Below are 109,714 nucleotides of genomic sequence, written 5' to 3'. Positions count from 1 at the left end.
GCGGCAAGACGACGACCTTGCGCGCCATCGCCGGGCTGGAAACCATCGATGAGGGCGATATCCTCATCGACGGCAAGCCGGTCCAGCATTTGAAGGCGGCCGACCGCGATATCGCCATGGTGTTCCAGTCGTTTTCGCTCTACCCGCATATGAGCGTCTACGAGAACATCGCCTTTCCGCTCCGCGCCACGCGCAAGAGCAAAAGCGAGATCGATCAGGAAGTACGTTCGGTCGCCAAAACGCTGCAAATCCTGGACCTGTTGGCCAAGAAACCGTCGGCGCTCTCAGGCGGCGACATGCAGCGCGTCGCCATCGGCCGGGCGCTGGTGCGGCGGCCGAAGGCGATGCTGATGGATGAGCCGATCGGTGCGCTCGACGCCAAGCTGCGCGAGGAGATGCGGGCCGAGATCAAGCGGCTGCACATCAAGCAGGGCTCGACCACCATCTATGTCACGCACGATCAGATCGAGGCGATGAGCCTGGCGGACCGCATCGTCATCATGCATGAGGGGGTGCTGCAGCAGGTGGGAACGCCCGACGAGGTCTATTCGCGTCCGGCCAACCTGTTCGTGGCCCAGTTCGTCGGCAGTCCGGTGATGAACGTCGCCGACGCGGCGGTCGCCGAGACGGCGTCTTCCGTTTCGGTCTCGGTCGGTGGAGCGGCTTCCGGCTTCGAGTTTCCCCGCGCATTGCTGTCGAAGCTCAATGGCCATGCCGGTGGCAGCCTGGCGCTCGGCATTCGGCCCGAAGGGGTGCTCATTCGCCGTGACGCGGCCGATGGCTTCATGGCCGTCGAGACGCAGATCGTCGAACCGCTCGGCTCCTTTGACATCGTCGACCTCAAGGTCGGCTCCAAGATGCTGCGTGCCCGCACCAAGAGCGGCTACATTTCAGGCCCCGGCGAAAAGGTCTTTGCCAGGATCGATCCGACGCAGGCGCATTTCTTCGACAAGGCAAGCGGCAAGTCGCTTGAGGTGAGGCTCTGATGGCCCATATCCAGCTCAAGAACATTTCCAAGAGTTTCGGCAACCACACGGCCTTGACCGGACTCGACCTCGACATCGCCGATGGCGAATTCTTTGTCCTGCTAGGCGAAACGGGCGCTGGCAAGACGACGACGCTGCGGCTGATCGCCGGCCTGGAGAAGCCGAGCGAGGGGCAGGTCTTCATCGACGGGGTCGACGTTGCCGACTGGGGCGCGGCCGAGCGCGACGTGGCGCTGGTGCTACAGCAATACTCGCTTTATCCGCGTTACACGGTGCGCGAGAATCTCGAATTTCCGCTGAAGCCGAAGATCCGCAGGCTTCCGGACGCCGAGATCAAGGACCGCGTCGACCGCGCCGCCCGCACGCTGCGGATCGAGCACCTGCTCGACCGCAAGACCGACCGGCTGTCCGGCGGCGAGATGCAGCGCGTCTCCATCGGCCGCGCCATCGTGCGCAAGCCGCGCGTGTTCCTGATGGACGAGCCGCTGTCGGCGCTAGACGCCAAATTGCGCGAGGCGCTGCGCACCGAGTTGAAGAACCTGCAGATACAGCTCGGCGCCACCTTCCTGTTCGTGACCCACGACCAGATCGAGGCGATGTCCATGGGCGACAAAGTCGGCGTGCTCAACCACGGCCGCATCATCCAGACCGGCACGCCGCACGAGATCTACAACAACCCGCGCGACACCTATGTGGCGAGCTTCGTCGGCTCGCCGCCGATGAACCTGATCGACGGCAGGCTGGTGAACGGCCGCGCGGTGATGGCGCCGTTGAATTTCGAACTGCCCTTTGCGGGGGCGGCCAAAATCTTTGCGGGGGCTGGGGCGAGTGGGGCGACCGACGGTCGCCCGCTCGTCTTCGGCATCCGTCCGGAGGATGTCTATCTGGAAAGCGGCGCACCGGTCGAGGCGCGTGTCCACGACGTCGAGAACCATGGCGTGGAAAAGATCCTGACGCTGCGGGTCGGCGATACGACACTGCGCGCCACGGTGCCGGCCAGGACCGATGTCGCTATCGAACAACCGGTGCGCTTTGCCTGGAACCCGGACAAGGTGGTGCTGTTCGACAAGGGCAGTGGGGTCAGTCTGCGGCACGCGTCATAAGCGCGGCTATTTTGGCAGGTAGGTCTCGTATGGCGTGTCGTTGATCAACAGGATCACGCATTCCGTCTGCGAGAGGCAGGCGTCGTCATGCATCTCATTGGCCTTTTGCGTCCAGTAGGAACCAGGTGGCAGTTCGACCTTGGTCGCCTCGCCGCCTTCCATCTGCCAGTGCGCCCATAGACCCTGGATGACTACGGCGCGATAGTCGGCGGTGTGCGCGTGAACAGGAGCGCGCCAGTTGCCCGGGACTTTCAGCAAGGTGCCGGCAGGCCCCTTGGCCCTTTCGCCCCACAGCGGTCCCAGGCGCTGCGGCTGGTCCGGCGCCTCGGCGACGTAAGGGATCTTGCCTGCCGGCAGATAGCTGTCCTCGAGGGCAAAGGCGCGTCCGGGAATGACCGACAGGACACCAAGCGCCAGCAGTGCGAAATGATTGGCCATGGGATTTCCTCCGCGGGCCAGATTATCCGCCGGAAGCCGGCCGGCAATGACGCTGCGTCCAAAAGACCTGGCAATTCCTCCAGCCGGGAAGGATTGGAGCGGCTGCCTGACGTCAGGACGGGTCGTCGCCGGCACCAATGTGGCGCAGATGGCTCGGCGCCACGCCCATCACCCGCTTGAAGGCGCGGCTGAAGGATGCTTCCGAATCATAACCCAGTTTCGCCGCCGCCACCGATACCCTCATGCCATCGCGGGCCAACCATTGCCTGGCCTGGTGCATGCGCACGCGCAGCACATATTTGGCCGGCGTCTCTCCGACCACTGTGGCGAAGCGCTGGGCAAAGGCGGAGCGCGAGGCTCCCATCATCCGCGCCAGCGCCTCGACGCTCCAATCGCGATCCGGCTGGAGGTGGATGGCTGCCAGCACTTTGCCGACGTCGGGATTGCGGACGGCGGCGATCCAGCCGGTGGCATCGCCACAGCCGTTCTCCACCCAGGAGCGGATGATCGTGGCGGCGAGCACATCGGCAAGGCGGGCAAGGATTCCGCCGGAGCCGACCCGGTCCATCGTCACCTCGCCGGCCATCGCATCGAGCAGATGCTGGATACCCGGCGCGTTCGCCATCAACTTATGCGCCTGCATCAGGTTTGGCATCATGTCGAGCAGCGGGTGCGAGCCGTCGAGATTGAAATGCATGCTGCCGCAAAACAGCAAGGTCTTGGGCCCACCGCACTCGTTGGAGACGTCGTATATGTTCTCGCACACCGGTTCGATCGTGTAGCGGCCGATCGGCACCGGGGGCACGCCGGGCGCGCTGGCCAGGACATGCGCGTCGCCGCGCGGGATCAGAAGCGCGTCGCCTACGGAGAGTTCGATCCACTCCCTGGCCGGCGAGAACAGCCAGCAACCCTGCTGGCCGATGAAATGAAACCGCGCTGCCTTCTGTGCAGGGAAGGAAACGGCCCAGGGCTCGCCCAACACGCAGCGCCCATAGTCGACGCCGTCGAGCCGTAGTCCGCGCAGCATGTCGGTCAGCGGATCACCAGAAGTCGGCAGCGCCATTTTGGACGAATTGTAATTCATTCTGGTGTTTCTAGCATGGAAACTCCAACTCGTCACTCCCATGTTGCGCTGCAGCCAAATGCTGCGCTGCAAAAACCGATGACCGGCCGCATAGCCAAGCCATGGCGGCAAGGCGTGTAACGGTAGCCCGAGCCGGTTCTTTTCCATGTGGCGCTGCAAACATCGGAGACTGACCATGGCCGAACCCGCGACAGGCGCCATTGACGCCGCACTTCTGAACCCCGCAGAATCCGATGAACGAACCGAGCCCGCATGGGGCGCCGTGGTCTCGCTCGCCCTTGGCGTTTTCGGTCTGGTCACCGCCGAATTCCTGCCCGCCAGCCTTTTGACGCCGATGGCGCGCGATCTCAGCGTAAGCGAAGGCGTGGCAGGGCAGGCGGTGACGGCAACCGCCATCGTCGGCGCCATCGCCGCCCCCACCATGGCCATTATCACAAGGCGCATGGACCGCAGGCTGGTGATGTGGATGCTGACGATGTTCCTCATCCTGTCCAATCTTCTCGCCACCTTTGCCTCGTCGCTGCCCATGCTTCTGCTTGCCCGTGTCGTGCTCGGCGTGGCCCTTGGCGGCTTCTGGGCGATGTCGGCGGCCATGGCGTTGCGGCTGGTGCCGATGCGGCTGATGCCGCGCGCCATGTCGATCATCCTGACCGGCGTGTCGCTTGCCACCGTTACCGCAGCTCCGGTTGGCGCCTATGTCGGCGACGTCTGGGGCTGGCGCACGGCCTTCATGATTGGGACGATCGTCGGGGCGCTGGCGCTGCTGGTGCAATTGGCCACCATTCCAAAGCTGCCGCCGGTGGGGGTCGCGAGCTTCCGCACCTTGCTCGAGGTGCTGGAGCGGCCGTCGATCAGGGTTGCCCTGCTGGTCGTGCTGCTGGTCGCGTCCGGGCACTTTGCCGGCTTCACCTATGTCCGTCCCTTCCTCGAGAAGGTGCCGGTGCTCCACATCGAGACGATCTCGCTGGTGCTGCTGGCCTACGGCATAGGCGGTTTCTTCGGCAACATCGCCGGCGGCATCCTGGCCGAGCGCAACCTCAAGGCCGCGGTGGCGCTGGCGCCCCTGCTGATTGCATTGGCGGCCGCCTCGATGCTGATCCTTGGCACTTCGCCCATGATCGCCGCCGTCGCCGTCGCGGCCTGGGGCTTTGCCTTCGGCGCGGTGCCGGTCGGGTTGCAGAGCTGGCTGGTGCGGGCAGCGCCGGACCAGGCTGAAAGCGCCGGCGGCCTGATGGTCGCGACCTTCCAGGTGGCGATTGCGATGGGCGCCGTCTTTGGCGGTCTGCTGGTCGACCATGCCGGCGTCGCCAGCGCCTTTGCCTATTGCGGCGCGGCGACGTTGCTGGCTGCCATCGTGGTATTCCTGCGCGGTCCGAAGCAGGCCGAATAGTCTCTCCCAACGGTCGTCCCTGGCAACGGCCCGAGAACCCTTACGGTTTTCGGGCCGCCGTTATTTTGAGGCCGCGGTGAACGAATAGCGGGCGATGGGGGATACTGGGAAGCTTAGACTGCCCGCCCGTCGAAGTCGAAGATCGACAAGGCGGACGGGTCGAGACCGGCAACGCAATTGATGTTGACGTAAGCGCTGCGTTCGCCGCCTTCGCTGGTGTCCTCGGCAAAAGGATGGATGCCGCAGGTTCGGCAGAAGCGGTGCGCTATTTTTGCCTCGCCGAATGTGTAGCGGCCGAGGTCATCGCCCCAGGCGACGAGGGTAAGCCTGTCACGTGGCACGGCCCATAGCAGCGCACCCTTGCGGGCGCAGATCGAGCAATTGCAGCGCACGACGCCCTCAAGCTCGCCCTCGATCTCGAACGCCACCTTGCCGCAATGGCAGCTGCCTTTGTACAGCATCAGCATCTTCCTATCGCTGGCAGGTGCAAAGGCACGCTGGCCGGGTTATCCCTTCGGCAGGCTTAGCGGCTGCTTGCCCTAAGGACGTTTCTATCCTGGCGGAGACCGACATCGACATGCAATCAATCCGCGACCGTCTCGAAAACATCCTGTCACGTCTTGCCAATCGTGCGGCCGACGAGAAGGTCTTCACGAAGCTCTATGCCGAAGCGGCGCGCGCTGCCGCTGATGCCAGCGACGCCCGCAAAAGAGTGGGCGTGACGCTCGGCCCGCTCGACGGCACCATTGTCTCGATCAAGGATTTGTTCGATGTCGCCGGCGAGCCGACCACGGCCGGCTCGCTGATGCGCAAGACCGCCGCGCCCGCTATGCGCGATGCAACCATCGTCGGCAGGCTGCGCCAGGCCGGCGCCGTCATTATCGGCAAGACCAACATGACCGAATTCGCCTTCACCGCGATCGGCGACAACATGCATTACGGCACGCCAGGCAATGCAAGGGATGCCAGGTGCATCCCCGGCGGTTCGTCATCCGGCGCCGGCGTATCTGTGGGCGAGGGCACCAGCGAAATTTCGATCGGCTCCGACACCGGTGGTTCGATCCGCATTCCGGCGGCGCTCAATGGTGTCGTCGGTTTCAAGCCGACAGCGCGGCGCGTGCCGCTATCCGGCGCCTTTCCGCTTTCGGGAACGTTGGACTCGGTCGGACCGCTCGCCCGAACCGTCCCGCAATGCGCCGCCGCCGACGCGGTGATGGCCGGCGAGGAGCCGAACGAGTTGGTGGCCATTCCACTCGCCGGGGTTCGCATCGGCATTCCGCGCGGCGTTCTCTTCGGCGACGCGGAAGGCGAAATTGCCGCGGCTTTCGAGCATTGTCTTGGCAAGATCGAACAGGCTGGCGCACGCATCGCGGATCTGCCGATCGACGACATGATCGCGGATCTGCGCGCGGCCACCAAGCGCGGGTCGATCGCGGCGATGGAGGGCGCGGAAGTGCATGCCGACTGGCTGGCGACAGGCGCATCGGTGCCGGTGGATCCGCATGTCAGCGGGCCTCTGTCGCGCGCCGCACTGCTGCCGACGCCGGTTTATATCAGGGCGCTCCGCCGCCGTGCCGCGCTTGCTGCCGCCATGGATGAGCGGCTAGCATCGGTTGACGTGCTGGCCCTACCAACCGTGCCGGTGACGGCGCCGACCATCGCGGCATTGGCCGAGGATGCCGAACTGCGTGAGCGTATCGAAGGACTGCTTTTGCGCAACACGCAGGTCGCCAACCAATTCGACCTCTGCGCGATCTCGTTGCCGATGCCGGGTGCATCGCTGCCAATGGGATTGATGCTCGTGGCGCGCAATGGCCATGACAGTCGTCTGCTGAGGATCGCCACGTCGGTGGAGAGGCTGCTGGGGTGATTGATCGGCGGTGGGCCGTAGATGGCGGATCAGCGCGATGAACAGTGCTTGCGTTCGCCGTCCTTGGCGGTGCGCACGATGCGGGTCGCGACCAGCCAGGGCAAGCTGTAATCCTTGCCGGTAATGGTCTGCGTGCGCTGCTCGATCGAGCCCCTGACCACGATCTTTCCGCTATAAAGCACGTCGGACTGATCGGTTATCGCTTTGTCGGCCTGCGGCAATCCGCTGGTGTCGATCGGCACACCCTTGATGATCGTGCCGGTGACGAGATCGAGCGCGCTGCTCGATGGACAGGGCGCCTTGATGCAGCGCATCCCGTTGTCGCAATAGACATAGCTGCTCTCGGCCGCAGCGAGTGCCGGCAAGGTGCAGATGGAGGAAGTTGCGACAATCAGAGATGCAAGGCCAAGACCGGACATGGCCTCAGCGTCGCGGAGAATTGGGGCGAAACCGCGATGCTATATCTGCGCCGGAAACCGTCGCCGGTAATGATCGACCACTTCCGGATTGCGCAGATTGACCGGCAGCTTGCCGGCCAGCACCAGCAAGGCTTCGCTGGCCGCGCCGACGCCCATGCGCATCATCGATTCCTCGGTAATCCCCGCCATATGCGGGGTGATGACGACATTGTCGAAGCCGAAATAGGGATGATTTGGCGGCAGCGGCTGCGTCGAGAAAACGTCGAGCGCGGCGCCGCCGATGCGGCGCTCCCGCAAGGCCTCGATCAACGCGTCATCATCGACGACCGGCCCGCGCGACACGTTGATCAGCAGTGCGTTGGGCTTCATTCGGGCGATGCGTTCGCGGCTAATCAGGCCGCGTGTCTCCGGCGTCAGCGGGCAGCAGAGCACGATGATGTCGCTCTGCTCGACCAGCGCGTCGATCGACAGGAAGCCGACTTTTTCCGGCGCCGGCCGCATGCTGCGCGTCGTTGCCACCACTTTCAGGTCGAAGCCGTGCACGGCGATGTGGCCGACGGCCTGCCCGACGGCCCCGAGGCCAACAATGCCAATGGTCTTGCCGGCGAATTCGATATTGGAATTCGCATGCTCGCGGCCGGCCAGCCAGCCCTTGGCGCGCAGGTCGCGGTCGACCCTGCGGAACTGCCGCAGCAGTGCAAGCGCGGTGAACATGACATGTTCGGCGACCGAGCGGGCATTGACAGCCGGCACGTTGGCCACGAGCACGCCGGCTGCCGCGGCCGCTTCAATCGGGATCATATCGAGCCCGGCGCCATGGCGGATCGCGGCCCTCAGCTTCCAGGCTCCCTCGAACAATGCCGGCGGCAGTGGCGCCCGCACGATGACGATGTCGGCGTCCTTGGCCTCCCTGGTCAAGGTGGCGGCGTCGAGCGCGGAGGCAATGACGAGCTGACCGGCGCCGGCGAGCCTGGCCGTGGCGCGCGGGTGCAGCGGATGGGTCGACAGGATCTTGGGCATGGCCTGGGTCACGGTCAGGCCTTTTCGAGTGTCGCGCCCGCGGGCACAGCCGCCATGCCGCCCTCGATCAGGCCCTTCCAATAGCTTTCCGCGCCTTGGAGGTGGGCGCTCATCAACGCCTGGGCGAGATTACCATCGCGGCGCAGCAGCGCCTCGTAGATCTGCACGTGCTCGGCATGCGAACGCACGCTGCGTTCGGGATCGTTGAAGTAGATCGGCAGGCGCTGCTCGCCCATCAGATAGTAGACGCTGCAGATGTTGTGGAAGACGCTGTTCTTGGTGGCGCGCACGATCTCCAGATGAAATTCGCGGTCCTCCTTGGCCAGGCCTTCGCCCGCGGCGATGCGGTCTTCCGACGCCTTGAGGATTTCGCGCAGGCGCTCGAAATTCTCCTCGGTGGCGCGCGAGCAGGCAAGCTCGGCGGCCTTGATCTCATGGATCTTGCGCAACTCGACCGTTTCATAAATCTGCAAGGGATCGAGCGGCAGGCCGGCGCGCGCAAACAGTGCCAGCGCCTCGACGCTTGCCTGCTTGGTGTCGATGTAGATGCCCGATTTGGCGCGGCGCTCGACGATGCGCATGGCTTCGAGGATGGCGAGCGCTTCGCGGATCTGGCCACGGCTGACGCCGAAATGCTCCGCCAGCTCGCGTTCCGACGGCGTGCGGCCGCTCTCCTTGTCCGAATGGGAGAACAGATAGGCGGCGAGTTCCGCGAGAAGGTTCTTTTCTTTCATCGTCAATTGCGTTGCGCGTGCGCCTCCAGGAATCGCTCCGAAATGGTGAATCCCAATCCGGGCTTTTCCGGGATCGCTATCATGCCGTCCCTTGCTTCGACAGTCTCTTCGATCAGATCGTGGATCATCGGGTTGGCGCCGAGCGAATATTCGACCGTGAAACTCGAAGGTGAGGCGGCGCAGACATGCAGCCCGGCGAAGAAGCATGGCGCACCGGCCCAAAGATGCGGCGCGAAGCGCAAATTGAAGGCGCTGGCGATCGTGCCGATCTTCATCGCCTCGCTGATGCCGCCGCAGAAGGCCGGGTCCGGCTGGAAGATGTCGGCGGCCTTGAGCACGGCGAGGTCGCGGAAGGCATAGCGCGTCGCTTCGCTCTCGCCGGTGGCGATCGGAACCGCGCCGGCGGCGCGCACTTCGGCCATGCCCGGCTTGTCGTCGGCGATCACAGGCTCCTCGAACCAGGCGAGATCGAGATCGCCGACGAGATGGATGAAGCGCTTGGCCTCCGCGACCGTATAAGTGCCGTGGGCATCGACCATCAGCTCGACGTCGGGGCCGAGCGCCTGGCGCGCGGCGCGCACGCGGGCGGCGGAAATGTGTGCCGCGCCATCCATGGCGCCCACCCGCATCTTCAGCGCCTTGAAGCCGCCCCTGGCGACGTAGGATCTCAATTGCTCGCCGATGGCATCGGCGGAGGCCCAGCCGCCAGAGGCATAGGCCTGCATGCGATCGGCCTTGCGGCCGCCCAGCAATCGCCAGACCGGCTGGCCAAGCGACTTGCCAAGGATGTCCCAGAGCGCGATGTCGACGGCGCTGATAGCGGCGATGCTCATGCCGCGCCGCGCCAGTTGCGGCATGGCGTGGCCGGCATGGGCGGCGCTCTCATGGCGTACGCCGTTGTAGAGCATCTCCCAGATGACGCCGATATCGGCCGGATCGCGGCCGATCAATTGCGGGCCGATCTCGTGGTTCAGCATGTGGATGAGAGCGCCGTAGCTGCCGGCGCTGCCAGCTGCGTTCTTGCCTTCGCCCCAGCCGACCAGCCCGTCATCGGTTTCGATGCGCAGGATGGCGGCGTCGAAGGTCGTGACCTGGCCGAAGTCGCTACGATGCTGCTTCGCGGCTTCGATCGGCACGCGGACCCACCAGGCCTGGACTGTCTTGATGCGCATTTTGTTCCCCTGCCCGCCGCCGGTAGGGCGGAAGGGCAAATTCCAGGCGTCGACTACTTGATCAGCGGCAACAGCGTTTCGGCGGTGATGCGCATCTGGTCGGTGTAGAATTTCTCGGTGAGCACGCTGGAGCCGTGATCCTGGATGAACTTCAGCTGCTCGGGCGAGATATCGACCGGGTGGCGCTCGACCATTTCGGGATAGGGTGCTGCCGGCGTGCGGTCGACCGGGGCGACGAACTCATTGGTCAGCGCGCCGTCATAACCGACTTCCTTCAAGGTCGCGACGATCCTTGGCCAGTCGATCTGGCCGAGCCCGGCGGCGAAGCGATTGTTGTCGGCGACATGGAAGTCGAACAGGCGCTTTCCGACCTGCCGGATGGCGTCATGGACGTTAAATTCCTCCATGTGGATATGATAGGCGTCAAGGCAGACGCCGCATTCGGGGCTGACCGCATCGGCCAGCGCCAGCGCCTGGGCGCCGCGATTGAACAGATAGGTTTCGAAGCGGTTGAGCGGTTCGACAGCGATCTTGACGCCGACCTTCTTGGCGTGGGTGAAACATTCGCGGGTCGCATCGACGACCCACTTCCACTCCTCCTCCTCGGTGCCGTCCGGCACCACCTTGCCGACGGTTGCCGGAACCAGCGTGATGATCTCGCCGTCGAGTTCGCTGACCATCGTCAGCACGTCCTTGACGTATTGCACGGAGCGCTCACGCTGGCCCTGGTTCCTGGCGGCAAGGTTACGTTCACCCAGCATCAAGGTGACCGCGCCCCAGCAGCGGATGCCATGCTCCTTCAGCAGCGCCCGTGTCTCCTTGGTCTTGTACTGCGTGGGCTCGCCGGAAATCTCGATCGACTCATAGCCGAATTTCTTGATGCGCTTGAGCGTCGTCTCAAGCGGTTCCGCGCGCATCCAGTTGTGCGTCGAAAGATGCATGGTCTGTCCTTCCCAGATTCGTCCGTATGGTTTGCCTGCGACATGCATCGCCGAAAGACGACGCAAGGGTTCCTCCCCAAGGCATCCCCAGACTTTTCCTGCAAACTGGTTCGACCAATTGGGCCTGAAAAGAGGTCTACAGCAAATTCCTCGAGACGGCAACAACTGTGGTGGCGCAACTTTTGGGGTGGATTAGTTTGTTGATTACATTGCGATATGTGCCGTTATTTTGCGCGTCTGGAGCGCCTTTTCGGCGCATTCCGAGACTTGACCAAATTGCCTTATTTGGTCATACCAGAATGGCATTGTCGGCAGAGCGCCCGACGCGAAAAGACCAAAGTGACTGGCCCTGCTTTCATCAGGCGCTATGCTTGGTCGTGACAAAACGAGGAGGATGCCGATGCCGACGACAATGAAGGGCCCTGGACTGTTTCTGGCGCAGTTCGCGGGCGATGCCGCACCGTTCAATTCGCTGGCGTCGATCACCAAATGGGCCGCCGGTCTCGGCTACAAGGGCGTGCAGATCCCGACCTGGGACGCGCGCCTGTTCGACCTCGAGAAGGCGGCGTCCTCCAAGGCCTATTGCGACGAGGTGAAGGGCACCTGCACTGACGCCGGCGTCGAGATCACCGAACTGTCGACGCATCTGCAGGGGCAATTGGTGGCGGTGCATCCGGCCTATGACGCGCAGATGGATGGATTCGCGCCAGCTTCGGTGCACAACAACCCGCAGGCGCGGCAGAAATGGGCCGTCGAACAGATGAAGTTCGGCGCCAAGGCGTCTCGCAATCTCGGGCTGAATGCATCGGTGTCGTTCACCGGCTCGCTGGCTTTCCCTTACCTTTATCCCTTTCCGCAGCGGCCCGCCGGACTGATCGAGGAAGCCTTCGGCGAACTCGGCAAGCGCTGGAAGCCGATCCTCGACGTCTATGAGGACAATGGTGTCGATGTCGGCTACGAAATTCATCCTTCAGAGGACGTGTTCGACGGGGCGACCTTCGAGATGTTCCTCGACGCGGTCGGTGGCCACAAGCGCTGCAACATCAATTACGACCCTTCGCATTTCCTGCTGCAGCAGCTCGACTATCTCGAATTCATCGACATCTATCACGAGCGGATCAAGGCCTTCCACGTCAAGGACGCCGAGTTCAATCCGACCGGACGGCAGGGCGTGTACTCCGGTTACCAGAGCTGGACGAACCGCGCAGGCCGTTTCCGTTCGCTCGGCGACGGGCAGGTGGATTTCGGCGGCATCTTCTCCAAGCTGACGCAGTACGATTACGATTCCTGGGCGGTGCTGGAATGGGAATGCTGCCTGAAGCATCCGGAGGACGGCGCGGCCGAAGGGGCACCCTTCATCCAGCATCACATCATCCGGGTGACGGAGAAGGCATTCGACGATTTCGCCGCCGGCACCACGGACAAGAAGCTGCTGCGCGCCATGATGGGAATTTGACACGGCTTTCGCTTCCCCTCGGCGGAGGGGAATCTCACACGAGGGAGAAAAACATGGTTGCTGCATCGAAGTCGGAAACAGGAGGCGGCCCGATCCGCTATGGCATGGTTGGCGGCGGGCAAGGCGCTTTCATCGGCGCCGTGCACCGCATCGCGGCACGCATTGACAATGATTTCGTGCTGGTCGCCGGCGCCCTGTCGTCCGACCCGGCGCGTGCGAAAGCCTCGGCCGCCGAACTCGGGCTCGATCCCTCACGCAGCTATGCGTCCTACGCCGAAATGGCCAGGGCCGAGGCGAAGCGCCCGGATGGCATCGAGGCGGTGGCCATCGTCACCCCCAACAACGTGCATGTGCCGGCAGCCAAGGCTTTCCTGGAGGCAGGCATCCACGTGATCTGCGACAAGCCGCTGGCCACGACACTGGCCGAAGCCAAGAAGCTCGCAGCGATAGTCGAGAAGACCGGCAAGGTGTTCGTGCTCACCCACAATTACACCGCCTACCCGATGGTGCGGCAGGCCCGCGAAATGGTGGCAAAGGGCGTGCTCGGCGACATCCGCATCGTGCAGTCGGAATATCCGCAGGACTGGCTGACCGAGGACCTCGCCGCCACCGGCCAGAAGCAGGCGTCGTGGCGGGGCGACCCCAAGCAGGCGGGTGCCGGCGGCGCGCTGGGCGATATCGGCACCCATGCCTACAACCTCGCCCGCTTCGTCTCCGGGCTCGAGCTCGATACCCTGTCGGCCGATCTCGATGCCTTCGTGCCGGGCAGGCTGCTCGACGACAATGTCAATGTCATGCTGCGTTTCAAACCGACGGGAAAAACGCATCCGGCAAAAGGCATGATTTGGGCAAGCCAGGTGGCGCCTGGTCATGAGAACGGCCTGAAGCTGCGCATCTACGGTTCGAAGGGCGGGCTGGAATGGGTGCAGGCCGACCCCAACTATCTCTGGTACACGCCGTTCGGCCAGCCGAAACAATTGATCACTCGCAACGGCGCCGGCGCGCTGCCGGTGGCCGGCCGTGTCAGCCGCGTTCCGTCAGGCCATCCCGAGGGTTATCTCGAAGGCTTCGCCAATATTTACCAGGAGGCGGCACGCGCCATCCGCGCGGCACGCAAGAAGGGCGGCAAGCCGGCAAAGGATGTCGTCTTCCCGACCATTCAGGACGGCGTCGAAGGCATGGCTTTCATCGAGGCCTGTGTGAAGTCGTCGAAGAAGAATGGGGCGTGGACGAAGCTGTAAGAGGCGCCTGGCCGGCGGAAAATGGGGAGGGCGTCGATGAAAATCGGCATGTGCATGTTCTTGTGGACGACGGCGGTGTCGAAGAAGCACGAGCCATTGCTTCGCGACATCAAGGCAACCGGCTTTGACGGTGTCGAAATCCCGATCTTCGCCGGCACGCCGGACGACTACAGGAAACTGGGCGAGCTGCTGGACAGGATCGGGCTGGAGCGGACCGCGGTCTCGGCGATGGGCGATCCGGCGATGAACCTGATCGCGGCCGATGCGGCAACGCGCAAGGCCGGTGTCGATTACATGAAATGGGCCATCGATTGCGCCGATGCGCTTGGCGCCAGCACGCTGAGCGGACCGCTGCATTCGACCCTTGGCGCCTTTTCCGGGTCCGGGCCGACCGCCGCCGAGAAAAAGCGGTCGGTCGCCTCGCAACGCGCCATCGGCGACCATGCCGGCAAGCGCAACGTCACCATCGGGCTCGAGGCGCTGAACCGCTTCGAATGCTATCTCCTCAATACGATGGCCGACCTGTCTGAGCACGTCGACGCCATCGACCGGCCGCACATCAAGGCGATGTACGACACTTTCCACGCCAATATCGAGGAGGCCGACCCGATCGGCGCCTATACGAAGCACCGCAGGAATGTCGTGCATATCCACATATCGGAGAACGATCGCGGCGTGCCGGGGCGCGGCAACATTCCGTGGAAAGAAACCTTCGCGGCGATCCGCAAGAGCGGCTACGACGACTGGCTGACCATCGAGGCGTTCGGCCGCTCGCTGAAGGAATTGGCGGCTGCGACCAAGGTGTGGCGCGATTTTTCCGAGACGCCGGAAGCGGTGTACCGGGAGGGGTACAAGCATATCAGGAACGGGTGGAAGAAGGCGGCTTAGGAAGCCCTGCGCCTGGTGCATTTTCCATTTGCGTTCGCGGCGGTTGCAAGGTGGTTCCCCCACTCCGTCTCGGCTTCGCCGAGCCACCTCTCCCCCCTCCGGAGGGAGAGGAAAGGGAGCCTGGTGGCTCGGGAGAGGAAGAAAGCCTCACCCAGGAGGACAGGCGCCGGCCCGGACAGCTTGGTGCCTTTCCTCTACCCCGTCGCTCGGGGGAGAGGTGTCGAGCGAAGCTCGACGGAGTGGGGGTCGACCCTTTGGCGCCGGGCGAGACGAAGCCTGCGCTTCTGCTTCACAAGGCTACCCCTGCTTGGCCTGGATCCTGTTGTAGTCGTGAATCGTCCGGCTCAGCCTACGGCGCAGGAAGTTGGATATGTTGTCGAAGGTGAAGACGACGAGCAGGATCAGCAGCACCATGTAGAAGACGTTGGCCCAGTTGGAGTTGGTGCGCATCGCTTCCCACAGTTTCAGGCCGATGCCGCCGGCGCCGACGGCGCCGATGATGGTGGCTCCGCGGGTGTTGGATTCCCACTGGTAGAGCGTCTGGCTGATGAAGACCGGGATCACCTCGGGCATAACGCCGTAGCGCTGCACCAAGATGCCGTTGGCGCCGGTCGAAAGCACCCCTTCACGTGGCTTGTCGTCGATGTTCTCCAGACCTTCCGAATAGACTTTTCCCAATGTGCCGATCTCGGTGAAGAAGATCGCGGCGCTGCCGGCCAACGGGCCGGGGCCGAAGGCGCGGGTGAAGAACAGCGCCCAGATCAGCATATCGACCGAGCGCATGAAGTCGAAGAAGCGCTTGAGCACCTGGCTGAGCAAGCCGCTCGGCGTGATGTTGCGCGCCGCGAAGAAGGCCAGCGGGAAGGCGACGATGCCACCGAGCAGCGTGCCCAGGAAAGCCATGACAATGGTCTGCAAGAGCTTCGTCCAGACATCGCCATGTTGCCACTGGGCGTTGTTCCAGATGTTGTCGCCGGCCAGTGCGAGGTTCGAGATGCCAGGTTTCAGCTCGGGCCCCGATACGATCAGCGAGACCACCTCCCCCGCCGATTTGCCGAAGAAGGGCGAGCGTGTGTCAAAGACGAAGTTCGCCCAGCCGAGGAAGCGCTTGCGCACCTTGACGCGGTCGACGGTGACGCGCACCTCGCCGACAAAGCCCATCTTGGCCACCACCTCGTCGTCATGCGCGGTGATCCAGTCCGGCACCGGACCCGTGATCACCGGCTTGCCGCTGGTCAGTGCCACCGGCACCGTCTGGCCATGAGCGACAATCGTCGCGTAGGTCTTGTCGAAGGTGACGGATTTGGCCTGGCCGTCGATCCGCACGGTGAAGGACCCGTCGGCATTCTTGATTACCCAATCCGGATTGGGATTGTCGCCCAGTGCCGAGAAACGCGGATATTTGGGCGTGATCTCCGGGTGGTCGAGACGGAATTCCGGTTGCAGATCGTAGCTGATCCATTGTGTCAGGAAGAGCGGGAGGCGCTCCCAGTGCGATTCCCGCAATACCTGCGGCAGGCTGAAGAACCACAAGGCATAGACCAGATAGAGGAGGGTGCCGGTAAACAGGAGCAGCGGACCGAAGCGCTTGTATGCCGGGCGCCGGAACACCTGCGGGTGGCGCGCCTCGATCGACAGCATTTCCTCGGCGGTCATGGTCGCCATGATCTACGAACCCATCATAAAGGCTTGTTCGCCGACCAGCTTGCGACGAAGCCAGGCGGAAAACTGGTCGATGATGAAGATGGTCGTGAACAGCAGCAGCACCAGCGCCAGCGTCTTGGCGCCGAAGCCGCGCGAGATGGACAGCTTCAGTTCCTCGCCGATGCCGCCGCCGCCGACGGCGCCGATGATGGTGGAGGCCCGCACGTTGATCTCGACCCGGAGCAGCGTATAGGACACGAAATTGGGCAACACCTGCGGCAGGTCGGCGAAGCGCACCCGCTCGAACCAGTTGGCGCCGACCGCCGTCAGGCCTTCCTCGGCACGCATGTCGATGTTCTCGTTGATCTCGTAGAACAGCTTGCCGAGTGCGCCGATCGAATGCAGGCCGATGGCGATGATGGCGGCGATCGGACCGGTCGAGACGATTGCCGCGAAGAGGCCGGCGATGACGATTTCCGGAAAGGCGCGCAGCAATTCCATGAAGCGCTTGACCACCAGCCTCAGTGCCGGATGAGGCGTCAGGTTGCGCGCCGCGATGAAGGAAAAAGGCACTGCGAAGATGAAGCCGATGAAGGTTGAAACCAGCGCCACGTTCACCGTGGTCAGCATCAGTTCGAAATATTCGGGGACGTAGAAACCGCCCCACACATAGACGCGGCCAAGCGGGAAGTTGAATTCCTGGGTGCCGGTATCATGCGGCGAGGCGATGTCGAACAGCGCCCGCCAGACGTCGTTCCAGTCCTTGGGGACCAGCCAGCTCAGGAAATCCAGAATGTGCGGCAGCCGGTCGAAGAAGTGCCCGGCATTGGCTTCGTCGGCGAACCACATGCTGGAGAGCATCGCGGCAAGCAGCAGTCCGACGCCGAGCACGGTATAGAGCCGGCGCAGCGACGTCTGGCGTCGCCAGGCATCGGCCGTCTGGTGGGTGGCGCCGGAGGGGGCTGTCACGGAAAGGGTCATGATCGGAGATGCAAAAAGGGCGGTACCTGAGATACCGCCCCTTTGCAATTTCGCCGTTAGCCGCCGATGGCTGCCTTACGGGCTTCGACGATGACGCTGTAGAAGTCCGGCTTCACCGGAACATAGCCGGTGAAATCGCCGCCTTCGACGCCTTCGAAGCAAGCCTTGTCCTTCTTGGGCAGGTCGGTAAAGAAGGCGGTCAGCTTGGCGGTCATGTCGTCGCCGATCGCGGTGCGCACGACGAGCGGACCGTTCGGGATCAGGCCCGAACGCCAGACTTCGACGAAATCGTTGGGGTCGACGGCGCCCTTGGCGACTTCCTTGTGGAAGGTGCCGGAGGTGTAGCCGTTCTTGAAGTCGCCTATACCCGAGGAATCGTCGACCGCGACATCGACCTTGCCGTCACGCACGGCCAGAACGTTGTTTTCGTGGCCGCCATTGAACTGGGTCGAAGCGAAGAAGGTTTCGTTCGAGGCGCCGGTGGTCTTCGGAATCTGGGTCAGCGGGATCAGGTAGCCGGAGGTCGAATCCGGGTCGGCATAGCCGAGCTTCTTGCCCTTGGCCGACTTGATGTCGGTGATCCCCGAGGTCTTCAGCGCCAGGCCGACGGAATAATAGCCGGTGGCGCCGTCGGTCTGCTGGGTGGTGAGGATCGGGGTGACCGCCTTCGGGTCCTTGATGTAGACGCTGGCATAGCCGGAAGCGCCGAGTTCGGCGAAGTCGAGCGTGCCGCCGAGCAGGCCCTGGATGACGCCGTCATAGTCGGCGGCCGGGAACAGCGAAACCTTCTCGAAGCCGAACTCGGCCTTCAGGTGGTCGGCCAGGCACTGGTAGTTACGCAGCCGGTCGGTTTCGTTTTCGCCGCCGAGGATGCCGACGCGAAATTCCTTCATATCGGCGGCGTGGGCCATGCTGGTGGCCATGGCGAGCACCGAAACGGCACCGAAAACCATCTTCCTGAACATTTGCTATCTCTCCTGTAGGTTCCGGCCCCGCGCCGGCAGCGTTCTTGATCTTGACAAGTGCCCTTGACGCGGGCGGACGATCCAGGCTGCTCGCTATGCCCGTAGTGGGCTCAGTATCCCGGGAATGCGGGTTCGAGCGGTCCGGCGGATGCGGCGATCTTCTGCTTGAAGGCAACGCTGGTGGAGGTGATGACCTCCGATATCTCACCACCGTTGCTGTCGGCGCCATAGACTAGACGCACCGCTTCGCGGTTGAGCTCTTCGGGCGGCCCGTCGAAGACGACCTTGCCGGCGGCCATGCCGATGATGCGGTTGCAATAGGTGCGGGCGGTATCGAGCGTGTGCAGGTTGGTGACGACGGTGATGCCTTCGCGCAAATTGATGTCCTGCAGCGAATCCATCACCACCTTGGCGTTGAGCGGGTCGAGCGAGGCGATCGGCTCGTCGGCGAGGATCACCTTGGGCTGCTGCATCAGGGCACGGGCAATCGCGACGCGCTGCTGCTGACCGCCCGACAGGGTGCCGGCGGGTTGAAGTGCCGTACGGGCGATGTCGAGCCGCTCGAGCGCGGCGACCGCCTCGGCGCATTCGGCGCGCGAGAACATGCCGAGAAGGTTGGACAGGGTCGAACGGTGATTCAATTTGCCAAGCAGCACGTTGGTGAGCACATCGAGGCGCGGCACCAGGTTGAACTGCTGGAAGATCATGGCGCAGTCGCGCTGCCAACGCCGCAGCGGCGACCCGCGTAGGCGGGAGACCTCGGCGCCGTCAAAAAAAATCGACCCCTGGCTGGGGTCGACAAGACGGTTGATCATGCGAAGAAGCGTCGACTTGCCTGCACCCGAACGACCGATGACGCCGACCATCTGCCCCTGCGGGATCGAGATGTTGACGTCGCTGACGGCGGTGTTCTTGCCAAATCGTCGGCTGACACCGCGAATTTCGAGCGTGGCAGAGCTTGCTGACATGGGCTGGTTCCAGTCCGGTCCATATTGATCGTCAGGCACTCGCCTAACGCAGCCACATGAACCTGCCATGTCGCCAGCATGTCAGTTTTGTTACGCTCCACAGATACGACGGCCGGCGTCCTGCCGGCGATCAGCCGAGCACCAGCAATTCCTCGAAATGCTCCATGTCGCGGAATGCGCAGAAGGCGGGGGCCTTGATCTCGATCAATGGGGCCTCCCGGCCGAAAAGCGCCAGGCTCTCATCAAATAGCGCCTGCCATGCGGCGGCCCTGTCGTCAGCAAGACGCTGGATCTGATAAGCGAAGGTGATGTGAAAGACGTATTTGTCGTGATCGGGGTGCCGGTAGCCGAACGGCACGGCCAGCGCATCGCGCCATGCACGCATGATGCGCACATCCTCGTCGGTCGCGCCGGCAACGGTGAGCCCGGTCGGCACGATCTCGAGCACCTTGATGTTGAACGGACCGGCGCCCTGGAAACCCCTCAGGCGCTCCAGATAGAGGCGGGTCATGGCGTCGATGCCGGTGTCGAGCGGCACGTCCCGTGGCCAGTAAGGCAACCGGCGGCGATATTCGATGATGCCCTGGAAGAGTGTCATGTGCAGGCTGGAGACAGGCGTGAAGGCAAGGCGGTCGGCGTCCGGCATCGCCATCATCCGATCGCGCACAGCGAGCACCACGGCTTCGGATGGCGAGCCGCTGACCAGATGGCTGACGACGGTGTTGCCGGGCTCGAGGAGAAAGTTGCCTGACGCGTCGTAGCGCGTGCCGAGATGCGCCGGCGGCGTCGGATTGGAGCCGGCAAAGAATACGGCGAGCGAGGGTCTGACGGTGTCGAGCATGGCGATCTCCTTGGAACACCCGCGTCCTGCCCCGGTGATGTGTCAAGGATATGAAACAGTGTCGCTCATGACGTCGATGTGAGGGCTATGTCTCCTTGCCTGCAACAATTGCGAACGGAAAACCGGTTCCCACTTTTTCTGGAACTGCTCTATCCCTCGTATTTCTCCAGGAACGCCTCGGCCGAGAGCTCGCGGAAGTCGTCGAGCGAGGCACGCAGCCTGGCATGGTCCCAGTCCCACCAGGCAAGCGCCTGGTAGCGCTCGGCGGTGCGACGGTCGAAGCGCTCGCGGATCGGTTTGGCCGGCACGCCGGCGACGATGGTGTAGGGCGCGACGTCCTTCGAGACGACCGCGCCAGCGCCGACCGCAGCACCATCGCCAACGGTGACGCCGGGCAGGACGGTCGAGCCGTGGCCGAGCCAGGTGTCGTGGCCGATGGTGACGCGTTTGGCGCGACGCTCAGCGAAGAAGTCGCTCTCGTGCTCGGCGTCGTCCCAATAGTCGGAGGCACGGTAGGTGAAATGGTGCAGCGTCGGCCGCCATGTCGGGTGGTTGGTGGCGTTGAGGCGCACGCTGGCCGCGATGTTGGCAAACTTGCCGATCGTCGCGCACCAGACTGCGCAGTCCTGCATCATGTAGGAATAGTCGCCGAGTTCGCTTTCCGAGACCCGGCTGCGGTCGGCGATCTCGGTCCAGCGGCCGAGCGTCGAGTTGTGCACCTCCGCTGTTGGATGGATCAGCGGCGTTTCCGACAATTTCCTGGTCATGCGGCGAGTTTTCCCGGAGCGAAGGCGGTGACGTCGATGACGCGGTCGGCCACCGCCTCGCGCACTTCGTGGTCATGGAAGATGCCAAGCAAGGCGACGCCTGCCGCCTTCTTGGCGGCGATGAGTTCGATCACCACGTCGCGGTTCGTTGCGTCGAGCGATGCGGTCGGCTCGTCGAGCAGCAGGATCGGATGTTCGGTGATGAAACCGCGCGCGATGTTGACGCGCTGCTGCTCGCCGCCCGAGAAGGTTGCCGGCGGCAGCATCCATAGTTTTTCCGGCAGGTTGAGCTGGGCCAGCAAGGAGCGTGCCCTGGCCCGGGCTGCCTCGCGCTCCTCGCCGCGTTCAACCAGTGGTTCGGCGACGACATCGAGGGCCGAGACGCGCGGCACGGTGCGCAGGAATTGGCTGACATAGCCGATCGTTTGCCGGCGCACGGCAAGCACGGTGCGTGGGCTGGCATGGGCGAGATCGATCAACCCATCCTCGTGCGTGACGATGATCTGGCCTTCGTCGACGGCGTAGTTGCCGTAGAGCATCTTCAGGATCGAGCTTTTGCCGGCACCGGACGGACCGCCGAGCACGGTGCATTCTCCGGCCTTGATCGAGAACGAGACCCCCGCGACGACGGGCAATTTGATGCCGTCGCGCAGATGCATGGTGAAGCTTTTGGCGACGTCGGAGACAACGAGAGGGGTCGGCATCAGAAGGTTCTCCAATCGTCAATCGTCGGCGGGCGTACAGGCGCCATCATCACACCTGCAAAATCGAGGAAACGAGCAATTGCGTGTACGGCGCGCGCGGGTCGTCGAGAACGCGGTCGGTAAGGCCGCTTTCGACGACGCGGCCGTCCTTCATCACCATCATGCGCTGTGACAGAAGCCGCGCCACGGCAAGGTCGTGGGTGACGACGATCGCGGCAAGGCCAAGGTCGGTGACCAGGCCGCGCAACAGGTCGAGCAGGCGCGCCTGCACGGAAACGTCGAGGCCGCCGGTCGGCTCGTCCATGAACACCAGCCGTGGTCCGGTGACGAGATTGCGGGCGATTTGCAGGCGTTGGCGCATGCCGCCGGAAAAGGCGCGCGGTTCGTCGTCGATACGGTCTTCCTCGATCTCGACGCGCGACAGCCAGTCGACGGCCGTGGCGCGGATCTTGCCGTAGTGACGGTCGCCGACCGCCATCAGACGCTCGCCGACATTGGCGCCGGCCGAGACCGTCATGCGCAGGCCATCGGCCGGGTTCTGGTGGACAAAGCCCCAGTCGGTGCGCATCAGGAAGCGGCGCTCGGCCTCGCTCATGCGGTAGAGCTCGCGAAACTGGCCGTCGCGCATGCGGTAGCTGGCGGTGCCGGAGGAGGGCAGCAGCCGCGTCGACAGGCAGTTGAGCAGCGTCGTCTTGCCGGAACCGGATTCACCGACGACAGCCAGGACTTCGCCCGGCCACAGGTCGAAGGTGACGTTGTCGCAGCCGACTCGCGAGCCGTAGAACTTGGAGAGCGCCGAGACGCGCAGCAGCGGTTCGTCGATCATTGCGCCGGCTCCATGTTTCCTGGGGCAAGATGGGTTTCGGGAGCAAGGTGGCCGCGATGGCCCTCTTCACGCCGCTTCTCGCAGTAATCGGTGTCCGAGCAGACGAACATATGGCCGCCATGGTCGTCGAGGATGACCTCGTCGAGATAGACATTCTCGGCCGCGCACAGCGCGCAGGGTTGGTCGAAAGTCTGCACCTCGAACGGATGATCCTCGAAGTCGAGGCTCACCACATCGGTGAAGGGCGGCACGGCGTAGATGCGCTTTTCGCGGCCGGCGCCGAACAGCTGCAGGGCCGGCGAGCGGTGCATCTTGGGATTGTCGAATTTCGGCGTCGGCGAAGGGTCCATCACATAGCGGCCCTCGACCTTGACCGGATAGGCATAGGTGGTGGCGATGCGACCGTGCTTGGCGATGTCCTCATAGAGCTTCACATGCATGAGGCCGTATTCCTCCAGCGCATGCATTTTCCGCGTTTCGGTCTCGCGCGGCTCGAGGAAGCGCAGCGGTTCGGGGATCGGCACCTGATAGACCAGCACCTGGCCCGCGGTGAGCGGATGCTCGGGAATGCGGTGGCGGGTCTGGATGATCGTGGCGGTGGCGGTATCGGTGGTCACCGCGACATTGGCTACTTTCTTGAAGAAGGCGCGGATCGATACGGCATTGGTGGTGTCGTCGGCACCCTGGTCGATGACCTTCAGCACGTCGTCGGGGCCGATGATCGATGCCGTGACCTGGACGCCGCCGGTGCCCCAGCCATAGGGCATCGGCATTTCGCGCGAGGCGAACGGCACCTGGTAGCCGGGGATGGCGATGCCCTTGAGGATCGCCCGGCGGATCATCCGCTTTGTCTGCTCGTCGAGATAGGCGAAGTTGTAGGTGGCGATGTCGGTGGATTGCGCGGTCATTCCGCTGCCTCCTTCTTTTCTTCCGCCTTTGCTGGATTTTCGCGGGCCTCATATTCGGCGCGCATACGGCGCACGAGGTCGAGCTCGGCCTGGAAGTCGACATAGTGCGGTAGCTTCAAATGCTCGACGAAGCCGGTGGCCTGGACATTGTCGGAGTGCGAGATGACGAACTCCTCGTCCTGCGCGGCGGCAACGATGTCCTCACCGAGTTCGGAGGCACGCAGCGCCCGGTCGCAGAGCGCCATGGCCATTGCCTTGCGCTCGCTCTGGCCGAAGACGAGACCGTAGCCGCGGGTGAATTGCGGCGGCGCCTTGGCCGAGCCCTTGAACTGGTTGACCATCTGGCATTCGGTGACGCGCACCGTGCCGAGCGGCACCGCGAAGGGCAGTTCGGGAACGTCGAGTTCCAGCTCGACCTCGCCGATGCGGATCTCGCCGACGAAAGGATGGTTGCGGGCATAGCCGCGCTGCGTTGAATAGCCGAGCGCCAGCAGAAAACCCTCGTCGCCGCGCGATAGCGCCTGCAGGCGGATGTCACGTGCCATCGGGAATTCCAGCGGCTCGCGGGTGATGTCGCCGGGAACATGGTCCTGCGGCATGTCGCCGTCGGGTTCGATCAGGCCTTCGCGGGCGAGGATCGCCGAGACACGCGGCATGGGCTCGGTCTGGCCGGCGCGCTGCACCGGTTCGGCGACGCCTGCGCCGGCGGCAAGCTCCGGGTCGAGCAGGCGGTGCGTATAGTCGAAGGTCGGACCAAGCAGCTGGCCGCCAGGCAGATCCTTGTAGGTCGCCGAGACGCGCCGTTCGACCAGCATCGCACTGGTGTCGATCGGGCTGGTATAACCGAAGCGCGGCAGCGTGGTGCGGTAGGCGCGCACCAGAAAGATCGCCTCGATCATGTCGCCCCGCGCCTGGACGATGGCGAGTGCGGCCAGCTCACGGTCATAGAGCGAACCTTCGCTCATCACCCTGTCGACGCCGAGCGCCAGCTGTTCGACGATCTGGTCGAGGCGCAGCGCCGGCACCGAGCGGTCGCCACGCCGGCGGTCGGCAAGCAGGCTGTGAGCGTTGGCAATAGCGGCTTCGCCACCTTTTACCGCGACATACATCTTCAAGCCTCCATCGTCTTGATGCGCGTCGTGCGCGGCAGGCAGGCTATGCCGTCCGATGTGGCGAGGATGATGTCGACGCCACGCGGAAAGCGCTTGTTGTTTTGCTTCCACTGCTCGACGAAGTGACGCGGCATCTGTGCCGGCGCGATCGTGGCGCTGGTTTCGATGCCGGGGCCTTCGAGCAACAGCGGGGACCCTGAAGTGAGGTCGCCGACCTGCAGGATCAGCGTCGTCGATCGGTCGGGATAATCCTGCGTGCCCTGAGAAAAACCGTCGAGCGCCATCATCTCGGCCGGTGTGGCAATAAACGCGAAGTGCGCGTCGGCCGATGTATTGGCCAGCGGCGCACCGGTGTGGAAGCCAAGCCAGGAGCCGATCGCCGCGGAGGCATGCAGTGCCGGGTCGAGCCAGAGTGGCGTGTCGTTGTCGCACAACGCCAGGGCTATAGCGCCCGATGTTGCCGAAAGCGGCGCCGGCGGGCGGGCCAAGGTCGGCAAGGGCTGGACGCTGCCCGGCCGCGCCATGGCATCCATGACGGCCCGAAACACGGTCTGGGCGTTGAAGACCGGATCGGCGAAACCGCCCTCGATCGATTGTGCCGCGATATCCATCAATCTTCTCCGCGAACCATGGTGAAGAAATCCACTTTCGTCGCCGCCGTCTCGGCGCGGCGTTTTTCGTGGGCAGCGGTCAGAGCCGAGCGCAAGTGCGCAATGAGCCTGGTCTCGACCTCGGCGCGGCGGGCAGGGTCCTGCCAGAGCGCGTCGGCGATGGCTGCCAGCTTCGCCTTCTGCTTGTCGCGGCCAAGCGCGTAGCAATGGCCGACCTGCCCGGATGGCAGCCGGACGGTGGCACGCGTGACGGTCGCCTCGCCGACATTGAAGGGCGCGCCGCCGCCGCCGATGCGGCCACGCAGCGTGACCAGGCCGGTCTCGGGGCCGCGCAGCAGCTCGGCTTGCGAAGGCAGGCCGGCCTCGTTCCAGAGCCGCACGATGTCGTCGCCGCTCGATTGCGCCAAGGTGGCCATGGCGGCCTTGCGCTCGGCCTGGTCGCGGGCTTCCTGTCCTCGCATCGCCAACTTTCCTCTTCATTAAATTTGTCTATTGATATAGACAACTATACAAATTATACATATTACCTAGCGCGAGTCCATGACGGGTGCGTGACAGGCCGGGAGGCAAAACATGACCGGGCAAGCGGCCGATACCATCGAGCGGCGCAGCGGCGTCTCACTTTGGCGCCAGATCGCCGACAGGATCCTGCAAGCGATTGCCATTGGCGATTTCGCCGAAAATGCCGCGCTGCCGCCCGAGGTCGCGCTGGCGGAGCGTTATGGCGTCAACCGTCACACCGTGCGCAGCGCCATATCGGCCCTCGTACAGGAGGGCGTATTGCGGGCCGAACAGGGGCGCGGCACGTTCGTCTTGTCGCGCAAGCGGCTGTCCTATCCGATCGGCGCGCGCACGCGCTTCTCTGCGGGGCTGCAGGGGCAGACCTCGGAACGGCACATCGTGCTGCTTGCTTTCTCGGTCGAGCCTGCCAGCCAGCGCGTTGCCGAGGGGCTTGGCCTTGCCCGGGGTGCCGAGGTAATCCGGCTGGAAACGCGCGGCGAGGCCGACGGACGGCCGGTGTCGCGCGCTGCCGCATGGTTCGAGGCGAAGCGCTTTGCCGGCATCGACAAGGCGATGGCGCAAACCGGTTCGATCACCGCGTCGCTCGCTCGTTTCGGTATCGACGACTATCTCAGGCAATCGACCGTGCTGTCCGCGCGCCATGCGGACGCCGCCGATCTCGCCGATCTCGATCTGCAGCCAGGCGCCATCGTGCTGGTGACAGTGGCGGTCAACGTCACGCCCGACGGCCAGCCAATCCAGTTTTCCGAATCGCGTTTTTCGGCCGAGCGAGTGGAGCTGAAGCTCTCGGCACTATAACGCCCTGGCTATCCGATCTCGATCACGGCCTTGATCAGGCCCGACTTCTCGTGTGCCCAGCGTGCGAGGTCCCCTGGCGTATCGGCCAGCGTGGTGCGGTGGGTGACGAGCTTGGCCAGCGGCACGGCACCATTGCGGATCGAGGCGGCGACATGATCGAAGTCGGCGCGCAACGCATTGCGGCTGCCGACCAATGTCATCTCGCGCTTGTGGAACTCAGGGTCGGAAAAGACGATATCGTCCTTGACGACGCTGACCAGCACCAGGGTGCCGCCATGCGCGACGTGGGCGAAGGCCGATTGCACCGACCGGGTGTTGCCGGTGGCGTCGAAGACCACGTCGAAGCCTTCGCCGTCTGTCGCATCACGCACCAGATCGGACACAGGTGCTTGCGAGCCGTCGAGAATCGAAAAGCCGAGCTCACTCGCCGCGAAGACCAGTCTTTCGGTGCTCATGTCGAGAAGTGTCACGTCGAGCCCGGCAATGCGTGCGAAGATGGTGGTGCCAAGCCCGATCGGGCCGGCACCGATGACCAGCGTGCGTGCACCGGCCTCGGAACGCGCGCGGCGCACGGCATGCGCGCCGATGGCCAGGAATTCGACGGCGGCGGCGTCGGCGAGCGACAGCCCGTTTGTGGGATAGAGATTCTCAGCCGGCACCAGGATCTGTTCGCACATGGCGCCGTCGCGATGCACGCCGAGCACTTCGATCCTGACACAGCAATTGGGCTTGCCGTGCCGGCAGGCGATGCATTTGCCGCAGGAAAGGTAGGGGTTGATGATGACCGGTTCGCCGACCGCAAGCCCGACTCCTTCGCCGACTTCGACGACGGTGCCAGACACTTCGTGGCCCATGATGCGGGGGTAGGCGAGGAACGGGTGCTTGCCCTCGAAGATATGGTAGTCAGTGCCGCAGATGCCGACATGGCTGACCGCCACCAGTGCCCAGCCGGGAGGTGGCTGGGAGGGTGCGGGACGGTCTTCCAGAATGAGTTCGCCGGGCGAGCGGCAGACGACGGCTTTCATGTTTCAGTCCATTTTGGGTTTACGAAAACGCCGGCCCGTTTTGATACCGGGCCGGAGATCGTTTTTCGGCTCGTTGACTACTTGCCGCCGCGGCGGCGCAGGCCGTCGAAATAGACAATGACGATGATCAGCACGCCGGTGATGACACGCTGCCAGAAGGCGTTGACGTTGAGCAGGTTGGCGCCGTTGTTGATGGTGGCGAGAATGAAGGCGCCGAGCAGCGGCCCGTGCACCGAGCCGACCGCGCCGAACAGCGAGGTGCCGCCGATCACCGACGAGGCGATCGCCTGCAATTCCCATCCTTCGGCCTGCGTCGGATTGCCGATGCCGATGCGCGAAGCCAAGAGCACGCCGACGAACGCCGCGCAGAGACCCGACAGCGTGTAGGCCATGAAGATGGTGCGCTGGACGTTGACGCCGGACAGGCGCGAGGCCTCGGCGTTCGACCCGACCGAGAACAGGTACCGGCCCCAGCGGCTGTGATGCAGGAAGACATAGGCGGGTATGCCGACCAGCAGGACCATCCAGAACAGATTGGGGATGCCGAGGAAGGAGTTGCGCGAGAATTCCTGGAAAGCATCATTGTTGATCGAAATCGAATTGCCGTTGGTCATCAAAAGGCCAATGCCGCGCAGCGACGTCAGGGTCGCCAGCGTAATGATGAAGGGCGGCAGGCCCATCTTGACGATGCCAAAACCATGGAAGAGGCCGATGGCGACGCCGACCAGCAGGGTGAGCAGGATGGCGAGGAAGACCGGGACGCCGGCATTGATCAGCATCGCGGCGATGACGGTGGCGAAGCCGACCACGGCGCCGACGGACAGATCGATGCCGCCGGTGATGATGACGAAGGTCTGGCCGACAGCCAAAATGGCGATCATCGAACCCTGACGCAGCAGATTCGAGATGTTGTTGGCCGACGCGAAGCTCGATGTGGACAACGACAGGATGACCCACAGCAGCACCAGCAGCGCCAGCAGCGTCAGTCCGAACAGGGCGTTGTAATTGCGCTTCGGTTTTTCGGCAGGAATCGCCTCGGTGCTCATGTCTTTCCTCCCAACTTTTCTTGTTTCTCGGCGAGCGCCTGTGTGAGAATGTCCTCGTGATCGGCGGTGTGGAACCCGTGCGTGGCCACCAGCTTGCCGCGGCGGAACACGTGCAGCGTGTCGGCCAGTTCATAGACCTCCGGCAAATAGGACGAGATCAGGATGATGCCGGCGCCCTTCGACAACAGCGCGCTGAACAGGCGGTAGATTTCGGCCTTGGTGCCGACATCGACGCCAACCGTCGGCTCGTCGAAGATGAACAGCTTGGCGCCGTGCGCCAGCCATTTGCCGATGACGATCTTCTGCTGGTTGCCACCGGATAGGCTGGAAGCCAACGCATGGCGCGTCGGAGTCTTGATCCTGAGGCCAGCGATCTGGCGGTCGGCCTCGGCCTTCTCTTTCGCGTTCGAGATCAACAAATTGCTGGAGATGCGCTTGTAGATCGGCAGGTTGAGGTTGAGGCCAACCGGCAAATTGAGGCAGAGGCCCTGGTCGCGGCGGCTTTCCGGCGCCAGCGCCATGCCGAGCTTGATCGCGTCATGCTCGGAGTTGATCTGGACATCCTTGCCTTCCCACAGGACCTGGCCGGCCGACTTCTTGTGCCGGCCGTAGAGCGTGGTGACGAATTCGCTGCGCCCGGCGCCGATCAGGCCGTAGAGCCCGACGATCTCGCCGGCACGGACTGTCATCGACACGTTTTCGAAACCCTTGCCCGAGAGGTTCCTGGCCTCGATGATCGCGGCACCCGGAGTGAAATGCTCCTTGTGGTAGATCTGTTCGATCGAGCGGTTGATCATCAGTTTGACGAGTTCGGCGTCATTGGTCTCGCTGATGTTCCTGGTGCCGACCAGCGTGCCGTCGCGCAGCACCGAAACACGATCGGCGAGCTCGAACACTTCCTCCATGCGGTGGCTGATATAGATGATCGTCACGCCCTCGGTCTTCAGGCGGCGGATCAAGGTGAAGAGCTGGTCGGCCTCCTTGCGGGTCAGGTAGGCGGTCGGCTCGTCGAAGATCAGGAATTTGGTGCCGCGCACGGTGGCGCGGGCGGCGGCGATCAGCTGCTGCTGGCCGATGGTGAGGTCGCCGAGAGTAACATGCGCCGGCAAGTCAAAGCCGAGATCGTCGATGATCTTCTGCGCTTCCTTGACCATGGCGCGCTGCTGCAGGATGCCGAAGCGCGAATTCTCCTCGCCGAGGAACATGTTGGCCGCGACCGTGAGGTGACGGCAGAGCACGACTTCCTGGTGGACGGCGTTGATGCCGAGCGCCATCGCCTCATGCGGGGTCGCCAGTGCAGCCGGTTGACCCTCCCAGATCACTTCTCCGGAGGTGCGCGGCATGACGCCGGTCAAAAGCTTGATGAGCGTGGATTTGCCGGCGCCGTTCTCGCCGACGATGGCGTGGATCTCGCTTGCCTTGAAGGCAAGGTCCACCGGCTTCAAGGCGTGAGTGCCGGGATAACGCTTTTCCAGCCCGCGCAATTCGAGGATGGTCCTGCCGGGCTCCAGCGCGGGAGCCGGATGCAGTTCGTGCGCCGTCGGCGTCATGGCGATCCTCCCAGATTGGCCCCGCGGCTGGCACCTGGCGAGGCTGTGATCGTCTTTTCAAACAGCCTAGTCGAAGCCGGCCGATTGCCAGGCCGCTCGTGGCGGCGGATGTTTCCGGGGCGCGACGCCCCGGAAACGGTTTCGAACACTGGCTGCTCAGAGCTTCGGATTGAGCAGCGCGTCGATCTTGGGATCCTTCATGTTGTCCTTGGTCACGAGATTGGCACCGGTGTCGACATTTGCCTCCACCTTCTCGCCCTTCGAAGCGGCGAGCGCCGTCTTGATGCCGTCATAGCCCATCCGGTACGGATCCTGGACGACGAGGCCCGAAATGACGCCGTCATTGAGGAACTTGATCAGCTTCTCGTCGCTGTCGAAGCCGATCAGTCCGACCTTGCCGGCAAGTTTGTTCTCGGCGATCGCCTGGCCGACGCCTTGCGCCATGATCAGGTTTGACGCGAAGATGCCCTTCAGGTCCGGATTGGCGGTGATCAGGTCGGTCGCGATGTTGAGGCCGGTGGTGGCCTGGCCGTCGGCGTATTTGTCGGCGATCAGTTCGAGGCCGGGATATTTGGCCTTGAGCTGTTCCTTGAAGCCTTGCGCGCGCTGTTCGAGCGAGCCAGCGCCAGGGAGCGCGGTGATAAGCGCAACCTTGCCTTCGACCTTGCCGCCGTTGGCGGCGCCGATCGCGGCGGCGAGACCGTCAGCGGCGACGCGGCCGCCCTGGACGTTGTCGGTGGTCAGGAACGAGGTGAAGGCCTTGGAGTCGGCGCCGGAGTCGATGCCGATGACCTTGACCTTGGCCGCGGCCTCGTCGATCGGCTTGCCGAGCGCCTTGGCTTCGGTCGGCGCGATGACGACGGCGGCCGGGTTGCCGGCGACGGCGTTCTCGAGGATGGAGATCTGGCCGTTGACGTCGGTCTCAGCCTGGGCGCCGAGTTCCGGCACATTGACGCCGAGATCCTTGCCGGCCTTGCGGGCGCCGGCCAGGACGATCTGCCAGTAGAAGGACGTGGTATCCTTGACGATGATCGGAATGGTCACGTCCGCCGCCGAAACCGGTGCGGTATGCATGACGCCGGTGAGCATCGAGGCTGCCGCCAGGGCCATGACGGCGCGGCGGTTGAGAATGCTGGTCACGAATTTCATAGGATCCTCCCTAAGTCGCCTGGTGAAACGTTACGGAAGCCCGGTTCGGATAGGCGTGGCCCAAACAGAACTTTATCAATAAAAAACAGTTGCACTGTTTTGATAGTCCATCGATCCAGCCGATGCAAGCGGTGTTTCCGGCCAACTCTCCCAAAGGCCTGACAACGACTCACCTCCGGCGTCGGCTCCTCTCCAGTCTCAGTCGGGCGCTCCCGTTTCCGTTCCGAGGGAGTATGGAATATTAATTCCACACACCAGTCAACATGGAATGTTCATTCTTCCAGATCGCGATATTGTGAAGCCCGCCCTCGACCCTGTGGACATCGCGAAAGTGCGGGCTTCAAGGCAGGTCCTGCACCACGGTGTAGGGACGATACTTGGCATATTCCGTCTCCGGCACGTCGATATCGAGCAGTTCGAGGTTGCGTGTGAGGTTCGCCAATTTTGCGGTGCCGGTCAGCACGGTGGCGACTATTGGCTCGTGCAAAGGAAACTGGAACGCGGCCGCCGGCAGCGGATAACCGCCTTCACCGGCGATCTTCTCCATGGCGTCGACACGGCCGAGCACATCGTGGCTGGCGGGTAGGTAGTCGAAATGCGCGCCTTGCACCGGCCCGGTCGCCAATATGCCCGAGTTGAAAACACCACCGATCACCAGCGAGGTCTGTTGCGCGCGGCACAGCGGCAGCAGTTCGGCTTCCGCGCTGCGGTCGAGCAAGGAATAACGGCTGGCGAGCAGGATGCAGTCGAGCGGCGCCCGGCGCATGACGTCGAGGCAGATCTGGACTTCGTTGACGCCGAGCCCATAGGCCGAAATCGTGCCGGCCCGCTTCAGCTCTTCGAGCGCCTTGAGCCCACCGTCCATCAGCTGGCGAAAGTGCAGTTTGGTCTTCTCGACTCCGTGCGTGTAGACGCCGATGTCGTGCACATACAGGATGTCTATCCTGTTTAGCCCAAGGCGCGCATAGCTGAAGTCGACCGACCGCATGATGCCGTCATAGGAATAGTCGTAGTCCAGCGCGAAGGGCAGCGGATCGACATAGGAGTGGTCGGGAACCTGGTCTTCCGGCACCGGGCGGAACAGCCGGCCGACCTTGGTCGACAGCACGTAGGAATCGCGTGGCTTGTAGCGCAGAAAGTCGCCGAAACGACGCTCCGACAGGCCGAAACCGTAGAAGGGCGCGGTGTCGAAATAACGCAAGCCGGCTTCCCACGCGCCCTGCAATGTTTCCATGGCCGCCTCACGCGAACAGGCCCGGTATAGACCGCCGATCGCGGCGCCGCCGAAACTGACTTCGGTCACCTCCAGCGCTGTCTGGCCGATACGGCGTTTTTTCATCCACAACCTCCCTATTCCCGGCCACTTGTGCGGCCGGGCAGTCTACCAGATATCAATCGAATTAGAGCGTTGCGCCGAGATGCCAGGGGACGAACTCGTTGTCGCCGTAGCCGAAATCCTCGCTCTTGGTCTTGCGGCCCGAAGCCGTCTCGACGATCAGTTCGAAGATCTCGCGGCCCATGCCGGCAATGGTCTTTTCGCCGGAGGCGATGACGCCGCAATTGACGTCCATGTCCTCTTCCATCTGGTTATACATGGTCGAGTTGGTGGCGACTTTGATCGAGGGTGTCGGCCGGCAGCCGAAGCAGGAACCGCGGCCGGTGGTGAAGACGATGACATTGGCGCCGCCCGCGACCTGTCCGGTGGCCGAGACCGGGTCGTAGCCGGGCGTGTCCATGAACACCAGCCCGTTGCCGGTGACCTTCTCGGCATAGCCGAACACGCCGTTGAGCGGCGTCTGGCCGCCCTTGGCGACCGCGCCGAGCGACTTTTCCAGGATCGTGGTGAGGCCGCCACGCTTATTGCCGGGCGAGGGGTTGTTGTCGATCGAGGCGCCATGCTTGGCGACGTGATCTTCCCACCATTTCACGTAGCCATCGAGTTTCTTGGCGATCTCGGGGCTTGCGGCGCGATAGGCGAGCAGGTGTTCGGCGCCGTAGATTTCCGTCGTCTCGGAAAGGATGCCGATGCCGCCGACGCCGGCCAGGATGTCGACCGCCGCGCCCAGCGCCGGGTTGGCCGTGATGCCCGACATGCCGTCGGAGCCGCCGCATTGCAGGCCGACGACGATCTCGCTGACCGGAATCGGTTCGCGTTTCAACTGGCCGACTTCCTCGGCGATCTCGGCCAGCACGCCCATCGCCTTTTCCACCGATTTGCGCGACCCGCCGGCATCCTGGATGTTGAAGTGGCGCTTGCCGGCGGCGGCACCCTTTTGGCCGTAAAGCGTGAGCTGGTTGACCTCGCAGCCGAGGCCGACCATCAGCACGCCGCCGAAGTTCGGGTGGCGGGCATAGCCGGCCAAGGTCCGATGCAGCACCATCATGCCGTCGCCGGTGGCGCTCATGCCGCAACCCTGGCCATGGACGATCGGCACGAAGCCGTCGATGCCGGGGTATTTCGGCAGCAAGGTCCTGTTGGCGGTGTCGGCGATCGAATGGCAGACGGTGGCCGAGCAATTGACGCTGGCGATGATGCCGATGAAGTTGCGGGTGCCGGCGCGGCCATCGGCGCGGCGATAGCCCATGAAGGTGCGGGCGCGGTCGGCCTCCGTCGCATGCTCGGCCTCGCTCGGCGGCACCACCGGCAGGCGGCCGGCCTCGAAGACCAGATTGTGCGAATGGACATGCTCGCCCGGTGCGATGTCCTGTGTGGCGCGGCCGATCGCCTGGGCGTATTTGACGACGGCTTCACCCGCGGCGATCGGCTTGATCGCCACCTTGTGGCCAGGCTCGATGAGGGCGGCAGCGAGCGCGCCGCCCGGCAGCGTGGTGCCGATCTCGATACGGCCATTGGCAACGGCGACATTGTCGGCGGGGGACAGAAGAATGGTGTTCGAGACGTTCACGGGCGTTTCCTGGGTGATCCTGGGATGCGCGGATTGACACGCGCCTGTTAAGAGTTAATGTCTTTTATCGTGAAAAAACAGTTTTGCGTCAATTGTTTTTTCGACGCGGTTCGCCCTGAGGCAAGTGGTGGTGCCGGAACAATGAACCGGCCCGGAGAAAGAGATTCCTGCTTTTCAGGGTCATTGGAACACATATTGCGCTTCAAGCCGGCCGCCGCAAGCGCGGGCATGAATGGGTCAGGGGATGTCGAAGAGCAACAATGTCTATAAGGACGCCTATAACCGCTGCCTCAGGCTGCTCGACGAAACGCGCAGCCTGCCGTCGGAACCGGAGTTGGGCGCGGTGCTCGGCGTCAGCCGTACGACGGTGCGCAGCATCCTGGCGCGCATGGAAGAGACCGGACTGATCGCCTGGAACAAGCGCGCCAAGACGGTGCTGCGCGATCCGTATCCCGATGATTTCTTTCCCGAGGAAGAGACCGACACGCTGGCCGAGATTATCGAACGGTCGTTCATGCGCAGGCTGCTGGCCGGCGGCGCCGAGGCCGGCATGCAGATCAACGAACTCGAACTGGCGCGCGAGATCGGCGTCGGCACCACCAGCGTGCGCGAGTTCCTGATCCGCTTCTCTCGCTTTGGCCTGATCGAAAAACGCCGCAACAGCCATTGGGTGCTGAAGGGCTTTACGCGGGCCTTCGCACTGGAACTGACCGAGATCCGCGAAATGTTCGAATTGCGCTCGGCCGCCGCCTTCACCGCGCTGCCGCAGGACAGTCCGGTCTGGGGCGATCTCGACCGGCTGGAGGGGGAACACCGCGTTCTGGCACGCGAGATCGCGACGCGCTTCAATGAGTTCTCGGAGCTGGACGAGCGCCTCCACCGGCTCATCCATCGCGCCTCGCGCAACCGCTTCATCGTCGATTTCTACGACGTCATCGCCATGATTTTCCACTACCACTACCAGTGGAACAAGGCGCAGGAACGCGAGCGCAACGAAGTCGCGATCGGCGAACATCTAGCCTATATCGAGGCGCTCAAGTCGCGCGACCTCGGCAAGGTCGATGCCGCCTGCCGCAAGCATTTGAAGTCGGCACGCCAGACATTGCTGACCTCGATCCCGGAAAGCCGGTCATCCCAAAAGATCTGATCCTGCCGTGTTGCCGCACTGTCGATTTGGCGATTTTCGACCTGTCCCGGCCGTGATAGGTATCGTCATCGATTGTTTGAAGAGGCAGATGGTTTGAGCCGCCGGGGGAGACAACGGAGCATGCCGGTCGCGCTTGTCGCGGCCTGTCTGCTGTTGCTCCAGTCGACACTTGGTGCGTTCGCCTTCAGCACCGGGCCGAGTGCCGCGCAGCTAGATGCCTTCGGCAACGTCATCTGTACCCGCGACGGCGCCACCCAGCTTCCCGGCGGCGACCAACACCCGTCACATCCGCCGGCCTGCTGCACGCTCGGGTGCAGCATGTTTTCGTCGGCCTATGCGCCGCCGCCCGATGCCGCGCTCGCGCTTGCGACCCTTTCGTTCGAGACCGTCGCCTTCGTCTTCCCCGCGACCACGCATCTCGACTTCGCCCGCGAACGCTCCCCATCGAACCCGCGCGCGCCGCCGCTTGCGGCCTGAGCCTGCTTGCTTGCGGAACCTTTCGCGAGCGTAGTCATCCAAGATCAAAACCATTCGCGACCGGCGACGGCGCGATCATCACGTCATGGAGCAACCATGTCCCATTCTTTCCGCACGTCGGCGGGCACTGTGTTCGGCCGCACCCTGCCTCGTTTCAAAGCCGATCTCTGCATTATCACGCTGGCCTTTGCCCTGTTGTTCGTCGGCGCCCAGGCCGTCCTGGCGCACGAATTCAAGGTGGGCGATCTCGAAATCGAACACCCCTGGTCGCGTGCCACCCCTGCCGGCGCCAAGGTGGCCGGCGGCTATTTCACCATCGTCAACAAGGGCAGCGCCGCGGACCGGCTGCTGTCGATTTCCTCGGACGTTTCTGAGAAGGCCGAGCTGCATCAAATGGGCGTCAAGGACGGCGTCATGACCATGCGGCCAGTTGACGATGGCCTGGAAATCCCGGCCGGAGGCAAGGTGGCGCTGGCGCCCGGTGGCTATCACCTGATGTTCGTCGGCCTGAAGCGGCAACCCAAGCAGGGTGAAAAATTCGCCGCCACGCTGACTTTCGAGAAGGCCGGCGCCGTCAGCGTCGAGTTCGCCGTCGAGGGCATGGGTGAAATGGGCGGCATGGACGACCACGCCAATTGATCGCGCCGATCCACCAATTTTTTGAAATCAGGGACCATCATGATCAAGTATCTTTTGGCGGCTGGCGCGTTTCTCGTGCTGGGGACAAATGCCGTCTTGGCGCATATCACGCTCGAAACCCAGGAGGCGGCAGTCGGCTCGACCTACAAGGCTGTGCTGCGCGTGCCGCATGGCTGCGACGGCAAGGCGACGACCGCCGTGCGTGTGCAGATTCCGGAAGAGGTGATCGCGGTGAAGCCGATGCCGAAGCCCGGCTGGACGCTGCAGACCAAGAAGGGCAAATACGACAAATCCTACCAGCTCTATGGTCAGGCGGTGGCCGACGGTGTCAAGGAAGTCGACTGGAGTGGCGGCAATCTGCCGGATGAATTCTACGACGAGTTCGTCTTCCGGGCGACGCTGACGGCCGATCTGCCCGCCGGCCAGAAGCTCTACTTCCCGGTGGTGCAGGAATGCGGCGATGCCGCCGCCCGCTGGATCGAGATTCCGACGGCCGGACAGGATGAGGACGCGCTGGAGACCCCGGCGCCCGGCATCAAGCTCACACCGAAGAAATGATTTTCTGGCGGCGCGCCCTGTCCGCAAGGTGCGCCGCCAATTCCATGGCGGCAGCATGAACCCAACATCCCCACTCCAAAGGACCGCAAGGACCGGCAAGCGATTCGGCTGGGCTGGTGGGCTCTTCGCGGTGCTCATGGCGCTCATCGTCATGGCCTCGACAGGCCAGGCCTTTGCCCATGCGGCGCTGATCAAGACTGACCCGGCCGACGGCGCCGTGCTGGCGCAGGCGCCGGCGCGGTTCTCGCTGAACTTCAGCGAGCCGGTCTCGCCGCTGGTGCTGACGCTGGTGACGCCCGATGGTACGCCGATCCCGCTGACATCCTTCCGCCTCAGCGACCAGACGGTCGAGATCGACAATCCGCAAACACTCAAATCCGGCACGCATGTGCTGAGCTGGCGTGTCATCTCCGCCGATGGCCATCCGGTCGGCGGCTCGCTGCTGTTTTCCATCGGTGCGCCAAGCGAGCCTCCGGCTGTCTCCGAAGCGATCGACTGGCCGTTGCGGTCGGCGATCTGGATCGGCAAGGTCGTTCTCTATGCCGGCCTTTTCCTCGGCATTGGCGGCGCTTTCGCCCTTGCCTGGCTGGCCGGGGATGGCCGTGCCGGTCAATGCTTTGTTGCCGGGACGATCCTGTGCGGGCTGCTGGCGGCGCCCTTGTCGCTCGGCTTGCAAGGTCTCGATGCGCTCGGTGCGCCGCTGTCCCATCTGGCGCAGCCGGTGGTCTGGCGCACAGGGGTCGGCACCAGCTTCGGCTGGACGGTGCTGATCGCCCTGATCGCACTGGGGCTTGGCCTGCTGTCGCTGGCCGGACCGCGCGCGCCCGCCAGGCCGCTTGCCCTTGCCGGGCTGGTCGGTGTGGGCGCAGCGCTTGCCGCCAGCGGCCATGCCAGTGCCGCCGAACCGCAATGGCTGACACGGCCGCTGGTCTTCATCCATGGGGTTGGTATCGCCTTCTGGGCCGGCGCCCTGGTGCCGCTCGGCCTCGCGCTGAAGCGTCAAGCGGCCGGCGCCGTTGAATTCCTGCGCCGCTTCTCATGGGCAATCGTGCCCGTGGTCGCCTTGCTTGCCTCGGCAGGCATCGTGTTGGCCGTGATCCAGGTGCAGACGCCCTCGGCGCTGGTCGACACTGCCTATGGCCGGCTGCTGCTGGTCAAGCTCGCGCTGCTGGTCTTCCTGTTCACGCTGGCCGGCGTCAATCGCTGGAAACTCACCGCATCGGCCGAGGCTGGAGCGACCGAGGTGCAACGCAGGCTCACCCGCTCGGTCGGCGTCGAAGTGCTGATCGTGCTGGCGATCTTCGGGGTCGCCGCGGGCTGGCGCTTCACGCCGCCGCCACGAGCGCTGGCGATCGCTGCGGCGCAGCCGGTTTCGGTCCACGTCCACGCGCTGCAGGCGATGGCCGATCTCAGCATCACGCCTGGCCATGCCGGACCGGTCGCCGCCTCGATGATCATCATGAGCGGCGATTTCGGGCCGCTCGATGCCAAGGAAGTGACGCTGGTGCTGTCGAAGCCCGATTCCGGCATCGAGCCGCTGAAGCGCGCGGCAACCAGGCCCGGCGATGGCAGCTGGCGTGTCGACAACCTCATCATCCCGGTTTCCGGCCGCTGGACGGTGCGCATAGACATCCTGATCTCGGACTTCGACATGGTGAAGATCGAGGCGCCGATCGACATCAGGCCGTAATGGCCGCGACAACACAATTGGGCGAGGCGGTTGACGCGGGCCTGAAGGCCCCTCAATCATCCAAGCAATAATGGGCATCGAGGCAAGAACGGGCTCGAGCTCGAAAACACCAGATCCGGAAGCAGGGAAGAAACGATGGAAAAAGCCGAAATCGGCCTGATCGGCCTTGGCACGATGGGCTCCAACCTGGCGCTGAACATCGCCGAGCACGGGCACCGCATCGCCGTCTTCAACCGCACCAAGGCTCGCACCGATGCTTTTGTCGAGAATGCCGGTGCGCTCAGGGACATGGTCATTCCTTGCTACAGTCTGGAGGAACTCGCCGCGGCGATCCGGCCGCCACGCCCGATCATCATCATGGTGCTGGCCGGCAAGCCGGTCGACGAGCAGATCGAAGCCTTGCGCGGCGTGCTGTCCGACAACGACATCGTCATCGATGCCGGCAACGCCAATTTCCGCGATACGATGCGGCGCTTCTCGGAACTGTCCGGCTCGGGCTTGACCTTCATCGGCATGGGTGTCTCCGGCGGCGAGGAGGGCGCACGCCACGGACCGTCGATCATGGTCGGCGGCACCGAAGACTCCTGGGAGCGTGTCGAGAAGGTGCTGACCGCCATCTCCGCCAAGTTCAAGGACGAGCCCTGTGCCGCCTGGCTCGGCACTGACGGCGCCGGACATTTCGTCAAGACCATCCACAACGGTATCGAATATGCCGACATGCAGATGATCGCCGAGATCTACGGCATCCTGCGCGATGGTCTGGGCATGGGGCCGAAAGAGATTGGCACGGTGTTTTCCAACTGGAACAAGGGCCGGCTCAATTCCTACCTGATCGAGATCACCGCCAAGGTGCTCGCCGCCGACGATCCGAAGACCGGCAAGCCGGTGGTCGACATCATCCTCGACCGCGCTGGCCAGAAGGGCACCGGCAAATGGTCCGTCATCGAGGCGCAGCAGCTCGGCATTCCGGCGACAGCGATCGAAGCGGCGGTGGCGGCGCGCGTGCTGTCGTCGATCAAGGACGAACGGCAGGCAGCCGAAAAAGCCTATGGCAATATCGGCGTGACGAAAATTTCCGGCGACAAGGACGCGCTGCTGAAAGACCTCGAACTGGCGTTGTTCGCCGGCAAGATCGCCGCTTACGCGCAGGGTTTTGCGGTGCTGAGCGGCGCTTCGAAGGAGTTCAACTGGAACCTGCCGATGCCGACCATCGCCAAGATCTGGCGCGCCGGCTGCATCATCCGCTCGCAGATGCTCGACACGATGGCCGAAGCGTTCGGCAGCGGCGGCGCTTCGACCAACCTTTTGATGGCGCCGGCCTTTATCACCATGATGCAGGAGGCGCATCCGTCGCTGCGACGTGTCGTCGCGAGGGCTTCCGAGGCCGGTGCGCCGGTGCCGGCGCTGTCTTCGGCGCTTGCCTATTTCGACAGCTACCGCCAGGGCCGCGGTACCTCGAACCTGATCCAGGCGCAGCGCGACTTCTTCGGTGCGCATGGTTTCGAGCGCATCGGCGAGCAGGGTGCGTTCCACGGGCCGTGGGGCAGCGGCGCGGCTGGTTAATCATTCTCATGGAATACCCGGCATTGCTCGCATGCCGTGCCGGAAATACTCACCGATCCACATGCGTTTTCTCGATCCCGGGGATGCCGCCGATCTGTTGGGCAAGAAAATCGACCAGCAGCCGGACCCGGGCGATGCCCGCGCGTTGGGGGACGATCAGCATACTGAGCGGAACCGACGGCAGGGCATAGTCCGGCAGGATCGCCTCAAGCCGGCCGGACGCCAGGAGATCGCCGACAAGCCATTGATGGGCGGGCGCAATGCCGCGCCCGGCGAGCAGGGCTTCGCGTGCGGCAAGTCCGTGGTCGACGCGAAGGCGCCCGGCAAGCGGCACGACATGACGCTCGCCGTCCGGTCCTTGCAGCACAAGGGTGTCGCTGCCCGCCACGTTTGACATGCGGATGCCCTCGTGACCGGCCAGGTCACGGGGACCTTCAGGCCTGCCGCGTTCAGCGAGATAGGCGGGCGCCGCCACGAGCAGACGCCGGGACTGGCCGAGCGCCCGCAACTTCATGGAACTGTCGGTGAGCGGGCCGAGACGAAGCGCGATATCCACGCCTTCCGTGACAAGGTCGATGCGCTCGTCGGTGAGGCTGAGATCGACGCCGATGTCGCGATAGCGGTCCTGAAACGCGAAGATCAGTCGGCTGACATGCAGCACCCCGATGGCCGCGGTGCAGGAGAGCCGGATCGTGCCCGCGGGCGCTCCGCGCGTGCCGCGAGCCTCGTCGCTCGCCTGTTCGACAAGGCGCAGGATCTGTACGCTGTCGGCATAGTAACGGCTGCCCTCATCGGTCATCGTGACACGCCGCGTGGTTCTGCTGAGCAGAGCCACCCCGACGGCCTCCTCGAGTTCACGCAGATGCCGGGTGACGGTCGACTGACCGATCCCGAGTTCACGTGCGACCGCAGAAAAGCTGCCCCGTTCGGCGACGCGAACGAAGGTGCGCATGCGCTCCAGAGTGATGTCTGATTTATCCATTAATCGGCATAATTTTATGCATTATCAAGACATAGCGGATCGTTCGGGCATTGGCTATCTCAGGGCAAGTCTTCCAACAGGATCGCTCATCATGAAAGTGTTGCTTGTCTTCGCCCATCCCGAGCCGCGGTCGCTCAACGGCGCGCTCCGTGACGTCGCCGTCAAGGAACTCGAGGCTCAAGGCCACGAGGTGCTGATATCGGACCTTTATGCCGACGGCTGGAAATCGGAGGTCGACCGTGCTGATTTCCCCGGCCTGTCGCCGGATGCGCGGCTGGTGCCGGTGGCGGCCTCCAAAAAGGCGTTCGAGGCCAATGCGCTGACCGAAGACGTCAAGACCGAGATCGAGAAGCTGCTTTGGGCCGATGCGCTGATCCTGCAGTTTCCGCTGTGGTGGTTCGCCATGCCGGCGATCCTGAAGGGTTGGGTCGATCGGGTCTTTGCCTACGGCTTCGCCTATGGCGTCGGTGAACATAGCGACAAGCGATGGGGCGACCGGTACGGCGAGGGCACGCTCGTGGGCAAACGAGCAATGCTGATCGTGACGGCCGGTGGCTGGGAGGACCATTATTCCCCGCGTGGCGTCAACGGCGCGATTGACGATCTGCTGTTCCCGATCAATCACGGGATCCTTTATTATCCGGGCTACGACGTGCTTCCGCCGTTCGTGATCTATAGCGTGGACCGTTTCAACGAAGCCGGCTTCGAGCCTGTCGCCGAACGCCTGCGCGAACGGATGCGGACGCTTGCGACCACGGCGCCCATTCCCTACCGGCGCCAGAATGGTGGCGACTACCTGATCCCGAGCATGCGGCTTCGTGCCGAACTGGGCGATCCGGGAGCAGCAGGCTTCGAACTCCATTTGAACCGCGGCGCGGCCGACTAGAACGGTCCATTGTTTCACGGAACGCATGCGGATTTGCGCGTTCCGATCCAGGCCGATGCTCAGTCGGAGCGCCGATAGGCCACGACGCCCTTCGGCTCGCTCAGGCTCTGCAGCGAGCCGGGCGCGGCACCACCGATCCAGCCGAGCACCGAGCGCGCGAGTTCGGACCCGGCCAGCCGGAAGTCTTCGTTGACGACCAGCAATTCATGCCTGAACAGATGCAGCAGTTCCGACGATTGCTTCGACACCACGTCGACGTCGCGGCCGAGCTTCAGGCCGGCATCCTCAATGCCGGCGACGATAGCGAGCGTCGCGGCTGCAGCGCTGCTGATGATGCCGTCCGGCCTGATGTCGCGCCGCATCAGCTGCGCCGTCCTCATCCTGATCTGCTCGATCGAATGGTCGATCGAAACGGTGTTGAACGGCACCTCGCTGGCGCCGACTTCGCTCAGTGCGTCGGCAAAGCCGTCGACCGTATGACGGTAGTAGCTCAAACCGACCGGCGGCGTCACCAAAGCGAGCCGGCGGCGGCCCATGCCGGCGAGGTGGCGCACCGCCTCGGCCGCGAAGGCGTAGTTGTCGAAATCATGATAGGGATGAACCAACCCCATATCGGTACGGCCATGCGTGGCAAAGGGAATGCCGCGCTCCAGCATGTAGCGGGCGCGGGGATCGTTCGGCTGCGTACGCGAGATGATGACGCCGTCGGCGGAGCCGGTCTCCACGAGATAGCGCACCGGATCCAGCGGATCCTGCGAGCGCGAATAGGGTGTGACGATCAGGTGGTAGGGCGTGTCGGCGATGACTTCCGTCACGCCATAGATGATGTCGGAGACAAAGCTCATGAGTTCGTGCTCGGTGTTGAGCACGAGGCTGATGACATTGGTCTTGCCGGTCCGCAGGCGCACGCCGGCGCGGTTCGGCCGATAGCCGATCTGCTTGGCCACGAGCTGGACACGACGCCTGGTCTCGGCGCCGATCTCGGGCGCATCCTTCAAGGCGCGCGAGACGGTGGTGACGCCGAGGCCGGTCATGAAGGCAAGCGTCTTCAGCGTCGGCCGCTCCTGTGCCGTCGCCTCCTCATCCTTGTCCGTGCGTTGTCTGTCCATCCGTCCCGCCCATCAGGCGCATAGCAGCCGCCGGGCAGCCCGGCAATGTTGCGGCCACTTCCCATGGCGCGTCATCTGCATTGGAAGCAATATACTGAAACGTTACAGCTTGTCACGATCGGTGTAAAAATGGGTGCTGGCGGACACGGAAAGACATCGTCAACCGCGTGGCAAAAAATCGTTGGGATTCAGAGGGAAGCCTGCTCCTAGCAGGTTTCTTGCTGCTTTTGCTCATTGTGCGGCGCACTCTCGCTCATTGCGTCGCACAACAAGGCCGCAGCTAAGCGATTTTGTTCGCGGCTCGAAAAATATCAAACCGACTCTTGCCGGAAGGGGTTGCGCATAGTCTTCAATTGCCGTATCGAAAATCTGTAACGTTTCAGATTTCTGGGAGGAAGCCGAAATGCGATATAAATTCCTGACCGCTGCGTTTGCAGCGACGGTTGCGCTCAACTTCGCCGGGCCGGCGGCCGCGACCGATCTGGAAGTCACCCATTGGTGGACTTCCGGCGGCGAGGCGGCAGCGGTCGCCGAACTCGCCAAGGCATTCGACGCCACAGGCAATCACTGGGTCGACGGCGCCATCGCCGGATCCGGCGGCACGGCGCGGCCGATCATGATCAGCCGCATCACCGGCGGCGATCCGATGGGGGCCACCCAATTCAATCATGGCCGGCAAGCGGAAGAGCTGGTGCAGGCCGGCCTGATGCGCGACCTCACCGATGTCGCCACCAAGGGCAAGTGGACGGAGGTGGTACGGCCCAAGAGCCTGCTCGACTCGTGCACGATCGACGGCAAGATCTATTGCGTGCCGGTCAACATCCATTCCTGGCAGTGGCTGTGGCTGTCGAACGCGGCCTTCGAGAAGGCCGGCGTTCCGGTGCCGAAGAACTGGAATGAGTATGTGGCCGCGGCCCCGGCGCTGGAGAAGGCAGGCATCGTGCCGCTCGCGGTCGGCGGGCAGGCCTGGCAGGCATCGGGCGCCTTCGACGTGCTGCTTGCCGCGGTCGGTGGAACCGACGCCTTCCTCAAGGTCTACAAGGACAAGGACGCCAAGTTCGCCGCCGGTCCCGAAGTCGCCAAGGTCTTCAAGGCCGCGGACGACGCGCGCAAGATGGCCAAGAACACCAATGTGCAGGACTGGAACCAGGCCACCAACATGGTCATCACCGGCAAGGCTGGCGGCCAGATCATGGGCGACTGGGCTCAAGGCGAGTTCCAGGTCGCCGGCAAGACCGCCGGCAAGGACTATACCTGCCTTCCCGGTCTTGGCCTGAACGAGGTCATCGCCACGGGCGGCGACGCCTTCTACTTCCCGCTGCTCAAGGATGCCGACAAGGCCAAGGCGCAGGAAGTGCTGGCCGAAACCCTGCTCGATCCCAAGACCCAGGTTGCCTTCAACCTCAAGAAGGGGTCGCTGCCGGTGCGCGGCGACGTCGACCTCAACGCGGCCAATGACTGCATGAAGAAGGGCCTCGCCATCCTGGCCAAGGGCGCGGTCATCCCATGGACGGACCAGCTGCTCTCGCAGGACAGCCAGAAGCAGAAGGAGGACCTTTTCTCCGAATTCTTCGCCAAGCCCGACATGAGCCTCGAAGATGCGCAGAAGCGCTTCGCCGACATCATCGCTTCGGCTGACTGACGACTGATGAGCCGCCTCGCTCCCGGCCTTGCCAGGCAGGGCCGGGAGCCCAGGCGTGCCGACTTTCCGCCCTTATCCGATCCAGCACGACTGTACCGATGAGCAAGAGCGAACGCCCGACCCAACTCTTCCGCAATCTCAATGCGAAGGTCGCTTCGATCCCGATGATCCTCACCGCAATGGTGGTCTTTGTCGGCGGCACCGCATGGACGGTGCTCTATTCCTTCACCAATTCGAAGCTCCTGCCGCGGCTGAATTTCGTCGGGCTCGACCAGTATTACCGGCTGTGGGCGACGCCGCGCTGGCTGATCTCGATCGAGAACCTTCTGATCTACGGCGTGATCTCACTGGTGTTCTCGCTGGTGATCGGGTTTCTGCTGGCTGCCCTGCTCGACCAGAAGATCCGTTTCGAGGACACGTTCCGCACCATCTTTCTCTACCCTTTCGCACTCTCCTTCATCGTCACCGGCCTTGTCTGGCAATGGCTGCTCAATCCGGATTTCGGCGTCCAGGGCGTGGTACGAAGCCTCGGCTGGACCAGCTTCGACTTCAATCCGCTCTACAATTCCAGCATCGTCATCTACGGCATATCGATCGCTGCGCTTTGGCAAGGCACGGGGCTGATCATGTGCCTGATGCTGGCGGGCCTGCGCGGCATCGACGAGGATATCTGGAAGGCCGCACGGGTGGACGGGATACCCATGTGGAAGACCTATCTGTTCATCATCATCCCGATGATGCGGCCGGTGTTCATCACCACGCTGGTGATCATCGCGTCAGGCATCGTGAAGGTTTACGATCTCGTTGTCGCGCAGACCAGCGGCGGGCCGGGCATCGCCTCCGAAGTGCCGGCCAAATATGTCTACGACTACATGTTCTTCGCCCAGAACCTCGGCCAGGGTTTTGCCGCCTCGACCATGATGCTGCTGTCGGTGATGATCGTCATCGTGCCGTGGGCCTATCTCGAATTCGGAGGCCGCAAGCGTGTCTGACCATGCCGTCGCCTTGTCCGCCACGTCGTCAAACCCGCGGGATGTTGCCGCCGGCCCGAGCGGGCCAAAGCCGCGGCACATGTTCTCGCGCCGCAACATTTTCCTCTACGGCACGCTTTTGGTGGTCGCGCTCTACTACCTCCTGCCGCTTTATGTGATGGTCGTCACCTCGCTCAAGGGTATGCCGGAGATCCGCCTCGGCAACATTTTCTCGCCGCCGCTCGAGATCACCTTCGAGCCCTGGGTCAAGGCGTGGTCGCAGGCCTGCACTGGCCTCAATTGCGATGGGCTTTCGCGTGGTTTCTGGAACTCGGTGCGCATCACCGTTCCTTCGGTGATCCTGTCGATCGCCATCGCTTCGGTGAACGGCTATGCGCTGGCCAACTGGCGCTTCAAGGGCGCCGACACGTTCTTCGTCATCCTGATCGTCGGCGCCTTCATTCCCTATCAGGTGATGATCTATCCGATCGTCATCATCCTGCGCGAGATCGGCCTCTATGGCAGCCTTACCGGCCTGGTGATCGTGCACTCCATCTTCGGCATGCCGATCCTGACGCTTCTGTTCCGCAATTATTTCACCTCCATGCCGGAGGAGCTGTTCCGGGCGGCGCGCGTCGACGGCGCCGGCTTCTGGGGCATCTATCTGCGCATCATGCTGCCGATGTCGCTGCCGATCTTCGTCGTCGCCATCATCCTGCAGGTGACCGGCATCTGGAACGACTTCCTGTTCGGCGTCGTCTACACCCGCCCCGATACCTATCCGATGACGGTGCAGCTCAACAACATCGTCAACTCGGTGCAAGGCGTGAAAGAATACAACGTCAACATGGCCGCCACCATCCTGACCGGGCTGGTGCCGCTGATCGTCTATTTCATTTCCGGCAAATTGTTCGTGCGCGGCATTGCCGCCGGCGCGGTGAAAGGATGATGGCTATGGCGGCGAACGGCACCAGCGTTTCGATCCAGGATCTGTCGCTGAACTTCGGCGCTATCTCGGTGCTGCAGACGCTCAACCTCGATGTCGCCGAAGGCGAGTTCATCGTGCTGCTCGGCCCCTCCGGCTGCGGCAAGTCGACCTTGCTCAACTGCATCGCCGGCCTGCTCGACATTTCGGAAGGCCGCATCTTCATCAAGGGCAAGAACGTCACCTGGGAAGAGCCCAAGGACCGCGGCATCGGCATGGTCTTCCAGTCCTACGCGCTCTATCCGCAGATGACGGTGGAGAAGAACCTGTCCTTCGGGCTGCGCGTCGCCGGCATCGCCAAGGACGAGATCGCCAAGCGCATCGCGCGTGCCGCCGAGATCCTGCAGATCGAGCCGCTTTTGCAGCGCAAGCCGGCCGCACTTTCCGGCGGCCAGCGCCAGCGCGTCGCCATCGGGCGGGCGCTGGTGCGCGATGTCGACGTCTTCCTGTTCGACGAACCGCTGTCCAATCTCGACGCCAAGCTGCGCTCGGAGCTACGCGTCGAGATCAAGCTTCTGCATCGCAAATTGCAGAACACGATGATCTACGTCACCCACGACCAGATCGAGGCGATGACGTTGGCCGATCGCATCGCGGTGATGAAGGGCGGTGTCATCCAGCAGCTCGACGCGCCGCAGACCATCTACAACCGTCCGGTCAACCGGTTCGTTGCCGGGTTCCTCGGCTCACCGGCGATGAACTTTGTCGAGGGGCAGCTGGAGACCGGCACGACGACAGTGTTCAAGACCGGGGATTTGACCATACCGCTCGATCGCTACAGCTTCGACGGCACCGGCGACAAGAGCGGGCCTTGCGTGTTCGGGATCCGGCCGGAGCACGTTGCCTTTGGCGAGGCCGCGAATTCCATGCCCTTTGCCACCGATGCCGCCGTCGAAATCGTCGAGCCCATGGGCTCCGATACGCTGGTGTGGACGAAGCTCGGCGGCCGCATTTTTTCCTTCCGTGTCGAGGCGGAAAAGACGCTGCGCAATGGCGATCCGATCCGGATCGGCTTCGATCCCGCCCGCGCCTCGCTGTTCGATACCCCATCCGGCAACCGCATGTAGCTCCCAAGAAAACCATCCTCCCAAGGACAATCCCAAGCAGAACGGACAGAGACGATGAACTGGTCATTCCAACTTTACAGCGCCCGCAATTTCTTGCCCTGGACCGATGTGCTCGAAATGCTCGGCAAGCTCGGTTACACCGAGGTCGAAGGCTTCGGCGGCGTCTATGACGATCCCAAGGCCTTCCGCGCCGAACTCGACAAGAACGGCCTTTCGATGCCGACCGGGCATTTTTCCATCGATGCGCTGGAGAAGGATTTCGACGGCGTGCGCAGGATCGCCGAAACGCTCGGCGTCAAGCTTTTGATCTGCCCCTATCTGATGGCCGAGGACAGGCCATCCGACGCCGCCGGCTGGCGCGCCTTCGGCGAGCGTCTGGCCAAGGTCGGCGAGGTGGCCTCGAAGGCCGGCTATGGCTTCGCCTGGCACAACCATGATTTCGAATTCAAGACGCTCGCCGACGGCTCGCTGCCGCAGGATCATATCCTGTCGTCCGCCCCCAATATTGGCTGGGAAATGGACGTTGCCTGGGTGGTGCGCGGCGGCGCCGACCCGCTGCCCTGGATCGAGAAGTACGGCCAGCGCATCGTCGCCGTCCATGTCAAGGATATGGCGAAGCCTGGCGAGGGGCTGGATGAGGATGGCTGGTCGGATGTCGGGCATGGCACAATCGACTGGGCCGGCCTGATCAAGGTGTTGCGGGCCAAGAGCGCGGCAAAATACTTTGTCATGGAACAGGACAATCCCAACGACATCGAGCGCTTCGCCCGCCGCTCGATCGCAACCGTCAAGAGCTACTAGGAACAACCACCATGGCAAAGAAACTGGGTATTGGCGTCATCGGCTGCGGCAACATCTCGAAGGCCTATTTTTCGCTGGCGCCGCTGTTTCGCGGCATCGAGATGCGTGCCTGCGCCGACATCAACATGGATGTGGCCAGGGCGCGGGCAAAGGAATTCAAGCTCCGCGCCGAGACCGTCGAGGATCTGCTCAAGGCCGACGACATCGACATCATCGTCAACCTGACCATTCCGGCCGTGCATTACGAGGTGTCGAAGCAGGTGCTCGATGCCGGCAAGCATGTCTATTCGGAAAAGCCGTTCGTGCTGTCGCTTAGGGAAGGCCAGGACCTTAAGGCGCGGGCCGAGAAGAAGGGGCTGCGCATCGGTTCGGCGCCGGACACGTTCCTGGGCGGCGCGCACCAGCTGGTGCGTGAACTGATCGACGAGGGGAAGCTCGGCAGGATCACCAGCGGCACCTGCCACGTCATGGGCCACGGCATGGAACACTGGCATCCGAATCCCGATTTCTTCTTCCAGCCGGGCGCCGGGCCGGTGCTCGACATCGGGCCGTATTACATCACCAATCTGATCCAGCTGATCGGGCCGGTGAAGCAGGTGGCGGCTTTCGCGACGACTCCGGCCAAGGAGCGGACCATCAGCTCAAAGCCTCGCGCGGGTGAAAAAATCCCGGTCAACACGCCGACCACCATTCACGGCCTGCTCGAATTCGAGAACGGCGCCGTGGTGACGCTGAACACCAGCTGGGACGTTTGGGCTCACGGCCACGCGCCGATGGAACTCTACGGTGAGGCCGGGACGGTGTTCGTGCCGGATCCGAACTTCTTCGGTGGCGACGTGCGCTTCACCAAAGAAGGCAAGCCGGTCAAGAAGCTGCCGAAATGGAAGCACCCGCTCGGCATCCCCAATGAGATGCACGGCCAGGGCATGATGGCCAATTACCGCACATCAGGCCTCGCCGACATGGCGCTGGCGATCGCTGAAGGCCGGCCGCACCGCTGTTCGATGGAACTCGCGCTGCATGCCGTCGATGTCATGACCGGCCTCCTGCGCTCGGGCGAAACCGGCAAGTTCGTCGCCATGCAAACCACATGCGAGCGCCCGGCCGCGCTTGGCGTCAAGCAAGCCAAGGATCTTCTGGCCAAGAAGAAATAGGTCGCGAAGATTATCGATAATTTTGCTTGCCCCTCTCCCCGTTCCTCCGGGGAGAGGGTAAAGGATGGGGTACGGGCATGCTCGTCGCCTCTGCGATGACGGTGCCCTGTCCGTCCAGATTCGAGGATTTCCCATGCCCTATGTCGCCGCTGAGAACCGCTACGAAAAAATGATCTACAACCGTTGCGGTCGGTCCGGCCTCAAGCTGCCGGCGATCTCGCTCGGGCTGTGGCACAATTTCGGCGACGACACGCCGCATCGGACCAAGCAGGCGATCGTGCGCAAGGCCTTCGACCTCGGCATCACCCATTTCGACTTGGCCAACAATTATGGGCCGCCGCCCGGCTCGGCCGAGACGGCTTTCGGCGAGATCCTGCGCACCGATTTTTCCGCCTATCGCGACGAACTGATCATCTCGACCAAGGCCGGCTATGAAATGTGGGCGGGTCCCTACGGTGAATGGGGCGGGCGCAAATACATACTGGCAAGCCTCGACCAGAGCCTGAAGCGGATGGGCCTTGACTATGTCGACATCTTCTATTCGCACCGCTTCGATCCCGACACGCCGCTCGAAGAAACCATGGGTGCGCTCGACCATGCGGTGCGTTCGGGCAAGGCACTCTATGCCGGCATCTCGTCCTACAATTCGCAGCGCACCCGCGAGGCCGCCGACATATTGAGGCAATTGGGCACTCCTTGCGTCATCCACCAGCCGAGCTATTCGATGTTGAACCGTTGGGTCGAGGAAGACGGCCTTCTCGATACGCTCGAAGGGCTCGGCGTCGGCTCCATCGTGTTCTCGCCGCTGGCGCAAGGCATGTTGACCGATAAATATCTCGGCGGCATTCCCGATGGCAGCCGGGCGTCAGAAGGTAAGTCGCTGAAGACAGCCTTCATCAACGACCGCACCATCGCCAACATCAAGGCGCTCAACGCGATCGCGGGCAAGCGCGGCCAGACGCTGGCGCAGATGGCGCTGGCCTGGGTGCTGCGCAGGGGCCGGGTTACTTCGGCGCTGATCGGCGCCAGCCGGCCCGAGCAGGTCGAGGACTGCGTCGGCGCGCTCAAGGTGCTCGATTTCAGCGATGCCGAACTGGCCGAGATCGATACGTACGCACGCGAGTCCGACATCAATCTGTGGGCGGCCTCCGCCGAGCGCAAAGGTCCGCCGAGGAAATAGTCCGCCTCGCAAGCCGGCAAACAAAACGGCGGGAATTCCCGCCGTTTTCCATGGCAATCCGAAGCGGTCGCGTCAGGGCGATTTTGGCTTCTGGGCGGTGCCAAGCCCGGCCTTGGGCTTTTCAGGTGCTGGGGCCTGTGTCTTCATCCTGGCCTCGATCCAGCCGGTGTAGTTGGCCAGCCGTGTGTAGATGCCATAGGCGTCCTTGTGGCCGCAGGCAGCGCTGCCATCAGCCGGGCCTTCGCCCCAACTGACGATGCCGACCTGGACGGGGCCGCCGACGCCGGTCATGAACAGCGGTCCGCCGCTGTCGCCATTGCAGGCGTCACGCACACCGCTGGTGGTGCCGGCGCAGATCATGTTGCCGGTCAGTGGGTCCGTCATGTCGGCGGCAATCGCATCGGCCGCTGCATCGATGCCCTTTTCCGAATAGCGCATGCGGTGCGACAGGTCTCCGAGAGCCGCTTTCAGATCATGCGCATAGATGGCCTTGATGCCGCTGTTGCAGGCCCCGTTCGGCTGCAGGTCGAGATCGGCTACCATCAGCGTGGTCGGGAAGGTGCCGTCCTGCATCTTGCCCCAGCCGGTTACGGTCGTCTTGCCGGTGTCGGGCGTCGCCTCATGGGCAAGCTTGATGGTCGGCGCATCGGCCGGGTCGGCGAGCCGGAGCAGGCCGAGATCGTTGTCAAGCGTCTGTTCGCTGTAGCCCTCGTTGACAATGACTTCGACAACCTTGTGGCGCTTGCCTTCGCTGAGATCCGTGGCACCGGTCAGCACGGTGACGGAATCGGGCGAGATCGGCTCACCATTGTCGTTGAGGCAATGCGCCGCCGTCAGCACCCATTGCGGCGCGATCAGGCTGCCGCCGCAGAATTGCGCATTAGCCTGAGAGGCCGGGTTCTCGTCCAGCCTGGCGGTGGTGAGGAGGGCGACCTGGAAAGGATAGGCGCCCTTTTCAGCCTGATTGCCGCCATAGACGCGGTCGGTGCCGTCGGGATTCTCCGCCGCTGCCTTGGCCCTGGCATCGGTCACCCGCTGCATCGGCGAAACCGCTGCCTCCGGCCTGACGGCGCCCTCGTCCGCCTGGCCGGTGTTGATGAATGCAACGGCAGTGGCGATGCCAAGCAGCGATGCGGCAACGACTTGCCCGAACCGATTTGTAATGTGCACCTGAACCCCTCCTGAGACAATTCTCCCGCGCGGATGGACGTCGGGCGTGCAAAGAGGGTGGTCGCCGGTTCGACGATCCGGACACGCGCCGTATCGAACGGCGCGCGATCGGTCACAAAACCGAATCCCACTTTTGCTAACCATGCCCGCGAGTAGTACCCGCACAAACTCTATAGCCCCCCACAGGCTACGTGGAAGCGATTTATCATTGCCAATCTTGGATTATTTTAGGCAGTATGTCGTGGCAGGGTCTTTGGCGGGGGCTTTAGATTGACCGAGGCAAACAACGATCCGGTGCGTTCGCCGATAGCCTTTGCCGATTTTCAGCACCACCACGATCTCGACAATATTTCTGTATTTTGATCCAGTCCTTGCTGACTTTTGGGAGAGTCTCACCATGACAAAACTGACAAAGTGCATGATTGCGTCCGCATTGCTTTCCACCGCAATGCTGGCAGCCCCTGCTTTCGCCGCCGATCCTGGCTCCGCCAGTGCCGGCAATGGTGAAAGCATGCGGGACGTGACTTCGGGCGACTACAAGCCCGGGCGGGCCAAGCCGATCGCGCCGCCGACGCTGACCGACGAAGACAGCCGCGCCGCGCCGACCACCGACGAGAAAACGGCGGTCAAATCCTATGGCATCGTCGGACGTTCCGCCGATGGCAAGGAAATCAAGATCGAACCGAGCGAAGCGCTGCGCGAGCTCATCATCAAGGAACTGAATGCGCCGGCCAATGGCGCCGAGGGGGGTCCGCGCAAGACCGAGGATCCAGGGCTTGGCGAAGGCGAAGCCGGACGCCAGGTTTTCGGCACCGACGATCGTGAGCAGGTCAAGAACACCAAGACCTATCCGTTCTCGGCAATCGGCTATCTCGAAGCCAAGTCGAAGACCGGCTATGGCAGCTGCTCGGCAACGCTGATCGGCCCGCGCACGGTGCTTACCGCGGCGCACTGCCTCTACAGCCACGAGGACAAGGACTGGCTCTCCGACTACCTGTTCGTGCCGGGCCTCAATGGCGGCACGGCGGACGACGCCCCATTCGGCGCCTTTACCTATGAAAGCGCCTATGTGCTGCAGGGCTTCATCGACAACTACCAAGGCTATTACGGCTCGGTCATCCCGTGGGATCTCGGCATCATCACGCTGAAACAGGATGTCGGCACCAACCTGGGCTGGCTGGGCTATGCCAACTATGACGATCTCGGCGACTTCACCGCCAATCTCGTCGGCTACCCCGGCGACAAGCCGATGGGCACGATGTGGAAGGCGAACTGCGAAGTGAAAGCCGAAAACATCGCTCCGGAATATTTCCAGTATGACTGCGATACGTTCCCGGGGTCGAGCGGCAGCTCGGTCTATGCCTACGACAACAACTCCAAGCAGCGCATCATCACCGGCGTCAACGTGGCGGAAAGCCCCGACGCGAACACCGCCGTGCGCCTGAACGCCGCCAACATCCAGTGGATCAACAGCCTCTATAAATAATCCGGCTGTTTGCACGGCAAGCAAGAAAAGCGGCGGGATGTTCCCGCCGCTTTTTTCATGCTGACGCTTCCTGCGTGCTTCTTTTGCACGAGGCGAGCCAAAGGCAGGCACGCATAAGGCGGAAGCTCACCCCGACCCTTGTCATCGTTATTTGGCTTCAGCCGACGGTTGCCCACTGCGCACATAAGCCTCGATCGCCGCGGCGAAGGTGGGCGAGCCGGCCTTGCGCTGCTTGTCGACATAGCCGGCAAAATAGCTCCAGAAAGAAACGGCGTAATCGCGGAAATAGGCGTCGGTCACCTTGCGCGAACACAGGTCGCCGTCGACGCAGAAGGACAGCCGGTTGAGGAAATAGACGATGCGGTCGAAATTCTCGCTGAAGTCGGCCAGCGGCATGTCACCGCCGGATGCGCTCATCGCCTCGATACCGATACGTTGCCGGAATACCTGCTCCTCGGTCGGCGAAGGGTTGGCGCCGAGCAGATTGTCATATTTGGCGTTGAGCGTGGCGAGACGGTCTTTCAGCGCCCGCTGCGCCTGCTGGTAGTCCTTGGTCTCCCAGAGCTCGACCAGCGACGTGGTCTGCTCGACGCGCTTCTGCTCCTGGTTGGCCAGGAATTGATAAACCGAGAATGCCAAGGTGAAGATGATGGCGAAACGCACCAGCATGCCAGACCAGGCATAGATCAGCATGCGCCAGTCGCGGTCGGTGAAGGGGTTGCTTTCCTTCTTGATCTCATGGCTGCTCGGCCACGGGAAGCCTTCGGTGGTTTCCGGCAGCGTCTGCGTGGCAGCCGGCGCCTTTGCCGGCACCGCAGGTGCCGTTTGCCTTGTTGTGGCCGCCGGCTTCTTCATTTGCAGCCGTCCAGTTCGATGATGGCGGAGGGATCGAGCACGATGCCGGGCGCTTCAAGCTGCTTCTTCAGGCACGCCAGCTGCGGGCGCGAAACAATGAACTGCACGTCCGGCTCCGCCGGCGCCTTGGTCGGCGACGGCAAGGCCTCGACGATGCCGCGCGAGGCGCAGCCTGAGAGATCGACGACGATCGCGTCGCTTTTGGCTTTGGCGATCTGGTTGTACTGGTCGAGAAAGCAGGTCGCCAGTTCCGAATTGATGACCACCTGCTTGGCGCAGAGGCCGCAGGCGTCCTGCGCTGACGCGTCGGCAACCAGCAGCAGGCTGGCGGCGATGCCGCCAGCCGTGGCACTCCAGGAAAATACGCTATAGCTCACGAACCACCCCATCCATTCCGTCCGGCCGTGTCGTCTCCCGACGCGGCGGCCAAAGTTTTTCACCCATCGTGCCGGCAGTGCAAGGCCTGGCAATGAACACCCGCGCCTGGATTCTCAGGCGCGCGGCACGGTCTCCATCGGGAAAATCATCACCGCTCCCTTCGGGCCGCTTTTGTCGACAAGCCGCATCACCGATCGGGTCGACGGCGCCATGCCGATATCGGCGAGCATGTCGGAGAAGCTGGCGGGGCCTATTCCGCGTGTCATCGACGCGACACCGTCCTGCGCCAGGAAGCTCAGATCCTCCTTTTCGCTTTCCGGCGGCGCCTCGGTCAGCACCGCGATCATCCGTTCCATTCCGAAGCTGGTGTCGGTGAAGGCAAGCAATCCCTCCTCGAGCGTGGCCTGCGGCGCCAGCCGCTCGGCAACGATGTGGGTGATCGAATAGTCGCTGCCGACATAGAGCACATTGATGTCGACCAGCTGGTCCGAGCTGTTCTTGGCCAGCACATGCACCTCGTCGCCAGGCGAAACGCGCGGCACCACCGAGGCCTGCAGCGGCTCCAGCCCGTCCTCGTCACGACGCTTGACCTGGAATTGTACGTCGACGTCCTCGGGCTTGTAGTCGGAGGCCGCCGCCAGCCTGGAAAGCCCGGTGGCCCGGAAGATGGTACGCAAATTCCTGGCCGTCGCATCGACGAGCTTCTGTCGGTCGTCGGGGTGGATGATGATCAGCGGCGGCCTGCCGCCATCCTTCAAGGTCACGTCGCCCGAGGCCGGCAGGAACCATAGGGCCGGCTTGTCGGTTGCGTTCTTATCGGCGCTGGCAATGGCATTCTCGCGCATCACCGCGAAGCGCAGCTCGGCGCTCTTGCCTGGATCGACCAGTTCGATGGTGAAGCCGGTCTCCCTGGCCGCGGACAGGTCGTCGAGAACCGAATTGACGAGTGCTGTTTCGGTCTCCAATCCCTTGGTCGCGGCCGGCCGTGCGACGGCGAGCTTGTAGTCGACGGCGATCTCCGCCACGCGGGCATAGGCATTGGCGGGAATATCGGCCATCTCGAGCGCGGGCTTCTTGTCGAACTCGACCGGCTTGACGCGGCTCTCCAGGTTCTTCGCCGATTCCACTTCGAGATAGCCGACCGCGTCGGACAGCGACGACAGCGCCGACGGCAGGATGGCGAGCTTGCTGCCGGGGGTGAGACGATGCAGCAGGCCGGCGCCGATCGACGCCTCGCCGTTCTTGACGATAACGGGCCACTGCATGACCGCATCCGTCCTGTCGGTGCCGAACACGCGCGCGTCGAGTTCGCCTTCGAACAGCGGAGTCGGCCGGGTGCGGCTGTCGGCCGAATATTGCTGAAGCACGGCCTGGCCGAGCTGCCGGTAGGTGACGTTGGGGTTTTCGGCGAGCTTCGACAGGATGGTGAAGGTGAACAGGCCGAAGCGCGGCGCATCGACCGTGCCCTTGGGCAGCGGCATCTCCGGTGTCGTCTCCACCGTCTGCGCGGCATAGAAGGCGACCAGTTTGCCCCTGGTGATCGGTTCGCCGCCAGTCGGCGTCAGGTTGAAGGCAGGCTTGCGCTGGCCATTCTCGTCAAGGCCGCGCGAGGCGCTCGCGACCGTGTCCTCATAGGTCTTGATAGCCGCCGCCCTGGCGGCCTCGTCGCCACCGACCAGGTCGGCGAACTCGACCTTGCGATCCAGCTCGTCGTCGACATCGACGGCGCGGGTCGCGGTGCCGGAATGGCAGCAGTCGAACACCGCCCAGACGAAGGCGCCCTTGTCGCGGATGGCATCGAGCGCGTCGCCGATCTCGTTGTCGACCAGCGCGTTCGGCACGCCGGCATCCCTGTTGATCCACCTCTCGATATCGACGGGCAGGAAAATCTCGTCGAGACCGTCGGTCTCGTCGCCCTTGACCCTCTCGGGCTGCTGGGCGCCGTGGCCGGACAGATGCAGGTAGACGAAGTCGTCACGCTGAACCTTGGCGGCGAGATCGGCCAGTGCCGTCTTGATCGCGGCATGGGTCGGCAAGCCTTGGGCGCCGGGAACGTCCTTGGCCAGCAGCGTGACGTTTTCCGGCGCGAAACGCACCGGATCGGGCACGTTCTTCAGCAGGTATTCGTGCACCAGGCCGGCATCGTTCTTCGGCCCGATCAGCCAGTTTCTCTGCGGCAAGGCCGGATATTCGGTGCAGGCCACGAGCAGCGCATGGTAGGTGCGCGACGCGGCAAGTGCCCGGAACGAAACCGTGCCGGCGGCCATCAACGCGGACGCGCCGACAAGCAGCGTCCGGCGTGTCAATTTGATCATATTGCTCCCCAAGCCCCGATCGAATTTCCCAAGCGAGACCATCCTCGTCGAGGATTTTGTCAGTATTTTGAATGTCGCTCCGTCATAAAGCCTGTCACCACCAATGTGCCGGCACGTCATCGATCGGCTCGGGACAGCAACAGAAGAGTAGCAAAGAAGGCCGTTCGTCGCTATCTGAATGGGATCAGGCCGTTTGCACGAGCAAACAGCCTATGGATGGCGCAGAGCAGGTTGGAACAGAACCATGGCGGCAAGGGATGTGCTGACGAAAAACCAGTTGTGCGTGCTCGAGAAACTCGAAACCGCCAGCGGGCCGCTCAGCGCCTACACCTTGCTCGACCAACTGCGCGAGCGCGGTTTTCGCGCGCCGCTACAGGTCTATCGCGCGCTCGACACGCTGGTGAAGTCGGGCTTCGTGCACCGGCTGGAAAGCATCAACTCCTTCGTCGCCTGCGCCGAGCCGCACGACCACAGCCACTCGATGACCGCTTTCGCCATTTGCGACAGCTGCGGGCAGGTGACCGAAATGTCCGACCACGACGTCGATCACCGGCTGAACGAATGGGTCAACTCGACTGGCTTCGCCGCCAAGAAGGCGGTGATCGAATTTCGCGGGACGTGCGCGAAGTGTTTGGCGCAAGCGGCCTGAGGGCATTCGCCAGAGCGGTTCAGCGATTGATAGAATCGCCGAACCGCTCTAACTCTTTGTTTTCACGCAATTTCCAAGGGAAAGCGCTAAGCGCTTTTCCCGGGAAAACCGCTACACACTTTTCCTGAAATTGCTCTGGCGCGTCAGTGCGCCTCGTCCCAATTGTTGGCGGCCCGCGCGTCGACATGCAGCGGCACCGACATCGAGACCGCCGGCATCGCCGCGTTTTCCATGACATGGCGCACGACCGGGATCGTCGCCTCGACTTCCGCCTCGACCGTCTCGAAGATCAGTTCGTCATGCACCTGCAGGAGCATGCGGGCGGACAGCCTGGCCTTGTCCAAGGCTTCCTCCATGCGGATCATGGCGCGGCGGATGATGTCGGCGGCGGTGCCTTGCAGGCGGGCGTTGATCGAGGCGCGCTCGTTGAAGGCCCGTAGCGACGGGTTCGACGACCTGATGTCGGGATAGTGGATGCGGCGGCCGAAGATCGTTTCGACAAAGCCGTGCTCGCGGGCATAGGCCTTGGTCTCCTCGATATAGTCGCGGATGCCGGGAAAGCGCTCGAAGTACTTCTTGATGTAGGCGCTCGCTTCCTCGCGCGGGATCGACAGCTGGTTGGCGAGGCCGAAAGCCGAGATGCCATAGATGATGCCGAAATTGATCGCCTTGGCACGGCGGCGCACCTCCGACGGCATGCCCTCCACGGGCACATTGAACATTTCAGACGCGGTGATGGCGTGGATGTCGGCGCCATCCGCAAAGGCCTGCCGCAGTTGCGGGATTTCGGCGACATGGGCGAGCACGCGCAGTTCGATCTGGCTGTAGTCGGCTGACACCAGCCGGTGGCTCTTGTCGGTGATGAAGGCGGTCCTGATCTTGCGCCCTTCAGCCGTGCGCACCGGAATGTTCTGCAGGTTCGGGTCGGAAGACGACAGCCGGCCGGTCGTCGTCGCGGCCAGCGCGTAGGAGGTGTGGACGCGCTTGGTTTCGGGATTGACGAAGCCCGGCAGCGCATCGGTGTAGGTCGATTTCAGCTTGGTCAGCTGGCGCCAGTCGACGATCTTGCGGGGCAGTTCGTGACCTTCGGCGGCAAGGTCTTCGAGCAGCTGCGCCGAGGTCGACCATTGGCCGGTCTTGGTCTTGGAGCCGCCGGGCAGGCCCATGCGGCCAAACAGGATATCACCGAGCTGCTTGGGCGAGCCGATGTTGATGCGCTCGCCGATGAGCAGGTAGATTTCCTCTTCGAGCCGGGCTGCACCTTGCGCCAGCTCGCCCGAAAGCCGCGACAGGATTTGCCGGTCGACCGAAATGCCGCGCTGTTCCATGCGCGCCAGCACCGGCACCAGCGGCCGCTCCAGGCGTTCATAGACCGAGACCAGGCCCTTGGCGGCAAGGCGGGGCTTCAGCACCAGCCACAGCCGCAACGTCACGTCGGCATCCTCGGCGGCGTGAGCCGTCGCCCTGTCGATGTCGACCTGATCGAAACCGACAGAGCTCTTGCCGGAACCGGTCACGTCCTTGAGCTGAAGGGGCCTATGGCCAAGCCATTTGTCGGCAAGGGCATCCATGCCGTGGCCGTGCGGAGTGCCGGCGTCGAGCACGTAGGAGATCAGCATGGTGTCGTCGAAGGGCGCGACATCGATGCCATAGCGGCTCATGATGACCAGGTCATACTTCAGGTTCTGCGCGATCTTCAGCACCGACCTGTCCTCAAGCAGCGGTTTCAGCACCGCCAGCGCCTCGCGAAGCGGTATCTGGTTTTCGAGCGCGCCGCCGCCGAGCAAGTCACCATTGCCGCTCTTGTGGGCGAAGGGAATGTAGCCGGCGCGGCCGGGCGCCGTGGCCATTGCCATGCCGATCAGTTCGGCCTGCATCGGATCGGTCGACGTCGCCCTGACGTCGAAGGCAGCGATACCGGCCTCCCGCGCCTCGGCGACCCAGGCTTTCAGCGTCGCGATATCGCGGATGCACTGATAGGCCGAGGTATCGATCTTGCGTGTCGCCGCGCCCTCCAGCCGCAATGCGGCCAGGAGGGAAGGGGTGTCACCCTGTTTTGGCCTCTCCGTCGTCTCGGCTTCAGCAGCCTGGCCAGGTTCGGAGCCCACCCCGTTTCGGGCAACGGGCGGTGTTCCGGCACCGACGTCGGGGCCATGTGCGTTATCGGCGCGTTCGACGGTCACCGCGACGGCCTGGACGTCGCCGGCCTCGGTGCTGGTCGCTTCCGCGACGCGGCGGGTCAGCGAGGTGAATTCCATGGTCTTGAGGAAGCCGATCAGCTTCGGCCCGTCGGGCGCATGCAGCACGAAATCGTCCAGCCCCTCGGCCACCGGCACGTCGTTCTTCAGCGTCACCAACTGGCGCGAGATGCGCGCCTTGTCGGCGTTGGCGATGATCGATTCCCGCCTTTTCTCCTGCTTGATCTCGCCGGCGCGGGCGAGCAATCCGTCGAGATCGCCGAACTGCTCGAGCAGTTGCGCCGCGGTCTTTGGCCCGATGCCGGGCACTCCAGGCACGTTGTCGACGGAGTCGCCGGTCAGCGCCTGCAGGTCGATCATCTTTTCCGGCGGCACGCCCCATTTCTCGACGACTTCGGGGATGCCGATCTGGCGATCCTTCATCGGGTCGTACATGCCGACTGTGTCGCCAACCAGCTGCATCAGATCCTTGTCGGAGGAGATGATGGTGGTGTCGCCACCGGCCTCGCAGGCCAGCCGGCAGTAAGTTGCTATGAGATCGTCGGCCTCGAAGCCTTCCATCTCGACGCAAGGCAGGTTGAACGCCCTGGTTGCCTGGCGGATCAGGCCGAATTGCGGAATCAGATCCTCGGGCGGCGCCGAACGGTTCGCCTTGTATTCGGGATAGAGGTCGTTGCGGAAGGTTTTCGAGGAATAGTCGAAAATGACGGCAAAATGCGTCGGCACAATGCCCACATCGGTGTTGCGGGCATCCTGCATCAGCTTCCACAGCATGTTGCAGAAGCCGGAAACGGCACCGACCGGCAGGCCGTCGGACTTGCGGGTCAGCGGCGGCAGTGCGTGATAGGCCCGGAAGATGTAGCCAGAGCCGTCAATGAGGAAGAGATGATCGCCTTTTTTCATGCCGGCAGGGATAGCGCGGCGCGATGGCTTGGTCCATGCCAAAGACATCGCCAGATATAGGTTCCGTCAACACCCTGACAGATCGGGACCCTGACAGATCGGGGTTATACAAGCCCGCTCACGGGCACGTTACAAAAGTGTAACGTTGATGCCCTTGAATCGCCATGTTCAGGGACCCAAATACAGTCCATCGGCAGTTTTCGCCGAAGTCCGGAGCAAGGCCCGTCCCCCGCCTATACCGGACAATTGCGGCAGCCTATCCCCCCTCTCCGGGCTGCCGCATCGTTTCGAGTAAAAGGCCGCCGTGGTTCCCCCTCCACCACGGCGGCATTTTTTTGCCCGCGGCGACCGTCCCGGGCCGTGGTCCAATCGTCCCGGGCTTTTCGTTTCGCCGCTCTGCCTTTACGGTTCCGGCACTGAATCGAAAGGCTATGCAAATGTCCGCAGTTTCCCCTGTCCTCGACCGTCTCGACCAGAACCTCGACCAGAGCCTAGAACGGCTCTTCGGCCTGCTCGGGATCAAGTCGATCTCCACTGATCCAGCCTATGCCGCCGACTGCCGCAAGGCGGCGGAATGGCTGGTGGCGGAACTCAAGCTGATCGGCTTCGACGCCAGCGTGCGCGACACGCCCGGGCACCCAATGGTGGTTGCGCATCACGACGGGCCGGCGGGCGCGCCGCATGTGCTGTTCTACGGCCATTATGACGTGCAGCCGGTCGACCCGATCGAGCTGTGGGAAAACGATCCCTTCGCCCCGGCGATCAAGGAGGTTGCACCTGGTCACAAAATCATCACCGGGCGCGGCTCGGCCGACGACAAGGGTCAGCTGATGACTTTCGTCGAGGCATGCCGTGCCTGGAAACAGGTGCATGGTGGTCTGCCGTGCCGCGTCACCATCCTGTTCGAAGGCGAGGAGGAATCGGGGTCGCCCTCGCTGAAGCCGTTCCTCGAGGCCAATGCCGAGGAGCTCAAGGCCGACTTCGCGCTGGTCTGCGATACCAGCATGTGGGACCGCGACACGCCGTCGATCTGCGTCGGGCTGCGCGGTCTGGTCGGCGAGGAGATCACGGTTAAGGCCGCCGACCGCGACCTGCATTCGGGCCTCTATGGCGGCGCTGCCGCGAACCCGATCCGCATCCTGGCCAGGGTGCTGGCCGACATCCACGACAAGGACGGCCATATCACCATTCCGGGCTTCTATGACGGTGTCGAGGAAACGCCCTCGCAGGTGCTGAAATCATGGGAGACGCTGGGCGAGACGGCCGAGACCTTCCTCGGACCTGTCGGCCTGTCGATCCCGTCGGGCGAAAAAGGCCGATCGGTACTGGAACTGACCTGGGCGCGGCCCACCGCCGAGTTCAACGGCATCATCGGCGGCTATACCGGCAAGGGTTTCAAGACGGTGATCGCCGCGGAAGCCTCGGCAAAGGTGTCTTTCCGCCTCGTCCACAAGCAGGATCCGAGGAAAATCCGCGCGGCTTTCCAGAAATTCGTCAAGGAGCGCATCCCGGCCGATTGCTCGGTCGAATTCCACGCCCATGGCGGTTCACCGGCAATCCAGCTCTCCTACGACTCGCCGTTCCTGGCCAAGGCCAAGACCGCGCTTTCCGACGAATGGCCAAAGCCCGCGGTGACGACCGGCAGCGGCGGCTCCATTCCGGTGGTGGGCGACTTCCAGACCTATCTCGGCATGGAATCGCTGCTGGTCGGCTTCGGCCTCGACGACGACCGCATCCACTCGCCCAACGAGAAATACGAACTCAGCTCCTTCCACAAGGGCCAGCGCTCCTGGGCGCGCATTCTGGACGCGCTGACACGGTAAGGTGGACAACCCTGGACGGCGGAAAATCAACTTTCTGTTGATTTTTCCGCCGATCACGGCGAGGACGGGTCGACAGCGCAATATGTTGGAGCGCGTGTGCGCTTCTTCGATGGATGCGCGACGCCGAAGGCCGCGACCCGGAGAAGACGATGAGCGATATCCGCTTCCATAAAAACGATCTGCCTGACCTCTCCCGCTACGATGTCGCTGCGGTGGCCATCGATACGGAAACGCTCGGCCTCAACCCCCACCGTGACCGGCTCTGCGTGGTGCAGATTTCGCCTGGCGACGGCAGTGCCGATGTCATCCAGATCGCGCCGGGGCAGAAGGAAGCACCGAACCTGGTCAAGCTGCTGGGAAACGACAGCGTGACCAAGCTGTTCCACTACGGTCGCTTCGACCTCGCCGTGCTCTACCATGCGTTTGGCGTGATGGCCGAGCCGGTGTTCTGCACCAAGATCGCGTCGCGGCTGACGCGCACCTACACCGACCGGCACGGGCTGAAGGACATCTGTTTCGAGCTTCTCGGCGTCGGCCTGTCCAAGGCGCAGCAATCGTCGGATTGGGCGGCCGAAACGTTGTCGCCCGAGCAGCTCGAATACGCGGCCTCGGACGTGCTCTATCTGCATCGGTTGCGCGATGTGCTGGCCGGGCGGCTGGCGCGCGAGGGGCGCACGAAGGAGGCAGACGCCTGTTTCCGCTTTCTGCCGACGCGGGCCAAGCTTGACCTGATAGGCTGGGACGAAGAGGATATCTTCGCTCACAGCTGATGGCCTCGTGGCGATCTACCGGCTGGAAGAAGGGGATGAGATGGCGGACAGAAAGCCGATATCGACCGCGCCGACCGACGGCTCCAAGATCACCGTCACCTGGAAGGACAGCGATGGCGTCCTCAATGAATCCATCGCGCAATACCGCGACGACGGCTGGTGGGTCTACATCGACAGCCACACGCAAAAGAAGGTCGAGCCAACCAGCTGGCGGCCCGCCGCCGGCGACGACGACGACCAATGAGCGCGCCGCTGGCTGGGCGCTTTCGCATAGCCTGACGCCATTGAAATCGGGGCCGATTCGGAGCCTTTCGCTCCGTGCGCCTGCTCGAAGAATCAAGCGCGAGCGTCTCGTCGCCTTGCTACGGCAGGCTGGTGATCCCGGCTAACCGGATGTGAAATTCGAGCGGATTATGAAGAGACCCGGGTTGGGCCGTCAGCCTGCATCGCATCCTGGCGGCAGAGGCCTTCATACCCTTCTTGATCACCCTGCGCGCTTCATCGGCGTCCTGGGGTCCGGGTTTGCTCTGAATGGAACTCCAAGGCGAAATGAATGTTCCATAAGACAGGCGGAGGATGTTTCAGGCATGACAACGGCTTCTCTGCACTTGCTCAAGGGGGTGGGTTATCTGATTTCCACCGCCAGTGTCGTCCTGCTGGCCATAGTCAGTTGGTCGAGCGCTTCAAAAAGCCCGCTGCTGGTCGTCTGCCTGCTTGTCGGCGCCGCCGCGTCGGTCATGGGTATGTTCTGCCGGTGGCTGAGCTACGAGATAGAAAAACGCCAAGGCCACAAATGAGGGCTCGCCACGAGCGTTCGGACGCCGACGGTGCTTCGGGTACGCGGAGCCTGTCACATCCGTCGCGCTGCGCGACGCTGGCAATGGATAACAGATTAACAAATTCCTAACGGAATTCAGACGCTTGCCCGAACCTCTGCTTAACCCGCCCTTAAATCGCCGCATCTACTCTTCAACCCGAGCGCCATTGGCACCGGGGACATCAAGCGCAGCGCATGGCGAACCGCAGAGACAGTCGCATCGAGCCCAGCTTCGAGGGACCGCCACGGGCGAAATCCCAGACGGGTCTTTCGGTGAGCGAGGAGGACCGCGTCGTGCCGAGCAATCGCAAAGCCTCCGCCAAACGCAAATCATCGAAGGGGAAATCGTCGCGGGGGAGGCGCGGAGGGAGTGGACGCGGCCTGTTCGGCGTGCTCGGCCGGCTGGTCTACTGGTGTTTCGTGCTCGCCATATGGGGCGGCATCGCGGTGGCGGGCGTCGTTATCTACTACGGCGCCAAGATGCCCGCGGCGACGACCTGGTCGATCCCCGACCGTGCGCCCAACATCAAGATCGTCTCGGCCGACGGGCAGCTGCTGGCCAATCGCGGCATGAGCGGCGGCGAAGCGGTCGGCCTGCACGAAATGTCGCCTTATATTCCCGAGGCGGTGATCGCCATCGAGGACCGCCGCTTCTATTCGCATTTCGGCGTCGATCCGATCGGCCTGTCGCGCGCCATGGTGACCAACCTCATCGGCGGGCACTTCTCGCAAGGTGGTTCGACGCTGACGCAGCAATTGGCCAAGAACCTGTTCCTGAAGCCCGACCGCACGCTGGAACGCAAGGTGCAGGAGGTGCTGCTGGCGCTGTGGCTGGAGCACAAGCACACCAAGGACCAGATCCTCGAAATGTACCTCAACCGGGTCTATTTCGGCTCCGGAGCCTATGGTGTCGAAGCGGCCTCGCGCCGTTATTTCGGCAAGAGCGCGCGCGATGTCACCTTGTCGGAAGCGGCACTCCTGGCTGGCCTGCTGAAGGCGCCGTCGCGACTATCGCCGGCGCGTGATCCCAAGGCCGCCGAGGAGCGCTCGCAGCTGGTGCTCGCCGCCATGCGCGAGGAGGGCAAGATCAGCGAGAAAGAGCTGAAGACGGCGCTGAGCGCACCGGCGACACGCTCGCCATCCTACTGGACCGGCTCGGAAAATTACGTCGCCGACACCATCATGGAAGAATTGCCCGACCTGATCGGCGATGTGCGCGGCGACATCGTCATCGATTCTACCGTAGACCTGAACCTGCAGAAACTCGCCGAACAGTCGATCCGCCGGCTGATCGACGACAGCGGCAAGAAGCTCAACGTCACCCAGGGCGCGCTGGTGTCGATCGACGATTCCGGCGCGGTGCGCGCCATGGTCGGCGGCTATGACTATTCGACCAGCCAGTTCGACCGCGCCTCCGAGGCGCGCCGGCAGCCGGGCTCGGCGTTCAAGCCGTTCGTCTACATGGCTGCGCTCGAGGCCGGCCGCACGCCCGACAGCATCCGCAACGACGCACCGATCAAGATCGGCAACTGGACACCCGACAATTACGGCGGCAAGTACTTTGGCAGGGTCACCTTGGCGACGGCGCTGGCCAAGTCGCTCAACTCGGTTGCCGCGCAGTTGACCATGGAAGTCGGGCCGAACGCGGTGGTGGAAGCCGCGCACCGCATGGGTATCCAGTCCGACCTGCTGGCCAACACCTCGATCGCGCTCGGCACCTCGGAAGTGACCCCGCTGGAACTGACCTCGGCCTATGTGCCCTTCGCCAATGGCGGCTACAAGCCCGACATTCATTTCATCCGCCGCGTCACGACATCCGACGGCAAGGTGCTCTATGACAGCGCTGGCGGCAGCGCACCGCGCGTGATCAAGCCCGAGATCGTTGGCATGATGAATTCGATGATGACCGGGACGGTCGAGGTCGGCACCGCCAAGAAGGCGGCCTTCGCCTGGCCGTCGGCCGGCAAGACCGGCACCAGCCAGAATTCGCGTGATGCATGGTTCGTCGGCTACACCGCCAATCTGACCACCGGCGTGTGGTTCGGCAATGATGACGGCACGGCGATGAAGAAGGTTACCGGCGGCGCGCTGCCGGCGCAGGCCTGGCACGAATTCATGGTCGCCGCGCATGAGGGCGTGCCGGTGCGGCCGCTGCCCGGCACCTGGAAGTCGACGCCGGCGGACACCATCGTGCCCGACGACATTCCCTCGGCCGACAACAACCAACCGGCACCGGTTCCCTCGGCTTCGGTTGGACAGCAGGCGCCGGCCGCGCAGGCGGCGGCACCGTCGGCGCCCGTCCGTGCGGCGCGGCCAGCCCAGACCGTCGATGCCGATGGCTTCAACATGCCGGCGGATGGCGGCACCACGGCTTCGGTCGGGCACCCGGTGCCGCCAGGCAGCGTCGGCGGCCGGCTCAAGAAGCGGCAGACCTCGATCCTGGATATTCTTGGCGGCGGCTAGTTGGCTCGCGGCCTGGCACTGCCCAGTTTCTTGCTGTCAAAGGTCAGCTTGTCGCTGTGGATCTTTCCATCACTGACGATGAGATGCTTGGCGCAGGACAGCGCCCCCGAGGACTTCGTCATCAGGTCGTACATCAACAGCGCCTGGTGGTCGTCGCCGAAGGCGGCGATCATGCGCACACCGGTCACATCCTCGGAGAGCTTCGTAAGCCCCTTCAAATAAGGATCCTTGCCGGTAGATTGCTGCATCGGCCCGTCGAAAACGACATCGTCGGCAATGTAGGACGCCGCCTTTTCGAGGTCGTGGCTCGTCCATGCCCTGGTGAAGGCGGTTGCAATGTCGAGGGGAGCTGGCTGTGCCATGGCGTTCTCCTGATGGATTGGTGTGACCCCCCCGATCGTGTGACTGTCGAAACCAACGGCAAGCCGGTGTTTCAGGTTCCTCATATCGGGCCTATGGTGACATTTCGGCCTCTCGCCACCCCGGCGGCGTTCGGCTACATGTCCAGCCCGGAGACCGCGACATGACCGAGACAGACACCAGAAAAACCATCGTGCTGACCGGCGCCAGCCGGGGCATTGGCCATGCCACGGTGAAGCGCTTTTCGCGCGAAGGCTGGCGCGTCATCACCTGCTCGCGCCAGGCCTTTGCCGAGGACTGCCCGTGGCCGGCCGGTCCAGAGGACCACATCAAGGTCGATCTCGCCGATCAGGAAGATGTCGGTATTGCGGTGTCGGAAATCCGTCATCGGCTCGAAGCGCATGGCGGGCAGTTGCACGCGCTGGTCAACAATGCCGGCATTTCGCCCAAGCTCAGCGATGGCAACAGCCGAATGGACTCGATCGACACGCCGATGCATGTCTGGCGCGACGTGTTCCAGGTCAATTTCTTCGCGCCGATCATGCTGGCGCGCGGCCTGTTCAAGGAATTGGCGGCGGCCAAGGGCTCGATCGTCAACGTCACCTCGATCGCCGGCACCCGCGTGCATCCCTTCGCCGGCACCGCCTATGCGACGTCGAAGGCCGCACTCGGCTCGCTGACGCGCGAGATGGCGCATGATTTCGGCCCGCACGGCATCCGCGTCAACGCCATCGCGCCGGGCGAGATCGACACCGCGATCCTGTCGCCGGGCACGGAAAAGATCGTCGAGACCATTCCGCTGCGGCGCCTGGGCACCACGGCGGAGGTCGCCGACATCATCTTTTTCCTGTGCTCCGGGCAGGCGTCCTATGTGACCGGCTCGGAAATCCACATCAATGGCGGCCAGCACGTATGAACTGGTCGACTTCAGGCTAGGGCCGGCTCACCCGCCTATGGTGACGACAGCCTTGCCACTGAAGCTGCGCTGTCGCAGTGCGTCCAGGGCTTGGCCGATGTCCGTCCATGGCAGGGTCAAGGCAATGCGGGTGTCCAGCCGACCAGCGGCGACCAGGGCGAGCAGCGCGGCGATGTCAGCGCCGATGGCTGAACCGGACGTGTAGTAGGCGAACGTCTGAAGCCTCGCCCCTTCGTGACCCGGAACGAACTGACGGAACCCCACGGGCGTGAGTTCACCGCTGCTCGAGCCGAACATGACGATTGTGCCGGCAGGGGCGACGCGTTCGATCGCGTGTGCGAGGCTTTCGCCGCCGACCGACTCGGTGATCAGCGAAAACGGCCCCTCGGCCTGCTCGATCGACTCCACGATCTGCTCGGCTCCGAGTTCACGCAAATCCTCGTGGTGCCTGGCGGCGGCGATGGCGGTCACCGACGCGCCCTGCTCGCGGGCGATCTGGATCTGGAAGCGACCGACGGCACCGCTTGCACCGGTGATCAGGACCTTTAGGCCGGCCAGGTCACCGCCGTGGCGCAAAGTCCTGAGCGCCGTCGTGCCGGCGACCGGAAGCGTGGCTGCCGAGACGAAGCTGACCTCATCCGGCAGGACGGCGAGACGGTCTGTTGAAACGGCGACCCGTTCAGACCAGCCGGCCTGGTCGACCAAAGCCGCGACCCTGGTGCCCGTGATCGGCCCGGAGCCATCGGCGGCCGCGCGTTCGACAATCCCGACGATGTCCTGGCCGGGTGTCCAGCCGTTCGGACGGATGGTGAGCAAGCGCAGTTCACCCCGGTTCAACGAGGTTGCGTGGACCGAGACGAGCGCCTCGTCCGCGAGGGGCCGAGGTTCTTCGACCTCGGCTAACCTCAATCCCGTGGCGCTGTCGGAAGATATGACTAAGGCGAGCATGGGTGCGTACCTTCTTGCTGGAGGCCGGAACTTATCGGCTTCCCTGCTTGAAGAATTTAGCTATCATGGCATTTAATCGCTAAAAGCAGTCAATCATGAGACAGCCTCTTCGCTACCCATGGGTCAATTTCGATGTCGATGACGTGCTGGCGCCAGCCATCGCCGTACGTGTCGACGTCACCGAGACCAGAGCGGAGGTGCCCGCCCATTGGCACCGCAAAGGCCAGCTCGTCTTTGCGCTCGGAGGCGGCGTCACATGCCGCGTTCCGAGCGGCCTTTGGATGGTGCCGCCGCATTGCGGCGTATGGATCCCCGGCGGCATGGAGCACAGCAACATCGCGACGGCCAACGCGCGGATCTTCTTCGTCTATATTGAGCCGGGAGCCGCCGAATTGCCGGACCGGTGCTGCACGCTTTCGATCTCGCCGCTGCTGCGCGAACTGATCGTCGATCTGTCCGACAGCGTGCAGGACGACCAGGCAAGGGATGAGCTCCTGACCAGGACCCTGCTTGCAGAACTGCCGCGCATGCCTGTGCAGCAGCTGCATCTGCCGATTTCATCCGAGCCGCGCTTGAGGCGGATCGCCGAGGCGCTGGCGCAAGACCCTGCCGATCGCAGTACGCTGGCACAATGGGCCAACCGCGTCGCGCTCAGCGAAAGCAGTCTGGCGCGTCTCGTCGTCAATGAGACTGGCTTGAGCTTCGGGCGCTGGCGCCAGCAATTGCACCTGATCGTTGCCATTCGGGAGCTGGCGTCCGGTGCCAGCGTGCAGCAAGTCTCGGGCGACCTCGGCTATAGCTCGGTTACCGCCTTCATCACCATGTTCAAGAAGGCGCTTGGCAAGCCCCCGGCAAAATATCTCGGCGGTGTCGCGCAAAATGGCGGCTCGGCATTCGTGGCATGATTGAACGCGCCTGTGGGTAGCGTCGACTCAGGCAGCGGACGGTTCAGAAACCCGCGGCTTGTGGCCAAGCACCTCTTCGACAATGCCGCGCGCGATCTCGCGTTCGTCCATGATCACGGTATCGGCGCCGAGTCCCTTCAGATGCTCGACCTCGGCGTCGGAATGGGCGCGGGCGATGACATTGATGTTGGGATTGGCGGCGCGTGCCCGCAGCACGATCTGGCCGGCCTCAAAGGCGTTGGGGATGGCAAGGATCAGCCGCTTTGCGCCTTCAGGATTGGCCGCGGCGAACACTTCGGCATTGGCGGCATTACCGGCGATGGTTTCGATGCCGTCTGCTTTCAGCCTCGCCAGCGTCTTATCGGCATCCTCGATGACGAGGAAAGGCTGTGCCGCTTCCTTCAGCGCGGCACCGACGAGGCCACCGACCTGGCCATAGCCGATCAGGATGGCATGACCGGCAAGCGTCGTCGGCGGCGGCGGGCCGTCTTCCTTGCTCGACGTTGCGGCGACCGAGGCCACCTGGCCCGGTTCCGTCGCCGGGCCGACCGGCTTGGTGTCCGCTGGTGGCGCCGTCCTGATGGCGCGGGCCTCCAGCCACGGCTTCATCCAGTCGATAACCAGAAACATCAACGGGTTGAGCACGATCGACAGGATGGCGCCGGCCAGGATCAGATCGCGGCCTTGCTCGGGCAGAAGTTTCAGCCCGACGCCGAGTTCGGCCAGGATGAAGGAGAACTCGCCGATCTGGGCAAGGCTGGCCGAAATCATCAAGGCCGTGGCCAGGGGATAGCCGAAGGCTACGACGATCACGAACGCCGCCAGCGACTTGCCGATGACAATGATGGCCAGCGTCGCCAGGATCGGCAGGCCGTTGCTGATCAGGCTGAACGGATCGAACAGCATGCCGACGGAGACGAAGAACAGCACCGAGAAGGCATCGCGCAACGGCAGCGATTCTTCGGCCGCGCGGTGGCTGAGCTCGGATTCGCTCATGATCATGCCGGCGAAGAACGCGCCCAGCGCCAGCGAGACGCCGAACAGTTTTGCCGCGCCGAAGGCGACGCCGAGCGCAATGGCGAGCACCGAGAGACGGAACAGTTCGCGCGACCCGGTATGGGCAACGTAGTGCAGGATCCAGGGAATGACCCGGCGGCCGACCACCAGCATGACCACCACGAAGGCGGCGACCTTGGCCAGCGTGATGCCCACGACACCCCATATGCCGTAGCTGGCCGGCAGCGACAGCAGGTCGCCCGAATGGGCATTGGCGTGTTCCTGGCCGCCGAGTACGCCGGCAAGCGCCGGCAGCAACACCAGCGCCAGCACCATGGCCAGGTCCTCGACGATCAGCCAGCCGACGGCGATGCGGCCGCGCTCGGTCTCGATCAGGCGGCGTTCCTGAAGCGCGCGCAGCAGCACAACGGTCGAGGCGACCGACAGCGCCAGGCCGAACACCACGCCCGCGCCCATCGACCAGCCGAGCATCCAGGACAGCCCGGCGCCGAGCGCGGTGGCAAAGCCAATCTGAACGATGGCGCCAGGCACGGCGATAGCACGGACCGACAGAAGGTCCTTGAGCGAGAAATGCAGGCCGACACCGAACATCAGGAGAATGACGCCGATTTCGGCCAATTCGTTGGCAAGCCCTGCATCGGCGACGAAACCGGGCGTGTTCGGGCCGACTAGAACGCCGGCTACGAGATAGCCGACCAATGGGGGAACACGGAAGCGATTGGCGAGAGCGCCGAAGACAAAAGCCAGCCCCAGACCGGCGACGATGGTGGCGATAAGGGGCGTGTCATGCGGCATTGTCTATGGAGCGCCTTTCAAGCTAGCGATGTCGGATATGCGGCGCCCGAGAGCCGTCGCCTGTTTCGCAATATGGTGGAAGGGGCAACGGTGATGCAACCCGCAAGGTGCGAAAAGCGACGGCGCGGCGACAAAATGCCGGACCGGCGACCGGGATGTCGCCGATCTGTTTGAGCTCGCGATGGCATTCGCCTTGTTGCCGGCGATCAGGCTGCCTGCAACAGGGCCTCGATCTCGGGGATGCCGTGGTTGGTCATGGTCTTCGGGATTTCGGCCGTCACCTTGTCACCAACCTCCTTATGCAGCTTCTTGCGCATGGCGCCGAGCACCACTGGTGGGGCGACAAGCACGATGCTGTCGAACTCGCCGTCATGGGCAAGCTTGTAGAGCCGGGCGGCAATCTCCTCGGCGAAGCGTTCCTTGCCGATGCGGTGCCAGTCGGTCTCCTCGACCGCGCTGCGGTGCACGGATGGGCCGTCATTGTAGCGGCCGGGGCTGTCGCTTCCCTGTTCGCGTGTGGGCGGGTTTTCCTGTTCCATCAGATGCACGACTTCAAGGTTGGGAAACTTGGTGTCGCCGACGTTCTTGAGCAGGAGCGCCTTTTCACCGTCTGCCACCAGAACCCAAATGCCATGCTTCAGTTTGATCGTGTTCATGAGGACGCTCCTTGTTGAGTGGTGGCTATACCGGGAACGCGTTTCAGCCCGTCAACGTTCCAACCCACGCGGCGGACCGAACAGCCGTGCAGGCCGGGCGCTGAACATGAAATCGCCACCGGACGGCGTTAATCTACTAAATTGATAGAAATTAGAAAAAACTGTTTTGCGGGACAGGTCGCCGGCAGCTAAAAGCGCCTGAAATCAGGGCCGATTTCGGCGACCCGGCGTGCCCATGGGCATGGGCGTGGAATATTTTTCTCCTGCCCTTCGCGGTTGCGAAAAAGCGATTGCCTGCCATCACCGGATGCGCGAGTGCTTTGCTTCTGCTTTTTTACGCCTCGGCGTAAAACTGCGAAACTGTTCCGGATCGCTATTATCATGCCGCAAGCCACCACCAAGCTCAACGCCTTTCCCGTCTTCATGCGGGTCGAGGGCGAAGCCGTGGCCATTGTCGGCGGCGGCGAGGAGGCTCTGGCCAAGGCGCGGCTGATTGCCCAGTCGAGTGCCGTTCTGCACATCATCGCCAGAGATGCCGAGCCGGAGTTGTTGACCTTCATCGCCGAAGCCGGCGCGAAGCATGTGGCCGCCGCGTATGATGCCTCGCAGCTCGAAGGCGCCGTGATGGTATTTGCCGCCAGCGGCGACGAAGCGCTCGATCGTCGCGTAGCCGCCGACGCGCGCCGGCTGGGCATTCCCGTCAATGCCGTCGACCGGCCGGATCTCTGCGATTTCTTCACTCCGGCGCTGGTCAACCGCGCACCGGTCGCCATTGCCATCGGCACCGAAGGTGCAGGTCCGGTGCTGGCACAGATCCTGCGCGGCCGCATCGACCGCATGCTGTCGCCGTCGCTTGGCGCGCTGGCGGCGCTTGCAATGTCGTTCCGCAATGCCGCCGAGAGATTACCCCGGGGCAATGTGCGCCGCCGTTTCTGGAGTGACTTCTTCGGCGGAGCGCCGGCCCGCGCCGTCGAGGCCGGCGATTTTTCGCAGGCGCACGAAGCCGCCACCGATCTGCTGTTGTCCGACGCGCCCGTTTGCGGCCACATCGCCCTGGTGGGCGCCGGTCCCGGCGCCGAGGACCTCCTCACCCTGCGGGCGCATCGCCTGCTGATGGAGGCCGACGTCATCGTCCATGACGCGCTGGTGCCGGAGGCGGTCGTCGCCATGGGCCGCCGCGATGCCGAGCGCCTGCCGGTCGGAAAGCGCAAGGGCTGCCATACCAAGAGCCAAGCCGAAATCAATGCGTTGCTGGTGGAGCTTGGCCGTGAGGGCAAGCGCGTCGTGCGGCTGAAATCGGGCGATCCGCTGGTGTTCGGCCGCGCCGGCGAGGAGATGGCAGCACTTCGCGACGCCGGCATCGCCTATGAGGTGGTTCCAGGCGTCACCGCGGCCTTCGCCGCTGCCGCCGATTTCGAACTGCCGCTGACGCTGCGCGGCGTGTCGTCGTCGATGGTGTTCACCACCGGCCACGACCTCAAGGGCAATTCGTTGCCGGATTGGGCCAAGCTCGCCATTTCCGGCGCTACCGTCGCCGTCTACATGGGCCGCTCGGTCGCCGCCGAAGTTGCCGGCCGGCTGATCGAGGCCGGTCTGTCGCCGGACACGGCGGTCGCGGTGGTCGAAAATGCCAGCCTGACCAATCGCCGACGCTTCCACGGCACGCTTGCCGACCTGCCGTCGCTGGAGGCGCGCGCCGATCTGTCGGGCCCGGTCATGACCATCATCGGCGACGCCGTCGCCGGCGCCAATTTCGAGCGGTCCGAGCCGCTCGCGGCACACAGGCATGAGAGTGCGCCCGTAGCGGCCGCCGAGGGAGTTCAGCCATGAAGATACTGACCGCCAATCGCCTCGGCGACGGCATTGCCGTCTGGTACGCCGATGGCGGCTGGGCCGAGACGGTGGACCACGCAGACCTTGCCCATGACAAAGCGGCAGAGGATCGGCTGGAGGCGATCGGCGCCAAGGCCCACGCCGACAATGAAGTGGTCGACGTCAATCTGATCGACGCGGAAGTCGTCGACGGCATTGTCGAGCCGGTGCGGCTGCGCGAGAAGATCCGCGCCGCCGGTCCCACCATCCGCAACGATCTCGGCAAGCAGGCTGCGCGGGCAGCCTAACCAGCCACGGGCGGACGCGCCCTGAAAGACGAAGTATGTACCGTTACGATGAGTTCGATCACGATTTTGTCCAGGCCCGCGTTGCCGAGTTCAGCGACCAGGTCAAGCGCCGGCTGTCCGGCGAGATCACCGAGGACCAGTTCCGGCCGCTCAGGCTGATGAACGGCGTCTATCTGCAGCTGCACGCCTATATGCTGCGCATCGCCGTGCCCTATGGCACGCTGAACGGCAAGCAGCTGCGCATGCTGGGCCACATCGCCCGCAAATACGACAAGGGCTACGGCCACTTCACCACGCGCCAGAATATCCAGTTCAACTGGCCGGCGTTGTCGGACATTCCGGCGATCCTGGCGGACCTGGCCAGCGTGGAGATGCACGCCATCCAGACCAGCGGCAATTGCATCCGCAATGTGACCGCCGACCATTTTGCAGGCGCGGCCGCCGACGAGGTCGCCGATCCGCGTCCCTATGCGGAAATCCTGCGGCAATGGTCGTCGGTGCATCCGGAATTCTCGTTCCTGCCGCGCAAGTTCAAGATCGCGGTGACGGGAGCCGAGCGCGACCGAGCCGCCATCCAGACGCATGACATCGGCCTGCACCTCAAGAAAAACGCCGCCGGCGAGCTCGGCTTCGCCGTCTATGTCGGTGGCGGCCAGGGCCGCACGCCGATGGTGGCGAGGAAGATCCGCGACTTCCTGCCGGAAGCCGACCTTCTGTCCTACTGCACGGCGATCCTGCGCGTTTACAATCTCTATGGCCGCCGCGACAACAAGTATAAAGCGCGCATCAAGATCCTGGTCCACGAGACCGGCGCCGAGGAAATCACCCGCCAGGTCGAGGCCGAGTGGCAGGAGTTGAAGGACGCGGAGCTGAAGCTGCCGGAAGCCGACATTCGCGCCATCGAGGCCTATTTCGCCCCGCCGGCGCTGATCGGGCGGCCGGACGGCGACACGGCGGTCAAGGTGGCGCGGCTGGATTCCAAGGGCTTTTCTGACTGGCTCGACCAGAACGTGGTGACGCACCGCCACCCCGACTACGCAGCGGTGACGATCTCACTCAAGGGTATCGGCGAGGTGCCGGGCGATGCGACCGACAGCCAGATGGAAGCGGTCGCCGACATCGCCGAAAAATACGCGTTCGACGAGCTTCGCGTCAGCCACGAGCAGAACCTGATCCTGCCGCATGTGGCGCGCGCCGACCTCAAGACGGTCTATGACGCGCTGGTCGACATCGGGCTGGCGACGGCCAATTCCAACCTGATCTCGGACATCATCTCGTGCCCGGGTCTTGACTATTGCGCGCTGGCGACCGCGCGCTCGATCCCGATCGCACAGGAAATCTCGCAACGCTTCGCTTCGCTGGAGCGGCAGCGCGAGATCGGCGAGCTGAAGCTGAAGATCTCCGGCTGCATCAATGCCTGCGGCCACCACCATGTCGGCCATATCGGTATCCTGGGTGTCGAGAAGAAGGGCTCCGAACTCTACCAGGTGACGCTCGGCGGTTCGGCCGACGAAAACACCTCCGTCGGCGAGATCATCGGCCGCGGCTTCTCGTCGGACGAAATCACCGACGCCATCGAGACGATCGTCGATACCTATCTCGGCCTTCGGCTCAACCCACACGAAATATTCATCGACGCCTACCGCCGTGTCGGTCCCGCGCCGTTCAAGGAGGCGCTCTATGCTGGCGAAGCCAAGGCCGCTTGACCATACCGTCGACGTCGAGGACGGCGCCGCCGCCAAGGCGGCGGGGTTTGACGCGCTCTACGGTCATCTCAGTCCGATCGAGATCATCGAACGATCGGCCGATGAGCTGTTTCACGACGAGATCGCCGCCGTGTCTTCGTTCGGCGCGGATTCGGCGGTGCTGCTGCACATGATCGCCAAGATCGACCGCACGCTGCCGGTCGTTTTCCTCGATACCGGCAAGCACTTCGAGGAGACGCTCGGCTATCGCGACGCGCTGGTCGCCGATTTCGGGCTGACCAACATCCGGGTCATCAAGCCCGACGAAGCGGCGCTCGAACGGATCGACCCAACCGGCAATCTGCACCAGAACAACACCGATGCCTGCTGCGACGTGCGCAAGGTCGAGCCGCTGGCACGCGGCATCGCACCCTTCCGCGCCTGGTTCACAGGCCGCAAGCGCTTCCAGGCCTCGACGCGGGCCGCACTTCCGGTGTTCGAGGCGGTCGGCCCGCGCATCCGCATCAATCCGCTGGCGCGCTGGACGACGTCGGATCAGGCCGGCTACATGCGCGCGCATGCGCTGCGCGAAAATCCACTGGTCGCCTATGGCTATCTGTCGATCGGCTGCTTTCCCTGCACGCAGCCCGTGCAGCCGGGCGAGGACGCGCGCAGCGGCCGCTGGGCAGGCCATGCCAAGACCGAGTGCGGCATTCACCTGTCGGGACTGGAAGTGTCGCTGACCGACGCATCACTATAGGGTATGTTGCAATTCGGCCGGCCTGCAAACCGCCACTTCCTGCGCTTCCGGTGCTCACGTACTTCAAGTACGCTCCGCTCCGGTTCTCGGAAGCAGCCGTTCTCGACGCGGCCTGACCTGAATTTCAACACACCCTTGAGCGCTTCGAATTTTGGGAATTTTGATGACTGAACCGACGACACCGGAGACTCGGCTCTGGACCCCGGAGGGTTTTCGCGAGGACGAGTGGACCCATGCCGAAAGCGCCGATGCGCTTTCCGGTAATGGCCGCTTCATCCTGCCGCTGCAAGCGTTCCTCGACCTCGACCCGGAGGTGCGCCGCTCGGCGAAGGAGCGGCTCGGCGTCCTGCTGCAGCCCGGCGATCAGCTCGAGAAGATCGCCGACCTGCTCGACCAGCTGTCGCTGGTGGCGCTGGCCTTCCCGGCCTTCGGCGACGGCCGCTCCTTCTCCAAAGGCGAACTGCTACGCAGCCGCTATCATTTCACGGGCGCGCTGCGTGCCACCGGGCAGGTTCTGGTCGACCCGTTGCCGCATATGCTGCGGCTTGGCTTCGACGAGTTCGAGATCTCGAATCCAGTGCTCTTGAAGCGTCTGGAAGAGGGCCGCACCGGCGGGTTGGGGCTTTACTACCAGCCGGCCGCCATAGCGGAGCCCAAGGTTTCGAAATATTCCTGGCGCCGAGTTCGCAGCAGCTGACGCGTTTTTTACGAAGGGCCCAAAGCTCTCGCAATCGAGGAAGACGCAAACTGGTCGTACCAATTGTGCGATTTGCGCTTTTCCTTACGTGATCCTGCCCTTAGGATAATGCTGTTATTTCGCGACGCGAAATAATGGCCACAAAGGGAGGAACCGGGAATGGCTGGCAAGAAGATATTGATGCTCGTTGGCGAGTTCAGCGAGGAATATGAAATTTTTGTCTTTGAACAGGCCATGCACGCCGTCGGCCACACCGTGCATGTCGTCTGCCCCGACAAGAAGGCTGGTGATGTGCTGAAGACATCGCTGCACGATTTCGAAGGCCACCAGACCTACACCGAAAAGCCCGGTCACGATTACATCCTCAACAAGACGTTTTCCGACGTGGATCCGGCCCAATACGATGCCGTCTACGCGGCGGGTGGCCGCGGTCCGGAATACATCCGCATCGACAAGCGCGTGCAGGCGCTGGTGCGACACTTCCATGAGACAGGCAAGCCGATCTTCACCATCTGCCATGGCGTGCAGATCCTGATTGCGGTCGACGGCGTGGTGCGGGGCAGGGAAGTGGCGGCGCTTCACTATTGCGAGCCGGAGGTGACGCTGGCGGGCGGCATCTATATCGACGTCGCGCCGAACGGAGCCCATGTCGACGGCAATCTCGTTTCGGCCAAGGGCTGGCCGGGCCTGTCCAATTTCATCCGCGAATGCCTGAAGGTGCTGGGCACTGAGATCCGCCATGGCGAGATCCTGATGCGCGACGAGCGGCAGGCGGCCTGAGGCTTTGGGAGCTGGCTGGACGGTTGAGAAGCTTTGCGCTGCCTCTCATCCGGCCCTTGGGCATTGTTCGAAAAGCCAAGCAATTGGCTTTTCGTCCGCTGCGCGAACCGCGCCTACAGCGCCGCGTGTGCCTCGCGGAACGATATCAGCTTGCTGCGGCTTTCGTCCCACAAGGCCAGTTTGACGCAGCGCAGGCTCTCGAGCAGCGTGACGCGGCCGATACCGCGCAACTCGGGATAGTCCCGCAGCACTTCCTGCAGCCGGTAGCCGGGCACCCTGGCGGAGAGGTGGTGGACGTGGTGAACGCCGATATTGCCGGTGAGCCAATTCAGCACCGGCGGCAGGTCGTAGTAGGACGAGCCGTGCAGCGCGGCGTGCTGGAACTCCCATTCCCCATCCTTCGCCCACTCGGTCTCCTCGAATTGGTGCTGGACATAGAACAGCCAGATGCCGGCCGAACCGGCGAGAATGACGATCGGCAGATGGACAATCAGGAACGCGCCGGGACCGATGACCCAGATGAGGATGGCCGCGGCAAGCGCGATGCCAAGATTGGTGGTCATTGATGAAACCCATGGCGTCAGGCCGCCGCGCATCATGCCGACGGGCAGCCTTTGCGAGAAGATGAACAGCCAGATCGGCCCCAGGCCGAACATCACCAGAGGGTGGCGGTAGAGACGATAGGCCAGACGACCACGCCAGGACATCCGGCGGTACTCGGCGACCGTCAACGTTCTGATGTCGCCCATGCCGCGCTCGTCGAGATTGCCGGCACTGGCATGATGCGTGGCATGGGCGCGCCGCCAGCAGTCGTAAGGCGTCAGCGTCAGGATGCCCAGTGCGCGGCCGATCCAGTCGTCGGCATGGCGATTGGCAAAGAAGGAGCCATGGCCGCAATCGTGCTGGATCATGAAAATCCGCACCAGGAATCCGGCCGCGGGCAGGATGAGGATCAGTCCCCACCAATGACCATAGGCATAGGCCGCGGAAGACAGAGCCCACAGCGTGGCGAAGGGAATGAGGGTGATGGCGAGTTCAAGTGCGCTTCGTCGCCTGTCAGGCTTCTTGTAGCGCGCCAGGATCTTGAGCCAGGCGCGCTTGCTATTGGCCGCCGCTTCGGGGGAAATCATGTTCATCAGGAAGCATAGGCGGGGTGCGCCGCCACCGCAAGCCGATGATCACGTAAAGTTACTGTGCGTAATTGTCGCGTAGGGCCTAGTCGATCCTCACTGCCCGTCGCCAGCCGACGTCGCCATCCTCGACCCTGTCGAGGTGGTCGAGCAATTGCCCGAAGCGGTCCGGGATGTCGGTTTCGGTGCGGAAGGCTGGCAAGGTGCGCAGAAAGCGCTTCATCGCCTCGGCGCCGATCTGGCGCCGAACCTCCGCAGCGAGCCTTTCTGTTTTTTCGAGCTTGTTGCGGGTCATCGATTCAAATCCTGCGTCGGGTCCCAAACTCCTCCAGCGACGGAATGGTTCCCGCATCACGGCCTTGTGGCAAGCAAAGCCGGCAAGCACGGTAAAATTTGAATTAAAATCGGACTACCGCCTTGGTGCCTTCCAGGTCCGGTGAAAGGTCGTTACGGTCGCTTTCCCCTTGATTTTTGGCCTGCGAAGCTCGATATCGGGCACAAATCCACACCATTCGAGATGACGGGAAACGGCGATGAGCGACCAGGCAAAAGACGAACGCGCGCCCAGTGAAGCCGGGGCGGCCGAGGCCAATGTCGAGCGCACGGAAGGCAGCATCGATGGCGACTATGAAGCGCTTGTGCGGCTGCTGAAGGAAAACGAAGAGCTGAAGGACCGCGCACTACGCGTCGCGGCCGAGATGGAGAACCTGCGCCGCCGCACCGCTCGCGACGTGCACGACGCGCGCACCTATGCGGTGGCGAATTTTGCCCGTGACATGCTGTCGGTGTCGGACAATCTGCGCCGCGCCCTGGATGCCATTCCCGCCGAGGCCAAGGCGTCGGGGGATGCCGGCTTCAAGGCGCTGATCGAAGGCGTCGATCTGACCGAGCGCGCCATGCTGTCGGCGCTGGAACGGCATGGAGTCAAGAAACTCGCTCCGGAAGGCGAGAAGTTCGATCCCAATTTCCACCAGGCGATGTTCGAAGTTCCCAATCCCGATGTCCCGGCCAACACCGTGGTCCAGGTCGTGCAGCCGGGCTATTCGATCGGCGAGCGAGTGCTGCGCCCAGCCATGGTCGGCGTCGCCAAGGGCGGCCCGAAAATCGCGGCCGACGCGCCGGTCGAGCCAGGGCCGGTCAATGAGCAGGCCGAGAAGGATGCGTGAGGATAGTGAGTAGTGAGTAGCGAATAGGGAGTAGGGGCTGACACTAAGCTGCGGCTTCGTGCTATTGCCCTACCTGCTACTCACTACCCACTACTCACTATTCGCTCACCCATGAACCCCATCGCCCTTCTCGACTATGCCGGCGTTGCCGTCTTCGCGGCGACAGGGGCGTTGGCGGCGTCGCGCAAACAGCTCGACATCATCGGCTTCCTGTTCCTGGCCAGCGTCACCGGTATCGGCGGCGGCACGCTTCGCGACGTCATCCTCAATCTGCCGGTTTTCTGGGTCGCCAACTCCAGCTACGTGCTGATCTGCGCGGCGGTCGCGGTGCTGGTGTTCTTTGTCGCGCACCGTGTCGAATCCCGCTGGAAGTGGCTGCTCTGGCTCGACGCCATCGGGTTGGCCGCTTTTTCGGTGATGGGTGCGGCCAAGGGCCTGGCCATTACCGGTTCGCCGGTCGTTTCCGTCATCACCGGCGTGCTCACCGCCACGTCGGGCGGCATCTTGCGCGATCTGTTGGCGGGTGAACCCTCGGTGCTGCTGAGGCCGGAGATCTATGTTACGGCCGCTCTCGCGGGCGCTGCAATCTTCACGGCTGGCGATGTCACAGGATTGCCGCCCATCGTTTCAGAGCTGGCCGGCTTCGCCGCGGCATTCGCGGTGCGCGGCGGTGCGCTCCGTTTCGGCTGGACCTTTCCATCCTACAAGACCCGGCCCGGCCGGCGGCCGGAAGACATTCCGTGAAAAGAAGGGAATAGCGAGTAGTGAGTAGTGAGTAGTGAGTAGCGAATAGGGGTTGGCAGCCTACACGCCTGCGGCATAACTCTCGCTATTCGCTATTCGCTATTCGCTATTCGCTATTCGCTATTCGCTATTCGCTATTCGCTATTCGCTATTCGCTATTCGCTATTCGCTATTCGCTATTCGCTAGCGTCACGCGGCGAAGCGCTGCGCTTCCCCGCCATAATAATTGACGTAGCGTGCGCCGATCTCCTTGACCGGCATCACGACGAAAATGTCGACCGTGGAGAATTCGCGGTCGATGACGCAACCATCGCCGATGCGAGCGCCTACCCGCAGATAGCCCTTGACCAGAGGTGGCATCGCCGCGATCGCCGCCTTGGTGTTGACCGCCTCGATCGGCATCAGGTCCATGGAGCAATAGCGTTCGGACACAGCCCGCACGTCCCAGGCCGAGTTTGTGCGGCAATGATGGGCGAGATAGGTGAGCGCCTCGGCATGCGCCGCAGGCACGGTGCCGTGGAATGAGGCACAACCGGTCATCACGCCGATTTCGTAATGATTGATATAGGCCCAGATGCCTTGCCACAGCGCCTCGATGGTGCGCTTCGAACGGTATTCGGGTAAAACACAAGAGCGGCCGAGTTCGAGGAAACGCTGGCCGGGATGACGGGCGATGAGCTTGGTCAGCTCGAATTCGCCTTCGGAATAGAAGCCGCCGGCGGTTGCTGCGATTTCTTGCCGCAGCAAGCGATAGGTGCCGACGATGCGGCGGTGCTCAGGGCCGGAAAGCGTGGTATCGAGGACGAGCAGATGGTCGCAGAGCGGGTCGAAACGGTCGGCGTCGCGGCGATCCTGCGCCTGGAACAGATCCTTCCTGGCGCCAAGCTCATCATAAAATACACGGTAACGCACTTCCTGCGCGGCAGCGATCTCGGCCTCGTTGCGGGCAAGCCGCACTTCGAGGTTGCCGATACGGCCGAGCGCTGCGCCTTTTATGACGGAATCGACATTACGTCCGGCGAGCAAGGCGCTGCTGGCGTTCGGCCGAGTGTCACATTCCGGCATAACTGTATGCACGAGTGATTCTCCTTCGAGCCATCCCTCTTGGCACGGGGATACGGTGTAGGTGCAACAGGATTGTGACAGTACCGTGATACGGCGTCGCGGGCAATACTTCGTCGGCTGGCGAAAGCGGTCAACCGGCTATGTTGCGTCACAAGGCCCCAGGTGCGTCGTGTTCGCGGGCGCCGAAACCGGGCTGCTTTTTTTTGGTGGTCTTCGTCAGCCACGCACCGGGAAAAGGCGGCTCAAGCGGCGACCTGGCCTTCGACGGCGCTGACCAGCGCCTCGGGGTCAAGCGGCTTGGTGACGAAGCCGCTGGCGCCGTGGGCAAGCACCGCATGGCGGGTCTTTTCCTGGCTATCGGCCGACAGCACCATGATCGGCACGGGCGGCACGGATGTCTCCTCCTCATGGCGACGAATCGCGGCAATGGCGTCCAGCCCGTCCATGACCGGCATATGCAGATCCATCAGCACCACGTCGAAACGGCGGTTGTGGCCGGCGCCAGTGACCGCCTCGACGGCGGCCTTGCCATTGCCGACCACCTTGACGCGATGCCCGGCCTTCAGCAGCGTTGCACGGGCCAGCATGGCATTGATGTCGTTGTCCTCGGCGATCAGCACGGACAGGCCCTGCTGGCGTTCGCCTGACGCACGAAGCGCCGGTGCGCGTCGTTTTTCCGGCTGCGGCGGGGCAAGGACCGGTGCGTGGCTGCTCAAAAGAACACGCAAGAGTGTTCCTCCGCGCACTGGCCGGGCAAGGAATGTCGCGTAGCCGCTGCCGCGAAACTCGCCAAGCATGCCGCGGTCGGTGGGGGCAATGAGCGTGATGGCTTCGCAATTGGCGAACCCATGTTGACGAAGCCGCTTGAGCAGTCTTCCGTCACTCTCTTCCAGGGCCGCGTCGACCAGAAGCACGTCGCAGCCGTCGGCAAAGGAAGCGGCCTGAGCCACGGTGGTGGCCATGCCGGCCGCGCCGCCATTGGCGCGGATGGTGCGGGCGATGGCGTCGGCCTCGACGGTGTTCTTGGACAGGATCACGGCGCGTCGCCCGGCAAGCGCGTTCAACCGGCCCTGCGGCGGCTCGGTGGCCGATATGGCGGGAATTTCGAAGATGAATTCCGATCCCTGGCCAAGCCGGCTGGAAACCGAAATCGCGCCGCCCATAGCGGCCACCAGGCGCTTGGAGATGGCAAGTCCCAGTCCGGCACCGCCATGCGGGCGCGTCGAGGTGCCGTCGGCCTGCTCGAATTCCTCGAAGATGCGCTCCATGTCCTCGTCGCGCAGGCCGGGACCGGTATCGGCGATGGTGAAGCAGATGCGGTCGGTGGTCTCGGTGCGGGCGCGCGCGACGCTGACCAGAACGCCGCCGCTGTCGGTGAACTTGATGGCGTTGCCGATGAGGTTGAGCAGCACCTGCCTGACCCGGCCCGGATCGGCTGTGATCAATTGCGGCACATCCGGTTCGACATGGCAGCCGAGGCCAATATTCTTGGCGAAGGCGCGTGCGGCCATCAATTCGATGATGTTGTCGGCGATCTCGCGCACGGACATCGGCTGCGGTTCGGGATCGAAGCGTCCGGCCTCGATCTTGGAATAGTCGAGCAGGTCCTCGATCAGGGCAAGCAAGGCGCTGGCCGAAGTCGAGATGGCGCCGACATAGGTCTGCTGCTCCGGCGACAGCCTGGTGTCGGCGAGCAGTCTGGCCATGCCCATGATGCCGTTCATCGGCGTGCGGATCTCATGGCTGACCGTGGCGAGGAAGCGCGACTTGGCCTGGCTTGCGAACTCAGCGCGCTCGCGCGCGGTGATCATGGACGATTCGGCGCGCTTGCGTGCGGTGATGTCGCGGGCTATGGCGCGATGCGAGACGGCATTGCTGTCCTTGTCGCGCACCGACAGCTCGATCCACGAAAACCAGCGCGGGCCGGTCGGCGTACGGATTTCAACGTCGGTGGAACTCAGGCATTCATGGTCGGAGAAAGCGGCATCAGGAACGATACCGACCTCGATGCCGAGCTCGGCCAGCGTCTTGCCGGCAAGGTCGCGCTGATCGGTTTCGACAAGGTCGGCGAACACCTTGTTGGCATAGACGATGTAACCGTCGCGGTCGCGATGGATGACGAGGTCGCCGAGCGCGTCGATGAGACCGCGAAAGCGCTCCTCGCTTTCCTGCATCTCCCACATGCGGTCGGCCAGCGTCTCGATCTCGGCGCGGTTGCGGGCGGTGGTTTCGTCGAGCATGACGGTATTGCGGCGCACGCTGCGTCTGGCGTGCAGATGCATGGCCAGGCCGGCAAGGCCGGTTGCCAGCAACGCCACGCTGATGAAGGCCGGCGCCCCGGTCAGGTAGGAGAGGCCTGCCAGCGCCATGACAACGAAGGTCAGGATCGGCAGGCCTTGCCGCCTGGCCGGTTGCTGATCGGGCACCAGCGGCGGCGCGGCGATAAACCGCCGCGCGGACGCCGGCGCTCGCGCCGGTGCCGCATCGATGTCGTCACCTGCATCGATATCGTCGCCTGCGTCGACCTGTTGGCTGTCGGATTCCGCGATCATGCGAAATCCTTTGCCAGACAGAGATTATGGAAAATTGCGGGGGATCGTTCGAATTTTAGCGGATTGGGCGTTTTTGCCTCGGCGGCGACGGATTTGCCAGCCGATGTGGCAATTCCGTCCGGCGCCCGCGACCCCTGAGATGGGTCACATGTCGACGACGACGCGGCCGCGGATCTTGCCATCGACGATGTCGTGTGCCGCATCGATGATGCCGTCGAACCCGATGGTCGTGGACAGGCTGGCGAGCTTGTCGACATCGAGATCGGCACCGATGCGCCGCCACGCCTCGAGGCGTACGGCCTTCGGCGCCATCACCGAATCGATGCCGAGCAGGGAGACGCCACGCAGGATGAAGGGGGCGACGCTCGACGGCAGATCCATGCCGCCGGCCAGGCCGCAGGCGGCGACCGCGCCGCCATAGGAGGTCATCGACAGGACGTTGGCCAGCGTGTGACTGCCGACCGAATCGATGCCGCCGGCCCAACGCTCCTTGGCCAGCGGCTTGGCAGGCTGGTTGAGCTCGTCGCGCGATATCACTTCGGCGGCGCCGAGGTTGATCAGATAAGGGCTTTCGGCATTGCGGCCGGTTGAGGCAATGACATGGTAGCCGAGGCTGGACAGGATCGAGACCGCGATCGAACCGACGCCGCCGGCGGCGCCCGTAACCACGACAGGGCCGCGATCGGGCAGGATGCCGTGCCGCTCCAGGGCCATGACGCAAAGCATGGCCGTGTAGCCGGCGGTGCCGACCGCCATGGCATCATGCGCGCTCATGCCTTCTGGCAGAGGCACCAGCCAGTCGCCCTTCACGCGGGCGCGCCCGGCATAGGCGCCGAAATGGGTTTCGCCAACGCCCCAGCCATTCAGGATGGCCTTGTCGCCCTTGCGCCAGTCGGGATTGGAAGAGGAGATGACGGTGCCGGCAAGGTCGATGCCCGGCACCAGCGGCCATCGGCGGATCACCGGCGCCTTGCCCGAGATGGCCAGCCCATCCTTGTAGTTCACCGTCGTCGCCTCGACCGCGATGGTAACGTCACCCTCCATCAGATCGGCGTCGGTGAGATCAGTCACGGCGACCGACTGTTTTTTCTCGGCATCGCGCGAAACGAGGATGGCTTTGAAGGTTTCGGACATCTTTCTCTCTCCGCGAACTTGCTTGGCGTGTGACTGTGCGGCGATGGCAGCGTAGGGTCAATCGTTCGAAGGCGTGGGTTCACGCCGCCAGCCGATGAGTTCATCGAGGACGACCAGCGCCGCGCCCACGGAAATGAAGGCGTCCGCAAGGTTGAAGACGGCGAAGGACCAGACCGGCGTGTGGAACAGGATGTAATCGATGACATGGCCGTAGACGGCACGGTCGATCAGATTGCCCAGCGCGCCGCCGATGATCAGGGCAAAGCCGATGCGGGCGATGACATGGCCCGATGGCGTGCGCGTGGCGAGGTAAAGCACGAAGGCGACGACCAGCACGGCGATGACCACGAGGCCGGTGTCGCCGAAGGAGGAGAACATCGAGAAGGCGATGCCGGTGTTATAGGTGCGAAACAGCGCCAGGAAGGGCAGGAGGTCGAGCTTTTCCTGGAAGGGCAGGCCGGCCTCGACCAGTGCCTTTATCCATTGGTCGAGCGCGATGGCCACGATGACGAGCAGCGCGTAGGGAGACCATGATTTCACGATTGGGCAATCCTCATTGCTGGTCCGGGATTGGTTCGAGTTTCAGCGCGCCGCGCCTGATCTCGAACAGCATGATGCCGGTGGCGACCGCGAGGTTGAGCGAATCGGCACGGCCCGCCTGCGGAATCCTGAGTAGCCTGTCGCAGCTTGCCGCCAGGCTTTCGGGCAAGCCCTGCTGCTCGTTGCCCATCATCAGCAGCACCGGCCCGCGGGAGAAATCGACCGAGCGGTAGTCGACCGCGCCTTTCAGATGCGTGCCGGCGACGAGACCCGAAAAGCCGCCGCGCCAGGCCAGGAATGCCTCGGTCGTTGCCTTCGCCACCGGAACGGCGAAAATGGAACCCATGGTGGCGCGTACAGTTTCCACAGAAAACGGATCGGTGGTATCGCCGACCAGAATGACGCCCTTGGCGCCGACGGCGTCGACGGTGCGGATGACGGTGCCGAGGTTGCCTGGATCGCGCACCCGGTCGAGCGCCACCCAAACATCGCCATTGTCGGCACGGATGTCCTTCAGGGCCAGGAATTTTTGCGAGAAGACGCCGACCACCATTTGCGGATTGTCGCGGCGGGTGATGGCGACAAGCACCTTTTCCGATACTTCGAGCACGGTGCCGCCGGCGGCAACCGTGCGCGCCGCGACCTTTTCCACGGCCGCGTTGCCGCGTCCGGCCTTGGCGAAAACAAGCGTCCTGATCTGCCAGCCCAAATCGAGCGCATCGATGACCAGCTTCAGCCCTTCGGCCATGAAGGCGTTCTGCTGGTCGCGGAATTTCTTCAAGGCAAGTGCCTTGATGTCCTTGACCAGCGGATTGGCAAGGCTGGTGACTTCCTTCACCTGGCCTGGTGCGCCGGCATGCCGTTCGTTCATGTCAGGCCACCCAGCGCGAAAACAGTGAAGTCGAAAGCGCCCGGCCGGCGGACTTTTCACGGATGATCAGCTCACCCGATTCAACCTTGCCGCCCATGCCGGCAAAGGTGTCGCGCATCAGAGCGTGGATGGCGAAGAAGGAGGCACGGATCGAATAGGCGGTCAGCACCACGGCAAGCGGTTTTGGGGTCAGGATCGAGCGACAGAGGTCCGTCAAATCAGGCAGGTCCTCGAACAACTGCCACACTTCGCCCTTGGGGCCGCGGCCATAGGCCGGCGGGTCGAAGAGGATGATGTCGTAGCGGCTGCCGCGACGCTCCTCGCGTTCGGCGAACTTCACCGCGTCGTCGACGATCCAGCGGATCGGCTTGGCGCCAAGACCGGCCATCTCCTGGTTTTCGCGCGCCCAGCCGATCGCCTTCTTCGAGGCGTCGACATGGGTGACCTCCGCACCCGCGCGCGCGGCCATCAGCGAGGCAAGGCCGGTATAGCCGAACAGGTTGAGCACCTTGACGGGGCGCCTGGCCGCCGCGATCAGGTCCGCCATATGGTCCCAGTGCGAGGCCTGCTCGGGAAAGACGCCGACATGGCGAAACGAGGTGAAACGGCCGAGATAGTCGATGCCGTCATGCTTCATCGGCCAGGTTTCGCCGAGCGGTGTCTTGGGAAAACGCCAGCGGCCGATGCCCTCCTCGTCGGTGTCTCCCGTAAAGATCGCGTCGGCCCGCTCCCAGTCCCTTGCCGGCAGGGCCTTCTGCCAGATCGCCTGGCCCTCGGGCCGCACGATGCGGTAGGGACCGTATTGTTCAAGCTTTTGGCCGGCACCGCTGTCGAGCAGCGCGTAATCCGCGTTGGGAGCTACTTCGAGGATTACCGGAAGGTGCTCAGCCGGCAGCGCGCCTTCGCGGCGGGTGAGGATGCGCTGCGCGGATTTCGGCTCGAACTGGTTTTCCGGTTTCACATTGTGTTGTTCGCGCGGCCTGGCATCTGGCTTGACCGCGGAACGATCCTCGGCCTGGCGCGGCTGTACGGTCCCGCTCTTCGCTGGGTGCGGTCGGCCGTCGCGGCGTTTGTCGCGAAAAGACTTCAAGAGGCAGCTTCTCCGGCGGTTCGGCCCGCTTCTGCCACAGCTATGCCCATCGGCGCAACAAACCCGCGCGACATTGCGGTTGCGGATGGCTCAGCCACGCCCGATCGAAAGGAGGGCGACAACCAGCGAAACGAAGCCGACAGCCTTGGCCGCCGTGACGGCCATGTGGCCGGTCTCCCAGCGCAGCCGTATGGCTTCGAAATTGTCCGGAATCGGGCCCGGCACCCAGGTGGCGAGAACGTTATTGGCCGGTTTGACGAGAACGAACCAAAGCACCAGGGATAGCGCATAGAGCAAGGTGGCGCCGAGTGCGAACCAGAACGCCGGCCGATCCTCTCGCAGCAACCATGCGAGCAGTCCCGGGCAGGCGACCGCCGCGACATCCAGCGGCGCGCCAATGATAGCGAAGAGCAGGAACTGCCCGTTGAAAACGGTGGCCTCGCGCCAAAGCGCCGGGGACCACCGGGTGAGCCGGGGCGCCGATTCCAGGACATGGGCGAAGGACGGCCCGAGGCTGAGCGCAGCGATCGTGGCGGTCAAGACAGACCAGAAGAGCAGGAAGCCATATAGTCGCATGACGCGACAACGGTTCCGGGCCGAAGCCGTTCCGAACCGTCGCCACTTGCCGTTGCCTCAGCGCTGGCTTTATCGTTTACCACTCCCGGATAGCCGTCCATGTCCCGTTCCGAACGCCTGCTTGACCTGATCCAGTCGCTGCGCCGGCACCGCCGGCCGATGGGCGGGCAAGCATTGGCCGACGGAGAACAGGCCAATGGGGAACAGAAATGAGCGAGCATTGGATCGCGGTAGCGTCGGTCGACCATGTCCGGCGCGGCCGGCAAGGCGGCTTCATGCAGGTCAACCACGGCAGGGCGGCACCGCTGCACCGCGTCAGGCCTGGCGACGGCATCGTCTATTACTCGCCGACCACCGATTGGCCCCTGAGCGCCTTGTAGACGGCAATGCCGGCCGCCAAGTCCTCGAGTGCCGCGCCAACCGACTTGAACAGCGTGATCTCGTCAGGGCTGCCGCGGCCTTCCCTTTGGCCGCGCGCCAGTTCGTGCAGGTCGGCGACGATGGCTTCCGGCTTCAGCACGCCGGAGGCCAGTGGCTGGACGATGTCGCCGGCCTCCTTGGTGGCGCCGGCGCGTGTGTCGACATAGACGCGGGCGCGCATGATCGCGTCGTCATCGCTTTCGCGCATCGTCGGGGTGAAGCCGCCAACCAGATCGACATGGGTTCCCGGCCGCAGAAGCGCACCCTTGATCAGCGGCGTGGTGGTGATTGTCGCCGAGGAGACTATGTCGGCTTGGCCAAGCTCGGTATCGAGATCGGTCGCCGCGCTGGCCGCGAAGCCCTCGGCGCGCAGATCGGCCGCGACTTTCTCGGCGTTGGCCGAGGTGCGGTTCCAGATGCGGATGGTCTTGATTGGCCGCACGGCGCTGTGCGCCTTGGCCAGGAAGGGTGACAGCGCGCCGGCGCCGACCACCAGCAGCCGCGAGGCATCGCCGCGGGCGAGATAGGACGCCGCGAGCGCCGAGGCGCAGGCCGTGCGCCACTGCGTCAGCCGCTGGCCGTCGATCAGCGCTTCCGGTTCGCCGGTGCCGCCGTCGAGCAGGAGGTAGAGCCCCATCACGGCGGGCTTGCCGATGGTGTTGTTGTCGGGCGAGACGGTGACGATCTTGACGCCGATATGGCCGCCGGCGGAACCGCCCGCGGCTTGAAAGTCGGTCCAGGCCGGCATCAGCAGCAGGGTCGACGCCGCACCGTCAGGCCTTTCGACCGCGTGATGATGCCTGACCGGCTGCACTGCGCCCTCGCGAAATGCCGTGCGCAGCGTCTCGACCAGTCCAGGAAAGGTCAGCGCACGATCGACCTCGGCGGCCGAAATGGTCAGCATGAAAGGCTCCGTGAAAAGAAATGCGCCGGCCGTCGCTTCAATTGGTGGGCTTCGGCAATGCTGACCCTGGGGCCGCCCCTTGGACCGGCGCTTGCGGCACTGAAGGCGCGCGGACCGCCTGGCGCAGGTTTTCCGCCTCGATGCCGCGCTGGCGCGCCAGCTTGCGGTAGCGGCCCTGCTTGACCCAGGTCGCCAGGCTGCCGACGACCATGCCGACGGCGAGCGCCAGGAACAGGAAAATAAACAGCGGCAAGGTCAGCGTCAGCTTCGGATTGCCGGGATTGAACGGGTCCAGCGTGAAGGCGACGAGTTCGCGGTTGGCGACGGCCAAAGCGATCAGGATGATCGCCAGGGGCACGAAGATCACGATAAGTATGAAGCGGTTGAGCATGATATTTTCCGTCGCAAGCGGGCCGGGACAAGCCGTCCGGCTACTTGCCGCCGTTCAGTCTTTCACGCAGTTCCTTGCCGGTCTTGAAGAACGGCACCCATTTCTCCTCGACCTCGACGGATTCGCCGGTGCGCGGGTTGCGGCCGGTGCGGGCAGGTCGGTTCTTCACCGAAAAAGCGCCGAAACCGCGCAATTCGACCCGGTTGCCCTCCGCAAGCGCGTCAGTGATTTCATCGAAGATCGCGCCGACGATGTTTTCGACGTCGCGCAGGAAAAGATGCGGATTGCGCGTGGCAATAATCTGCACAAGCTCGGACTTGATCATCAGACGGGTCCCCGTGAAAGCAGTTCGGCCAAAATTATCAGGATGATTTTATTTGCTTTTTCAGCTGTCCCAACGCGTCTCAAGGGTGCCAGACGGAAACGAGACCGTCAAGAAACAAGCGGTCGGCGCCAAGTTCATGGATGACGTCGCCGCCGGAGTCCGGCAGGCCGAGCGCGCCGGCGACCGTGCGTGCCATCGCCTTCGACCACAGGAAACCGCCGCGCCGTTCCGTGTCTTTCCACTCGACCACCTTGAGTTTGGCATCGACACCCTTGGTCGCCAGCCAGTCGATCGCCACGGACTCGCCGCCGACGGCGTCGATCAGCCCGTTGGCAACACCCTGGCGGCCGGTGAAGATCGAACCGTCGGCGAGCGCCAGCGCCTGTTCGTGGGTCATCTTGCGGCGTTCCGCGACGATGCCGACGAACCAGTCGTAGCTGTCCAGGATGAGCTTGCGGACCATGGCGCGTTCGTCGTCATTGGTCGGCTTGAAGGGCGAGGGTGAGGCTTTCAGCGGCGAGGATTTCACCTCCTCCAGCTTGACGCCGAGCTTGTCCATCAGGCCGCTGACGTCGGGATACTGGATCAGCACGCCGATCGAGCCGACGATCGAGGTTTTGCGGGCGACGATATGGTCGGCGGCACTGGCGATCATGTAGCCCGCCGACGCGGCGAGCGTGCCGACCTCGGCCACGACAGGCTTGTCGGCGGCGAGCTTGCGCACCTCCTCGTAGATCGACTCCCCGCCGACGGTCGTGCCGCCAGGAGAATCGACCACCAGGATCACGCCTTTTACTTTCGGCGACTGGCGGATGGTCTCCAGCCGCTTGATCAGTTCGTCGTCCTCGGTGATGGTGCCTTCGACCCTGACCTTGGCGATGTGGTCGACGGCAGAGCCCCCGAAATCGTCGCCATAGAACCAGGTCGACAGCGCAATCACGCCGAGCGCCACGATGCCAAAGGCCGCAACACGCCAGAAAGTCAGTTTGCGCCGCAAGCGGCGGCGGTCGATCAGGTCGTCGGCTCTCAATGCCATCGTCAGCCTCACAGTCAGCGGGAAGAGACGCTTTTAGACCATGATGTCTTCATCGGGAAGCAGTTCCGTCCCGCACATGGCGCGGCAATCCGCCCGCGACGGTCCATATGCTGTCTTTTTTGTGACTGGCCTATGCGAGCGATGCAAGGTAAGTGCGAAGAACTTCAGTGATGAAAAAAGACGCAAGGGCGTCTATTTCTGCTATGAAGCACTGGCTGTTGCGCTGACCCGGTTTTGTTTGTGCACGGCAGCTGTCACATTTTTGCGGTTTTCGTCGGCTTGTGCTTGCGTGAGGGCGCTGGCGTCCCACCTATAGGCGGGGCTCCTGGGCAGGGTTTTGGAAGAAAGCAGTCATGTTAGCGCGACCGAATGAACAGACCAGCCCGGAGACGGAGTTGGCTCCCCCGGCGGATGGCTGGACGCGGGGCGAAGCTTTCGACCGCGCCCAGCGTCATTCGCGCCGCGTGCGCGTGCTCAAATTCGCCGTGCCCTTGGCCGCGGCGTTGATCGCCGTGGCCTTCCCGGTCTACTCCTATTTCGCCGCGCCCGTCTCCGTCGCGGTGCAGGCCGAAGGCACCGCCTTCTCCAACGGCAAGCTGGTGATGGCCAATCCCAAACTCAACGGTTTCACCAAGCAGAAGCAGCCTTATTCGATGACGGCGCTGCGGGCGATACAGGATGTGAGCACGCAAGGCATCATCGAACTCGAAGGCATCGACGCCAAGGTGCCGATCGCGCCCGACAATGTCGCGGCGGTAAAAGCCTCGCACGGTACCTACGATCGCGACGGCAACACGATGAAGCTGAACAGCGACGTGACCATCACCACGACCGACGGCATGCAGGCCAAGTTCAAATCGGTCTTCCTCGACATGGGCAAAGGCACTATGAAGACGGATGATCCCGTCGATGTCAGCCGTGGCGGGTCGCAGATCAGGGCGGATTCGATGTCGGTCCAGGACAATGGCAAGATCCTGGTGTTCGAGAACAAAGTTCGTGTCAATATCGATCCCGCCGTTCTGAAGGCGGCTGAGGCAAAGGGCGAAGAAGCGAATGTGGGTCAATAGTTCGACACGGCTTGCGGCCGCAACTTCGGCGCTGTTCCTGCTAAGCTTGGCGCCGTCGCTGGCGCAGTCGGGGGCGGCCAGTCAGGTGTCGGGTCTCAAACTGGCCGGCGACAAGCCGATCCAGATCGAAAGCGACAAGCTGGAAGTCCACCAGGCCGACAGTGTCGCCATCTTCACGGGCAACGTCACCGTCGTCCAGGGGCCGACGCTGATGAAGGCCGGCAAGATGATGGTCTACTACGTCAAGGATCCCAACGCGGGCGCGAAGGGGGCCGAAGCCGCCGGGGCGGCAGCCATGACCGGCTCGGCCAACATCGATCACCTGGAGATCTCCGACAAGGTCTACATCAAGTCGGATCAGCAGGTCGCGACCGGCGATCAGGGCAGCTTCGACATGAAGAGCCAGGTGCTTGTGCTTTCGGGCAAAAAGGTCGTCCTGTCGCAAAACGACAATGTCCTGGTCGGCTGCAAGCTCACCGTGCAGATGAAAAGCGGGCTGGCCCAGGTCGACCCATGCGCCGGGCAGCGCGTGCAGATGTCGATCACGCCCCCGCCGAAATCGGATGCGTCGAAATCGGGAGCGACGAACCCCTGATGGCCAGCCTGTCGTCGCTGACGGCGCGTCTTCCGGGACGGGCCGCAGGCAAGCTTTCGGCTCCGGCCGCGATCACCGTCGACAAGGCGAAGTTCAAGGGAACCTTGATCGCCAAGGGCCTGACCAAGAGCTACAAGGGCCGCAAGGTCGTCAGCGGCGTCACGCTGGGCGTGCGCGCTGGCGAAGCCGTCGGGCTGCTCGGCCCCAACGGCGCCGGCAAGACGACCTGTTTCTACATGGTCACCGGCCTGGTGCCGGTGGATGAAGGCACGATCGAGATCGACGGCTTCGACGTCACCTCGATGCCAATGTATCGCCGCGCGCGCCTCGGCATCGGCTATCTGCCACAGGAGGCCTCGATCTTCCGCGGCCTCAATGTCGAACAGAACATCCGCGCCGTGCTCGAAGTGGTCGAAAAGGACCGCAAGGTTCGCGAGCGCAGCCTCGACGAACTGCTCGAGGAATTTCACATCAGCCATCTGCGCAAGGCGCCGTCCATGTCGCTCTCGGGCGGCGAAAGGCGGCGCCTGGAAATCGCGCGCGCGCTGGCGACGCGCCCGGCCTATATGCTGCTCGACGAACCCTTCGCGGGCATCGATCCGATCGCCGTTGCCGACATCCAGCAATTGGTGCGTCACCTGACGGCGCGGGGCATCGGTGTCCTCATCACCGACCACAATGTGCGTGAGACGCTCGGCCTCATCGACCGTGCCTATATCATCCATGCCGGCCAGGTGCTGACCCATGGCCGCGCCGACGAAGTGGTGGCAAATCCCGACGTGCGGCGGCTTTATCTCGGCGAGGGCTTCACGCTCTGAGACGTTCGCTGTCTGAAACAGCGAACCGCCCCCGTCTCTTTTCACGGAATTCCGATCGGAAAGCCATTTTTTCCCGGCTCCTGGAATCGCTCTCAGCGTGAAATTTGTTTCCTGATGCGATTTTTTGCGCGCCGACGGCCAGTTTTTCGCGATTTTGATCCGCAATAACGCTCCGGTAAGCGAGTTTTGCTAGGCTTTGCCTTGACAAGCAAAAGCCGGGCCAGTTTCTATGGCCGGCCGAGAAATTCATTCCGGAAGTCCGGACGCGTAGAGGAGGCGTTTGAAACCGAACCATGGCATTGGCGGCGAAACTACAGCTCCGACAGTCGCAGTCGCTGGTGATGACGCCGCAGCTGATGCAGTCGATTCGGCTGCTGCAGTTCACCCATGCGGAGCTCGAGCATTTCATCGACGAGGAGATCGAGCGCAACCCGCTCCTGGAGCGCGCCGAGCCGCAGGACGATGCTGCGAGCGATCAGGCGCAGAAGCTCGAGGCTGAGCCGCAAGCGGCGCCCGATGGCGACTGGTTCGAGAACGAGACGGTATGGAGCGCCGAGGCGATCTCGGAAAAGCTCGATACGTCCCTGGAAAACCTGTTTCCCGATGATCCCGGCACCAGCGAACGGCTCGGGCCCGACCTGACGGCGCAATGGAAATCGGCTTCGGGCAGTGGCGGCGGCTCCTCTTCCGAGGGGCTCGATGCCGGCGACATGGCGGCGAGCGCGATCACGCTGCGCGATCATGTCGGCGAGCAGGTCGCGCTCGCCTTCACCGATCCCGTAGCGCGGCTGATCGCCGGAGAACTTGCCGATGGGCTCGACGAGACCGGCTATGTCAGGGCCGATCTGGCGGAGATCGCTGGGCGGCTTGGCACCGACGGTGTGGCGGTGGGCAAGGTGCTGGCCGTATGCCAGACCTTCGAGCCGGCCGGCCTGTTTGCCCGCGATCTCGCGGAATGCCTTTCCCTGCAGCTTGCCGTGCGTGACCGGCTCGATCCGGCCATGAAGGCCCTGATTGCCAATCTCGAACTGCTGGCGCGCCGCGATTTCCAGACGCTTAAGCGGCTCTGCGGCGTCGATGAGGAGGATTTGCTCGACATGCTGGCCGAAATCCGGGCGCTCGACCCACGGCCTGGCATGGCGTTTTCGGGCGGCGCCAGTAACTCGATCGTCGCCGATGTCGAGGTGAGGGCGGCCAATGACGGCAGCTGGACCGTCGAACTCAACGCCGAAACGCTGCCGCGCGTGCTGGTCGACCATATCTATTTCGCCCAGGTGTCGCCGCACGCGAAAAACCAGGCGGAGAAGGACTTCCTGGCCGAGTGCCTGCAGAATGCCAACTGGCTGACACGCAGCCTCGACCAGCGGGCCAAGACGATCCTCAAAGTGGCCTCGGAAATCGTGCGCCAGCAGGACGCCTTCCTCGTCCATGGCGTGCGCCACCTGAAGCCGCTCAACCTGCGCACGGTGGCGGACGCCATCGGCATGCACGAATCGACGGTCAGCCGGGTCACCGCGAACAAATACATGCTCACCCCGCGCGGCGTGTTCGAACTGCGCTATTTCTTCACCGCCTCGATCGCGGCATCGGGTGGTGGCGATGCGCATTCCTCCGAAGCGGTGCGTGATCGCATCAAGCAAATGATCGACGAAGAGAAGCCCGTCGATGTGCTGTCGGACGATGCTATCGTCGACATGCTGAGGGAAAGCGGCGTCGATATCGCCCGTCGCACGGTCGCCAAGTACCGGGAAGGCATGAATATTCCCTCATCGGTGCAGCGCCGGCGCGAGAAGCGGGCGCTCGCCAGCGCCGGCCGTTAGGCACTCGCGATTTTCACAGTTTTCGAGTTTCATTGACAAGCCAGGGTGAAGTGGCTAGAAGCCCGCCCGCATGAGACGGGCTTGATGCCCGCTAGCGGATGGTCCGTCACGACAATGACCCGGGACGGTCAAGAAGGCGGCTTGTGATCAACCGGAAAGTTCGGATTTAAATCGGCGCGAGTGACGCCGCAAAGCTTGTGCGCACGGATCACGAGTATAAACTCGGGCCAGTTTGAAGCCTGAGCAAGGAAGGTCAGTTTTCAGATGAATCTGCGCATTTCGGGAAAGCACATGGATATCGGCGATGCGTTCCGCACACGCATCAACGATCGTGTCGGTGAAGCGATCGGCAAATATTTCGATCGCGGCTTCGCGGGACACGTCACCGTCATCAAATCGGGCTCGCGCTATTCGGCGGATTGCATGATCAGGCTGGATTCCGGCGCCTCGCTGCAGGCCACGGGCGATGCCCAGGATCCGACGCTCGCCTTCGAGGCCGCCGCCGATCGGCTGGAGACCCGGCTTCGGCGCTACAAGCGCCGTTTGAAATCGCACAATTCGGGCAATGCCAATGGCGAGTTGACCGACATTGCCTATACCGTGATGGCACCGCTTGCCGATGACGATGAGGAGATCCCGGAGGATTTCGCACCGGCCATCGTCGCCGAATCAACCATGACGCTGAAGACCATGTCGGTGGCCTCAGCCGTCATCGAGCTCGATACCAAGGACAGTCCGGTGGTTGTTTTCCGCAATGCCGGAACCGACCATCTCAACATCGTCTATCGCCGGCCCGACGGAAACATCGGCTGGATCGATCCGTCCACGACCAAAGTCGCACAGGGATAAAAGCCGGCCGCACGAGGGGTGGGGACTGGCGCGGCAGGCGAACAAGGATTTTCAAGCATGGATCTGAGCGATCTTATCAGCGTTCCGGCGATTTTGCCGGCGTTGAAGGCGAATTCCAAGAAGCAGCTTCTGCAATTGCTGTCCGAGCGGGCCGCGGCGATTTCGGGCATCCCGGAACGGGAGGTGTTCGACACCATCCTGCAGCGCGAGCGCCTGGGGTCGACCGGCGTCGGCAACGGCATCGCCATCCCGCACGGCAAGCTCGCCGGCGTGAAGCGCATCGCCGGCGTTTTCGCCCGGCTGGAAACCCCGGTCGATTTCGAATCGCTCGATGACCAACCGGTTGATCTGGTGTTTCTGCTGCTGGCGCCTGAAGGGGCGGGTGCCGATCATCTAAAGGCGCTGTCGCGCATCGCGCGCGTGCTGCGCGACGCCGACACGGTGGCCAAGGTCAGGGGGACGCGCGACGCCGCGGCGATCCACGCGCTTTTGTCGGACACGCAGGCCTCGCACGCGGCCTGAAGCCATCTTTTTTAAGATATCACCCCAAGGGCCGCCGTGAGCGGCCCTTTCGTTTCCGTCCCGCCTTAATGAATGGCGACGGTGGTCAGGTCGTTTTCCATGGCGCCGGCCAAGGCACGGTCACGCGCATCGGAAAGCAGGATCGGCTGGCCGTTGGCGCCAAACAGGGCCCACAGCTCCATACCGGGCGCGATTTCGCCGATGTTGGGAAAGCGGCCGAGCAGTTCATCGCTCGAGACCTTGCGCAGATAGGCGACCGAGCCTTCGCCGAGATGGGCGAACTCGCCGCTGGTCATGGTGATGGTTTCGTCAGTTCTGGTCATTTCAAGCCTCCTTGGCGCGAGGACGCCGCTCAAGGCCATCCCGCATGAGAGCCATCAGTGAAGATCAGTCTTTCACCGATATATTTATTTTCCGTACCAGCCGTTCAGACTCCGGCCGATCGAGGTCGATCGACAAAAGGCCGTTCTTCAGCTCCGCCGCGATCACGCGCATGCCGTCGGCCAGCACGAAGCAGCGCTGGAACTGGCGTGCGGCAATGCCGCGATGAAGGAATTCGCGCTCGGTATCGTCGGTCTGACGACCGCGCACGACCAACTGGTTTTCCTCCGTTGTCACATCGAGATCGCTTTCGGCGAAACCGGCGACAGCAAGTGTAATGCGTAGCCTTTCGGCCTTGCCGTCGGCACCGCTGAGGCGCTCGATGTTGTAGGGAGGGTAGCTGTCACCGGACTTCGCCAGACGCTCCAGGGTCTTTTCCATGGCGTCGAAACCCAGGAGAAGCGGGCTGGACAAAGGCGTCATTCGGCTCATGTTACACTGTCCTCTCAAGAGCGACATAAACTGGAAAAACCCAAATGGCATTTTTCCCGATGGCCTTGATATGGTCCGCCCCACGACCAAGTTCAAGCCACCAAAAGACCCGCCCAAAAAGACCAAGCCGTGGACTCACAGGAATAATCGACATGGCGCTTGAAACGACGCGCGGATGCAAGGAGAAGCGCGCAGGCCGGGACCGTTCCCCGTCGAGCGTTTCGGCAGCTTGCAGCCGGTTGGCGTTTTTCGGGCGCACGATCGGTCCGGTGAGCTGATGGCTAGCCAAACAAGGAATTGAAATGCCCCAACCACGCAAGATCATCATCGACACCGATCCCGGCCAGGACGATGCCGTCGCCATTCTGCTGGCGCTCGGCAGTAGCGAACTGGACATCATCGGCATTACCGCCGTTGCCGGCAACGTGCCGTTGAAACTGACCGAAAAGAACGCCCGCAAGATCTGCGAACTGGCCGGCCGGCCAGATATCAAGGTCTATGCCGGCGCCATCCGTCCGTTGGCGCGCGAACTGGTCACAGCCGAGGAGGTGCATGGCAAGACCGGCCTCAACGGGCCGCAACTGCCCGAACCGACGATGAAGCTGCAGGAGCAGTATGCCGTCGATTTCATCGTCGAGACGCTGATGAAGGAAGAGAGCGGCACCATCACGCTTTGCCCGCTCGGGCCGCTTACCAACATAGCGCTGGCACTAATCCGCGAACCGCGCATTGCATCGCGCATCAAGGAAATCGTGCTGATGGGCGGCGGCTTCTTCGAAGGCGGCAATGTCACGCCGACCGCCGAATTCAACATCTATGTCGATCCGCAGGCCGCCGATCTGGTGTTCAAGTCCGGCATCCCGATCGTGATGATGCCGCTCGACGTCACCCATAAGGCGCTGACCACGGCCAAGCGCATCGATGCTTTCCGCAAGCTTGGTAGCAAGGTCGGCATCGCCACGGCAGACATGCTCGAATTCTTCGAGCGTTACGACGAGGAGAAGTACGGCACCGATGGCGGGCCGCTGCACGACCCCTGCGTCATCGCCTACCTGCTGAAGCCGGATCTGTTCAAGGGCCGCCATTGCAACGTCAGCGTGGAAACCGCCTCGGAACTGACCATGGGCATGACCGTGATCGACTGGTGGGGCGTGACCAAGCGGGAAAAGAACGCCATGGTGATGCGCGACATCGACCATGACGGGTTTTTTGCGCTGCTGGTGGAGAGGCTGGGGCGGCTTAACTGACGTTTTTTGGACAACGCGCGTTGTCACCAGCGCGCGTTGTCACCCATTGAGCAATCGATAGGTGTCGACGCCGTGCTTGTGGTGCTGCCGTTCAATAGGAACGAGGGAGCCAAGAAGATGCGGTCGCTCGACGTCATCGTCGATCGATATCCGCGTGTTGTCGTCATCAAGGCGCACATCGTAGGTGTAGTATAGATTGTGACCTACCATGGCAGACGGGCTGATAGGCTTCACTCTGACGTATTCGACCACGGCCATCACGCGTTGGGTGGCGACGACCGGATTGGCCTGAAGCCCTACAATCGCGATGGATTTCATCAGCGCAAAGGCGCAAAAGAAAGCGATGCCGACCACTGCGTCGCTGTACTCGTATTGCAAAATAAGCAAGCGATCCCGAAAGGAAACGTTTGATTTGCGCATAGTGAAGAATTGTGCAGCGGCGTACAATTCTTCAATATGTCTCTGCGAAAATTTATGAAGAAGGCGCTTTCGTGGTTACTTCGACCGCGAAAACGCCAGCCACAGGCCGCCGCCGACCATGAAGCTGCCGCTGATCCTGGACAGGAGCTTGACGCGGCCGGCCGAGAGCATGCGGCCGGCGCGGCCGGCGGCGAGCGCATAGGTCGAATCCGACATGGCGGCGAAGATCATGGCGGTAAGGCCCATGACGACGATCTGCAGCGAATAATTGCCCTGCGGCGCGATGAACTGCGGGAAGAAGGCGCCGAAGAAAATCAGCGTCTTGGGATTGCTCAGCGCCACAAGCAGGCCCTGCAGGAAGAAGCCGCCGCGTGGTTTCCGGGCGGTTCCGTCGGCGTTCAGCGTGCCCTTCGAGCGGAACATCTGCACGCCCATCCAGATCAGGTAGGCGGCACCGATCAGGCGCACCCACTCGAACCAGTGACCCATGCCCGAGATCAGCGTGTTGAGGCCGATGCCGACGATGGCGATCATGACGGCGAGACCCGCCTGTGTGCCGGCGACATTGGCGAGACCAGCACGAGTTCCGTGGCGGATGCTGTTGGCGATGATCAAGGTCACCGTTGGCCCGGGGACCAGGATGATGACGATGCAGGCAAGAACATAGGCGGCGTAGAGTTCCAGCGACATGATTTTTCCTCGCAATGCCGCTACGCGGCCTTTCAGGCGACAATCAATGCATGGCGGCGATAACGACGCAAGCCGGTGCGCGGCGCGCCTGGCTCAGGCGCCGGCAGGCCAGGGCAACGTCGTCTCATAGGCGGCCGCGGCCTTCAACACGGCGAGATCGCCGCGTGGCCGGCCGATCAGCTGCATGCCCATGGGCCGGCCCCTGTCGTCGAAGCCGACCGGCACATTGACCGCCGGGCAACCGCCCAAGGTGGCGAAGGCTGAAACCTGCATCCAGCGATGGTAGCTGTCCATCGCCCGCCCGGCGACCTCGCGGGGCCAATGGGTGCCGACATCGAAGGGGAAGACCTGTGCGGTTGGCAGCGCGATGAGGTCGAAGCGGTCGAAGATCGACAACAGCATCCGGTGCCAGGAGGTGCGCACGACCGAAGCCGCGCGGATTTGCGGCGCCGTCAGCCGCATGGCGTTCTCTACTTCCCAGACGGCTTCCGGTTTCAGCAGGCCGCGCCTGGCGGGATCGTCATAATGCACTTTCAGGGCGCAGCCGCTGCTGGCCTGGCGCAGCGTCACGAAGGCTTGCCAGAGTGCTTCGAAATCGAAATCCGGTCGCAAGGGCTCGGCCAGGAAGGATACATCCGTGAACCGTGCGAGTGCTGCCTCACAAAGATCGAGGATGCCGGGCTCGATCGGCAGATGGCCGCCGAGATCGCCCAGCCAGGCGATGCGGCCGCCGGTCGCCACCGTCGCGAGCCCTTCAAGGAAGGAGCCTTGCTTCTCATAGGACAGGGGCGCCTGCGGGTGATAACCGGCCTGCACGTCGAGCAACAGCGCCATGTCGGCGACGTTGCGACCCATCGGCCCCTCCACGCCCATCTGCGCCTGAAAAACCTCGAAGTCGGGACCAGCGGGCACGAGCCCCTGCGATGGCCGAAAACCGTAGACATTGTTCCAGGCCGCCGGGTTGCGTAGCGAACCGCCGAAATCGCTGCCGTCGGCGACGGGCACCATGTCGAGTGCCAGCGCCACCGCCGCACCGCCGCTCGAGCCGCCGGCGGTGAGCGACGGATCGAAAGCATTCAGTGTTGGCCCGAACACGTTGTTGTAGGTGTTGGAGCCGAGCCCGAATTCGGGAACATTGGTCTTGCCGATGATGATGGCGCCGGCGTCGCGGATGCGTTCGACGAAGAAATCGTCTTCCTGAGGCACGAAATCGGCGAAGATCGGCGAGCCGAACGAGGTTCTGAGGCCCGTTGTGGAGGCAAGGTCCTTGATGGCAATGGGAAGGCCAAAGAGGGACCCGCTTCCATCCGTCCGCCTGATATCGGCGGCGTCGGCCTCGCGCAGGATGTCGGCGCGGTCGCGCAACGAGACAATGGCGTTGACCAGCGGGTTGATCGCATCGATGCGATCGAGGAACGCCGTCACCACCTCGCGCACGGAGAGTTTCTTTCGGCGGATCGCGTCGGCGAGTTCGACAGCCGACAGGCGGCAGATGTCGCTGGCCGCGGGTACGGCATGTCTGGTGCGGGGGCGCATCATCTCAACGGGTTTCCTGCAAGGCCTGGTCGACGTCTTTCGCCAGCGGGATTGCCGGCTGGGCGCCGGGCTTGACGCAAGCCAGCGAGCCGGCGGCGCCGGCACGCGCCAATGCCTGTTCGAGCGTGAGGCCCGACGCCACGCCGGCCGCGAAATAGCCGCAGAATGTGTCGCCGGCCCCGACCGTGTCGACCGGCGTGATCTTCAACGCGGGAACGGTCAGGAAATCGCTCGGCGTCGCCGCCGTCACGCCTTCGCCGCCAAGCGTGACGATGATGGCGCGTCCGGTTTTCCCGGCAAAATCGCGCATGCGCGCCTTCCGATCGCGGCCGCTGAGCGCCAGGGCCTCGCCATAGAGGTCGAACTCGGTTTCGTTGGCTACGACGTAGTCAGCCTTGCCGAGGAAGCCTGCCGCTTTGGCGTGGAACGGAGCCGTGTTGAGCACGGTGACCGCGCCGGCCGCCCTTGCCTGGTCGAGGGCCGCATCGATCGTCGCGAGCGGAATCTCATGCTGCAGCAGCACGACGTCGCCCTTTTTCAGAAAAGCCTTGGAGAGGTCGCCGGGCACCACGGAAGCATTGGCGCCGGCAACCACGGCGATGATGTTCTCGCCGTCGTCGCCGACCATGATCAGCGCCGTGCCGGTCGAGGCAAAGGTCTCTCCCACGCCCGACAGGTCGACCTTGGCCTCGCGCAGCAACGCCAGAGCCTCGGGTGCGAAATTGTCCTTGCCGACGGCGCCGACCATGCGCACCTGAGCACCGGCACGTGCGGCGGCGAGCGCCTGGTTGGCGCCCTTGCCGCCGGGCGCCGTCGTGAAACCGGACCCGCTCACCGTCTCACCGGGGCTCGGCAAGCGGTCGACATTGGCGATAAGGTCGAGGTTGATCGAGCCGACTACGATAATCAAGAAATGCCTCCTGCTGAATGCAGGGGAAGCTATCCTGCCAGGCCGTTCGATGCCAGACCACGCGAATGGTCCAGCACAATTTGCCGCCTCACTCGCATCGCACGGTGACGATGCCCTGATAGTTGCCGGCGGGAAAGATACCGCTCGATTTGGTGGCGGTGAGGTCGACCTGCATGGCGTGGGTGCCGTTGACGACCCTTTGCGGCACGCCCCCATTGTTGTCGACGCCCGAGCCATCGAGGCGGAAGACCGAGACGAAGGTCACGTTGGTGCCACCGCCGCTCGGCGCGGACGAGAATACCACAGGCGCCGGCGCTGAAACCGAATAACAGTCCAGCAGGTTGAACAGCGAGCACAGCGTGGAGCTTGCCACCACGGTGGCACTGGCGCTCGATCCGCCTGCCTGCTTGGATCCGAGTATGCCGATGGCCGGATTTGCGGTCATCGTTCCCGATGCCCCGACCATGATGGTGCAGGTGCCGATGATCGCCGCCTGCGCCGGAAGGCAGAAGCCGGCGAGCGCGGCCATCGCAAGCAGCGCCCGGTTATTTCTTCTTCTTTTTCTTGCCATCGCCGCTTCCGGTCCTGATGTTCCAGCCTTCGTTGGCCCATCCGGGTGATGCGGCCACGGGCGTGGGAGCGCTAGCGGCCACGCTCGCCGTCGGGCCGTCGCCGCCGAGGCCCATCTTGAGCAGTTTCAGCTCCAGTTGCAGGCGCTCGACCTCGAGTTCATAGAGGCGGCTGCAATCGACACGCTTCGGCGTACGACCGATCGGAATCACCACGCGGCCGTAGGTGGCGACGTCGTTGTTCGACTGGCTGTTGCCTCTGATAACGCCGAGGTCGAAATAGGCGCCGGTGCCCGACACCGCCGAACGGCAGGTGGTGCCGTCGGAGGCGTGGACCTCGTCCTGGCCCTGAGGCAACGTCACGCCCGGCAAATTGAAGCCGCTCTCGTTCTGGTTGAGGTTGTAGACATCCTCGGCCAGCGCCGGCGAGATCCCCGCCCACATTGCCGCAAACGCGACTGTCAGGACTTGCGGTGCCCAAAAAACTTTCCGCATATCTGTGCCTTTATCTGCGTCTGTTGATTGGGAAAGGGGATGCTCTCGGTACAGATACGCACTTTACGCTCGGCAGCGCCGCCGAAGGGCACGACCACAAGGACGGGACGGGAAGCCTGCGAGCCCAGTTGGAAGACGTTCGGAGAGATCTTGGCGTCCACTGGCTGAAAATTCTGATCGTAGACGTGGATTTCGACCTTTATCTTCTGGCCGTAGGGATTGGCGGGGAACACGCGGATCGCGAAGGCGTCGGTGAAACTGTTGACCTCACCCCGCATCGGCGACATCGACTGGGCGCCCGCGGCAATGGGCATCAATCCGACAGCCAGCGCCGTCGCCAGGTTCAGAGCATGTTTCAAGGACCCCTCCTTCGCGGGGACGTCATTCGCAACGCAGCGTTACCGTTGCCTGATAGTTGCCGTTCGCGAAGCGATTGCTGCCGCCCTTGGTGCCGGCGAGATGGACCGATACAAGGTCGGCGCCGGGGACTGTCAGGGCGGTGGAGGACGCCGTTTCCGAAATCGTGTGGGCGCCGCTGGCCGAATAGGTCGGTGTCCAGGTGATGGCCGTGCTGTCGGCGGCCGGCACGGTGGTGAGGGTCACCGGATCAACGCTCAGCGAAACACCCCCGGTGGTGGTGAGCGTGACTGTTCCAGCCGAACCGCCGCTGTTGTGCGAGCTCAGCGACTGAAGGTCGGGGCTTACCGTCATCGTGCCGTTGGTGGCGACGACAAGCGTGCAGGTCGCGGTGACCGTGCCGTTGAAAATGACATTCTGCTGTGTGGCCATCGCAGCCTGGTCCAGGCACGCGACCAACAGAGTTGCGCCGAAAGCGGCGCGAAACAACGTCATCGAAACCCTCCTATTAAGTCGGAATGTCCGAATTAATATGGGTCATCATCGCTTTAGCATGGTTAATTTAGCGTAAACTTAAATAAACCGCCAAAACAACGGCGGTGAAGAAACCGATGGTTGTCGCCGGTTGTGTCCAGAAATTCTCGAAATAATTCTCACTAATACTTCGCAATGCGAATATTCATATATTCCTTGGAACCGGAATTAAAAATCGACATTTCAGGACGAAATCTGCCCCGCTTCCCAGCCGAGGATGGCGCGTTTGCGGGTCAGGCCCCAGTGATAGCCGGTGAGATCGCCTGATTTGCCGATGGCGCGGTGGCAAGGCACCACGAAAGAGAGCGGGTTGGCGCCGTTGGCGGCGCCGACCGCGCGGCTGGCGCTCGGCGCGCCGATGCTGGCGGCGATCGAGGAATAGGTGCGGGCCTTGCCTATCGGGATCCGCAGCAAGGCCTCCCAGACGCGGACCTGAAAGTCGGTGCCGATCATGACGACGTGCAGCGGCTGATCGGCGCGCCACAACGTCGGCTCGAAGATGCGCGCGGCATAGGGGCCTGTCGCTTCCCTGTCCTCGACATAGAGGGCGTTGGGCCAGCGGCCGGACATGTCGGCGAAGGCGGCGCGCTCCTCGCCGGCGTCGCAGAAGGCGAGGCCGGCAAGCCCGCGATCCGTGGCCATGATCAAGGCAGTGCCGAACGGGGAGGGGTGATAGCCGTAACGGATGGTGAGGCCAGCGCCGCGCGTCTTGTAGTCGCCCGGCGACATTGCCTCATGGGTGACGAACAGGTCGTGCAGCCGGCCCGGACCGGACATGCCCAGTTCAAATGAGGTTTCGAGCAGCGGCATGCCGGAATCGAGCAGCTTGCGCGCATGGTCCAGCGTCACCGCCTGCAGGAAGGCCTTGGGTGACAGGCCGGCCCAGCGGGTGAAGAGTTTTTGCAAGCCGGTCGGCGTCTCGCCGACTTCCTCGGCCAGTTCTTCCAGCGATGGCTGGTCGCGATAGTCGAGGCTGATCTTCTCGATGGCGCGGCGCACGATCTCGTAGTCGCTGCCCTCGGGCGTGATGTCCTTCTTGAGGACTGCCGTGTGTGTGCTCATGGACCTGTCTCCTTGGGCCAGAATATCGCCTCTTGGGGCGCCGATCGCCACCCGAAACTTGCCTTCTTGCAGCGCTTGCCCAGATAGACTCCGGCTTCGAGCCCGGACGGAAAACCGCTTGTTTTCCTGGAATTGCTTTAGCGCGCCTTGGCGGTCGCCAGCGCGCGCGCGAAGGCGGTGGCGAAGCTCTCGCGGGAATCGGGGTCGAGGAAGCCGCCGATCGGCACGTTCTGGCCCTGTGCTTCCACGATCATTCTGGTGATGCCGATCTCGGCGTGACGGGCGACCGAAAACCGCGCCCAGAAAGGGTTGAAGCGGTGCGCTTCCGATTTTCCCGAGGGGGCCGTCTTCCGGATATCGAGGCTGGTGCGCGAGACCGACACTTCCTCGCGGGCGCGTGCGGCCCGATAATTGACGCGGAAGGCGATATAGACGGCAATCACGTCGAGGCCGAAGAAGCCGAACACCGGCCAGGCGCCGCGCGACAGGAAAAACGCACCCGTGACCAGCCAGCCGAACATCAGTGCGCCCATCAGGATCAGGAAGCCCGTCCGGCCGAGCGACCGGTGTGGGGTCAGCAATGCGTGAAAGAAGGGCTCATCAGCCTGAAACGAGGCGTTTGTGTCGCTCATGACAGGATATTATAGGAGGGAAATGGCCAGCCCCAAGTCCAAAGAATCTTCCATGCCCGAAAAAGAGCCGCCGTCCGGACGGCGCGACGGCTCCAATGCCAAGCCGGGTCCACGTCCCGCTCGGCGGACTTCGCGCTACAGCCCGGCCGAAGTGCACGAGATTTTCCGACGCTTTTCGGTGCAGCGGCCAGAGCCGAAGGGCGAGCTCGAACACGTCAACCCCTTCACGCTGCTGGTGGCGGTGGTGCTGTCGGCGCAAGCCACCGATGCCGGCGTCAACAAAGCGACGCGGGCTTTGTTCAAGGCCGCCGATACGCCGCAAAAGATGCTGGCGCTGGGTGAAGCCAAGGTCGGCGACTATGTCAGGACCATCGGGCTCTGGCGCAACAAGGCCAAGAACGTCATCGCACTATCGGAGGCGTTGATCCGCGACCATGGCGGCGAGGTGCCCAATGACCGCGATGAGCTGGTCAAGCTGCCCGGTGTCGGGCGCAAGACCGCCAATGTCGTGCTCAACATGGCCTTCGGCCAGCATACGATGGCGGTCGACACCCACATCTTGCGCATCGGCAACCGGCTTGGCCTGGCGCCTGGCAAGACCCCGGAACAGGTCGAGCAGGAACTTCTGAAGATCATCCCGGACGAATATATCCGCCATGCGCATCACTGGCTGATCTTGCATGGCCGCTATGTCTGCAAGGCGCGCAAGCCGGATTGTCCGGCCTGCGTTATCGCCGATATCTGCAAGGCAGAGGTGAAGACGACCAGCATTCCGGCACCGCTGGTGCCGATCGCTCCGCTTGAAACGATTGCCGCCGACGATCAGTAGCCGTAGCCACGCGCCATCGCCGCGGCGAAAACCGGGATCAGCAGGAAGACGAACGCCTCGGCGCGGATATAGGTCTTCACCGAGGCCAGTTCGCCGACAGGCACGGCGAAGGCAGGATTGGCGCTCGCCTGCCGGCTCCAGGAAATGAAACGCACGGTCGGGATGATCGACAGCAGGCCGACGGTGCCGAATGCCGCCATCTTGGCCCAGAACACCCAGTTGTAGACGTAGAACTCCCAACCCTTGAGCCCCCAGACGACACGGCCGATGCCGACGATGATGATGAGCGCGGCGATGATGCCGTAGTGACGGTCGATGCCGGCGAGCCGCTTGAGCGTCGCGGCGGGCAGGTCGCCACGGATCAGCACGAATTCGGCGCCGATGATCCCGGCTAGCGAGAACACCAGCAGATGGTGGATGATGGCGAGCACGAGGTCGGTGGTGTCCATGCGGGTTTCCTTGGATCGGCGGCAGTGGCCGGCGCCTGAAAAATTGGGACGCGCTGAATCAGCCGGCGTCGAAAATAACACCGCCGCGCGAAAATCCCATAGCGCCCGGATGTCGTGAAGGCTGCCGGACGTTGCGGCTTGGATGATGGTTCCTGGTTTCCTGGCTCTTGCACCGCGCCGGCGATTTGCTAACCGCAGGCCGTAACGCGAGGCAAATCCAATGAACACGACGCAAGCGACCATCGCCCCGGTCATCGAGACGCCGCGAACCATCCTGCGGGCACACCGGCTCGGCGATTTCGATGCCTATGCCACGATGTGGGCCGACCCCGTCGTCACCCGTTTCATCGGCGGCAAGCCGCGCACGCGTGAAGAAAGCTGGATGCGCTTCCTGCGCCACGCCGGCCTGTGGTCGCTGATCGGCTACGGCTTCTGGGCCATCGAGGAGAAAGCGACTGGCCGCTTCGTCGGCGAGGCCGGGTTCCACGATCTGAAGCGCGACATGGAGCCGTCGATCGAAGGTATCCCCGAGGCGGGGTGGGCGCTCGCTCCGGCCGCGCACGGCGCCGGCCTTGCCACGGAGATCGTCAGCCGCGTGCATGGCTGGGGCAACGAGACGTTCGGACTTGCCAGAACCGTCTGCATCATCGATCCCGACAATACGGCCTCCTTGAACGTCGCCAGGAAGTGCGGCTATACCGAATTGACGCAGATCCTCTATCACGACGCCCCGATGATCCTGCTGGAGCGGCTGCCCTGAGCGGCGTCATCGACTGGACATACCCGCTCTGCTAGCATCGAGCCTCAAGCGAGGGGATCGATCGATGCATGCATTAAAGTCGACAATCATGAGGGTTTTCTGGGCGGGGCTTGTTCTCGCGCTGACAGTGCGGCTCGCGGCAGCCGACGCGACGGTGCCGACCGCCGATATCGCGGGCGCCGCCGACAATCAACTGGCCAAGCGCTACGAAGGCTCTTTCATCGTGTCCTACGCAAAGCTTGCTTTTACCGACTTCAGCGTACCGCTGTCGCCCCTGAAGCCAAGTGCAGATCCCAACGCGCGCGACGCCATGAACAATCGCGTTTTCGCGCCGGACAAGAAGGCCGAGGTGGAGGGTGCGCTGACCCGTATCGCCTATGTGCTGCCGGCCGAGCGCTCGCCGCTCGAGGTGCT

General features: G+C 63.4%; 113 protein-coding genes and 2 pseudogenes (2 of these 115 running past the window's edge). 51 read left to right on the top strand and 64 right to left on the bottom strand.

The window, feature by feature from the left end; genetic code table 11:
* Positions 1 to 986 carry the 3' portion of an ABC transporter ATP-binding protein gene (locus tag O7A70_RS02465; RefSeq protein ID WP_337138878.1) on the top strand. 118 nt of this gene lie to the left of the window's left edge, so 986 of the gene's 1,104 nt are visible here — the last part of the coding sequence; the start codon falls outside the window, past its left edge; its stop codon occupies positions 984 to 986.
* Positions 986 to 2,089, top strand: a complete 1,104-nt coding sequence (locus O7A70_RS02460) for an ABC transporter ATP-binding protein (RefSeq protein WP_027144640.1) — start codon at positions 986 to 988, stop codon at positions 2,087 to 2,089. Before O7A70_RS02465 ends, O7A70_RS02460 begins: the two co-directional genes overlap by 1 nt.
* A 6-nt stretch (positions 2,090 to 2,095) precedes the next feature.
* On the opposite strand, the gene O7A70_RS02455 is transcribed toward O7A70_RS02460, so the two are convergent.
* Positions 2,096 to 2,527 carry a DUF4437 domain-containing protein gene (locus O7A70_RS02455; protein ID WP_337105360.1) on the bottom strand — a complete coding sequence of 144 codons (432 nt, stop codon included), beginning with the start codon at positions 2,525 to 2,527 and terminating at the stop codon, positions 2,096 to 2,098.
* Positions 2,528 to 2,639: 112 nt separating this feature from the next.
* Entirely contained in the window at positions 2,640 to 3,611 is a 972-nt protein-coding gene (locus tag O7A70_RS02450; protein WP_337138877.1) for an AraC family transcriptional regulator, read from the bottom strand.
* Between the two features lie 175 nt (positions 3,612 to 3,786).
* Here O7A70_RS02450 and O7A70_RS02445 point away from each other — a divergent pair, with 175 nt between their 5' ends.
* Positions 3,787 to 5,001 (top strand): MFS transporter, encoded by a 1,215-nt coding sequence (locus O7A70_RS02445; RefSeq protein WP_337138876.1) that lies wholly within the window; start codon positions 3,787 to 3,789, stop codon positions 4,999 to 5,001.
* Positions 5,002 to 5,114: 113 nt separating this feature from the next.
* Here the strand turns inward: O7A70_RS02445 and O7A70_RS02440 are convergent, their stop codons facing one another.
* Positions 5,115 to 5,462, bottom strand: coding sequence for a GFA family protein (locus tag O7A70_RS02440; protein WP_337138875.1), 348 nt, complete (start codon positions 5,460 to 5,462; stop codon positions 5,115 to 5,117).
* A 116-nt stretch (positions 5,463 to 5,578) separates the two neighbouring features.
* On the opposite strand from O7A70_RS02440, the gene O7A70_RS02435 reads away from it, so the two are divergent.
* Positions 5,579 to 6,871, top strand: a complete 1,293-nt coding sequence (locus O7A70_RS02435; RefSeq protein WP_337138874.1) for an amidase — start codon at positions 5,579 to 5,581, stop codon at positions 6,869 to 6,871.
* Between the two features lie 29 nt (positions 6,872 to 6,900).
* Here O7A70_RS02435 and O7A70_RS02430 read toward each other — a convergent pair whose 3' ends face one another.
* Genes O7A70_RS02430 through O7A70_RS02410 form a run of 5 tightly spaced genes read right to left on the bottom strand, consistent with a single transcriptional unit; the run spans position 6,901 to position 11,157 of the window.
* The gene (locus tag O7A70_RS02430) at positions 6,901 to 7,290 is read right to left on the bottom strand and encodes a hypothetical protein (RefSeq protein WP_337138873.1); all 390 of its coding nucleotides are present in this window, start codon (positions 7,288 to 7,290) and stop codon (positions 6,901 to 6,903) included.
* 39 nt (positions 7,291 to 7,329) lie between these two features.
* Entirely contained in the window at positions 7,330 to 8,310 is a 981-nt protein-coding gene (locus O7A70_RS02425) for a hydroxyacid dehydrogenase (protein ID WP_337139027.1), read from the bottom strand.
* Positions 8,311 to 8,324: 14 nt separating this feature from the next.
* On the bottom strand, positions 8,325 to 9,044 hold the full coding sequence (locus O7A70_RS02420) for a FadR/GntR family transcriptional regulator (protein ID WP_337138872.1): 720 nt from the start codon (positions 9,042 to 9,044) through the stop codon (positions 8,325 to 8,327).
* 2 nt (positions 9,045 to 9,046) lie between these two features.
* On the bottom strand, positions 9,047 to 10,216 hold the full coding sequence (locus O7A70_RS02415; RefSeq protein WP_337138871.1) for a mandelate racemase/muconate lactonizing enzyme family protein: 1,170 nt from the start codon (positions 10,214 to 10,216) through the stop codon (positions 9,047 to 9,049).
* A 53-nt stretch (positions 10,217 to 10,269) separates the two neighbouring features.
* Positions 10,270 to 11,157, bottom strand: coding sequence for a sugar phosphate isomerase/epimerase family protein (locus O7A70_RS02410; RefSeq protein ID WP_337138870.1), 888 nt, complete (start codon positions 11,155 to 11,157; stop codon positions 10,270 to 10,272).
* A 400-nt stretch (positions 11,158 to 11,557) separates the two neighbouring features.
* Between O7A70_RS02410 and O7A70_RS02405 the strand changes: the two genes are divergently transcribed.
* Genes O7A70_RS02405 through O7A70_RS02395 form a run of 3 tightly spaced genes read left to right on the top strand, consistent with a single transcriptional unit; the run spans position 11,558 to position 14,742 of the window.
* Positions 11,558 to 12,613 carry a sugar phosphate isomerase/epimerase family protein gene (locus O7A70_RS02405; protein ID WP_140503087.1) on the top strand — a complete coding sequence of 352 codons (1,056 nt, stop codon included), beginning with the start codon at positions 11,558 to 11,560 and terminating at the stop codon, positions 12,611 to 12,613.
* Between the two features lie 53 nt (positions 12,614 to 12,666).
* Positions 12,667 to 13,854 carry a Gfo/Idh/MocA family protein gene (locus O7A70_RS02400; RefSeq protein ID WP_337138869.1) on the top strand — a complete coding sequence of 396 codons (1,188 nt, stop codon included), beginning with the start codon at positions 12,667 to 12,669 and terminating at the stop codon, positions 13,852 to 13,854.
* Positions 13,855 to 13,890: 36 nt separating this feature from the next.
* Positions 13,891 to 14,742, top strand: a complete 852-nt coding sequence (locus tag O7A70_RS02395) for a sugar phosphate isomerase/epimerase family protein (protein WP_337138868.1) — start codon at positions 13,891 to 13,893, stop codon at positions 14,740 to 14,742.
* Between the two features lie 297 nt (positions 14,743 to 15,039).
* Here the strand turns inward: O7A70_RS02395 and phnE (O7A70_RS02390) are convergent, their stop codons facing one another.
* The 12 genes from phnE (O7A70_RS02390) to phnG form a co-directional block, all read right to left on the bottom strand.
* Positions 15,040 to 16,407, bottom strand: a complete 1,368-nt coding sequence (gene phnE, locus O7A70_RS02390; RefSeq protein ID WP_337138867.1) for a phosphonate ABC transporter, permease protein PhnE — start codon at positions 16,405 to 16,407, stop codon at positions 15,040 to 15,042.
* 3 nt (positions 16,408 to 16,410) lie between these two features.
* Complete coding sequence (gene phnE, locus O7A70_RS02385) at positions 16,411 to 17,367, bottom strand: phosphonate ABC transporter, permease protein PhnE (RefSeq protein ID WP_337138866.1); 957 nt, start codon at positions 17,365 to 17,367, stop codon at positions 16,411 to 16,413.
* 56 nt (positions 17,368 to 17,423) lie between these two features.
* Positions 17,424 to 18,332, bottom strand: a complete 909-nt coding sequence (phnD, locus tag O7A70_RS02380) for a phosphonate ABC transporter substrate-binding protein (RefSeq protein WP_337138865.1) — start codon at positions 18,330 to 18,332, stop codon at positions 17,424 to 17,426.
* Positions 18,333 to 18,442: 110 nt separating this feature from the next.
* Positions 18,443 to 19,300: a phosphonate ABC transporter ATP-binding protein gene (phnC, locus tag O7A70_RS02375; RefSeq protein ID WP_337138864.1), complete on the bottom strand. Its 858-nt coding sequence runs from the start codon at positions 19,298 to 19,300 to the stop codon at positions 18,443 to 18,445.
* Positions 19,301 to 19,430: 130 nt separating this feature from the next.
* A complete protein-coding gene (locus tag O7A70_RS02370) occupies positions 19,431 to 20,141 on the bottom strand; it encodes a DUF1868 domain-containing protein (RefSeq protein ID WP_337138863.1) in 711 nt (236 codons plus the stop codon).
* A gap of 149 nt (positions 20,142 to 20,290) precedes the next feature.
* On the bottom strand, positions 20,291 to 20,908 hold the full coding sequence (locus tag O7A70_RS02365) for a DapH/DapD/GlmU-related protein (RefSeq protein WP_337138862.1): 618 nt from the start codon (positions 20,906 to 20,908) through the stop codon (positions 20,291 to 20,293).
* On the bottom strand, positions 20,905 to 21,612 hold the full coding sequence (gene phnL / locus O7A70_RS02360; protein ID WP_337138861.1) for a phosphonate C-P lyase system protein PhnL: 708 nt from the start codon (positions 21,610 to 21,612) through the stop codon (positions 20,905 to 20,907). Before phnL ends, O7A70_RS02365 begins: the two co-directional genes overlap by 4 nt.
* A 49-nt stretch (positions 21,613 to 21,661) precedes the next feature.
* Positions 21,662 to 22,438, bottom strand: coding sequence for a phosphonate C-P lyase system protein PhnK (phnK, locus tag O7A70_RS02355; RefSeq protein WP_027144660.1), 777 nt, complete (start codon positions 22,436 to 22,438; stop codon positions 21,662 to 21,664).
* Positions 22,435 to 23,346, bottom strand: a complete 912-nt coding sequence (locus O7A70_RS02350; protein ID WP_337138860.1) for an alpha-D-ribose 1-methylphosphonate 5-phosphate C-P-lyase PhnJ — start codon at positions 23,344 to 23,346, stop codon at positions 22,435 to 22,437. The genes phnK and O7A70_RS02350 overlap by 4 nt, the downstream gene beginning before the upstream one ends.
* The gene (locus tag O7A70_RS02345; RefSeq protein ID WP_337138859.1) at positions 23,343 to 24,455 is read right to left on the bottom strand and encodes a carbon-phosphorus lyase complex subunit PhnI; all 1,113 of its coding nucleotides are present in this window, start codon (positions 24,453 to 24,455) and stop codon (positions 23,343 to 23,345) included. The genes O7A70_RS02350 and O7A70_RS02345 overlap by 4 nt, the downstream gene beginning before the upstream one ends.
* Before the next feature lie 2 nt (positions 24,456 to 24,457).
* A complete protein-coding gene (gene phnH, locus O7A70_RS02340; RefSeq protein WP_337138858.1) occupies positions 24,458 to 25,069 on the bottom strand; it encodes a phosphonate C-P lyase system protein PhnH in 612 nt (203 codons plus the stop codon).
* Positions 25,069 to 25,530 (bottom strand): phosphonate C-P lyase system protein PhnG, encoded by a 462-nt coding sequence (gene phnG, locus O7A70_RS02335; RefSeq protein WP_337138857.1) that lies wholly within the window; start codon positions 25,528 to 25,530, stop codon positions 25,069 to 25,071. The genes phnH and phnG overlap by 1 nt, the downstream gene beginning before the upstream one ends.
* Positions 25,531 to 25,642: 112 nt before the next feature.
* On the opposite strand from phnG, the gene phnF reads away from it, so the two are divergent.
* Positions 25,643 to 26,389: a phosphonate metabolism transcriptional regulator PhnF gene (gene phnF / locus O7A70_RS02330; protein ID WP_337138856.1), complete on the top strand. Its 747-nt coding sequence runs from the start codon at positions 25,643 to 25,645 to the stop codon at positions 26,387 to 26,389.
* A gap of 8 nt (positions 26,390 to 26,397) precedes the next feature.
* Here the strand turns inward: phnF and O7A70_RS02325 are convergent, their stop codons facing one another.
* From O7A70_RS02325 to O7A70_RS02300, 6 genes are all read right to left on the bottom strand, one after another.
* Entirely contained in the window at positions 26,398 to 27,414 is a 1,017-nt protein-coding gene (locus O7A70_RS02325; RefSeq protein WP_337138855.1) for a zinc-binding alcohol dehydrogenase family protein, read from the bottom strand.
* 77 nt (positions 27,415 to 27,491) lie between these two features.
* Complete coding sequence (locus tag O7A70_RS02320; RefSeq protein WP_337138854.1) at positions 27,492 to 28,460, bottom strand: ABC transporter permease; 969 nt, start codon at positions 28,458 to 28,460, stop codon at positions 27,492 to 27,494.
* Entirely contained in the window at positions 28,457 to 30,010 is a 1,554-nt protein-coding gene (locus O7A70_RS02315) for a sugar ABC transporter ATP-binding protein (protein WP_140503053.1), read from the bottom strand. The genes O7A70_RS02320 and O7A70_RS02315 overlap by 4 nt, the downstream gene beginning before the upstream one ends.
* Before the next feature lie 156 nt (positions 30,011 to 30,166).
* Complete coding sequence (locus tag O7A70_RS02310) at positions 30,167 to 31,159, bottom strand: ABC transporter substrate-binding protein (protein WP_027144669.1); 993 nt, start codon at positions 31,157 to 31,159, stop codon at positions 30,167 to 30,169.
* Positions 31,160 to 31,499: 340 nt separating this feature from the next.
* Complete coding sequence (locus O7A70_RS02305) at positions 31,500 to 32,498, bottom strand: aldo/keto reductase (RefSeq protein ID WP_337138853.1); 999 nt, start codon at positions 32,496 to 32,498, stop codon at positions 31,500 to 31,502.
* Positions 32,499 to 32,559: 61 nt separating this feature from the next.
* Positions 32,560 to 34,065 (bottom strand): UxaA family hydrolase, encoded by a 1,506-nt coding sequence (locus tag O7A70_RS02300; protein ID WP_337138852.1) that lies wholly within the window; start codon positions 34,063 to 34,065, stop codon positions 32,560 to 32,562.
* A 244-nt stretch (positions 34,066 to 34,309) separates the two neighbouring features.
* Here O7A70_RS02300 and O7A70_RS02295 point away from each other — a divergent pair, with 244 nt between their 5' ends.
* From O7A70_RS02295 to gndA, 6 genes are all read left to right on the top strand, one after another.
* Positions 34,310 to 35,212 carry a GntR family transcriptional regulator gene (locus O7A70_RS02295; protein ID WP_337138851.1) on the top strand — a complete coding sequence of 301 codons (903 nt, stop codon included), beginning with the start codon at positions 34,310 to 34,312 and terminating at the stop codon, positions 35,210 to 35,212.
* 120 nt (positions 35,213 to 35,332) lie between these two features.
* Entirely contained in the window at positions 35,333 to 35,689 is a 357-nt protein-coding gene (locus O7A70_RS02290; protein WP_337138850.1) for a DUF2946 family protein, read from the top strand.
* A gap of 96 nt (positions 35,690 to 35,785) precedes the next feature.
* Positions 35,786 to 36,328 carry a copper chaperone PCu(A)C gene (locus O7A70_RS02285; protein ID WP_337138849.1) on the top strand — a complete coding sequence of 181 codons (543 nt, stop codon included), beginning with the start codon at positions 35,786 to 35,788 and terminating at the stop codon, positions 36,326 to 36,328.
* 39 nt (positions 36,329 to 36,367) lie between these two features.
* Positions 36,368 to 36,886, top strand: a complete 519-nt coding sequence (locus tag O7A70_RS02280) for a YcnI family copper-binding membrane protein (protein WP_337138848.1) — start codon at positions 36,368 to 36,370, stop codon at positions 36,884 to 36,886.
* 136 nt (positions 36,887 to 37,022) lie between these two features.
* Positions 37,023 to 38,576 (top strand): copper resistance CopC/CopD family protein, encoded by a 1,554-nt coding sequence (locus tag O7A70_RS02275; protein WP_337138847.1) that lies wholly within the window; start codon positions 37,023 to 37,025, stop codon positions 38,574 to 38,576.
* Between the two features lie 135 nt (positions 38,577 to 38,711).
* Positions 38,712 to 40,139 (top strand): NADP-dependent phosphogluconate dehydrogenase, encoded by a 1,428-nt coding sequence (gndA, locus tag O7A70_RS02270; RefSeq protein WP_337138846.1) that lies wholly within the window; start codon positions 38,712 to 38,714, stop codon positions 40,137 to 40,139.
* A gap of 49 nt (positions 40,140 to 40,188) precedes the next feature.
* Here gndA and O7A70_RS02265 read toward each other — a convergent pair whose 3' ends face one another.
* Positions 40,189 to 41,121 (bottom strand): LysR family transcriptional regulator, encoded by a 933-nt coding sequence (locus O7A70_RS02265; protein ID WP_337138845.1) that lies wholly within the window; start codon positions 41,119 to 41,121, stop codon positions 40,189 to 40,191.
* Between the two features lie 91 nt (positions 41,122 to 41,212).
* Between O7A70_RS02265 and O7A70_RS02260 the strand changes: the two genes are divergently transcribed.
* A complete protein-coding gene (locus O7A70_RS02260; RefSeq protein WP_337138844.1) occupies positions 41,213 to 42,007 on the top strand; it encodes an NAD(P)H-dependent oxidoreductase in 795 nt (264 codons plus the stop codon).
* 59 nt (positions 42,008 to 42,066) lie between these two features.
* On the opposite strand, the gene O7A70_RS02255 is transcribed toward O7A70_RS02260, so the two are convergent.
* Positions 42,067 to 43,116 (bottom strand): LacI family transcriptional regulator, encoded by a 1,050-nt coding sequence (locus O7A70_RS02255; RefSeq protein WP_337138843.1) that lies wholly within the window; start codon positions 43,114 to 43,116, stop codon positions 42,067 to 42,069.
* Between the two features lie 403 nt (positions 43,117 to 43,519).
* Between O7A70_RS02255 and O7A70_RS02250 the strand changes: the two genes are divergently transcribed.
* The 7 genes from O7A70_RS02250 to mgrA all read left to right on the top strand — a co-directional run bounded on the left by O7A70_RS02250 (position 43,520) and on the right by mgrA (position 50,916).
* Positions 43,520 to 44,758, top strand: coding sequence for an ABC transporter substrate-binding protein (locus O7A70_RS02250; protein WP_140503033.1), 1,239 nt, complete (start codon positions 43,520 to 43,522; stop codon positions 44,756 to 44,758).
* Positions 44,759 to 44,856: 98 nt separating this feature from the next.
* Positions 44,857 to 45,750, top strand: a complete 894-nt coding sequence (locus O7A70_RS02245) for a carbohydrate ABC transporter permease (protein WP_337138842.1) — start codon at positions 44,857 to 44,859, stop codon at positions 45,748 to 45,750.
* Positions 45,743 to 46,678: a carbohydrate ABC transporter permease gene (locus tag O7A70_RS02240; protein ID WP_337138841.1), complete on the top strand. Its 936-nt coding sequence runs from the start codon at positions 45,743 to 45,745 to the stop codon at positions 46,676 to 46,678. Before O7A70_RS02245 ends, O7A70_RS02240 begins: the two co-directional genes overlap by 8 nt.
* Entirely contained in the window at positions 46,678 to 47,781 is a 1,104-nt protein-coding gene (locus O7A70_RS02235; protein ID WP_442921148.1) for an ABC transporter ATP-binding protein, read from the top strand. The genes O7A70_RS02240 and O7A70_RS02235 overlap by 1 nt, the downstream gene beginning before the upstream one ends.
* A 54-nt stretch (positions 47,782 to 47,835) precedes the next feature.
* Positions 47,836 to 48,582 carry a sugar phosphate isomerase/epimerase family protein gene (locus O7A70_RS02230; protein WP_337138839.1) on the top strand — a complete coding sequence of 249 codons (747 nt, stop codon included), beginning with the start codon at positions 47,836 to 47,838 and terminating at the stop codon, positions 48,580 to 48,582.
* Positions 48,583 to 48,593: 11 nt separating this feature from the next.
* Complete coding sequence (locus O7A70_RS02225) at positions 48,594 to 49,736, top strand: Gfo/Idh/MocA family protein (protein ID WP_337138838.1); 1,143 nt, start codon at positions 48,594 to 48,596, stop codon at positions 49,734 to 49,736.
* A gap of 133 nt (positions 49,737 to 49,869) precedes the next feature.
* Entirely contained in the window at positions 49,870 to 50,916 is a 1,047-nt protein-coding gene (gene mgrA, locus O7A70_RS02220; RefSeq protein ID WP_337138837.1) for an L-glyceraldehyde 3-phosphate reductase, read from the top strand.
* A gap of 72 nt (positions 50,917 to 50,988) precedes the next feature.
* Here mgrA and O7A70_RS02215 read toward each other — a convergent pair whose 3' ends face one another.
* Positions 50,989 to 52,086 carry a S1 family serine peptidase gene (locus O7A70_RS02215; RefSeq protein ID WP_337138836.1) on the bottom strand — a complete coding sequence of 366 codons (1,098 nt, stop codon included), beginning with the start codon at positions 52,084 to 52,086 and terminating at the stop codon, positions 50,989 to 50,991.
* 397 nt (positions 52,087 to 52,483) lie between these two features.
* On the opposite strand from O7A70_RS02215, the gene O7A70_RS02210 reads away from it, so the two are divergent.
* The gene (locus O7A70_RS02210) at positions 52,484 to 53,572 is read left to right on the top strand and encodes a trypsin-like serine peptidase (protein ID WP_337138835.1); all 1,089 of its coding nucleotides are present in this window, start codon (positions 52,484 to 52,486) and stop codon (positions 53,570 to 53,572) included.
* Positions 53,573 to 53,719: 147 nt separating this feature from the next.
* On the opposite strand, the gene O7A70_RS02205 is transcribed toward O7A70_RS02210, so the two are convergent.
* From O7A70_RS02205 to O7A70_RS02195, 3 genes are all read right to left on the bottom strand, one after another.
* Entirely contained in the window at positions 53,720 to 54,427 is a 708-nt protein-coding gene (locus O7A70_RS02205; RefSeq protein WP_337138834.1) for a DUF4760 domain-containing protein, read from the bottom strand.
* Positions 54,424 to 54,804, bottom strand: a complete 381-nt coding sequence (locus tag O7A70_RS02200; protein WP_337138833.1) for a hypothetical protein — start codon at positions 54,802 to 54,804, stop codon at positions 54,424 to 54,426. Before O7A70_RS02200 ends, O7A70_RS02205 begins: the two co-directional genes overlap by 4 nt.
* Positions 54,805 to 54,918: 114 nt before the next feature.
* Complete coding sequence (locus tag O7A70_RS02195) at positions 54,919 to 57,120, bottom strand: caspase family protein (RefSeq protein WP_337138832.1); 2,202 nt, start codon at positions 57,118 to 57,120, stop codon at positions 54,919 to 54,921.
* 244 nt (positions 57,121 to 57,364) lie between these two features.
* Here O7A70_RS02195 and O7A70_RS02190 point away from each other — a divergent pair, with 244 nt between their 5' ends.
* On the top strand, positions 57,365 to 57,769 hold the full coding sequence (locus tag O7A70_RS02190) for a Fur family transcriptional regulator (protein WP_027143071.1): 405 nt from the start codon (positions 57,365 to 57,367) through the stop codon (positions 57,767 to 57,769).
* 143 nt (positions 57,770 to 57,912) lie between these two features.
* On the opposite strand, the gene polA is transcribed toward O7A70_RS02190, so the two are convergent.
* Entirely contained in the window at positions 57,913 to 60,870 is a 2,958-nt protein-coding gene (gene polA, locus O7A70_RS02185; protein ID WP_337139026.1) for a DNA polymerase I, read from the bottom strand.
* Positions 60,871 to 61,238: 368 nt separating this feature from the next.
* On the opposite strand from polA, the gene O7A70_RS02180 reads away from it, so the two are divergent.
* From O7A70_RS02180 to O7A70_RS02160, 5 genes are all read left to right on the top strand, one after another.
* Positions 61,239 to 62,693: a M20/M25/M40 family metallo-hydrolase gene (locus tag O7A70_RS02180; RefSeq protein ID WP_442921152.1), complete on the top strand. Its 1,455-nt coding sequence runs from the start codon at positions 61,239 to 61,241 to the stop codon at positions 62,691 to 62,693.
* 149 nt (positions 62,694 to 62,842) lie between these two features.
* Entirely contained in the window at positions 62,843 to 63,463 is a 621-nt protein-coding gene (locus O7A70_RS02175) for a ribonuclease D (RefSeq protein ID WP_337138830.1), read from the top strand.
* A gap of 40 nt (positions 63,464 to 63,503) precedes the next feature.
* Entirely contained in the window at positions 63,504 to 63,707 is a 204-nt protein-coding gene (locus O7A70_RS02170) for a hypothetical protein (RefSeq protein WP_337138829.1), read from the top strand.
* A gap of 343 nt (positions 63,708 to 64,050) precedes the next feature.
* The gene (locus O7A70_RS02165) at positions 64,051 to 64,260 is read left to right on the top strand and encodes a hypothetical protein (protein ID WP_027143066.1); all 210 of its coding nucleotides are present in this window, start codon (positions 64,051 to 64,053) and stop codon (positions 64,258 to 64,260) included.
* A 215-nt stretch (positions 64,261 to 64,475) separates the two neighbouring features.
* Entirely contained in the window at positions 64,476 to 66,743 is a 2,268-nt protein-coding gene (locus O7A70_RS02160) for a transglycosylase domain-containing protein (protein WP_337138828.1), read from the top strand.
* On the opposite strand, the gene O7A70_RS02155 is transcribed toward O7A70_RS02160, so the two are convergent.
* Positions 66,740 to 67,105 (bottom strand): nuclear transport factor 2 family protein, encoded by a 366-nt coding sequence (locus tag O7A70_RS02155; RefSeq protein ID WP_337138827.1) that lies wholly within the window; start codon positions 67,103 to 67,105, stop codon positions 66,740 to 66,742. The two genes, O7A70_RS02160 and O7A70_RS02155, sit on opposite strands and share 4 nt — an antisense overlap.
* Before the next feature lie 161 nt (positions 67,106 to 67,266).
* Between O7A70_RS02155 and O7A70_RS02150 the strand changes: the two genes are divergently transcribed.
* Positions 67,267 to 68,019, top strand: coding sequence for an SDR family NAD(P)-dependent oxidoreductase (locus tag O7A70_RS02150; protein WP_337138826.1), 753 nt, complete (start codon positions 67,267 to 67,269; stop codon positions 68,017 to 68,019).
* 27 nt (positions 68,020 to 68,046) lie between these two features.
* Here O7A70_RS02150 and O7A70_RS02145 read toward each other — a convergent pair whose 3' ends face one another.
* Positions 68,047 to 68,967: a zinc-binding dehydrogenase gene (locus tag O7A70_RS02145; RefSeq protein WP_337138825.1), complete on the bottom strand. Its 921-nt coding sequence runs from the start codon at positions 68,965 to 68,967 to the stop codon at positions 68,047 to 68,049.
* Between the two features lie 95 nt (positions 68,968 to 69,062).
* Here O7A70_RS02145 and O7A70_RS02140 point away from each other — a divergent pair, with 95 nt between their 5' ends.
* A complete protein-coding gene (locus tag O7A70_RS02140) occupies positions 69,063 to 69,872 on the top strand; it encodes an AraC family transcriptional regulator (RefSeq protein WP_337138824.1) in 810 nt (269 codons plus the stop codon).
* Between the two features lie 27 nt (positions 69,873 to 69,899).
* On the opposite strand, the gene O7A70_RS02135 is transcribed toward O7A70_RS02140, so the two are convergent.
* Both O7A70_RS02135 and O7A70_RS02130 read right to left on the bottom strand, forming a co-directional pair.
* Positions 69,900 to 71,684 (bottom strand): cation:proton antiporter domain-containing protein, encoded by a 1,785-nt coding sequence (locus O7A70_RS02135; protein WP_337138823.1) that lies wholly within the window; start codon positions 71,682 to 71,684, stop codon positions 69,900 to 69,902.
* Positions 71,685 to 71,890: 206 nt separating this feature from the next.
* Positions 71,891 to 72,340 (bottom strand): baeRF12 domain-containing protein, encoded by a 450-nt coding sequence (locus O7A70_RS02130; RefSeq protein ID WP_027143060.1) that lies wholly within the window; start codon positions 72,338 to 72,340, stop codon positions 71,891 to 71,893.
* Between the two features lie 381 nt (positions 72,341 to 72,721).
* On the opposite strand from O7A70_RS02130, the gene cysG reads away from it, so the two are divergent.
* The 6 genes from cysG to O7A70_RS02100 all read left to right on the top strand — a co-directional run bounded on the left by cysG (position 72,722) and on the right by O7A70_RS02100 (position 78,382).
* Positions 72,722 to 74,170 carry a siroheme synthase CysG gene (cysG, locus tag O7A70_RS02125; RefSeq protein WP_337138822.1) on the top strand — a complete coding sequence of 483 codons (1,449 nt, stop codon included), beginning with the start codon at positions 72,722 to 72,724 and terminating at the stop codon, positions 74,168 to 74,170.
* Entirely contained in the window at positions 74,167 to 74,460 is a 294-nt protein-coding gene (locus O7A70_RS02120) for a DUF2849 domain-containing protein (protein WP_337138821.1), read from the top strand. Before cysG ends, O7A70_RS02120 begins: the two co-directional genes overlap by 4 nt.
* 35 nt (positions 74,461 to 74,495) lie before the next feature.
* Entirely contained in the window at positions 74,496 to 76,166 is a 1,671-nt protein-coding gene (locus O7A70_RS02115) for a nitrite/sulfite reductase (RefSeq protein ID WP_337138820.1), read from the top strand.
* Positions 76,141 to 76,905: a phosphoadenylyl-sulfate reductase gene (locus O7A70_RS02110; protein ID WP_337138819.1), complete on the top strand. Its 765-nt coding sequence runs from the start codon at positions 76,141 to 76,143 to the stop codon at positions 76,903 to 76,905. Before O7A70_RS02115 ends, O7A70_RS02110 begins: the two co-directional genes overlap by 26 nt.
* A gap of 163 nt (positions 76,906 to 77,068) precedes the next feature.
* Positions 77,069 to 77,602 carry a DUF934 domain-containing protein gene (locus tag O7A70_RS02105; protein WP_337138818.1) on the top strand — a complete coding sequence of 178 codons (534 nt, stop codon included), beginning with the start codon at positions 77,069 to 77,071 and terminating at the stop codon, positions 77,600 to 77,602.
* A gap of 159 nt (positions 77,603 to 77,761) precedes the next feature.
* On the top strand, positions 77,762 to 78,382 hold the full coding sequence (locus tag O7A70_RS02100; protein ID WP_140503003.1) for a DJ-1/PfpI family protein: 621 nt from the start codon (positions 77,762 to 77,764) through the stop codon (positions 78,380 to 78,382).
* Between the two features lie 113 nt (positions 78,383 to 78,495).
* Here O7A70_RS02100 and O7A70_RS02095 read toward each other — a convergent pair whose 3' ends face one another.
* A complete protein-coding gene (locus tag O7A70_RS02095; protein ID WP_337138817.1) occupies positions 78,496 to 79,518 on the bottom strand; it encodes a fatty acid desaturase in 1,023 nt (340 codons plus the stop codon).
* Positions 79,519 to 79,597: 79 nt separating this feature from the next.
* Positions 79,598 to 79,807 carry a hypothetical protein gene (locus O7A70_RS02090; protein ID WP_027143052.1) on the bottom strand — a complete coding sequence of 70 codons (210 nt, stop codon included), beginning with the start codon at positions 79,805 to 79,807 and terminating at the stop codon, positions 79,598 to 79,600.
* A 238-nt stretch (positions 79,808 to 80,045) separates the two neighbouring features.
* On the opposite strand from O7A70_RS02090, the gene grpE reads away from it, so the two are divergent.
* Together grpE and O7A70_RS02080 are read left to right on the top strand one after the other, a co-directional pair.
* Complete coding sequence (grpE, locus tag O7A70_RS02085) at positions 80,046 to 80,678, top strand: nucleotide exchange factor GrpE (RefSeq protein WP_337138816.1); 633 nt, start codon at positions 80,046 to 80,048, stop codon at positions 80,676 to 80,678.
* Between the two features lie 111 nt (positions 80,679 to 80,789).
* Positions 80,790 to 81,422, top strand: coding sequence for a trimeric intracellular cation channel family protein (locus tag O7A70_RS02080; RefSeq protein WP_337138815.1), 633 nt, complete (start codon positions 80,790 to 80,792; stop codon positions 81,420 to 81,422).
* Positions 81,423 to 81,611: 189 nt separating this feature from the next.
* Here O7A70_RS02080 and O7A70_RS02075 read toward each other — a convergent pair whose 3' ends face one another.
* The 7 genes from O7A70_RS02075 to O7A70_RS02045 form a co-directional block, all read right to left on the bottom strand.
* Positions 81,612 to 82,487 (bottom strand): GNAT family N-acetyltransferase, encoded by an 876-nt coding sequence (locus O7A70_RS02075; protein ID WP_032935138.1) that lies wholly within the window; start codon positions 82,485 to 82,487, stop codon positions 81,612 to 81,614.
* A gap of 242 nt (positions 82,488 to 82,729) precedes the next feature.
* On the bottom strand, positions 82,730 to 85,039 hold the full coding sequence (locus O7A70_RS02070) for a hybrid sensor histidine kinase/response regulator (RefSeq protein ID WP_337138814.1): 2,310 nt from the start codon (positions 85,037 to 85,039) through the stop codon (positions 82,730 to 82,732).
* A 144-nt stretch (positions 85,040 to 85,183) separates the two neighbouring features.
* Positions 85,184 to 86,173, bottom strand: coding sequence for an acrylyl-CoA reductase (NADPH) (acuI, locus tag O7A70_RS02065; RefSeq protein ID WP_337138813.1), 990 nt, complete (start codon positions 86,171 to 86,173; stop codon positions 85,184 to 85,186).
* Between the two features lie 57 nt (positions 86,174 to 86,230).
* Positions 86,231 to 86,713 (bottom strand): signal peptidase II, encoded by a 483-nt coding sequence (lspA, locus tag O7A70_RS02060; protein ID WP_337138812.1) that lies wholly within the window; start codon positions 86,711 to 86,713, stop codon positions 86,231 to 86,233.
* Positions 86,714 to 86,726: 13 nt separating this feature from the next.
* Positions 86,727 to 87,584, bottom strand: coding sequence for a TrmH family RNA methyltransferase (locus O7A70_RS02055; RefSeq protein WP_127279744.1), 858 nt, complete (start codon positions 87,582 to 87,584; stop codon positions 86,727 to 86,729).
* Between the two features lies 1 nt (position 87,585).
* Entirely contained in the window at positions 87,586 to 88,674 is a 1,089-nt protein-coding gene (locus tag O7A70_RS02050; RefSeq protein WP_337138811.1) for a class I SAM-dependent rRNA methyltransferase, read from the bottom strand.
* A 90-nt stretch (positions 88,675 to 88,764) separates the two neighbouring features.
* Positions 88,765 to 89,250: a DUF1772 domain-containing protein gene (locus O7A70_RS02045; protein WP_337138810.1), complete on the bottom strand. Its 486-nt coding sequence runs from the start codon at positions 89,248 to 89,250 to the stop codon at positions 88,765 to 88,767.
* A gap of 99 nt (positions 89,251 to 89,349) precedes the next feature.
* On the opposite strand from O7A70_RS02045, the pseudogene O7A70_RS02040 reads away from it, so the two are divergent.
* Together O7A70_RS02040 and O7A70_RS02035 are read left to right on the top strand one after the other, a co-directional pair.
* Positions 89,350 to 89,433: pseudogene (locus O7A70_RS02040) on the top strand (transcriptional regulator); the annotation flags it as partial.
* 26 nt (positions 89,434 to 89,459) lie between these two features.
* Positions 89,460 to 89,603: pseudogene (locus tag O7A70_RS02035) on the top strand (EVE domain-containing protein); the annotation flags it as partial.
* Here the strand turns inward: O7A70_RS02035 and O7A70_RS02030 are convergent.
* The 4 genes from O7A70_RS02030 to sppA all read right to left on the bottom strand — a co-directional run bounded on the left by O7A70_RS02030 (position 89,591) and on the right by sppA (position 92,326).
* Positions 89,591 to 90,574: an ornithine cyclodeaminase family protein gene (locus O7A70_RS02030; RefSeq protein WP_337138809.1), complete on the bottom strand. Its 984-nt coding sequence runs from the start codon at positions 90,572 to 90,574 to the stop codon at positions 89,591 to 89,593. The pseudogene O7A70_RS02035 and the gene O7A70_RS02030 sit on opposite strands and share 13 nt — an antisense overlap.
* Before the next feature lie 37 nt (positions 90,575 to 90,611).
* The gene (locus O7A70_RS02025) at positions 90,612 to 90,965 is read right to left on the bottom strand and encodes a DUF1049 domain-containing protein (protein ID WP_337138808.1); all 354 of its coding nucleotides are present in this window, start codon (positions 90,963 to 90,965) and stop codon (positions 90,612 to 90,614) included.
* A gap of 40 nt (positions 90,966 to 91,005) precedes the next feature.
* A complete protein-coding gene (locus O7A70_RS02020; protein WP_006200394.1) occupies positions 91,006 to 91,290 on the bottom strand; it encodes an integration host factor subunit beta in 285 nt (94 codons plus the stop codon).
* Positions 91,291 to 91,369: 79 nt separating this feature from the next.
* Positions 91,370 to 92,326 carry a signal peptide peptidase SppA gene (sppA, locus tag O7A70_RS02015; protein ID WP_027143041.1) on the bottom strand — a complete coding sequence of 319 codons (957 nt, stop codon included), beginning with the start codon at positions 92,324 to 92,326 and terminating at the stop codon, positions 91,370 to 91,372.
* A 353-nt stretch (positions 92,327 to 92,679) separates the two neighbouring features.
* Here sppA and lptC point away from each other — a divergent pair, with 353 nt between their 5' ends.
* The 6 genes from lptC to ptsN all read left to right on the top strand — a co-directional run bounded on the left by lptC (position 92,680) and on the right by ptsN (position 97,997).
* On the top strand, positions 92,680 to 93,393 hold the full coding sequence (lptC, locus tag O7A70_RS02010; protein WP_337105443.1) for an LPS export ABC transporter periplasmic protein LptC: 714 nt from the start codon (positions 92,680 to 92,682) through the stop codon (positions 93,391 to 93,393).
* A complete protein-coding gene (locus O7A70_RS02005) occupies positions 93,380 to 93,988 on the top strand; it encodes an LptA/OstA family protein (RefSeq protein WP_337105444.1) in 609 nt (202 codons plus the stop codon). The genes lptC and O7A70_RS02005 overlap by 14 nt, the downstream gene beginning before the upstream one ends.
* Complete coding sequence (lptB, locus tag O7A70_RS02000) at positions 93,988 to 94,806, top strand: LPS export ABC transporter ATP-binding protein (RefSeq protein ID WP_027143038.1); 819 nt, start codon at positions 93,988 to 93,990, stop codon at positions 94,804 to 94,806. The genes O7A70_RS02005 and lptB overlap by 1 nt, the downstream gene beginning before the upstream one ends.
* Before the next feature lie 293 nt (positions 94,807 to 95,099).
* Positions 95,100 to 96,626: an RNA polymerase factor sigma-54 gene (gene rpoN, locus O7A70_RS01995; RefSeq protein ID WP_337138807.1), complete on the top strand. Its 1,527-nt coding sequence runs from the start codon at positions 95,100 to 95,102 to the stop codon at positions 96,624 to 96,626.
* A 264-nt stretch (positions 96,627 to 96,890) separates the two neighbouring features.
* Positions 96,891 to 97,475, top strand: a complete 585-nt coding sequence (hpf, locus tag O7A70_RS01990) for a ribosome hibernation-promoting factor, HPF/YfiA family (protein ID WP_027143036.1) — start codon at positions 96,891 to 96,893, stop codon at positions 97,473 to 97,475.
* A 57-nt stretch (positions 97,476 to 97,532) separates the two neighbouring features.
* Entirely contained in the window at positions 97,533 to 97,997 is a 465-nt protein-coding gene (gene ptsN, locus O7A70_RS01985) for a PTS IIA-like nitrogen regulatory protein PtsN (protein WP_027056629.1), read from the top strand.
* A 65-nt stretch (positions 97,998 to 98,062) separates the two neighbouring features.
* Here ptsN and O7A70_RS01980 read toward each other — a convergent pair whose 3' ends face one another.
* From O7A70_RS01980 to O7A70_RS01970, 3 genes are all read right to left on the bottom strand, one after another.
* Positions 98,063 to 98,320: a DUF1150 family protein gene (locus O7A70_RS01980; protein WP_015315721.1), complete on the bottom strand. Its 258-nt coding sequence runs from the start codon at positions 98,318 to 98,320 to the stop codon at positions 98,063 to 98,065.
* A gap of 64 nt (positions 98,321 to 98,384) precedes the next feature.
* On the bottom strand, positions 98,385 to 98,810 hold the full coding sequence (locus O7A70_RS01975; RefSeq protein WP_337138806.1) for an Hsp20 family protein: 426 nt from the start codon (positions 98,808 to 98,810) through the stop codon (positions 98,385 to 98,387).
* 1 nt (position 98,811) lies between these two features.
* Entirely contained in the window at positions 98,812 to 99,138 is a 327-nt protein-coding gene (locus tag O7A70_RS01970; protein WP_337138805.1) for a hypothetical protein, read from the bottom strand.
* Here O7A70_RS01970 and O7A70_RS01965 point away from each other — a divergent pair.
* Positions 99,113 to 100,057 (top strand): nucleoside hydrolase, encoded by a 945-nt coding sequence (locus O7A70_RS01965; RefSeq protein ID WP_337138804.1) that lies wholly within the window; start codon positions 99,113 to 99,115, stop codon positions 100,055 to 100,057. The two genes, O7A70_RS01970 and O7A70_RS01965, sit on opposite strands and share 26 nt — an antisense overlap.
* Before the next feature lie 39 nt (positions 100,058 to 100,096).
* Here O7A70_RS01965 and O7A70_RS01960 read toward each other — a convergent pair whose 3' ends face one another.
* From O7A70_RS01960 to O7A70_RS01915, 10 genes are all read right to left on the bottom strand, one after another.
* Entirely contained in the window at positions 100,097 to 100,477 is a 381-nt protein-coding gene (locus O7A70_RS01960; RefSeq protein WP_337138803.1) for a hypothetical protein, read from the bottom strand.
* A 75-nt stretch (positions 100,478 to 100,552) separates the two neighbouring features.
* On the bottom strand, positions 100,553 to 101,167 hold the full coding sequence (locus tag O7A70_RS01955) for a LysE family translocator (protein WP_337138802.1): 615 nt from the start codon (positions 101,165 to 101,167) through the stop codon (positions 100,553 to 100,555).
* Positions 101,168 to 101,260: 93 nt separating this feature from the next.
* Complete coding sequence (locus tag O7A70_RS01950; protein ID WP_337138801.1) at positions 101,261 to 102,706, bottom strand: amidase; 1,446 nt, start codon at positions 102,704 to 102,706, stop codon at positions 101,261 to 101,263.
* A gap of 1 nt (position 102,707) precedes the next feature.
* Entirely contained in the window at positions 102,708 to 103,613 is a 906-nt protein-coding gene (locus O7A70_RS01945) for a ribokinase (protein ID WP_337138800.1), read from the bottom strand.
* A gap of 88 nt (positions 103,614 to 103,701) precedes the next feature.
* Positions 103,702 to 104,184 (bottom strand): hypothetical protein, encoded by a 483-nt coding sequence (locus O7A70_RS01940; protein ID WP_337138799.1) that lies wholly within the window; start codon positions 104,182 to 104,184, stop codon positions 103,702 to 103,704.
* Positions 104,159 to 104,677: a hypothetical protein gene (locus tag O7A70_RS01935; RefSeq protein WP_337138798.1), complete on the bottom strand. Its 519-nt coding sequence runs from the start codon at positions 104,675 to 104,677 to the stop codon at positions 104,159 to 104,161. The genes O7A70_RS01940 and O7A70_RS01935 overlap by 26 nt, the downstream gene beginning before the upstream one ends.
* On the bottom strand, positions 104,644 to 105,036 hold the full coding sequence (locus O7A70_RS01930) for a hypothetical protein (RefSeq protein ID WP_337138797.1): 393 nt from the start codon (positions 105,034 to 105,036) through the stop codon (positions 104,644 to 104,646). The genes O7A70_RS01935 and O7A70_RS01930 overlap by 34 nt, the downstream gene beginning before the upstream one ends.
* Before the next feature lie 22 nt (positions 105,037 to 105,058).
* Entirely contained in the window at positions 105,059 to 105,529 is a 471-nt protein-coding gene (locus tag O7A70_RS01925; RefSeq protein WP_337138796.1) for a hypothetical protein, read from the bottom strand.
* 222 nt (positions 105,530 to 105,751) lie between these two features.
* Positions 105,752 to 106,630 (bottom strand): bifunctional helix-turn-helix domain-containing protein/methylated-DNA--[protein]-cysteine S-methyltransferase, encoded by an 879-nt coding sequence (locus O7A70_RS01920; protein WP_337138795.1) that lies wholly within the window; start codon positions 106,628 to 106,630, stop codon positions 105,752 to 105,754.
* 137 nt (positions 106,631 to 106,767) lie between these two features.
* Positions 106,768 to 107,262 carry a DUF2244 domain-containing protein gene (locus O7A70_RS01915; RefSeq protein WP_027143023.1) on the bottom strand — a complete coding sequence of 165 codons (495 nt, stop codon included), beginning with the start codon at positions 107,260 to 107,262 and terminating at the stop codon, positions 106,768 to 106,770.
* Positions 107,263 to 107,284: 22 nt separating this feature from the next.
* Between O7A70_RS01915 and nth the strand changes: the two genes are divergently transcribed.
* Complete coding sequence (gene nth / locus O7A70_RS01910; protein ID WP_337138794.1) at positions 107,285 to 108,091, top strand: endonuclease III; 807 nt, start codon at positions 107,285 to 107,287, stop codon at positions 108,089 to 108,091.
* Here nth and O7A70_RS01905 read toward each other — a convergent pair.
* The gene (locus tag O7A70_RS01905; RefSeq protein ID WP_337138793.1) at positions 108,085 to 108,540 is read right to left on the bottom strand and encodes a DUF2214 family protein; all 456 of its coding nucleotides are present in this window, start codon (positions 108,538 to 108,540) and stop codon (positions 108,085 to 108,087) included. The genes nth and O7A70_RS01905 overlap by 7 nt on opposite strands.
* Before the next feature lie 220 nt (positions 108,541 to 108,760).
* Here O7A70_RS01905 and O7A70_RS01900 point away from each other — a divergent pair, with 220 nt between their 5' ends.
* Positions 108,761 to 109,300 carry a GNAT family N-acetyltransferase gene (locus tag O7A70_RS01900; protein WP_337129145.1) on the top strand — a complete coding sequence of 180 codons (540 nt, stop codon included), beginning with the start codon at positions 108,761 to 108,763 and terminating at the stop codon, positions 109,298 to 109,300.
* A gap of 88 nt (positions 109,301 to 109,388) precedes the next feature.
* Positions 109,389 to 109,714, top strand: the 5' end (the start) of a protein-coding gene (locus O7A70_RS01895) for an OmpA family protein (protein WP_337138792.1). The gene runs 751 nt beyond the window's last position; only the first 326 of its 1,077 coding nucleotides appear in the window; its start codon is at positions 109,389 to 109,391; its stop codon lies beyond the right edge, outside the window.

The sequence above is a fragment of the Mesorhizobium sp. Cs1299R1N1 genome, from assembly GCF_037179655.1.
GTDB lineage: Bacteria > Pseudomonadota > Alphaproteobacteria > Rhizobiales > Rhizobiaceae > Mesorhizobium > Mesorhizobium salmacidum.
The sequence above is the reverse complement of the archived record's forward strand: the minus strand, read 5'-3'. Positions and strand labels throughout refer to the sequence as shown.

What these genes read in the sequence shown, in the direction of transcription:
- O7A70_RS02460 (WP_027144640.1), top strand. Translation starts at nt 986, where the DNA reads ATGGCCCATATCCAGCTCAAGAACATTTCCAAGAGTTTCGGCAACCAC.
- O7A70_RS02455 (WP_337105360.1), bottom strand. Translation starts at nt 2,527, where the DNA reads ATGGCCAATCATTTCGCACTGCTGGCGCTTGGTGTCCTGTCGGTCATT.
- O7A70_RS02450 (WP_337138877.1), bottom strand. Translation starts at nt 3,611, where the DNA reads ATGAATTACAATTCGTCCAAAATGGCGCTGCCGACTTCTGGTGATCCG.
- O7A70_RS02445 (WP_337138876.1), top strand. Translation starts at nt 3,787, where the DNA reads ATGGCCGAACCCGCGACAGGCGCCATTGACGCCGCACTTCTGAACCCC.
- O7A70_RS02440 (WP_337138875.1), bottom strand. Translation starts at nt 5,462, where the DNA reads ATGCTGTACAAAGGCAGCTGCCATTGCGGCAAGGTGGCGTTCGAGATC.
- O7A70_RS02435 (WP_337138874.1), top strand. Translation starts at nt 5,579, where the DNA reads ATGCAATCAATCCGCGACCGTCTCGAAAACATCCTGTCACGTCTTGCC.
- O7A70_RS02430 (WP_337138873.1), bottom strand. Translation starts at nt 7,290, where the DNA reads ATGTCCGGTCTTGGCCTTGCATCTCTGATTGTCGCAACTTCCTCCATC.
- O7A70_RS02425 (WP_337139027.1), bottom strand. Translation starts at nt 8,310, where the DNA reads ATGCCCAAGATCCTGTCGACCCATCCGCTGCACCCGCGCGCCACGGCC.
- O7A70_RS02420 (WP_337138872.1), bottom strand. Translation starts at nt 9,044, where the DNA reads ATGAAAGAAAAGAACCTTCTCGCGGAACTCGCCGCCTATCTGTTCTCC.
- O7A70_RS02415 (WP_337138871.1), bottom strand. Translation starts at nt 10,216, where the DNA reads ATGCGCATCAAGACAGTCCAGGCCTGGTGGGTCCGCGTGCCGATCGAA.
- O7A70_RS02410 (WP_337138870.1), bottom strand. Translation starts at nt 11,157, where the DNA reads ATGCATCTTTCGACGCACAACTGGATGCGCGCGGAACCGCTTGAGACG.
- O7A70_RS02405 (WP_140503087.1), top strand. Translation starts at nt 11,558, where the DNA reads ATGCCGACGACAATGAAGGGCCCTGGACTGTTTCTGGCGCAGTTCGCG.
- O7A70_RS02400 (WP_337138869.1), top strand. Translation starts at nt 12,667, where the DNA reads ATGGTTGCTGCATCGAAGTCGGAAACAGGAGGCGGCCCGATCCGCTAT.
- O7A70_RS02395 (WP_337138868.1), top strand. Translation starts at nt 13,891, where the DNA reads ATGAAAATCGGCATGTGCATGTTCTTGTGGACGACGGCGGTGTCGAAG.
- phnE (WP_337138867.1), bottom strand. Translation starts at nt 16,407, where the DNA reads ATGGCGACCATGACCGCCGAGGAAATGCTGTCGATCGAGGCGCGCCAC.
- phnE (WP_337138866.1), bottom strand. Translation starts at nt 17,367, where the DNA reads ATGACCCTTTCCGTGACAGCCCCCTCCGGCGCCACCCACCAGACGGCC.
- phnD (WP_337138865.1), bottom strand. Translation starts at nt 18,332, where the DNA reads ATGTTCAGGAAGATGGTTTTCGGTGCCGTTTCGGTGCTCGCCATGGCC.
- phnC (WP_337138864.1), bottom strand. Translation starts at nt 19,300, where the DNA reads ATGTCAGCAAGCTCTGCCACGCTCGAAATTCGCGGTGTCAGCCGACGA.
- O7A70_RS02370 (WP_337138863.1), bottom strand. Translation starts at nt 20,141, where the DNA reads ATGCTCGACACCGTCAGACCCTCGCTCGCCGTATTCTTTGCCGGCTCC.
- O7A70_RS02365 (WP_337138862.1), bottom strand. Translation starts at nt 20,908, where the DNA reads ATGACCAGGAAATTGTCGGAAACGCCGCTGATCCATCCAACAGCGGAG.
- phnL (WP_337138861.1), bottom strand. Translation starts at nt 21,612, where the DNA reads ATGCCGACCCCTCTCGTTGTCTCCGACGTCGCCAAAAGCTTCACCATG.
- phnK (WP_027144660.1), bottom strand. Translation starts at nt 22,438, where the DNA reads ATGATCGACGAACCGCTGCTGCGCGTCTCGGCGCTCTCCAAGTTCTAC.
- O7A70_RS02350 (WP_337138860.1), bottom strand. Translation starts at nt 23,346, where the DNA reads ATGACCGCGCAATCCACCGACATCGCCACCTACAACTTCGCCTATCTC.
- O7A70_RS02345 (WP_337138859.1), bottom strand. Translation starts at nt 24,455, where the DNA reads ATGTATGTCGCGGTAAAAGGTGGCGAAGCCGCTATTGCCAACGCTCAC.
- phnH (WP_337138858.1), bottom strand. Translation starts at nt 25,069, where the DNA reads ATGGATATCGCGGCACAATCGATCGAGGGCGGTTTCGCCGATCCGGTC.
- phnG (WP_337138857.1), bottom strand. Translation starts at nt 25,530, where the DNA reads ATGCGAGGACAGGAAGCCCGCGACCAGGCCGAGCGCAAGGCCGCCATG.
- phnF (WP_337138856.1), top strand. Translation starts at nt 25,643, where the DNA reads ATGACCGGGCAAGCGGCCGATACCATCGAGCGGCGCAGCGGCGTCTCA.
- O7A70_RS02325 (WP_337138855.1), bottom strand. Translation starts at nt 27,414, where the DNA reads ATGAAAGCCGTCGTCTGCCGCTCGCCCGGCGAACTCATTCTGGAAGAC.
- O7A70_RS02320 (WP_337138854.1), bottom strand. Translation starts at nt 28,460, where the DNA reads ATGAGCACCGAGGCGATTCCTGCCGAAAAACCGAAGCGCAATTACAAC.
- O7A70_RS02315 (WP_140503053.1), bottom strand. Translation starts at nt 30,010, where the DNA reads ATGACGCCGACGGCGCACGAACTGCATCCGGCTCCCGCGCTGGAGCCC.
- O7A70_RS02310 (WP_027144669.1), bottom strand. Translation starts at nt 31,159, where the DNA reads ATGAAATTCGTGACCAGCATTCTCAACCGCCGCGCCGTCATGGCCCTG.
- O7A70_RS02305 (WP_337138853.1), bottom strand. Translation starts at nt 32,498, where the DNA reads ATGAAAAAACGCCGTATCGGCCAGACAGCGCTGGAGGTGACCGAAGTC.
- O7A70_RS02295 (WP_337138851.1), top strand. Translation starts at nt 34,310, where the DNA reads ATGTCGAAGAGCAACAATGTCTATAAGGACGCCTATAACCGCTGCCTC.
- O7A70_RS02290 (WP_337138850.1), top strand. Translation starts at nt 35,333, where the DNA reads ATGCCGGTCGCGCTTGTCGCGGCCTGTCTGCTGTTGCTCCAGTCGACA.
- O7A70_RS02285 (WP_337138849.1), top strand. Translation starts at nt 35,786, where the DNA reads ATGTCCCATTCTTTCCGCACGTCGGCGGGCACTGTGTTCGGCCGCACC.
- O7A70_RS02280 (WP_337138848.1), top strand. Translation starts at nt 36,368, where the DNA reads ATGATCAAGTATCTTTTGGCGGCTGGCGCGTTTCTCGTGCTGGGGACA.
- O7A70_RS02275 (WP_337138847.1), top strand. Translation starts at nt 37,023, where the DNA reads ATGGCGCTCATCGTCATGGCCTCGACAGGCCAGGCCTTTGCCCATGCG.
- gndA (WP_337138846.1), top strand. Translation starts at nt 38,712, where the DNA reads ATGGAAAAAGCCGAAATCGGCCTGATCGGCCTTGGCACGATGGGCTCC.
- O7A70_RS02265 (WP_337138845.1), bottom strand. Translation starts at nt 41,121, where the DNA reads ATGGATAAATCAGACATCACTCTGGAGCGCATGCGCACCTTCGTTCGC.
- O7A70_RS02260 (WP_337138844.1), top strand. Translation starts at nt 41,213, where the DNA reads ATGAAAGTGTTGCTTGTCTTCGCCCATCCCGAGCCGCGGTCGCTCAAC.
- O7A70_RS02255 (WP_337138843.1), bottom strand. Translation starts at nt 43,116, where the DNA reads ATGGACAGACAACGCACGGACAAGGATGAGGAGGCGACGGCACAGGAG.
- O7A70_RS02250 (WP_140503033.1), top strand. Translation starts at nt 43,520, where the DNA reads ATGCGATATAAATTCCTGACCGCTGCGTTTGCAGCGACGGTTGCGCTC.
- O7A70_RS02245 (WP_337138842.1), top strand. Translation starts at nt 44,857, where the DNA reads ATGAGCAAGAGCGAACGCCCGACCCAACTCTTCCGCAATCTCAATGCG.
- O7A70_RS02235 (WP_442921148.1), top strand. Translation starts at nt 46,678, where the DNA reads ATGGCTATGGCGGCGAACGGCACCAGCGTTTCGATCCAGGATCTGTCG.
- O7A70_RS02230 (WP_337138839.1), top strand. Translation starts at nt 47,836, where the DNA reads ATGAACTGGTCATTCCAACTTTACAGCGCCCGCAATTTCTTGCCCTGG.
- O7A70_RS02225 (WP_337138838.1), top strand. Translation starts at nt 48,594, where the DNA reads ATGGCAAAGAAACTGGGTATTGGCGTCATCGGCTGCGGCAACATCTCG.
- mgrA (WP_337138837.1), top strand. Translation starts at nt 49,870, where the DNA reads ATGCCCTATGTCGCCGCTGAGAACCGCTACGAAAAAATGATCTACAAC.
- O7A70_RS02210 (WP_337138835.1), top strand. Translation starts at nt 52,484, where the DNA reads ATGACAAAACTGACAAAGTGCATGATTGCGTCCGCATTGCTTTCCACC.
- O7A70_RS02205 (WP_337138834.1), bottom strand. Translation starts at nt 54,427, where the DNA reads ATGAAGAAGCCGGCGGCCACAACAAGGCAAACGGCACCTGCGGTGCCG.
- O7A70_RS02195 (WP_337138832.1), bottom strand. Translation starts at nt 57,120, where the DNA reads ATGATCAAATTGACACGCCGGACGCTGCTTGTCGGCGCGTCCGCGTTG.
- O7A70_RS02190 (WP_027143071.1), top strand. Translation starts at nt 57,365, where the DNA reads ATGGCGGCAAGGGATGTGCTGACGAAAAACCAGTTGTGCGTGCTCGAG.
- polA (WP_337139026.1), bottom strand. Translation starts at nt 60,870, where the DNA reads ATGAAAAAAGGCGATCATCTCTTCCTCATTGACGGCTCTGGCTACATC.
- O7A70_RS02175 (WP_337138830.1), top strand. Translation starts at nt 62,843, where the DNA reads ATGAGCGATATCCGCTTCCATAAAAACGATCTGCCTGACCTCTCCCGC.
- O7A70_RS02170 (WP_337138829.1), top strand. Translation starts at nt 63,504, where the DNA reads ATGGCGGACAGAAAGCCGATATCGACCGCGCCGACCGACGGCTCCAAG.
- O7A70_RS02165 (WP_027143066.1), top strand. Translation starts at nt 64,051, where the DNA reads ATGACAACGGCTTCTCTGCACTTGCTCAAGGGGGTGGGTTATCTGATT.
- O7A70_RS02160 (WP_337138828.1), top strand. Translation starts at nt 64,476, where the DNA reads ATGGCGAACCGCAGAGACAGTCGCATCGAGCCCAGCTTCGAGGGACCG.
- O7A70_RS02155 (WP_337138827.1), bottom strand. Translation starts at nt 67,105, where the DNA reads ATGGCACAGCCAGCTCCCCTCGACATTGCAACCGCCTTCACCAGGGCA.
- O7A70_RS02150 (WP_337138826.1), top strand. Translation starts at nt 67,267, where the DNA reads ATGACCGAGACAGACACCAGAAAAACCATCGTGCTGACCGGCGCCAGC.
- O7A70_RS02145 (WP_337138825.1), bottom strand. Translation starts at nt 68,967, where the DNA reads ATGCTCGCCTTAGTCATATCTTCCGACAGCGCCACGGGATTGAGGTTA.
- O7A70_RS02140 (WP_337138824.1), top strand. Translation starts at nt 69,063, where the DNA reads ATGAGACAGCCTCTTCGCTACCCATGGGTCAATTTCGATGTCGATGAC.
- O7A70_RS02135 (WP_337138823.1), bottom strand. Translation starts at nt 71,684, where the DNA reads ATGCCGCATGACACGCCCCTTATCGCCACCATCGTCGCCGGTCTGGGG.
- O7A70_RS02130 (WP_027143060.1), bottom strand. Translation starts at nt 72,340, where the DNA reads ATGAACACGATCAAACTGAAGCATGGCATTTGGGTTCTGGTGGCAGAC.
- cysG (WP_337138822.1), top strand. Translation starts at nt 72,722, where the DNA reads ATGCCGCAAGCCACCACCAAGCTCAACGCCTTTCCCGTCTTCATGCGG.
- O7A70_RS02120 (WP_337138821.1), top strand. Translation starts at nt 74,167, where the DNA reads ATGAAGATACTGACCGCCAATCGCCTCGGCGACGGCATTGCCGTCTGG.
- O7A70_RS02115 (WP_337138820.1), top strand. Translation starts at nt 74,496, where the DNA reads ATGTACCGTTACGATGAGTTCGATCACGATTTTGTCCAGGCCCGCGTT.
- O7A70_RS02110 (WP_337138819.1), top strand. Translation starts at nt 76,141, where the DNA reads ATGCTGGCGAAGCCAAGGCCGCTTGACCATACCGTCGACGTCGAGGAC.
- O7A70_RS02105 (WP_337138818.1), top strand. Translation starts at nt 77,069, where the DNA reads ATGACTGAACCGACGACACCGGAGACTCGGCTCTGGACCCCGGAGGGT.
- O7A70_RS02100 (WP_140503003.1), top strand. Translation starts at nt 77,762, where the DNA reads ATGGCTGGCAAGAAGATATTGATGCTCGTTGGCGAGTTCAGCGAGGAA.
- O7A70_RS02095 (WP_337138817.1), bottom strand. Translation starts at nt 79,518, where the DNA reads ATGAACATGATTTCCCCCGAAGCGGCGGCCAATAGCAAGCGCGCCTGG.
- O7A70_RS02090 (WP_027143052.1), bottom strand. Translation starts at nt 79,807, where the DNA reads ATGACCCGCAACAAGCTCGAAAAAACAGAAAGGCTCGCTGCGGAGGTT.
- grpE (WP_337138816.1), top strand. Translation starts at nt 80,046, where the DNA reads ATGAGCGACCAGGCAAAAGACGAACGCGCGCCCAGTGAAGCCGGGGCG.
- O7A70_RS02080 (WP_337138815.1), top strand. Translation starts at nt 80,790, where the DNA reads ATGAACCCCATCGCCCTTCTCGACTATGCCGGCGTTGCCGTCTTCGCG.
- O7A70_RS02075 (WP_032935138.1), bottom strand. Translation starts at nt 82,487, where the DNA reads ATGCCGGAATGTGACACTCGGCCGAACGCCAGCAGCGCCTTGCTCGCC.
- O7A70_RS02070 (WP_337138814.1), bottom strand. Translation starts at nt 85,039, where the DNA reads ATGATCGCGGAATCCGACAGCCAACAGGTCGACGCAGGCGACGATATC.
- acuI (WP_337138813.1), bottom strand. Translation starts at nt 86,173, where the DNA reads ATGTCCGAAACCTTCAAAGCCATCCTCGTTTCGCGCGATGCCGAGAAA.
- O7A70_RS02055 (WP_127279744.1), bottom strand. Translation starts at nt 87,584, where the DNA reads ATGAACGAACGGCATGCCGGCGCACCAGGCCAGGTGAAGGAAGTCACC.
- O7A70_RS02045 (WP_337138810.1), bottom strand. Translation starts at nt 89,250, where the DNA reads ATGCGACTATATGGCTTCCTGCTCTTCTGGTCTGTCTTGACCGCCACG.
- O7A70_RS02030 (WP_337138809.1), bottom strand. Translation starts at nt 90,574, where the DNA reads ATGCTGACCATTTCGGCCGCCGAGGTCGATCGTGCGCTGACCTTTCCT.
- O7A70_RS02025 (WP_337138808.1), bottom strand. Translation starts at nt 90,965, where the DNA reads ATGCTCAACCGCTTCATACTTATCGTGATCTTCGTGCCCCTGGCGATC.
- O7A70_RS02020 (WP_006200394.1), bottom strand. Translation starts at nt 91,290, where the DNA reads ATGATCAAGTCCGAGCTTGTGCAGATTATTGCCACGCGCAATCCGCAT.
- sppA (WP_027143041.1), bottom strand. Translation starts at nt 92,326, where the DNA reads ATGGCATTGAGAGCCGACGACCTGATCGACCGCCGCCGCTTGCGGCGC.
- lptC (WP_337105443.1), top strand. Translation starts at nt 92,680, where the DNA reads ATGTTAGCGCGACCGAATGAACAGACCAGCCCGGAGACGGAGTTGGCT.
- O7A70_RS02005 (WP_337105444.1), top strand. Translation starts at nt 93,380, where the DNA reads ATGTGGGTCAATAGTTCGACACGGCTTGCGGCCGCAACTTCGGCGCTG.
- lptB (WP_027143038.1), top strand. Translation starts at nt 93,988, where the DNA reads ATGGCCAGCCTGTCGTCGCTGACGGCGCGTCTTCCGGGACGGGCCGCA.
- rpoN (WP_337138807.1), top strand. Translation starts at nt 95,100, where the DNA reads ATGGCATTGGCGGCGAAACTACAGCTCCGACAGTCGCAGTCGCTGGTG.
- hpf (WP_027143036.1), top strand. Translation starts at nt 96,891, where the DNA reads ATGAATCTGCGCATTTCGGGAAAGCACATGGATATCGGCGATGCGTTC.
- ptsN (WP_027056629.1), top strand. Translation starts at nt 97,533, where the DNA reads ATGGATCTGAGCGATCTTATCAGCGTTCCGGCGATTTTGCCGGCGTTG.
- O7A70_RS01980 (WP_015315721.1), bottom strand. Translation starts at nt 98,320, where the DNA reads ATGACCAGAACTGACGAAACCATCACCATGACCAGCGGCGAGTTCGCC.
- O7A70_RS01975 (WP_337138806.1), bottom strand. Translation starts at nt 98,810, where the DNA reads ATGAGCCGAATGACGCCTTTGTCCAGCCCGCTTCTCCTGGGTTTCGAC.
- O7A70_RS01965 (WP_337138804.1), top strand. Translation starts at nt 99,113, where the DNA reads ATGCCCCAACCACGCAAGATCATCATCGACACCGATCCCGGCCAGGAC.
- O7A70_RS01970 (WP_337138805.1), bottom strand. Translation starts at nt 99,138, where the DNA reads ATGATGATCTTGCGTGGTTGGGGCATTTCAATTCCTTGTTTGGCTAGC.
- O7A70_RS01960 (WP_337138803.1), bottom strand. Translation starts at nt 100,477, where the DNA reads ATGCGCAAATCAAACGTTTCCTTTCGGGATCGCTTGCTTATTTTGCAA.
- O7A70_RS01955 (WP_337138802.1), bottom strand. Translation starts at nt 101,167, where the DNA reads ATGTCGCTGGAACTCTACGCCGCCTATGTTCTTGCCTGCATCGTCATC.
- O7A70_RS01950 (WP_337138801.1), bottom strand. Translation starts at nt 102,706, where the DNA reads ATGATGCGCCCCCGCACCAGACATGCCGTACCCGCGGCCAGCGACATC.
- O7A70_RS01940 (WP_337138799.1), bottom strand. Translation starts at nt 104,184, where the DNA reads ATGGCAAGAAAAAGAAGAAGAAATAACCGGGCGCTGCTTGCGATGGCC.
- O7A70_RS01935 (WP_337138798.1), bottom strand. Translation starts at nt 104,677, where the DNA reads ATGCGGAAAGTTTTTTGGGCACCGCAAGTCCTGACAGTCGCGTTTGCG.
- O7A70_RS01925 (WP_337138796.1), bottom strand. Translation starts at nt 105,529, where the DNA reads ATGACGTTGTTTCGCGCCGCTTTCGGCGCAACTCTGTTGGTCGCGTGC.
- O7A70_RS01920 (WP_337138795.1), bottom strand. Translation starts at nt 106,630, where the DNA reads ATGAGCACACACACGGCAGTCCTCAAGAAGGACATCACGCCCGAGGGC.
- O7A70_RS01915 (WP_027143023.1), bottom strand. Translation starts at nt 107,262, where the DNA reads ATGAGCGACACAAACGCCTCGTTTCAGGCTGATGAGCCCTTCTTTCAC.
- nth (WP_337138794.1), top strand. Translation starts at nt 107,285, where the DNA reads ATGGCCAGCCCCAAGTCCAAAGAATCTTCCATGCCCGAAAAAGAGCCG.
- O7A70_RS01905 (WP_337138793.1), bottom strand. Translation starts at nt 108,540, where the DNA reads ATGGACACCACCGACCTCGTGCTCGCCATCATCCACCATCTGCTGGTG.
- O7A70_RS01900 (WP_337129145.1), top strand. Translation starts at nt 108,761, where the DNA reads ATGAACACGACGCAAGCGACCATCGCCCCGGTCATCGAGACGCCGCGA.